Genomic DNA, 99360 nt, shown 5'->3' with positions numbered 1-99360 from the left:
TGGCGACCCGGCCGGGGCGGCCCAGGCAACCGCCGAGCTGCTCACCGACCACCTGCGCATCCTGGGACCCGACCACCCCGACACCCTGACCACCCGCGGCAACCTCGCCTTCTGGCGGGGTGAAGCCGGCGACCCGGCCGGGGCGGCCCAGGCAACCGCCGAGCTGCTCACCGACCACCTGCGCATCCTGGGACCCGACCACCCCGACACCCTGACCACCCGCGGCAACCTCGCCTCCTGGCGGGGTGAAGCCGGCGACCCGGCCGGGGCGGCCCAGGCAACCGCCGAGCTGCTCACCGACCACCTGCGCATCCTGGGACCCGACCACCCCGACACCCTGACCACCCGCGGCAACCTCGCCCACTGGCGCGAGAAGGCCGCTGATTGACCTACTTCGATGTCTACGCCACGGACCGGCACCGGCCATGAGACCCGTTCTGTAGCTCAAGGGAGGACAGCGGTAGCTACACGAGCGGTACAAGTTTGCGCACTTTGAACCTGCGACCTCTTCGTCCCGAAGCAAAGTTCCTAGGATCAGGGGCTCCCTGTTCCCCCAGTTCAAAGCATATGTGACGTCCGTGGACGTCCGGATGCGTATGCATCTGTCCACCTCGATTGTCACGCAGTTGGTCGCTCAGTCGCCCCGCTAGTAAGTCCATTATGGACAGCCTTTGGGTGGGTCGTTGCCGGTTGCATAGTCTGCCCACCGGAACCGCTGGTCACTGAGTTCGTGACGGCAGACGGTCACGTCCGCCGGGACATGGAGAAGTTGCGCCAGAGTTTGCGCGCGGCGCGAAGAGGACTGATCTGACGTGATGTCGAGGGCCGAAGACAACGTCTTGCGTTCGCTCCCGCCGGTTCTTCCCCTGGGCTGGCCAGGACGGTGCAGTGGTGTCGAGGTGCTGCTCCGACCCGGGCTTCCGTCATCGTGCTCATGGCGGTGGCGATGGGGACGCGACCCGAAATAACCCTTGTCAGCGCTGCGTGGGCGGTACATCGTCACACAAGTGTGACCTGCGAAGATCCGCGCGTACGTCTCGTTAGTGTGACGAATGCGCGTTTTGCGGACTCACTTGACGCTCGATGACGTATACCTCTATTCAATTGGGAGGTGGCGGCCATCGTCGGTCTAGAGGGTTATGCGCTCAAGTTGGGCACGTCCGTTGCGACGCACGCGGCGAAGTCTTGGTTGCAGCGCAGGAGAACGCAGTTCGAGCGCGGTGCATCGCTGGCAGAGCTTGCGCAGGCAGAACTGAAGAGCCCGTTACAGAAACGCAAGCTGGAGAACTTGGTCGACCGCATCGGCCAACAAATAGCCGAACAGCTTGCTCCCGTGTTGGAGCATCGCTACGGCGACTTGCCGAACCATGAGGCCGAGGCTGCAATCCTCGCCGTGGTTGATGTATTTGCGGATGTAGATCTCTCGGATAAAGCATTGCTATCGGCTGATGCGGATGCTGAGGTGCTCGCCAAGCGCATACGAGGGCAATTCCCGAAACGGACAGCACTGCTCACTCTAAGAGCTGAGGAACTACACGAACTTGCGCTCGACCAGGCGTGTCGCCATCTAGTGCAGGTTGTCCGGTACCTGCCTTCATTCCAACCTGCCGCCCTGGCTGAGGCATTGAGCCGCATGACCGCACAGTCTGAACAGCTCGATCTGCTGCTGTCCAGAGTGCCGTCCACTAGCCTCTACGCGCCACGCGGCGTCGACCGCGACCAGGAGTTTAGAGCGGAGTATGCGGAGAAACTGGCTGCGAATCTCGACCGGTTGGAGCTGCTCGGCTTGCCTGGCAACGAACAACCGACATTGGCATTGACCGTGGCTTACCTAAGCCTGCGTGTATCGCCTAGCTCACCGCAAAGGATCGGTAAGAGGCGGAATCGACCTGGGCGCTGGGTCGATCTACGCAACCAGACACAGTTGCAGGCTGCCGAGGGAGTCCCCGTGGAGTCCGCGATCGGCGACGAATCGCGGGTATTACTGCGAGGTGATGCGGGTTCGGGAAAGACCACACTTCTGAACTGGCTGGCCGTCCGAGCCGCACGCAGCGAGTTGAGCGGCCCACTGTCCGAGTGGAACGCCTGCGTACCGTTTATCATACGCCTGCGTACCTTCGTAGAGGGTGACCTTCCGGCACCGGAAAAATTTGTTGCCCACTGCACGCCCATGATCGCCGAAATCATGCCGGATGGCTGGACACGCCGGCTTTTCAAGGCTGGCCGAGCGATGTTACTGGTGGATGGCGTTGACGAGGTACCGGTTTCTCGAAGGCGTGGAGTAAAGACATGGCTGCGAGATTTATTGACGGTCTTCCCTCGAATCCGCGTAGTGGTCACGGCCCGCACCGCCGCTACCGATAGACATTGGTTGAAAAATGAGGAGTTTCATACTGTCACACTAGAGCCGATGACGCCCGGCAACATCTTGGACTTCGTGGAACGGTGGCACCATGCCGCCGAGCTCTCTGGCGCGGATGTTACCAACGCGGAACACCGGCTACGAGGGCAGCTGGAACGCCCGCACCTACGCCAACTTGCTGCCAGTCCACTGTTGTGTGCGATGTTATGCGCGTTGAACCTAGCCCATCGTTCCGAGCTACCGCGTAACCGCATGGACTTGTACGCGAAGGCGCTCGCGATGCTGCTGCATCTGCGTGATGCTGAACGCGGCATCATCGGACTCTTGGGCGACGCAGAGAAGCGCGTACTGCTCCGAGACTTGGCGTGGCGGCTCACTTTGGCCAATAAGGTCGAACTCCCAACCTCTGTGGCTCTCGACCACATCACCCGTAAGCTGCCGGGAATGCCGAACACTAAAATCAGCCCAGAGTCGATACTTGACCACTTGCTTGAGCGTAGCGGCGTCCTTCGTGAACCCGTCTTGGGGCGGGTAGACTTCGTGCACCGGACATTTCTGGAGTATTTGGCAGCTGATGAAGCCGTCCAGCAGCACCACATAGACACATTGATTGCACATGCACACCAGGACACTTGGTGGGAAACGATCGTGATGGCTTGTGGCCACGCGACGACCATGCAAGCTAGCGAATTGTTGACCGGAATCCTTAACCGGGCTGAAGAAGAAATGGCCAGCGCGCGACACCTTCGGTTGTTAGCAGCGGCCTGCCTGGAGACGATAGATGATATCGACGCAGGAGTGCGTGCTCGTATCGACGCGGTTGTCCGAGAAAAACTGGTTCCACCGCGTGGCATGAGCGAGACGCGCTCATTGGCGGCAATTGGCAATCGAATCCTCAACTACTTGCCAGCGAATTTAGAGGACTTGTCCGACGCGAAGGCGGCAGCTACGACTCGTGCCGCAGCATTGGCAGGGACTATTGACGCATTGCCGGTGCTGGCTTCCTATGCACAGGATCCACGATCGATCGTTCATCGAGAGTTGGAGTTAGCGTGGAAATATTTCGATCCAGAACGCTTCGCGGAGGTCGTCCTTGCAAACTCGCCGCTCAAAAACGGATCTCTGACCGTGCGGTCGCGAAAGCACCTGCCCTATTTGAGGTACATCCGCGCGCTGACATCGCTTTCGGTTCAACTGCCGCCGCACGAGTCTCAAAGCGGTCTCCACATCATCACCGGACTGCCTTCTCTAAAAAATCTGGAGGTGTATCTGGACAGTGAGAAATTTCATGACTTGAGCGTATTGAGAGAACATCAAGGACTGGAGACTTTACATTTGGAAGGTCTTGATTCTACAGAGGATCTATCACCACTCATGGAACTCAAGGGGCTTAGGTACGTCATGTTTTCCGGATATCGAGACGAAGCGTTGTCCGGAGTGGCGGAACTGAACAGCGTCGAGAGACTGATCCTTTTCAGCGAGCATGAATCCAGCCTCGAACATGCGTCTAGAGTGTTTCGATCGGCCAAGGACGTTAACCTGTCCGATTTTCACTCACTAGATCTGACTGAGATTGTCAATATGACGCTCATCGAGGATTTGATGTTACAGCACTCGAAGTTCGAAACTATCGCTCCGCTCGCTCGGTTGACTGAACTGAAGTCATTGAGCATCGCGAATAACGTGATTTTCGACTATGATCTTCGTTCATTGGCAAAGCCCAATATCCTGAGTCTAAACCTGGCGATTGATGTCGAGTATATCGGCGTGGACGAGATGAAAAGTAGGATTCAATTTGGCATGTGAGGGTGCCGATCTGTCCGTCGCTGATAAACCCGTATTTGGCACACAGGCGGGTGCATCGGCCGTCCGCTCGCTCCCGCGACGCCCTGACCCTCACGTCTACCGACTGCCAGGTCGGTCTAAGCGACATACGGTTTGGGAAACCGCGCTCGCTGGCATGTTCGATACCGCCTCTGACCTGCGCAGACGTGCCGCTGTCCGGCCCTGGCAGGGGCAACTTGGGCAGCCATTGGGCAAACGGGTGGTTCCACCAGCATCGTCCGAAATGGACCGAAGGGCTTGACGGGGCGCGCCGAAGAGAACTGACGTGACTCGATGTTGAGGGCATGGGCAGGGATCCCTGCGTCGGCGTCCGCCTATGTACTTTCCTAGGGGTGGCGCGCTCGTCGCCGCTACGGGGCTCTCAAGGCGTCCTGTGCGGTCCTCTGCGGCCTCGACCACCTTCGGCAGGCTGTCCGGGGCCCTCCTCGACGCACCTACGTACTACTACCCCTTCACCTCCTTGGGATCAGAAAACAAACCCGCAAACCCGCAGGAGACAGACGACGTAGGCTCTGACCTGCACCGATGGGCTGCGGGTTTGGCTGCGGGTTTGACTGAGACGGCGGGTTTGAAACCCGCATCAAACCCGCCGAGGCTCACATGCGGCAGGACGGCCCTACTATCTCCGCGCGGGGTAGTAGGGCGTGGCCGTCGTCCGTGCAGTCCCGCCGTTGGCCGAGTAGGGCAGCATCGCCTCCGGAGGGTGATGCGACTACTAGTTGTATCGAGCGCTTTACCAGCATGAACAGTAAAGCGATCTTGTTCTTGAGGACTACTTTTACGCTCCCCTGTGTACTCGTCAAATCACCCCCGCGTGCGCGGGGAAGACCAGGTGCAGACGCCCGCCGAGCTGGCCGCCGAGGGACCACCCCCGCGTGCGCGGGGAAGACGAGCCGATGGACTCCGGCACTCCGGCTGCCGCGGGACCACCCTCGCGTGCGCGGGGAAGACACTTCCTGAGCTGGGACTTTACCGCGCATGTGCCGGATTCTCATTCATTTTGTCGCGGCTTCTCCCGACTCCTCGCATCCACAAGACACCCGCGAGCCAGCAGGGCCTGCTGACACTCGCCGCAACCGATGGGCGCGCACTGCTATTACCGCAGGTCAGGCAACGTAGAAGTAGGGAAACGGCTTGGCCTGTCGCACCTGTTCAGGGAGCCGTATCGGCTGCTACCCGTGAGGGATGAACGTTCGCCAGCCTGTCTGCCCCCTGAGCCTGGCCGTCGTGTCCAGGACCAGGTCATGGCAGCCCTTGCCCGCCTCCTTCAGTACTTGGTCCATGAACGCGTTCGCACCCGTGATGTCGTCGTCGCGTAGGTAGCTCTCAACCTCGTTGACGCAGCGCGCGAGGTAGACCCACATCTGGGACACCTGGTCCTCAGTCAGTGTGATCTTGAATCCCACTGGCAACCCCCTGCAACCGAGCCGTCATCCGTCGCAACTGTCGCATCAGTCTACTTCGGTGAATCTGGGATAAGCGTCTCACCTGCACGCATCTGGATCGAGTGGTCCATCAGGGTGAGTGTGTGTCCCGAAGCGAGCTGGTCAGCACGGGCGTGGCCGCCCAGGCCATCGGCGTGTCCCGCGCGACGCTCGCACGGTGGTGGGCGAACGGTCTGGTCAAGCCGGAGTTGGTCACTGCGGGCGGTCAGGCACGGTGGAAGATCGAAGCTCTGAAGGAAGACTTGCGTCGCATGGCGCAGCGCGAAGGCAACTGACTCGACTCGATCTTTACGGGTGCCGGGATATCAAGCCTGGTGAACTTCGGGCCGCACAAGCGGATGCCACACAACGATTGTCTTGTCATCGTGCAGTTTTGCTCTTGGAAGTAGTGCCGCTGTCGGGTCTTCCGTCTCTTCCCACCGATGCAACCGCTTGAGGAGGTTCTCCAACTCTGGGGTGGACATGCGTGCGACCCGGCTCCATTCGATGCCGAGATGGTCTATCGTTCTTTGTGCGCCGTCTGTGACAAGAATGAACCATTCAACTTCCTCGATGGGAAAATCGCGCTCCACGGCTTCGTTCGTTGCCTGCGGGTCGGATTCCGCGATCCAATACCCACCAGGCCGGTTGCGCCACTCCAACTCTTCCTCTTGGAGGGCCCGGAGGATTTCCCCATGTGTCTCGTCGTATCCACTTCCGGAGCTAAGGCGAGTCTGATACGTTTTTCGGTGATCAATTCCTACAGTCGACAACCGGTCATCTGTAATCCGGTGAAGGCGGCCGTCCGTCGTGTGAACGACGGCAGTGCTATCGCCTAGAGCCAAAATCTTTAGCCTAGCGGAGTCGTTGCTTGCCACCAGGACCGTAGACGACGGACCGGCCTTAGGGGGCAATTTCAGTTCCTCAACGGTCCGGCGGATGCCGTCGGCAACCACCTGTCGAAGATTCGTGCGATCGTGCGCCAAGCTCTGCGCAATGCATGCCAATAGACGGTCCACGTACTCCTGCGCGTCAACGAGCGCAGGTGTGAAGCTGGAAGCCCCGTCTAGAACCACGGCGGCACCTCCAACTGTCTGCCAGCGATCCTGGCCCGCCCCGCTGCCGCTAGGCAACATCGCACCTCGGAACATTAGGACCACACCTGTGGGGGGACGAGCACGTTGATCTCCTTTGGTGTTAGACCGTCGAAGGAGGTCGTGATGGCCATGCTGAATTGCTTGTCGCCGTACTGTGTGTACAACTCGTGCAGCGATGCCGTGAGGTAATGGACAGCGCCTACTGAACCCAAAGCGTGCAGTCCTGCAATGTGTACGACAATGCGAGAGCCAAGCTTGCGGCGCGCGATATAAGCATGGTCGGCCCTTGTCGGGTTTTCTTCGTCCATTGGTGACAGAAAACGGTCTCCTGTCGTCTGGTCAATGATGTGCCACTGAACGTTGTCTCCTAGCGACATCGTCAGAACCGGGTCGGCCGACATCAGTGTTTTTCCGATGTGAGCGGATGCGGGGCCACAGATGACCACGGCGTCACCTTTGGGCTCCCACTCTCCGCGAGGATCAATGATCACGCGATCCGCGACGACGAACGCCAGCTTTTCCAGCTCGGCCATCAGGTATGCCCCTGCCGTGTCGTCTTCCGATGCGATGACTACATCGCCGCGTTCCCTTATCAGTCGTCCAGGCAACGCCACCTCTATGGGGCCAACGCCGAAAAAAGCACGCTCGGGTGCAGGTGCGGTATTGCGAATCTGAGTTACACGGCCCTTTGTGATGCCAAGTGCGCTGGCGATTTCGGTAAAAGTCATGTCGGTTGATCGGCGTGCTTCCTCAATGGCCTCCTTGCGGAGGCGCGCCAGTTCGACGGCCCGCTGCTGGTAGACGGTGATCAACTCCCCCGCGCGCTTGCCGCGGCGGATTGGGTCAGGGTCCACTCGCACGGACTCGAACTCGTCTGGCGTTGAGGTCGTCATGCCTACCGAGTTTAGACCCCCTTGACAGACAGTGCACCGCACTCTTACGGTCTGTTTAGACCCCCTCAACTGGCAGGGGTTGCAGGATGAAGTGAGGGTTTAGACCCTCTATACTGCGGAGGACTCATGAGCACGACGCGCAACTACCCGGACGGTCTGACCCGGGCGGCGCTGGCGCTGCTGGACCAGCAAGTGTCGGTTGAGATCGCGGCGGCGGCCGGGCCGTCGTCGGCGTTGGTGGACGGTTCGGCGCGGGAGCGTCGTAACCGGCGCATCCTGGCCCGCGCCTTGAAGGGCATCACCCCGGAGTACGGCGTCACGCTGGACCAGGCGGTGGCCGAGCTGGCGGCACCGGTGCGGCCGGTGACGGTGGCGAACGTGATGCCGGACCCGGTGTTCGGCAAGCGCAAGGCGCGGGGTCGCCGGGCGCGTCGCGCCGCCGCTCGCGCCGCGGTCAAGCAGGCCGCGTGATGGCAACGATGGCGTACCGCGCGGCGGTGGTCGCGGCGTTGTTGACCGAGCACGCCGAGGCGTTGGCGGGTGTGTGCGCGGTGGCCGTGCGGGTGACCCGTGACCCGGCTTGCGATCAGGGCATCCGCTTGCAGATGAGCTGGTCGTTGCCCTGGGAGTCGTCGGTGGGGCAGGTGGCGCGGGCGGCGCGGGCGTTGGGCCTGACGCACCTGCTGTTCGACCCGGTGGGCGACTACGTGCGGGTGTCGGCGGAAGGGCCGGTGTCCACGTCGGCGGGCACGTCCCTGGTTGAAGTGTGGGACTACCTCACCGGTGAGGAGGTCGACCGGGCCGCCGCCGCGTTGGGCCTGGCCCTGGTCCCCGGCACCGATCCGGTGCACGTGGTGGTGGCCGACGTGCTGCGCCTGACCGCGTCCGAACCGGCCGTCGCCTGACCATTCGTTCGTGCTTTCCCATGCGCATAAACACCTTTGAGGAGATCACCGCTGTGAAGGACAACAACGCCGCCATCACCACCGATGTGCTGCTGTTCGCCGCCGACGAGGACGGGGTGTGGCGGGTGCTGCTGATCGAGCGGGGCAAGCCGCCCTTCCGGGGGCGGTGGGCGCTGCCGGGCGGCTACGTCGAGCCGTCCGAGACCTTCTCCGCCGCCGCCGTGCGCGAACTGCACGAGGAGACCGGCGTGGCGTTCGAGGAATGGAACCTGGACCAGGTCGGCGTGTACGACACCCCCAACCGCGACCCGCGTGGCCGTGTCGTGTCGGTGGCGCTCGCTGCGGTGCTGGACCACATGCCCGCCGCCGTCGGCGGTGACGACGCCCGCCAGGCCCGCTGGTGGCCGGTGGCCGCCGTGCTGGCCACCGACTTCGGGCCACTGGCGTTCGACCACGACCAGGTCCTGACCGACGCCATCGAGCTGTTCCTAGTCCAGGGCATCACCCTCGCGCACTGACTTCGCCCGGACCGGCGGCCCACTCCGGCAAGAGACCGCCGCCGGTCCGGTCCACCCCAACACCGCACCCATAGGTGCGGGTCAGGAGAGCTGAAGCATGTCACGCACCACCACCAACGGCACAGCAATGTCGCGGGTCGAGCCCGCCGCGCGCGCCCGTTTCGAGGCCGCGCACCCTGGCCGGTCCTGGGACGACGCCCCGGCCTACCTGCGCGACCATGCTCGGCTGGTCGAGCGGCAGCGCGCGGGGGTGGCCGACGATGAGTGACCACCAGTTCACCAGCGATTTCTGCGCCGAGAACTTCCCGACGCCGCACCTGGCGTTGCGCGGCACCGCCGACGAGGCGCGGGTGCGGGCGTTCGCCGAGGAGCAGGCCCGTGCCGCGCGGCAGGTGCACGAGCACGTCGCCCCCGGCCTGGCGGGGTTGACCGTGGGCGGACGGTTGGCGGCGTTGCACGCGGCTTACGACGCGGTGGTGTTGTGGCGCCGGTCGGTGGCCGCGTCCACCGAGGACGCCCGTTACGAGGGTGCCAACCGTCCGGCGGCTGGGCGGTTCGCGGTGATGTTGGACGAGGCCGGCCCGAACTACGACCGGTTGGGCGTCGTCGGGCGGTTCCGGCGCGGGTCGCGCTGGGACGAGTCCACCCGCACGTTCCTCGGTGGGCAGGACACCCCGGCCAGCCGGGTGATGGCCGTCTACGGGGAGGCCGCGCTGCGCCGCTTCGCCGTCGAGGCACCCCACGACGACTGGCTGTACAACAAGGTTGCGTTGCCCGTCACCGGCGGCACCGTGCCGGGCAACATGTTGGTGCGCGGTCATTCCGCCCGTGGTGTCGCGCACCGGTTGGCCGTGCGGGTCACCGCCCGACGCGGCACGGCCGAGGTGGAGACCGGTGGTGAGCCGCTGTACGCGGTCACCGCGGACAGCAAGTGGCGGCAGGTGCTGTTCGCCGAGGCCATGACCATGCTCGCGTCGGCCACCTACTGGGACCGCACGGCGTGGTGGAACGCCGCCTACCTGCTCTACCAGGCACCGCTGTTCAAGAAGGGCAGCGACGCCTGCAATCGGGTGTTCCTGGTCGCGGTCGGGGCCGCCCTGCTCGGGCAGCCGCCGGTGTTGCCTCACGACCTGGACCTGCGGTGCATGGTCCTGGGCCAGGCCACCGTCACCGCCACGCCGCTGCTGTGCGGGGGTGCCCGATGACCATCCCCACGCCTTTACTGCTTCTCGTCGCCGCCCTGGCCCTGGTCGCGGTGGTCGTGCTGTGGAAGCTGCTGGCCGTCGCCGGGCTGATCGGCCTGGCCCAGTGGGCCGTGATCACCCAGACCACCGACCCCACCGCCGTCCTGGTCGTGGTCGGGGTGCCCGCCCTCGTGCTGGCCCTGCTGATCCGCCGCACCGCCACCCGCGCCGGCCGCCGCGCCGGACTGCTATCCCCTCGTTCCGCCCGCCGACTGGAGGTGTCCCGATGAGCACATGGGCCGAGAACCGCCGCGCCGACCAGGCCGCCCGCGCCGAACGGGACCGCGCCGACAAGGCTCTGCTGTTCGAGCAGCGCCGCGCCGACGAAGCCGCCCGCGCCGAACGGCGCCGCGCCGACCAGGCCGCCGCCGCCAAGCTCTCCCAGACGGCCAAGGACGCCGCCCGCGCCCGCCGCGCCCGTGCGGTCAAGGCCGCCGCCGGATGGATGTCCGCGCACACCATCGACCTGCTGTTCGTGCCGGTGATCCTCGTTCCGGCGCTGCTGGCGTGGTCGGCGATCGCCGGGTTCGGCCACGACCTGTACGGCGCACCGGGCTGGACCATGCCGCTCTACAGCGAGGCGGCGATGTGGGCGTTCGCGTTCGCCCTCGCCGCCGCCCGACGCACCGGACGCCCGGTGCGGCGGCTGCTGGTCGGCTTGTGGTTCTCCGCCGCCGTCTCCGCCACCCTGGCGTTCCTGCACGGCCTCACCACCGACGGCGGCACCGTCACCGACGGCGTCGTGATGGCCATCGTCGCCGTGGGCGGGGTCGTGGTGCACCAGCTCGTGGACACCGCCGCCACCGCGCCGCCGGTGAAGCCGCGCCGGACCCGTGAGCAGCGCGCCGCCGACCGGTTGCAGCGCCTGGCCGCGCGGCGGGTGGACGCGGTGCGCCGTGCCGCGCTGCGCCAGGCCGCCGCCGAGCTGGCCGCCGACGGCACCGCCACCCTCGTGCACCGCCCCGGCCTGGTCGAGCTGCGCCGCCGCCTCGGCCGCACCCGACTGATCCCCACGACCGTCGCCGGGCTGCCCGTCACCACCGCCGGCGACGGTATCGACAGCGTCGGCGACGCCCTGGCCGCCGAGATCGGCGAATACCTCGCCGCGCTCCCGGCGCTGCCCGCGCCCCGCGCCGACACCCCCACGCCCACCGCCGCGCCGACCACCGTCGACCGGCCCGACACCACCCCGACCACCACCACGCGCGGCAGCGCGCACCGGTCGGGAAATGCAGAAACGCCCACCGCGACCGACGCCGCGAAGATCACGCGCTACGTCGGTCGCACCCGTGCGGCCATCGACGGCGGCAGGTTGCCGGAGCGGCCCTCGCAGACCGAGGTGCGCAAGTTCCTGCGCTGCCGCTCCGAGGACGCCGCCGCCGTGCACCGCGCCCTGTTCCCCACCCGCAACGACCGCCCCGACGAGGGCGGCACCCGACAGGAGGTGACGGCATGACCACCCCCCACCACGACCATGACGATGAGGACGGGGAGCGCACCAACGTGGTGCACCTGCCCGTGCGCCACGTGGACGCCACCTCGACCCCGGACGGGGTGGGGACGGACGGCGCGATGGTCGGGGAGCTGTTGACCGACGCCGAGTCGGCCGAGCTGGACCGGCGCATGGCGGCCCAGAACGCGGCCCGCACCGCCGCCGGTGCGGTGGTCGCGGCGGTGCGTCACGAGCGGACCCGCTCGATCGGCCGTGCGGTGCGCCGCAACGCCGGGTACGCGGTGGCCGGTGCCCGTATCCGCCGCCAGGAGCGCCGCGCCCGCCGCAAGCACCTGGACCTTGAGCAGGCCATCACCACCCTGCGCGTCAACGCCAAGAGTGCGGAGGACTTCCACGTCCTGCGGGAGTTGGAGGAGGTGTTGGAGCGGCGCCGGTCGGGTGCGGCGCAGCGTGGTCGGGAACGGCGCATCGAGATCCTGCGGTGGTCGGGCGGCGTGGTGCTGCTGCTGGCGTCGGGGCATGTGGTGTTCCTCGGGTTTTCCGCGGTGCAGACCGTGATCGGCGCGGCGTCGCTGACCGACCGGTGGAACGGCATGGTCGACTTCTGGGCCACCGTGGCCGACCTGTCCCCGATGGGCGGCTACTGGTGGGCCTGGGCCATCGCCGGGGCGGGCACTTGGGCCGCGCGCACCATCCCGGTGGGCCGGGATCGGGGTGCGCTGCCGGTGTGGGCCGCCGAGGTGGGCCAGGCGGTGCCGGCGGACGGGCGGGACATCGTGGTGGACGAGTCCGCGGTGCTGTCCGCGTTGCGCTATCTCGGCGGGCTGCCGCTGCTCAAGCAGGCGTTCAAGCAGGGCTGGGGCAGCAGCATCACCCCGACCTGGCTGCAACTGCCCCACAAGGACGGCGACGGGGTGCGAATGCAGCTCGTGCTGCCGCGCGGGGTGCCGGTGGAGGAGATCGTCAAGCGCAAGACCACCTTCGCCCACAACCTCTCCCGCCTGCCGGTGGAGGTGTGGCCCTCGGAGCCCAAGGACCGGGCCGGGGTGCTGGACCTGTGGGTGGCCGACCCCGGCGCGCTGTCCAAGCCGGTGGGGTCCTGGCCGTTGCTGGAGTCCGAGGGCGCCGCGGACTTCTTCGACGCGATCCCGGTCGGGGTCAACATCCGGGGCGAGGTGGTGCGGGCACAGCTCTTCGAGAAGAACTACGCCGCCGCCGGGGTGATGGGGTCGGGCAAGTCGTCGCTGTTCATCACCCTGGTGGCCGGGGCCATCCTGGACCCGTTGGTGGAGGTGGACGTGTTCGTGCTGGCCGAGAACGCCGATTACGACCCGATGGCCCCGCGGCTGCGGACCCTGCGCACCGGCGCGGACCGCGACACCATGAAGGTCTGCCTGGAGACCCTGCGCGCTCTCTACGACGAGTTGGGGCCACGGGGTAAGGCGCTGCGCGAACACAACGTGCGCAGGGTCAACCGCAAGGTCGCCGAGAAGGACGCGCGGCTGCGGCCCCGGGTGGTGGTGATCGACGAGTGCCAGGCGCTGTTCATGGACGAGGAGTACGGGGAGACCGCTGCCGACCTGGTCACCAAGCTGATCAGCGCCGCCCGCAAGTACGGCATCGTGCTGATGTTCGCCACCCCGGAGGCGTCCACCGCGTCCCTGCCGCGCAAGATCATGGCCGTCACCTCGTGCAAGGCGTGCTTCGCCATCGGCGACCAGCAGTCCAACGACGCCATCCTCGGCACCGGCAGCTACAAGGCCGGCATCTCCGCCGTCAGCCTGGAACCCAAGACCGACGAGAGCCCCGGCGACGTGGGCACCGCGATGGTGCGCGGCATCATGGCCAAGCCCGGCCTGCTGCGCGGCTTCTACCTCGACCCCGCCGAACTCGCCGAGGTCACCGAACGCGCCACGGACCTGCGCGACAGTCACGTCCCCGCCCCCACCAGCGACGACGACCAGCCGGAGGACGTGGACTTCCTCGCCGACCTGGCCCGCGTCCTGGCCGGACACAAGCACCTGCGCACCGCCGAGGTGCTGCGAGCCCTGATCGACCTGCGCGCCGACCACTACCGCGACTACACCAGCAAGACCCTCGCCGCCGCCCTGGCCGAGGTGGGCGTGCCCATCGTCAAGCGCGACCGCGGACAGAGCGCCGTGGACACCAATGACGTGGCCGAGGCCATCACGATGCGTGACATGGAGAACGGCGCGGACACCGACGACCACGCCGAGGACGAGGACTAGAACCCCGCCCCGACCCTGGGGAAGCAGCGGGGAAGCAGGCGGGGGAGCAGACGAACCGGGGGATTTCCCCCACCTGCCTCCCCACCCAACTTCCCCGCCCTCACCAGGCACGACAACAGTGGGGGAAGATCCACAACACGGGGCTGCGACCAGCCGAAACCCCCGAAAACCGGGGTTCTGCCTCCCCGGTCGCCGCCTTCCCCGCACCACCGGACACCCACGCGCCGGCACTCCGCCACACCGCCCGCGCATCACCCCCGCACATCCACACACTGTTACACAAAGTCACGAAGGGTTGGTCATGGGCAACGCCGACAAGTTCGTCCACCGGGGCCGCAAGAGCTGGTGGAACGGCACCACCACGACCCTGTGCGGCCGGCGCTACCAGGGCGGGGACCGAATCCTGTTGCCCCGCTTGAGCGGCTACACCGTCTGCCCCGACTGCGACGCCGCCCACCGGGCGGGCAAGCGCTGAAACCCCGGCACGGCAAGGGCGACGTGACATGTGCAGAGCAGGAGGCCGCCGCTGTCCCGACGCCGGCGGCCGATCCACCCAGAACACCCGCCAGGCCGTCTCCCGCGCCCGCCGCGCCCTGCGCGACGCCAAAGCCACCGGCGACCCGACCGCCATCGACACCGCCCGACGACGACTCGCCGACGCCCGCACCGCCCACCAAGACGCCAAAAACGCCCTCGATCGACACACAACCGCAGTTCACGACGGGGACGTGACAGCGGCCCGGACGCTGCGCCCGCCCGCCGACCAGCCCTCGTCGGCACGGCCGCTGGGAGAGGGCTCCATGGCGGACACCGAGTTGCTGACCTACCCGGACGGGACCCGGTTGGTGCGCAAGCGCCACGGGGCCAAGGCCGAGGACTGCGGCGCGGACCCCGTGGAGCTGACCGACGCCGAGGAACTCGCCCCCCCACGTGCTGGCCGCGGTCGGGCTGCCCTACGCCGCGGTGCACCGCACCGCCCCCGCCGAAGTCCTCATGGAATACGTGGACGGCCGATCCGGCACCGAACTCACCGGGGGCCGCCACGTGCCCGCCGACTACAGCGACAGCCCCGACGGACGACTACTGGGCCTGGTCGACCACGTCATCGCCAACCGCGACCGCAACGCCGACAACTGGATCCGGACCGACGACGGCCGCCTGGTCGGCATCGACCACGGGGCCGCGTTCGACGCCGGCAAGTTCAGCACCAGCCCGTTCGCCCGCTCCCTCTACGACCACGACGAACGCACCACGTTGCGTCCCAACGAGTTCACCCCCACCGACATGGACCACCTCGGCAAGCGTCTGGCCGCGCTGCGCCCGGAGTTCGAGAGCCGCGGCCGGGCCGACTGGCACGACTCCATGATGCGCCGCCACCACGACCTCGCCCACCACGCCACCGGCACCACCGACCTCATCACCGCCCACCCGCGGGCCGAGAACGACACCGCGAACCCACACCACCACGAGGGCCGGGACCACACCGCCACCCACCACAACACCGCAGGCCACAGCAAGGACGTGACACCGCCGACGCACACCGACCACCCCACAACCCCGACGTCCCTACAGGACACCGACACCCACGGCTTCGGAGGACCCATGCCGCGCAACACCAACATCACCCACCCCGGCGCGCACGTCGGCAGCCAACACGACGTCCACCACGCCACCACCCGCTTCACCACCCGCACCGGCCCCACCCCAGGCCACCACCAGGACGTGACCGACCACGACGACGACCAGGACGACGACCAGGACGACGCCGGCGGCACCCGCAACGTCGCCACCGGCAACGACCACGTCACCCAACAGGTCGGCCTCACCCTCACCGACCTCCGCCGGCCGCGTCGCCGCTGACACCCACTCCCGACTGGCCGGACATACCACCACCGGAAGGACCCGCATGAGCAGCACCACCCGCACCATCACCGTCGGTACCGCCACCCAGGTCGGCGGACGCGTCCGCAACGCCGACGCCGTCGCCTTCTCGGCCATCCCGCCCGGCACCGGGGCAGCGGTCGTGGACGGCATCGGCAGCAGTGTTGAAGTGTGTCGGGCCGCGCGCCTGGCCGCCGATACCGCCGCCGCCGTCGCCGCCCACCGCGGCGCACAGGCCGCGATCATGGCCGCCGCCGACACCATGCCCGACTACCCCGGCGCACCCAACGCCGTCGCCGCCGTCGTCAGCGTCGAAGCCGGAGGGCGCATCGAGGTCGCCCACGTCGGCGACGCCGCCGTCTGGACCTGGTCGCCCACCGTCGGCCTGTTCCGCTGGACCCCGGCGCAAACCGTCCGCTCGCACATCGTCCACATGAAGGCCAACCCTGGCCTGACCACCGCCGACCGCAAGCACCTGGCCCAGTTCGCCGACGCCATGGACGTCATGGACGACTACGTCCTGAACGGACTGGCCTACGCCACCGTCTCCACCATCGCCTGGACCCCGCTGCGCGGCAGCGACGCCGCCGTCCCCCCTCGTGCTGCTCACCAGCGACGGCGTCCACAAACCCCTGCACAACCCCGACATCGCCGACGTGATCGACCGCCACGCCGAGGACCTCCAGGCCCTGGCCGACGCCCTTGTCGACAACGCCCTGGCCGTGCGCCTGACCGACCCCGACGCGGTGCACGACAACGCCACCGCCGCCGTGATCCGACTCGACTAGCGCCCATCAACAGGGCTGGTCGCGCCGGGGACGTGACCATCCCACATCCCCGGCGCGACCAACCCGCCCTCCGCCGTCGATTCGACTGACCCGAAAGGACTCACCGCCATGACCACAACCCAACCCACCGCCGCCGATGTCGCGCTGTGGGTGGCCCGGCGGCACGGCTGGCACGTGCTGCCCCTGCACCCCGGCACCAAACGCCCGTTGGCCGGCTGCCCGGACTGCCGGGGCGGGGAAGGCCACACCGCCGACCGGTGCCCGTGCCTGGCCCGCGCCGACGGCGCGCTGTGCCACGGCGTGTGGGCCGCCACCGCCGACACGGCGGTGATCGGCCGGTGGGCGGCGAGGTGGCGCACGAGCGTGTGGGCGGTGCACCTGGGGGTGTCCGGGCTGCTGGCCGTCGACCTCGACACCCACGGCGGCACCCCACCCGCCCAACCGCTCAACGGCCTGCCCTGGCCGGACGGCAACCCGCTGCCCGCCGACGGCATCGACACCTACGCCACGCTGGCCGGTCTGCGCGGGCAGGGCTTCGACGTGGACACCCTCCTCACGGAGACCCCGTCCGGTGGGCTGCACCTGCTCTACACCGCCGAGTCGGGCCGGTGGAAGTCCAGCAGCGGCCATGTCCGCAAGGGTGAAAGTGCCGTGCGCAACGGACTGGGCTGGCAGGTCGACATCAAGGCTTACGGCGGCTATGTCGTGCTGCCCGGCTCCACCACCCCGACCGGCACCTACCGCCGCGCCTCCACCGCCCTGACCCCGGCCGTCCTGCCTGACTGGCTCACCGCCGAACTCGTGCGCACCGGCCACGACCGCCACGCCACCCCGACACCGATCCGACCGGCGACGCCGGTCACAGTCACCGCCCGCGGTGAGGACCGCCAGGCCCGCTACGCCGCCGCCGCGCTCAGGTCGGCGTGCGAGGAACTGGCCGCGATGCAGCCGGACTCCGGACGCAACCGCAAGCTGTTCCGCTCCACCAGCCGACTCGCCGGGATGGTCGAGGCCGGCTGGATCGACCGCCACCAGGTCGAAACCGCGCTCGCCACCGCCGCCCACACCGCCGGCCTGCCCGCCGGGGAGATCCGCTACGCCCTCGCCTCCGGGTTCGCCCGACCCCGCACCCCGACCGAACACCCCGCCGCATGACCACCAATCGCGCCCAGCGCGCCACGGAAGGGAGGCCCGTCGCATGACCACTGCCGCCGAACCCGCTACCGCCGACACCGCCGACGAGACCGCCGACCGGCCACCCATCCGCATCGGCGGGGACGCCGAGACCATCCGCACCCTCACCGCCGCCGTGGCAGAGGGCGCGCTGCCCGACGTGTTCGTCTCCGGTGGGCAGCTCGTGCACCTGTCCCGCGTCTCCGGCCCCACCGGCACCGACCACACCGCCGGACAGCCCGCGGCACTGCCCGTGCAGGCCGAACCGCTCACCGCCTCCGCCCTGGCGTTCCTGCTCGCCCACCACACCTACGTCCACCGGCTCAAGAAGGACAAGAACACCGACGAGTGGACCGAAGTGGAGGTCAGCCCCACCGGAACCGCCCTGTCCGCCGTGCTGTCCTCCCGCTACTGGCCCGGCGTCCGACCCCTCACCGGCATCGTCGGCTCACCCGTCCTGCGCCCCGACGGAACCCTCATCCAGACCGCCGGCTACGACCCCGCCACCGGCCTCTACTACTCGCCCACCGCGTCCATGCCACCCGTCCCGACCCACCCCACCGCCGACCAGGTCGCCGACGCCAAAACCTTCCTGCTCGACCGACTGCTGTCCGACTTCCCGTTCGTCGCACCCGCCGACCGCGCCAACCACATCGCCCTACTACTCGCCCCCATCCTGCGCCCCTACCTCGGCTGCCTGACCCCGTTCGGCCTGATCTCCGCCACCACCCAGTCAAGCGGCAAAACCCTGCTCGCCGAAATCCCCGGCTACATCTACGGCTGCAAAAACCTCGTCTGGCGCAAAGGCGACGACAGCGAATTGGAAAAGGGAATCACCAGCGCCCTGCACAGCTCCTCACCGATCATGCTGTGGGACAACATCGCCGAAGGAACCATCGTCAACTCCGCCGTGCTCGCCCAACTTCTCACCTCGCCGCAATGGTCCGCCCGCATGCTCGGCTCATCCGGTGCCGGATTCACCGCCACCAACAACCGGCTGTGGCTGGCCACCGGGAACAACATCCGGTTGGGCGGGGACATGGCCACCCGCACCATCCTGGTCCGCCTCGACCCCAACGACCCGCACCCCGACCAACGCGACCAGACCGCGTTCGGCATCCCCCACCTGGACAACTGGCTCAAAGACCCGATCAACCGCGTCACCGTCCTGCGGCACCTGCTCATCCTGGTCATGGACTGGATCAACGCCGGAGCACCCCGCTCCGGCCACACCATGCGCCAATTCACCACCTGGGCCGGAGCCTCCGGCGGACTACTCGCCCACCACGGCATCGACGGCTTCCTCGACAACCTCAACGACATGCGCGAAGCCGACGACGAAGACGCCGAATGGGTCGCCTTCCTCGCCCGCTGGCACGAACTCAACCACGACCGCCGCATCACCAGCCGACACCTCCGCCAACAAGCCGAAATCGAGATCGTCAACAACCAGCCCGTAGACCAATGGGAAGGAACCTTCCTCACCGACGAACAAGGCCGCACCCCCTCCACCAAATCCATCGGCCGCCACCTCACCGGACACATCGGCCGCTGGCACGGCGACCACGTCATCCGCTCCGCCATGGACACCCACGCCAAAGCCCGCGTCTTCTGGGTCGAAACCCGCACCAACGACGACCACCAAGCCGACCAGGCCGCCGACGACCAGACCCCCGGCCGGCCAACCCGACCTCTGGCAGTAGCAGGACAGCCCCGACCGGCCCCGTCGACCCGCCTGCGGGTTTGACCAGACCACCCGCGGCTTTGGTGCGGGTTTGAGCGCCACGCAAACCCGCACGGCATCACCGCAGGTCACAGCCCCGACCAAGCCCTGTTGGCGGGTTTGCGGGTTTGCCCACCCGCACCTCCGCCCACATGCACGGCCACTCTCGCCGCGCCACCCTCCACACCAACCCACCGGACAACCGGGGTGATCACGCATGCCCGAAATCTCCACCGATGACAGACCTCTCCGCCGGAGGTCTGGCACGCCCATCCTGCTCACTCGCGTCACCGGAGGTTCAGCGTGAACGCCGATCGCCGCAACACCGAAATCGCGGAACTGATCGCACGATTGACGGTCCTCATGACAGCTCAACCGACGGTTGAAGTGCCCACACAACGGCATATGCCGACACGGGTCCTGCTCACGGTCGAAGAAGCCGCCGAGCGGTTGGGCATCGGCAAGACCAAGGCGTACACGCTGGTGAAGTCCGGCGACCTCGAATCGGTACTTATCGGCCGCCTACGGCGAATCCACGTGGACGCGATCGACCGTTATGCCGCTCGGCTGGTAGCCGAGCAGATTTCCACCCGTCCGGCTGCGTAGGAGACCAGGTGCCGCGCGAGAAGAAGTCTCGAAACTCCAACGGTCGATCGAGCATTTACTACAGCGAGAAAGACAGGTGTTGGCATGGCTACGTCACGGTTGGAGTGAAGGACAACGGTAGTCCGGACCGCAGGCACGTTCGCGGCCAGAACCAGTCCGAAGTCACCGACAAGGTCCGCAAGCTTGAGAAGGAACGGGACGAGGGGCGCGTTCGCAAGGCAGGCCAGAGCTGGACTGTCGAGGCGTGGCTCAAGCACTGGTTGGAAAACATCGTGGCTCCCCCGGTCGTCACGGAGAACGCCTACAGCGCGTACGAGGTGGCGGTGCGCGTTCACCTGGTGCCCGGGATCGGCGCGCACCGGTTGCACAAGTTGCAGCCGGAGCACTTGGAGAAGCTCTACCGCACGATCATGAAGCAGAAGACGAAGTTCGGGCCGACCACCAGCGCGGCGACCGCCCATCAAGTGCACCGGACCATCCGGGCCGCGTTGAACGTGGCGGTTCGGCGCAAGCACCTGACGGACAACCCGGTGTTGGAGGCCAAGGCACCGAAGGTCGAGGAGATCGAGGTCGAGCCGTACACCGTGGAGCAGGTCAAGGCACTGCTGGAGGCGGCACAGCAGCGACGCAACAGCGCCCGGTGGGCCATCGCGCTGGCACTCGGACTGCGGCAGGGCGAAGCGCTCGGGCTGCGCTGGTCGGACGTGAATCTGAAGGTGAGGACGCTCACGGTGCGCCGGAACAGGCTGCGCCCGAAGTGGCGTCACGGGTGTGTCGAACCTTGCGGCAAGAAGTACGGCGGGTACTGCCCGGACAGGGTGCCGGTACGTGAGGAGACGGCGGGGACGAAATCGGCCGCGGGAAAGCGCGGGATCGGCCTTCCCGATGAGTTGGTGGAGCTGCTGAAGCTGCACCGGGCCGAACAGGACCGGGAGCGGGACAGGGCCGCCGATCTGTGGACGGAGACCGGCTACGTGTTCACCACACCGACCGGGACACCGCTCAACCCGCGCTCGGACTACGACGAGTGGAAGCGACTGGTCGGAGTGGCCGGTGTGCCGGACGGCCGTCTGCACGACGCTCGGCACACCGCGGCCACGGTGTTGCTGCTGCTCGGAGTCGCCGAGCGGACGGTGATGGGCATCATGGGCTGGTCCAACACCGCGATGGCTGCCAGGTACCAGCACATCACCGCAGCGATCCGTCGGGACGTGGCCCAGCGGGTCGGCGGGCTGCTCTGGAAGGCCGCTGAGGAGTCCTCAGGGGCGACGGACGGCGGTGACAAGGGAGACGCCACCGGGGAGCCCGTACCGGCCGCGTAGAAGGCAATTGCCACCAGGAATGCCACCGAACGTCAGAGCCCCGGTTGCCGTGATCGGCAACCGGGGCTCTGAGCAGCGGTGGCGGTGGGATTTGAACCCACGGAGGCTTTCACCTCACACGCTTTCGAGGCGTGCTCCTTCGGCCGCTCGGACACGCCACCGCCGAGAACAATACAAGACCGCCGCCGGCCGACCTAACCGGGGGTCACCGGTCCGCGAAGAACGACTCCAGCAGGGCCGCGCAGCGCTCGGCCAGCACGCCGCCGAGCACCTCGGGGCGGTGGTTGAGGCGGCGGTCGCGGACGACGTCCCACAGGGAGCCCACGGCGCCCGTGCGCGGTTCCCAGCAGCCGAAGACCACCCGGTCGACCCTGGCCAGGACCAGCGCGCCCGCGCACATCGTGCACGGCTCCACGGTCACCGCCAGCGTGCAGCCGGTCAGGCGCCAGCCGTCGCCGTGGACCGCGGCGGCGGCGCGCAGGGCCAGCACCTCGGCGTGCGCGGTCGGGTCGCCGAGTGCTTCGCGGGCGTTGCAGGCGCGCGCCAGCTCCGCGCCGTCCGGGCCGTAGACGACCGCGCCGATCGGGATGTCGCCCGTGCGCGGCGCTTCGGCGGCGACGACCAGGGCCGCTTCGACCATCGCCTCGTCGGACGCCCGGCTGATCACCGGCTCACGCCTGGATGCTGTCCAGCAGCTTGGTGAACTCGTCGCCGAACCCGCAGCGCTGCGCGATCATCTGCAGCTGCTCGTCGGGGTACAGGTCGACCTCGTCCACGATCACCTGCATCTCGTGCTGCGGCATGCCGAGGTCGGCCAGCACGGCGAGGTCGCCCTCCGGCCAGAGCTCCTCGTCCTCCTCGTCGGGCGGGTCGACCCGGAGGAGGTCCAGGACGTCGGCGGCGATGTCGTAGTCCAGCGCCGCCGCCGCGTCGGACAGCAGCAGGGACACCCCGCCGGGCACCGGGCGCAGGACGATGAAGAACTCGTCGTCCACGGCCAGCAGCCCGAACACGGCACCCGTCGAGCGCAGTTGGCGCAGTTCCGTGATCGCCGCGTCGAGCTCCGACAGCGCCGAGCTGTCCATCCTGCTGCACCGCCAGCGGCCGTCCTCACGAACCACCGCGACAGCGAAGCCGTTGACCGGCTCCTGGTGTGCCATGTGCACACCGTAGGGCCACACCGGCGCACCCGGTAGCACGGGGGCCTCGGCCACGGGCAGCGGGGGCGCCGCGATGCCACTATCGAGGGATGAGCACAACCTTGCCGAACGCGCGGACGACAGCCCCCGAACCCCGGTTCACCGGGTTGGTCGAGGCGGCCCGAGCCCTCCAACCCAGGACAGTGGCGTTGCGACGGCAGGTGCACCGGCACCCGGAGCAGGGGTTGGACCTGCCCGAGACCCAGGCCGCGATCCGGCACGCGCTGTCCGGCCTGCCGCTGGAGGTGACCACCGGCACGTCCAGCAGCTCGGTCACGGCGGTGCTGCGCGGCGCCAAGCCAGGACCGACCGTGCTGCTGCGCGGCGACATGGACGCGCTGCCGCTCCAGGAGGAGACCGGCCTGGCCTACGCCTCCGAGGTCGACGGCACCATGCACGCCTGCGGCCACGACACGCACGTCGCCATGCTCGCCTCCGCCGCGCGCCTGCTCTCGTCACGCCGGGACGCGCTGACCGGCCAGGTCGTGTTCATGTTCCAGCCCGGTGAGGAGGGCCAGCACGGCGCGCGCCACATGCTCGACGAGGGCGTGCTCGAAGCGGCCGGCACGCCGGTGGAGAAGGCCTTCGCCCTGCACATCACCTCCACGCTCCAGTCGGGGACCGTCGTCTGCCGCCCCGGCCCGACGATGGCCTCGGCGGACACCTTCCACATCACCGTCAAGGGCCGCGGCGGGCACGGCGGCATGCCGCACGACGCGATCGACCCCGTGCCGCCCGCGGCCGCCATGGTCGGCGCGCTCCAGACGATGGTCGCCAGGCGGGTCAGCGTGCACCACCCGGCCGTGGTCACCATCGGCCACCTCAAGGCGGGCACCACCACCAACATCATCCCGGAGACCGCCCTGGTCGAGGGCACCATCCGGACGCTCTCGGAGGACACCAGGGCCCTGGTGCACCGCGAGCTCCGGCAGGTCGTCACGCACGTGGCCGCCGCGCACGGCTGCACGGCCGAGGTCGACATCGTCCCCGGCTACCCCGTCACCGTGAACGACGACGTGGTCGGCCCGCACGTCATCGACCTCACGGCGGCGGCCCTCGGCCCGCGCTGGGCCTCTTACATGGAGGACCCGCTGATGGGCGCGGAGGACTTCTCCTACGTGCTGCAACGGGTGCCGGGCGCGATGGCCTTCCTGGGCGCCTGCCCGCGCGGGGTCGAGCTGGACCAGGCGGAGCCCAACCACTCGAACCGGGTGCTCTTCGACGAAGCCGCGATGGAGCACGGGGTCGTCGTCTACACGGCGTTCGCACTGGACGCCCTGCGGTAAGCCGCAGCGGGGCGAGGGGCCGGGTCGGGGCTGTGGTGGTCATGGTCCCGACCTTGCCCGCGTCGTGGCACGGGGTCGACCGGCGGTTCGCCAACTGTGGACAACTTCCTGTCCTGTGGACAACTGGGGTGCCGGGGGCGGCGCCGGCAGGATGGGCGCCGTGCGAAGCGTCTGCGTGGTCGGGCTCGGGTTGATCGGTGGTTCGGTGCTGCGGGCGGCCGCCGCCGCGGGGCGCGTGACCTGGGGCGCGACCGCTTCGACAGCCGACGCGGAGGCCGCGCGGCAGGACGGCCACGACGTGGTGGACCTCGCCGACGCGCTCGAACGGGCCCGCGCGCGGGACGCCCTCGTCGTCGTGGCCGTGCCGCTGCCGGCTGTGGAAGAAGTGCTGCGCGCCCTCCCCGAGGGCGTCCGGCTCACCGACGTGGTCAGCGTCAAGGGGCCGGTCGCCGACCTCGTCCGGCGGGTCGCGCCGCACGCCCGGTACGTCGGCGGCCACCCGATGGCGGGCACCTCCTCCTCCGGCTGGGCCGCCGGCCGCACGGACCTCTTCCACGACGCCGCCTGGGTCGTCACCGCCGAGGACGACGTCGACCGGGACGTCCTGGTCGACGTGCTGGAGCTGGCCCTGGCCGCGAAGGCCCACGTCGTGCCCACCACCGCCGCCGAGCACGACGCCGCCGTGGCACGCATCTCCCACCTGCCGCACCTGCTCGCCGCCGTGCTGGCCAGCGTCGGCGCGGACGGCGGACCGCTCGCCCTGTCCCTGGCGGCGGGCTCGTTCGGCGACGGCACGCGCGTCGCCGGCAGCCGCCCCGAACTGGTCCGCGCGATGTGCGAGGGCAACCGCTCCGCGCTCCTCGGCGCCGTGGACGACGCGCTGGGCAGGCTCGGCGCGGCCCGCGGCTCCCTCGCCTCGACCGGTGGCCTGGCCAAGACGATCGAAGCCGGTCACGCGGCACGTCGGGCGCTGGTCGAGAAGCCCACCCTCACCGACCTGACCATCGACCTCACCGCTCCCGACGCCCGGCGGTCCCTGCGGGAACTCGGCGCGCGCGGAGGCCGGGTCGTCGCCCTGGACGGCACGACCGCGCTCGCGCTCACCCCATAGGGTGCGGCGGTGGAGCGTCGCACACTCATCGCCGCGGTCGCCGGTCTCGTGCTCCTGGCCGGCACGGTGGCGGTGCTGCGCGACGAATCCGCTCCCCCGCCGCCGCGGACCTACGACCGGTTCCTGGACCGCGGCGTCGAGTACGTCCCCGACCCGCACCGCGCGGCCGCGCCGACCGACCTGCGGCTGACCGCGCTGGACCGCACCAGCCTGCGGGTGGGCTGGACGCCCGCCGACGGCGTCGGCCACGGCGGCTTCGAGGTGCGCTGGAACGACCGGACGCGCCTGGTCCGCGGCACCGAGACCGAGCTGACCGACCTCGACCCGAACGCCGAGGTCCGGGTCGAGGTGCGCGCGATCGACGCGACGGGCGACCGCACCGGACCCGTCACCGCGCGCGCCGTGCCGCGACTGGTCCACGACAGCACGTGGGCGGACGACCTCGTGGTGCCCGTGGACCTGTTCGACGGCCCTGACGCGCTGACGCGGCGGCGGTGGCGGGTCTTCGACGCCGGTGAGGCGGGCTGCCTGGGCCTGCGCCCGTTCGGCGGCCGGCGGTTGGAGATCGGCTGCGACCACGTGGACCTGCAGTCCAACGTGGCGCTGCGGTTCCGGGAGCCGGGCGCGGACGGCGTGCTCGGCCGCGTCTCGCTGACCACCGACGGCCCGGTGGGCCCGGAGCCGGACGCCGGTGAGGTGCTGATCGCCCTGCTGCCCGACCCCGCGCACGACCTGGGGCTGCTGGCCCCGCCGTTCCCGCCGGGGGTCGTCGTCCTGCGGATCACGTCGACCGGCGTTCACTTCGCGCCGGGCGACGACACGTCCGGGACCTACCCGCCGCCGACGCCCGGCGTGCGCCACCGCTGGGAGCTGCGGGTGACGCCCGGCGCGGTCGCCGCCCTGCGCGACGGCGTCGAGGTGGCGAGCGAGCCCGTGCGGCTGCCGTGGACCGCCGCACGGGTGCGCCTGGCCTTCCGGAACGCCAAGGGCACCCTCGTGGACGCGTTCGGCATCGGCGGCCTGCCCGGCCACCCCGAACCGGGCTCCGTGGAACCCCTCGGCCCGGCCTCCGAGGAGGGCGGCGCGACCTCGCTGGGCGCCGTGGCCGACTCCCGGCTGGCGGGCGCGTCCTCGGTGCGGGTGGTCGCGTCCGTGGTGGCCGACCGCCCCGCGCCGATCACCGTCGAGCTGGGGTCGCGATCGGCGCCCGCGCTGCCGGTGCAACCCGACCGCGGGCTCGGACCCGACCGCCCGTCGTCCTACTACGCCGACTTCCCGCTGCCCGCCCCCGACCACAACCCCCGGGTCGGGCTGCGTTCCGACGCCCGCCTCACCGCCTACCAGGCGCACCTCGTCATCGCCGACGGCCCGGACGCGCGCCTGCCCCTGCCCCGGCTCGCCGACCGCCCGGCACCGGACCCGACCGTGCCGCCGCCGTCCGTGTCCGCGGTGAGCGAGGCGGTGGGCGAGGAGGACCGGCTGCGGCTGACCGTCGAGCTGGCCGACCCCCGGACCGGCGAGGTCGCCGCCGTCAAGGGCGTGGAGGTCGACCTCGACGGCGAGCGGATCGCCACCCTGCCCACGAACGGCTCGGCGGGCGGGCGGCACGAGTTCCTGGTCGACCGCGCCGGGCTGTCGAGCGGGCGGCACGAGGTCGACGTGCGCGTGCTGCCGGTGGACGGCCGGCTGCCGGTGCGGTCGGCGACGCAGTCGTTCCAGATCCGCCCGCTGTAGCCGCCTCTTGGTCTCGGGTGCGCAACGACGTCGTGACCGGCGTCACCGCGCGCCCTAACTTGACTCAATGGAACGTCGCCGGGTCGCGCTCATCGCCGTCGGTGTGGTGCTGTTCGCCGGGGTGGTCGCGGTGCTGCGCACGACCGGTGTCAGCGAACCCGCCACCGCCACCAGCACGTCCACCCCGCCGCCCACGTCGCTCGCGCCGTACACCGCGGAGGGTGTCCTGGTGCCGACCCCGGGCCCGCCGCCTGAGACGCCGACCGGGTTGACCGTGTCGTCCGGGCCGCGGCGGTTGCAGCTGCGGTGGAGCGGGGACGCTCCGGGCTACGAGGTGCGGTGGGGCGGCGACCGCTCGCGCCTGATCACCGAGCCCGTCACCCAGCTCGACGGCCTGGAGGACGAGCGGCTGTACGAGGTCGAGGTGTCCGCGGTGGACGCGTTCGGCCGGCGGTCCGCGCCCGCCAAGACCTCCGGGGTGCCCCACGCGCGCCCCTCGAAGCACTACGCCCTGGAGGACCGGTTCGACCAGCCCGACGCGCCCGACCCGCGGCGGTGGCGGCTCGCGTCCCGGGGCAACTGCGCCCGCGCCACGCCCGGCCAGGACGACGACGGGCCGCGGTTGGTGCTCAGCAGCAACTGCGCGGCGGCCCCGGCGACGCTGCGCTCCCGCACGCCGTTCGTGCTGCGGGATGCCGAAGAGCTGGGGCGGTTCGTCGTGGAGACCGACGCGCCCGGCGGCGACGGCGAGCTGGCGCTCGACCTCGTGCCCGGTCCGGTGTCGCTGGTCAGCGGGGACGCGCTGCCGCCGGACGCGGTGCGGCTGCGGGTCGCGACGGGCGCCGGCACCACGTCGGCGCAGGTCGTCGTGCCCGCCGGGACGCCCACCGCGGCGGTGCGCGAGGTGCCCGCGCTGGAGACGGGGATCAGCCACCGGTGGGAGCTGGTGCTGCGGCGGGACGGCGCGCGCGTGCTGTTCGACGGCGACGTGGTGGCGACCAGCCCCGTGGTGCCCGCGTGGCACGAGGCCACGGCGCTGGTGTCCGTGACCGGGCCGACCGGGCAGCGCGCGGCGGTCAACCTCATCGCGTTCGACGCGGCGGACGCCTCGCCGCCCCCGTGGGTGCCCGGCCCGGAGGTCGAGGTGCAGGTGGCGGTCGCACCGCCCGAGGCCGGGTCGACGACACCGCTGACCGGCGTCACGGGCGGGCAGTTGCGGATGGCGCTGCTGCACACCGACGAGTCCCCGGAAGCGCCCGCGTTCACCGCGTCGGTGGCCGGGGTGGTCGTGCCGCTGCGGCCCGCGCCGGCGGGTGCGCCGTGGCGGCCCGGCGTGGCGTACCCGGTGGTGGCGGACCTGCCCGCGGCGGCGTTGCGGGTCGGCGCGTCGGGGAAGCTCCCGGTCGCGCTGCTGACCGGGCTGCGCGTGCAGGCCACGCACGTCGACCTGGAGCTGACCGGGTCGTTCACCGGCACGCCGCCGAGCACGGACCGGACACCGCTGAACGGGCGGGAACCGGAGCTGGCCCGGGTCACCGGCACGGTGCTCGACGCGAGCGGCCAGACCGTGCCCGAGGGCGCGGCGGTGCAGCGCGGCCGGATGGTGTTCGACCTGGCGCTGGAGGGGCGGCCCGGGGTGGTGCTGGCGGGGCTGGCCGGGTTCAGCGTGCGCGTGGACGACCAGAAGCTGGCCGTCGTGCCGACCGCGGCCGACGGGCCCGGTGTCGCCGGGCGGTACCGGTTCGCGCTGAGCACCGGCGGGCTGTCCGTCGGGCCGCACATGATCGAGGTGCGGCTGTTCGGCACGTCCGGTGAGACCCGCCCCACCTCGGCTTACATCCCGTTCTTCGTCGGCCGGTGAGAAGATGGGGCGCATGTCGCGACCCCTGATCCTCGACGCCGCCCGCACCCCGTTCGGCCGCTACCGGGGCGGGCTGTCGGGCGTTCGGGTGGACGACCTGGCCGCGCTGCCGATCGTGGAGCTGCTGCGGCGCCACCCCGGGCTCGACCCCGCGTCGATCGACGACGTGCTGCTGGGCAACACCAACGGCGCGGGCGAGGAGAACCGCAACGTCGGGCGGATGGCCGCGCTGCTGGCCGGGCTGCCGACCTCGGTGCCGGGCGTGGCGGTCAACCGGCTGTGCGCGTCCGGTGGCGAGGCCATCGTGCAGGCGGCGCGGGCGCTGGCGCTGGGTGACGCGTCGCTGCTGGTCGCCGGGGGCGTGGAGGGGATGACGCGCGCGCCGTTCGTCGTGCCGCGGCCGGACAAGCCGTTCGCCGACCGGCTGGAGCCGGTGTCGACGGCGCTGGGGTGGCGGCTGGTGAACCCGCGGATGAAGGCCGAGTGGACCGTGCCGCTGGGGCGCGCGGCTGAGGACGTCGCGGTGGCGCTGGGCATCACGCGGGAGCAGATGGACCTGTTCGCGCTGCGGTCGCACCGGCGCGCGTCGGCGGCGTGGGACGCGGGGGTGCACGACGGGTTCGCGTTCCCCGTGCAGCTGCGGGACGGCGCGCCCGTGCGGCGGGACGAGTCCGTGCGGCCGGAGACGTCGGCGGAGAAGCTGGCGAAGCTGAAGTCGGCGTTCTCCGAGGGCGGGCCGGTGACGGCGGGCAACTCGTCGCCGTTGAACGACGGCGCGGCGGCGGTGCTGATGGGGTCGGAGGAGGTCGCGTCGTCGCTGGGGATCACCCCGCTGGGTGAGTTCCTCGGCTCGGCCGTGACGGCGGAGGACCCGCAGCGGTTCACGCTGGCCCCGGTGTCGGCGATCCGGAAGCTGCTGGCGCGGTTGAAGGTCGAGCCCTCGCAGGTGGACCTGTGGGAGATCAACGAGGCGTTCGCGGCGATGGCGCTGTCGGTGCTGCACCACCTGCCCGAGGTGGACCGGGAGAAGGTGAACGTGCACGGCGGCGCGATCGCGTACGGCCACCCGCTGGGCGCTTCCCTGCCGCGGGTGATCGTGGACGTGTGCCGGCACCTGCGGGCGCGGGGCGGCGGTCTGGGCGTGGCGGCGGCGTGCGTGGGCGTGGGCCAGGGCATGGCGGTCGCCGTCCGGGTGTGATCGCCTGATCGAGCGATCGTCCCGGCCCGGCAGGCTTGCTGGAGTTGGCTCGTAGAACACCACGCGCGTGACGCGTACCTCGACCAGGTCGGCGACCAACCGCGCCAGGCACACCTGTCGGACGGCCTCCGAAGGCCCGCGACCCATGGAGACGCGAGCGCGGAGGTCGGCGTCGACCAGACGCCCGACCACGTCCTTGCGCACGGTGTCGCTCTCGCTCGTGAAGTGCAGCCTGCGCTCGCCGGTCACGCGGAGCCGGCGCATCAGCGTGCGGACCGCGGGCAGCTCGCGCGTCTCGACGAAGACGGCCACCAAGAGGTGAGCGGACCGACGCGACTCGTCGACGAAGACGTGTGTGCTCACCCAACGATCGTTGCGCGCTCACCGCACGCGCAAGCGATTGCTCGCCCGATGTGATGATCGAACGCCCAGGTGGTCCCGGGTCAGATCCGGTAGGCGATGCGGGGGTAGTCGAGGACCAGGCCGGTCCGGTCGACGGTGATGTCCTGCTCGAACTCGCCGTGCGTGAAGGAGACCACCGAGCGGTCCTCGGCGATCGAGACCGTGCGGTAGCGCTGGCGGACCAGTTGGACCGACAGGTCCGGCAGGGTCACGTAGACGACCGGGATCTCGTGGTCGCCCTCCTCCAGCTGGAGGTTCAGCCGGCGGACCGGGATGGCGTTGAACAGGACCGCGAACTGGACGTCCACGTCCACCGCGCCGTCGAAGTCCGCCCGCTCCGCGCCCTGGCCCGAGTCGACCAGCCAGATGCCCTCCGGCGACCGGCTGACCGAGATCTGCCGCTCCTCCGACACCGTGGCCGTCCGCAGCAGCAGCCGCTTCACGGCGCCGGTCTCGCCGACCGACACCTCGAACGACCCGCTGAACTGCTCGGCCGGCCCGGCGGTCACCAACCTGCCCGAGGCGCGGAGCTTGCGCTCCGAGAGCAGGAACCGCACCTGCTCCAGCCTGGGCACGTCGTAGCCCTGCCAGGTCACCATCTGCGCGGCGGGGGAACGGGTCTCGCCGCTCGGGTTCGCCCGCTCAGCCGTGTTGAACGAGTTCACTCTCCACCCGGAAGGATGTCCTTGGCCTGCTCGGCCACCGATTTGACCTGGTCTTCGTGGCCGATCCTGCCCGCGACGAACTCGGCGGCCCGGTCGATGCCCGCATCGACCGCCTCGTGGTGCTGCTCCAGCAGCTCGGACGCCTTGTTCTTGATCTCGTCGAAGTTCATCGCGCTCCTTCGCACTCCTCAGGCAGGCTACCCGAATCGATCCCACGACCCCAGACCCCCGCGCACGCGAACGGCCCCCCGGGACGCCGGGGGGCCGTTCGGTCGATCAGGGTGCTCAGGCGGCGCGCTTGCGGCGCACGATGATCAGCGCGGCCGTGCCGGCGCCGAGCAGGCCGAGGCCGATCAGCAGCGGCACGAAGATCGACGCGCCGGTGCTGGCCAGCTCGTCGGTGTCACCGCCGGTCGCGACCGCGGTGGTGGTGGTCGTCGCCGCCGCGGTGGTCGTGGTGGTGGTCGGCGAGGTGGTGGTGGTCGCCTCGGTCGTGGTCGTCACGACGACGTTCTCGACCCACTCGGCCTTCGCCGGGACCTCGACGTTGACCGGCTCGGAGGTGGCGATCACCAGCGACTGGGTCTCCTGCTTGGGGTTCGAGGAGACGAACAGCCGACCCGAGCGCAGCTTCGCGCCCGCCTTGACGACCAGGTCCAGGTCACCGGGCTCGACGTCCGGGCCCACCTTGACCCACACCTCGGAGGCCTTCACCGAGGACGACGCGGCGGTGATCTCGCCGGCCTTCACGGTCTTGAACGGGCTGCCGTCCTTGTCGACCAGCGTGACGCCCTTCGGCAGGGAGGTGATCAGCTGCACCTCGTCCGCCGTCGTGGTGATCACGAACGGGCCGAACGTGCTGCCGACCTGGCCCTTGAGCACGCTGGGCTCGATGCCGAGGTTGGGCTTGACGTCCTTGATGTCCTCGGCCTTGGTCGTCAGGTACTCGTAGATCTTGTAGACCAGCTCGTCGACGGTGCCGCCGTGGACGTCCTCGGCCTCGGCGGTGGAGTCGCCCTTGCGCAGGTCGACGCCGTCGCTGAAGTGCCACACGGCCGCCTGCGCGGCGGCGATCAGGATGCTGGGCTTGTTGGCCGGGTCGAGGCCGTACAGCTTGTAGGCGTCAGCGGGGTCCTCGATCGCCGGGTAGCTGTTCTGCAGCACCCAGTTGATCTTGCCCGCGTTCTGCTTGAAGCTGGTGTTCGGGTTCGGGTGCTGGTCCCACGGCACCTCTTCGAGCTGGCGGCCGTCGTACAGCGGCGTGGGCAGCTCGACGCAGTAGGCGCGCGCGGTCTGGCCCTGGCCGCCTTCCACGATCTTGAGCCCGATGAGCTCCGCGTTGATCGGGTCGCCGGTCTTGTGCCGGGGCAGCTCGACGGGCTTGCCGCCGCGCTCCAGGTAGACGCCCATGCCGGGCTGGTCGGCGGACTTGTCCGGCTGCACCTTCACGTCGCCGGCGGCGGCCGCGGGGAGGGCGGACATCAGCACGAGGCCGGCGCCGAGGATCGCAGCGCCGAGGCGCTTCACAGTCGACCGGGATGCCATTTGTCTCCTTGAGGCTCGCGAGGGTAGCCCGTTGGTGTGTTCAAGGCGGCGGTCCGTGTCGCCCGGGGAGCTACTTGGCAGAGCGCTCCACGCCGAAACGACAGGAATGAGCCGAACACTAGCCGATTGTGTACACCCGATCGAGGAAGGGCGACACGGAGCGTAGAACCGCCTGTCAGCAGCGGAAACCCGGACCGTCCATCCACAATGGATGATCGAAGGATATTCGACGACCTTTCGAGGCCGAATCCGGGGTACCTGTTTCGACGGTGCGCGAACCTGGCCCGGGTGCCGCGATTCCGGTGTCCGCCCAGCTCAGATGGTCCACAGTGGATTGCACGTATTCGTCGCCGATCCGGTTTCGAGGCCACTCCGTTGCCGAACGGTGATCTACGCGACCAGGGCGGACGGCGTGACCGGCCGGATGTCGGCGACCCGCAGCGAGGTGCCGGGCAGGCACAGGTCGCGCGCCGTCGGCGGCTTGCCCGTCAACATCCACTTGACCAGGGCCGCGAGCTGGAACGAGATCAACGGCGGCACGGCGTCGCCCAGGTGCCGGTAGGCGTTGCCGATCACCGACACGTCGAACCGGAACTTGCGCGGGAAGCCCTGGAGCAGCGCCATCTCCCGCACCGTGCACAGCCGGTGCTGCTCCGGGTGCGCGTACCGCCCGTTGCCGACGTGCCCGCACTCGCGCTTGATCGTGCGCGCCGGCTCGTCCCACCACATCCGGCCGTACACGTCCGGGTGGGAACCCCACTTGCCCTCTTGGATGATCTTGCGCTGGGCCGGGTTCAGCAGCAGCTCCGCCGGCGAGCCCACCAGGTCGCCCCACGACCCGCCGTCCGCCGGGATGGCGCGCATCCGGTCCAGCGAGCGGTCCCGGCGGAACGACGGCGACACGTGCATCGCGTCCTCCGGGTGCGCCTCGCCCGCCTCCACGCGCGGCAGCTTGCCGATCGCCCGCCGCACGGTGACCGCGCCCGGCCGGACCTCCCAGCCCTGCCACAGGTCCTCGAGCGTCCGCAGCGGCACGCCCGCGTCCACCGCGACCACCATCGCGCGCTCGCGCAGCTGCGGCAGCCCGAAGCGGGACAGCATGTGCGTGCTCGCGTCCACTTCGTACCCGATCTCCAGCAGCTGCTCGACCAACCCGTCGAGGTGGTGCCGCTGCTTGCCCTTCACCAGCTCCCGCGCGTTCTCCAGCACCAGCACCCGCGGCCGGAACTCGGCGACGTAGGCGGCGACCCGGCCCACCAGCGAGTTGCGCGGGTCGTCGCGCAGGTGGTTGGCGGGCGCGATCCGGGTGAAGCCCGAGCACGGCGGGCACGCCACCAGCACGTCCAGCTCGCCGCGGCGCAGGTTCCACACCTGCCGCAGCACGGCCGGGTCGAGCCGGCCCAGGTCCACCTGCAGCGGGTCGACGCCGATGTTGTCCCGGTAGATCCCGTTGCAGCGCAACGAACCCAGCCGGGAGGACGGCTTGCCGATCTGCGCGTCGGCCGCGCCGACGATGGTGAAGTCGCGGTGCGCCTGGAAGCCGAGGCTCATGCCACCGGCGCCGGAGAACAGGTCGACGACTTTGAAGGCGGGTCCGCGCACCGCGTGATCGTACGGTGGACGCGCCGCCCACAGGCGAGTGATCCCGTCGGTACCGATCCCCGGGATCGCGTACGTTGCGCGCCATGGAGCTCCCACCTGCGTGGCAACGGCCGGATCCGTTGCGTGGACTGGAGGACGCGCCCTGGTCGGTGTTGGCCCACGGGGCGGGCGTGGACGACCTGATGCGCCGGGTGGTGCACGGCGAGCGCGCGACGCGGGAGGTGGCCTGCCGGGCCCTGGCCGACCGGCTGCTGGTCGACGACACGGTGTCGGAGGCGAGCGTGTGGGCCGTCCCGTTCCTGGTGGAGATGGGTGCGAGCTACCGGGTGCCCGCGGACAGCCGCGATCGGGTGATTTTCCTGCTGGCCGCGATGGCGCTGGCGAGCGCGGGCTTCACCGACGACGGCAAGCGCACGCGGCGGCGGTGGAACGCGCTCGGCCGCGAGCTGCCCCGCCGGCCGCCGGACTGGATCACCCAGGCTCGGTACGAGGTGGCCAAGGGCGCGCCGAAGGTGTTCGAGGCGCTGGGGGGCGCGGAGGTGGCGTGCTCGATGGCGCTGGCCATCGCGGTGCCGGAGGTGGTGCCGCGGCACGTCGTGGACGTGGCCGAGGCGCTGGCCACGGCCGACCGCTCGCCGCGGCTGCTGGCGCTGGCCGCCCGGGTAGCGCTGCACCTGGTGCACGACGCGCCCGTCACCCCGGGCCTGCTGCGGGTCACCGCCCAGTGCAACCCGGACCTGCTGCGCGCCCACCGCGACCGGGCCTACCCGCCCAACCGGCCGCCGGAGGTGACGTTGCAGCTCATGGGGTACCGGTACGCCTTCCTGGCCGCCTACGGGGACGACCAGGAAGGCGTGACGATCAGGCGGTGACGGCGGTCGGCTCCACGACCGCGGCCGCCTCGCCGTCGGTGACGGGCACCGCGGGCTCCAACGGGCCCAGCGCGGTGCCCCACTCCTGGTCGGCCAGGGCGAAGGCGGCCACGGTCAGCGCCACGACCGGGCGACCCAGCGGCAGCTGGTCGGCGAAGAAGTCCAGCTCCAGCCGCGCGCCCAGCGGCGATGGGCGCAGCCGCAGCACGCCGTGCGGCGTCTCGTCGGCGTGGGCGAACCGGCACGACCACTCGGTGAACACGATCGAGCGCTCCACGACCTCCGCCGGGTGGACCGCGCGCACGTTCGCGCCGACCGAGCCGTGCCGGTAGTCGTCCGCCGCCGAGACGAGCAGCTCCTCGAACTCGATGGACGACACGCCGAGGTCGTGCCCGGCGACCAGGGCCACCTGCACCAGCGACAGCGGGAGCTGCGGCAGGGCGTCCTCGAAGCACACCATCGCGCCGCCGTAGCGGGTGTTGATCTCGGTGGGCAGGAAGCCGTCGGCGGTCGCGATGCCGTCGAGGGTGAACGTGCCGCGGTAGTCCACGGTCTCGCGCAGCCGCTCCCCGACCCGGCGGGCCAGGTTGCGCATCTCCTCGCGGATCCACGCGGGCGGGTCGTAGTAGGACGCGCAGCCCGCGTACAGGAACCGGGCCTGGCCGGCGCGGCGCGGCACCACCATCTCGATCGGCCGCAGCACGGCGGTGCCGTCGGGGAACACGATCCCGTGCACGCTCACCGGGATGCCCTCCAGGAACGGCATCACCCGGACGAAGTCGCACTTGGCCGCGAGCACGTCGAACGCGTCCTGCGCCTCCTGCCGGTCGCGGACGCGGCGGACGAAGTTCGCGCCGCCGTTGATCGCCGGGCCGTCGCCGGACCAGACCACGCCCGCGCCGCGGTCGAGCCGCCGGGTCGCCTCCCACAGCCCGTCGAAGTCGAGGCCGAGGACGACGGCGGGCGCGCGGGGCGCGGACAGCTCGTCCCACAGGGCGTCGATCGTGGTCTTGTTCTCCAGCTCCACCCACTCGGGGCGGCGGGCGTTGAGCACCGGGCGGCCGGCGAACTCGGGCGTGTGCACGTACGGGGTGCTGATCACCAGCGCCTCGCCGCGCGGGTCGAACTCCTCCAGCACCTCGCGGACCTTGCGGTTGGGCGAGGTGAGCAGCTTGGTGAGCCGGTTCTGCTCGACGGCGACGAAACCGCCCGCGATGCCCAGCGGCACCCAGCGGGCCACGTCCGAGTCGTGCAGCGGCGCGTGGTCGTCCGTTGACAGCACGAGCGTGTGGCGGGCCCCGAGTTGGTGGAGCTCGCCGACGCGACTACTCAGCCGGGTGCCGCCCGCGAGCACGACCAACCGGTCGCCGAACAGGGTGCCGAGGCGCGCTTGAAGCGCGGAAAGGACGTCATCCATCGCCGAGAACTCGCTTTATGAGAAGCAGACGAGACAACCGGCGAGCGCCGGGTGCCACGCACTGTAGAGGCAGGCGACGGGATCGGCCCAGCACGGTCCGGCAACGACCGGATGAAACTTGCCGATGGGATCAGCGGCGGCCGCGCGAGATCATCGAGCGGCGTCGCGAAGTACCTGGTCAACCCCGTCCAGGAAGGCGCGCCGACCCCGGGCCTTCGGGAACGGGAGCAGCAGGCCCAGCAGCGTGTCGTCCACCGACGGGGGTGCGGCGGCCACGATCGCGGCGGCGGTCTCCAGGAACCGCTGCCGCTTGGCCTGCTGCACGGCGTGCTCGGCGAGCACGCCCTCGATGCTCGGGTGCATGGCTGGATGCGGGTAACTCACTCGGGTTGTATCGGCCCCACCTGTCCCTACCTTTAGGGTGAATTCGCACCGAGTTCCGAACCAGGAACGGCCGGCGCGACGTGCTGGGATGTCGTCATGCGCGTTCTGGTCACCGGGTCAACCGGGTACGTCGGACGGGTGGTCTTGGCGGAGTTGGCCGCGGCGGGCCACCTGCCGATCCCCTTTTCGGGTGATGTCCGGGTCGGGTCGGTCGACGGTCCGGTGGACGCGGTCGTGCACCTGGCGGGGCTGGGTCGGGTGCGGGAGTCGTTCGGCGACCCGGTGCGGTACTTCGACGTGAACGTGGGCGGCACGGTGAACCTGCTCCGGTCGCCGCCGCCGCGGTTCGTGCTGGCGTCCACGGCCGGGGTGTACGGGTCCGCCGGGGTCGCCACGATCGGCGAGGACCGCCCGCGCGCGCCGGGCAACCCCTACGCCGCTTCCAAGGCCGCGGCCGAGGACGTGCTGGCGTGGGCCGCCGCCGCGGGCCGGGTGGACGGGGTGGCGCTGCGGCTGTTCAACGTCGCCGGCGGCGGGGACGTGGACGACACGCGCCTGGTCACCAGGGCGTGCGGTGCGGCATCCGGGCGGCTGCCGCCGGTGGAGGTGTTCGGCGACGGGTCGGCGGTGCGGGACTTCGTGCACGTGCGGGACGTGGCGCGGGCGTTCGTGACGGCGGTGGAGCGCGCGCCGGAGGGGTACGTGGCCCTCAACGTCGGCGCGACGCCCGCGAGCGTGGCGGACGTGCTCGCCTCGGTGGCCCGGGTGACGGGCCGGTCCGTGCCGGTCGTGCGGCGGCCCGCGCACCCCGGTGAGGCGCGCGAGCTGCGGGCCGACACGACGGCGCTGCGCGCGCTGGGCTGGTCGCCGACCTGCTCGGACCTCGACGGGCTGGTCGGCGACCAGTGGGCGGCGGAACTCGCGCGTCAGGCGTGAGCGGCGCGCCGCTTGGGCAGCGGCACGCGGTCGAGGTCGGCGGCGACCACGACGTCGCCGCCGAACACCTCGGCCGCCTCGGCGTGGAACAGGGCCGGGTCGGTGTAGCGCTGCGAGAAGTGGGTCAGCACGAGGGTGCGCACGCCGCACTCGGCCGCCACCCGCGCCGCCTGGCGGGCGGTGAGGTGGCCGTGCTCCACCGCCAGCGCCTCGTCCACGTGCAGGTACGTCGACTCGATGACCAGCAGGTCCGCCCCGTCTGCCAGCTCGAACACGCCGTCGCACAGCCGGGTGTCCATGACGAAGGCGAACCGCTGCCCCCGCCGCGGCACGCTCACCTCGTCCAGCACGGGCGGCCGGAGGTGGCGGATCTCGCGGCCCCGGATGCCGCGGGCGGCCAGGCGCTCGGGCAGCATCGTGCGGCCGTCGGGCTCGACCAGGCGGTAGCCGTAGGCGGGCAGGCTGTGGTCCAGCCGACGCGCCTCCAGCCGGCCGAACGGCCCCTCGGCGAGCACGCCCGGTCCCGTGACGGGGTGCGGGCGGACGTCCACCACGTCGTGGAACGAGCTGGCGTGCCGCAGCCGCTCGAAGAACTCCGCCCCCTCGGCCGGGAAGTGGGCGTGCACGGGGTGCGGCACCCGGTCGAGGGACATGCGCTGCACCACGCCCGGCACGCCCAGGCAGTGGTCGCCGTGGAAGTGGGTGATGAACAGCCTGGTCACGTCGCCGGCCGGCACGCCGGCGCGGAGCATCTGCCGCTGCGTGCCCTCGCCGGGGTCGAACAGGAAGCCCTCGGCGTCCCAGCGCAGCAGGTAGCCGTTGTGGTTGCGGGTGCGGGTGGGCACCTGGCTCGAGGTGCCGAGCACGACCAGCTCTCGGGGGGACACGTGGCAGAGTCTGCGGCATGGAGAGCTTGCGGGCGGTGTCGTCGTGGCCGGTGGACACCGCGGCCACGGCCGTGGTCGACGCGCGGGGCGGGGTGCTGGGCACCCACGGACCCGTCGAGCAGCGGTTCGGGCTGGCCTCGGTGACGAAGCTGCTGACGTCGTACGCGGTGCTGGTGGCGGTGGAGGAGGGCGCGGTCGAGTGGGACCAGCCGGCCGGGCCGCCGGGGTCGACGGTGCGCCACCTGATCGCGCACACGTCCGGGCTGGCGTTCGACTCCGACGACGTGCAGGCCGCGCCGGGGGCGAAGCGGATCTACTCCAACACCGGCTTCCAGGTGCTCGCGGGGTGCGTGGAGGCGGCGACGGAGATCCCGTTCGCCCGGTACCTGGCCGAGGCGGTGTTCGAGCCGCTGGGCATGGGGTCCTCGGAGCTGACGGGGTCGGCGGGCGCGGGCGCCGTGTCGACGGTGTCGGACCTGGTCCGGTTCGCCGCGGAGGTGCAGGAGCCGAAGCTCGTGTCGACCGACCTGGTGGCGGAGGCGACGACGGTGGCGTTCCCCGGGCTGCGGGGCGTGCTGCCGGGCTTCGGGCTGCAGAAGGAGAACGACTGGGGCCTCGGGTTCGAGATCCGGGCCGCCAAGTCGCCGCACTGGACCGGTGCGAGCAGCTCACCGCGCACGGTCGGGCACTTCGGGCAGAGCGGCACGTTCCTGTGGGTCGACCCGGACGCCGGGGTGGCGTGCGTGGCGCTGACCGACCGGAAGTTCGGCGAGTGGGCCGTGACGGCGTGGCCGGCGTTCACCGACGGGGTGCTGGCGGAGCTGGGCGTTCGGTAAGCCGACGCAATTTCCGCAAGCCATCGACAGATCCACGAAATTTCTCGACAGACCCTTGTGACGCGGCACACACCGCGCCTAGGGTCACGTCGCCCTGCCGACGCGAGAGAAACGAGTGCCCGATGGTGCGCAGCGCAGCCGGAGTCAGACGGTGGTTGGCGGTCGTCGCGGCGGCGGCCACCGGCCTCGGCGTCCCCGCGGCGGCCGACGCCGCGCCCGCCCCCGTCGTCACCAGGGCCGCCCTGGACCCCGCGCTCGTCGCGGGTCGGGGCGCGGACGTCGCGTTCGTCGAGCAGGAGGCCGAGAACGCCACCACGAACGGCACGGTCATCGGCCCCGACCGCACGGCCTACGCGCTGCCGTCGGAGGCGTCGGGGCGGAAGGCGGTCCGGCTCGCGCCCGGCCGGCACGTCGAGTTCACCCTGCCGAAGGCCGCCAACGCCATCACCGTCCGCTACAGCATCCCGGACGCGCCGGACGGCGGCGGGATCACCGCACCGCTGGACGTGGCGGTGAACGGCAGGCACCGCGCGACGATGACGCTCACCTCGCGGTACTCGTGGCTCTACAACCAGTACCCCTTCACCAACGACCCGAACGCCGACCTGCTGCACCCGGACTGGTGGATCACCGAGTGCGGCTGCGTGCCGTCGCAGACCACGCCCGCGCCCGTGATCGCCAAGCCGTTCCGCCCGAGCCACTTCTACGACGAGCAGCGCCTCAAGCTCGACCGGACCTACCGCGCCGGCGACCGCGTCCGCCTCACCGCGCCCGCCGGCACGAACGCCGCCTGGACCGTGATCGACCTGCTGGACACCGAGCTGGTCGCCCCGCCGCGCGTCGTCCCGGTGGCCGCCAACGCGCTGCTGTTCGGCGCGGACCCCACCGGCCGGCGCGACTCGGCCGACGCCCTCGACCGCGCCATCGCGTTCGCCAAGCGGCACCGGCTGCCCGTGTACCTGCCGCCGGGCACGTTCCAGGTCAACCGGCACATCGTCGTGGACGACGTGACCATCGAGGGCGCGGGCAACTGGCACACCGTCGTCAAGGGCCGCGAGGTCGCCCTGCCCACCCCGGCGCCGGACGGCTCCGTCCACACCGGAGTCGGGTTCTACGGCAAGCCGGCCGCCGAGGGCGGGAGCCGCGACGTGCACCTGCGCGGGTTCGCCGTCGAGGGCGACGTCCGCGAGCGCGTGGACACCGACCAGGTCAACGGCATCGGCGGCGCGCTCAGCCACTCCAGCGTCAGCGGCCTGCACCTGAGCCACACCAAGGTCGGCCTGTGGCTGGACGGTCCGATGTCGCACCTGGTCGTCTCCGACAACACCATCGTGGACCAGGTCGCCGACGCGCTGAACCTCCACACCGGCGTCACGGATTCGGTCGTGCGCAACAACTTCGTCCGCAACACCGGTGACGACGGCCTGGCCATGTGGTCCGAGCACCGGCAGAACGCCCGCAACCGGTTCGAGCGCAACACCGTGCAGTCGCCCGTGCTGGCCAACGGGATCGCGCTGTACGGCGGCACGGACAACGCCGTCGTCGGCAACCTCGTCGCCGACCCGGTGCGCGAGGGCAGCGGCATCCAGCTCGGGTCGCGGTTCGGCGCGGAGCCGTTCACGGGGCGGGTGTCGATCACCGACAACACCACCGCGCGCGCCGGCACGTACGAGTCGAACTGGAACATCGGGCTCGGCGCGATCTGGTTCTACGCGCTGGACCGGGACATCGACGCCGACGTGCGGGTGGTCGGCGCCCACTTCCTCGACAACACCTACAACGCGATCATGTTCGTCAGCGACTGGCCGGTGAAGGACCGGCGCGCGATCACCAACGTGCACTTCGAGGACGTCCGCGTCGACGGCACGGGCACGTCCGTGGTGAGCGCGCGCTCGGCCGGTTCGGCGACGTTCGAGAACGTGGACGCGCGCAACGTCGGCGCGGTGCCGGTGAACAACTGCGGCTCGTTCAACTTCCCGGCCGGCGGCTCGGAGTTCGCGCTCGCGGACCGGGGCGGCAACGACGGCTGGCTCGCCCCGTGGCTGCTACCGAACACGATCACGTGCGACGACCGCCCGCCGGTCGTCCCGCCACCCGCGCCGTCGCGGTGGTGATCGGGCCGGTCCGCGGAGCCCGGGCCGGCCCTGCACCACCCGGCGGCCTCACCGGTCCGGCCCTGGACCACCCGGCGGCCTCACCGGTCCGGCGCGGGCCACGCCCCGGCTCGCCGGGACCACGGTGGCCGGCGAACCGTCCGAGGAGTGCCCGCCGCCGGCGCGGGGTTCCGCACGCCGGCGGCGCGGGGCACGCACCCGGGCAGCGGGACCCACCCCCGGACGGTGGCCCGCTTGACCGCCGCCAGCGCGGCTTCGACGTCGAGGGCCTGGTCGGTGGACCTGACCAGGCCCTCGCCGGCCGCGGCCAGCCAGGCGTCGAAGCCCGCCTCACCGGTCGGATCGATCATCACAACCTCCTCTCATCGGGTCCGCGTCGCCGCGAACCGGCTCTTGAGCGCGTTGCGCGCGTGCCGCAGGTTCGAGCGCACCGTCGTCGGCGGCACGTCCAGCTGCGCGGCGATCTCGACGTGGTCGAACCCGTCGAGGTGCCACGCCATGACCAGCCGCTGCCTGCCCGGCAACGCGCGCAGCGCCGCCAGCAGCCGCTCGTGCTCCTCGCCGAGCGCGGCCACGTCGGGGTCGTGGTGGGTGGAGGCGGTCCACCCTCCGGACACGGCCCGGAGCACCCCGTCCCTGGCCCGCACCACCTCCGCGACCGCCACCCGGTGGGCGACCGACCGCACCCACGCCCTCGGTCGCCGGATCCCGGTCCAGTCCTGGTACGCCTTGATCATCGCCTCCTGGGCCGCGTCCTTGGCCTGCTCCCACCCGAACCCCGCGCGGCGGACGAACGCCACGAGGGGTGCCAGTTCCCGGCGGAAGAACTCGTCGAAGGCTTCGCTGCCCGCTGCCCTGCCCGGCTCACCGTCCACGACCTGGTGGAGCGGCGAGCCGGGGCGGAGGTGCAGAGGTTCACCCGACCGGGTCAGGACGGTTCAGGAATTCACCCGATCGAACTTCATGGCGGCGAGCACGAGCAGCGCGACCAGGGCCGCTCCGATCGCCGTGACCAGGACGGAGTGCGTGCTGAGGTAGAGGCCGCCGATCCCGACGCTCACGACGTTGACCAGGATCGCGATGGACGAGGCCGTGCTCCGGGGGTGCCCGACCGGCTGGTCGGGACCGAAGGACTGGGCGGGAGTTCGTTCATCCATGCCCCGTGGTGCGACGGGCGGCCCTTCCCGTGCAAAACCGCCGCGGGATCACGCGACGGCGGTCCCCTCCAGCTCAGCCGGGGGGCCGGCAAGGTGGATCGCGCCAGCGAACGCACGTCCACCCGGTCAGTTCGGACCTGGTGCCCACCGCCCGGTCGTGCGGAGCGAAAGCCGGAGAGCTGCCGGATGGGCACCGCGGCAACGGTCCACGAACGTCGACGAACTGGTCGCCGGCCGGTTTGGCTTCACTTGTTGCTCGTTTTCCCACATGAACACGACGGAATGCCGCCCGAAGCTACCGCATTAGGATGTCCACTTGCTTTCGGAATTCATATGACCCCATTTCCTTGTTGACATGGAGATGGATCAGTTTGATGAATTCGATACCGCGCCGGTCCGAGAGCCTCTCGCCTCGTGCGACTTTCAGGATTTCGTCTCTGACGTAACGATACTCGTCGCCGGTGATCTCACCGGCGGCTAGAAGCGTGTCGGCGAAGCGTAGATTTTTCTGCCAGTCATCGATCTCCAGGGAAGCCTGATCGGCATCCGCTGCAAGCTTTTCGCGAGCGCGCATTAGGGAAGCTCTTCGTGATCGGTATTCTTCCGTTGACACTTCACCTGTCGCGTACTGGTTGATCAGCTTGACGAAGGACACACTCCAGGAGTCGGGTGTCGTTCGCTCGCCGCCGATGTCGGCGGCCTCATCGTGTGAGTTCGGACGGTCGACGGTCGCAGCCGCGCCTTCGCCTGGCCTGCTGCTTTCCGCGGGTACGATGAGATTCTCGGCCTCGGACGGTGGGGTGCCCCCCGGATCCGAGGATCGCCTAGAAGCTGTGGTCGCTTCATCGCCGGATGGCTCAAGGACACGCTGCGGACCGGCTTGTCCTGTTCCGACAGCTCGCGGCCTGGCCGGGTCGTGCCATATTGTGCGCGCGAGTTCGTTGATCACTTGACGAATGGTCGAGTCCTTGATCGGAACGTCGAGGGCATCAGCAGTGTCGAGCAACCATTCCCGGATCATGCGGTGTTCATATGACGATACTTCGGCGCGTGCCAGGGCCAGATCCAGTTCTCGGATTTTTCGCACCCAGGGGATCGTATCAGGGGGGATTCTCTTTCCGGATACGGAGGACTGTCGTGGCGTTGATCGTGCGACATACTTTTCGGGCGGCCGGACAGTGACATGGGCGGACTCGGTGTAAGAAGGCGGAGGCGGCGAAGGGAAGTCGTCGGCGACGGTGGCAGCGAATTCCAATAACGCAAGTCGAGTAGCTGGTTCGAGTTCGCCCAGATCGACTTCGATCCCTTCTTCCAGGTGTTGGTCGAAGGGGAGGCGAACCACGGCACGGCAGCGCTGCGCGAAGTGATCGGCGAGTTTGTCCAGGTCGATCCTGCCAGAGCCCGGTCGGACAGAATTGATCACCGTGACGGATCGGGCGACGAGGTCGCGGTAGCCGTGGGCTTCGAGCCAGTCGAGCGTCGCGGCGGAGGTCTGCGCGCCGTCCACCGATCCGGACGAAACGAGCACGAGCACGTCTGCCTGTTCCAGTACACCCTTCATGGCCGAGTGGGTCAGTCCGGTGCCGCTGTCGGTGAGCACGATCTCGTAGTAGGGCTGAAGTGTGCCGATGAGTGTCAGGTAGTCATGATCGCTGAAGGTTTCGGCGATGGCGGGATCCTGCTCCGAGGCCAGCACTTCCAGACCGTTCTGCGCCCGAGAGGTGTACTGGCGCACTTCGAGGTACTCGGTGATCTTGCCTGCGTCACGCAGAACGTGTCGGACAGTGGCGGTGGTTTCCCTGGGTACCTTCAGGGCAAGGGTGCCGCGGTCGGGGTCGGCGTCGACGGCGATGACCTTGCTCTTCCGCAGGGTGGCCAGGGTGGCGCCCAAGGCGGCGGTCACCGTGGTCTTGCCCACTCCGCCCTTCAGGCTCAGCACAGCGATCTTGTAGTTGCCGAGCATGGGACGGGTGATGCGGGCGATCAGCTCTTCGCGTCGGGTCTCGTCAGGGGAAGGGCCCAACTGAATCAGGCCACCGGTGAGCGTGCGGAGGGTGTCGCGCCATCCCATGGCACGTCTGCGGCGGACGGGCGCGGGAGCGTGTTCGTCGCCGGTCCGGACGTTCGCCCAGGGTGGCATCGCACTCGGTGCGGGAGTGGAGTTGTCCGCATCGCCCGGTCTGGGAAAAAGCCAGGTAGCGCGGTTGTCCGGGTTGTCCTGGACATGCATGCCGCGGACTTCCCACGATGCATCGACGATGTCGGAATCGAACGTGGTCAGGTCATCGTGGGCGAGTCGTTGCCGCGTCCGGGCCAGGTACTCGTCGTCTTCGTGCAGCATGTCGTCGACGCGATCGAGGACGGCCTGGTTCTCGGCGAGGGAGTCAGCTTCGGGAAGGTCTGTGGTTGTGGTGGAGGCGAGGGCCGCCGCTGTCGGATGAACCTCGACGGGGGACTCCATCTCGGCCAGCCGGGCTGCCAACATTCGGTAACGGGCCTGCAGCTGCTGGTTGAGTTCCTCGACTTCCCTCGCGCGTCTGCGGGCTTGGTCCAACTGGTGTTCGGCGCGTGCGAGTTGCTCGCCCGCGATCTGTGCGTCCTGCACCGCGCGGGCGACGGACTCGGCATCGTGGAGCTTGGCGAGCAGATCGTCGCGTTCCTTGATCAGTTGCTGGTGCGTGCTTTGGAGACGGATCAACGCCTCGAACAGGAAGGCGGACAGGCTGCTGAAGCGGTTCCTGCTCTCCTTGGTTTGGATGAGGTCGCGCCCAACCTCGATCAACTCGTCCTTCAAGCGGTCGATCTGCGTGGACTTGGCCAGCGCCTTCGTCTTAGCCGCAGGGGGAGGCGTTTGGGCGGCGCGGTCGGCTGCGGCTGCTACCAAGCGACATAGACGACTCAGCTCGTCGGCGGTACGCAGGATCGTCTGGGTGTCACCTGCGTGTTGGTCCGCCCACAGGGTGTGGAACGCCCCGACCAGCCCGGCGGGGATCGGCCCTTTGTCCATGTGCAGGAACTCGGACAAGCGCTTTCGGTCGACAGCGCCGTCCGGCTTGAGCACCTTGTGGCGGTGGGCGGCTTCGGGCTCGTTGGCCGCCCAGCGTCGAGCAGCCTCAAGGTCGGTAAAGCCAGCCTCGTCCTGGAGCCGGCGCAGCCGGATCACCAGATCCACAGCATGCTGGCCGTAACGGTTACGCAGCACTTCTTTGTGGATCTTGGGCGGTGCGCCTGCTCGACGGCGCCGTGCCTGTAACGGTTCGTCGTCCATATCGGCGACCCCTCACACCTTGTCCGCGCACCTGGTTGTCCGCCTCGTGCTGGCGGGACAATTTCCCTGTTCTCTCCAATGGGATGGCGAACACCGAAGCGGTGCTCGCCAGCCGCAGCCACCTGGCCGGATCACCGACCGGAACCAGAAGGCTCACGACCCACTGGAGGATCACGTTGTCCTGGATGCCCCACTTGGTTACCAGAGGTGGCACACTTGGCCAATCCGTCACATCGGCGGCGACCGCAGCCCCGAAGTTGGGATTGTGGTTGGTCGCCGGGTACGGCGCGGTGATCGTAGTGCTGGCCGTCTACGCCGCCCACGTCGCGTTGTCCAACACCGATCCCGAGCACCGCGCGGACGCCTACAAGGTGCTCAAGTTGATCTGGGGCACCGCCACAGGTGCCACCGGTCTCACCGCTGTCGCCCTGCACCTGACCGGTGTGGCCCTGCTGTAGGAGACGCGGCTCTGCACCGGTGAGCCGGACGCTCATCTGAGCGTCCGGCTCACCGGTGCAGCCGGGTCGGCAACCACTGGATTCCACCCTGCCGAACGTGGCCCGCCGACTGACGGCAGGTCGATGCACGTCGGCGCTGAAGGAAGTGCGCCGCGACCTCGAACCGGTACGTCCGCCTCGCGTGCGTGAGACGGACACGAGGCGGGTAGACGCGTCAGTCATACCGGTGTGATCGCCGCTGGTGCTCTTTCCGCTTCACAGTGAAGTAAGGACCCCTGCTGCCATCCCCGTCCTCATATGCGCGTCCGAGCGGATCGGCCTCCCGTCGCGATCGAAGCGGCGGATGCGGTGATGCCGCTGGCCACCAGTCCGGCAACACCGATCTTCCGGGCGACAGGGGTGACGCGGTCCGACGAGCTGATGAGCGGAAGGTCCTGAAAGCGCAGACCTCCCCATGACGGACCGCATCGTCGGTCCTGTCCTCAGCAGGCTTGCGACATGCTCGTCCGAAACCGGCCTCATCCACGCGAGCTGATGTTGATAAGGGCTGACCAGCAGTAACGCCTCTGCAGTGGGACAAACTGCGTCTCGACGATCTTCGCCTCGGATGTCCTCGTGAGGGTGTGGGAGTCGCTTCGGCCAGCGTGGGGCCACTGGCGCCGCCGCGCCGTCGGCTTCCGCACCGCTGTGTGACAACCGCGTGCTCGCTTCCCTGATGACTCCACTCGCGTGACAGCCGTCGCATGGTGTGCGCCGAACTCAAAGTCCGATCCTGAGAGGTGGTGGGCGATGCGCACCATCACTGCAAACGGCCACACCCCGTGAGTAGGCGCGCGGTGTTCCGAGCGTCAGCAAGTGGGCCGGGCACTACGACACCGCGTTCACGTACTCGACCTACGTCCACGCGAGTGACGAGGATCTCCACAGCGGGACCGAGGCGCTCGGCAAGCTCTACGGCTGAGCAGCAGTACGAGCGTTCGTGTGAAGATGTGGGACAGCAGCCCCTCACACAACAAATCAGGACCCTGCTCCGTTACCCGAAACAAGGCCCTGACCTGGACTTACCCTGGTGCGCTCGGCAGGATTCGAACCTGCAACCTTCTGATCCGTAGTCAGATGCTCTATCCGTTGAGCTACGAGCGCATCGTTCTTCAGTTGTCACCCGGCCGAAGCCGGGTGTTGCGGAGGCTCCGGGATTTGAACCCGGGATGGGCGGTAAACCCAAACCGCATTAGCAGTGCGGCGCCATAGACCAGACTAGGCGAAGCCTCCCGGAGCCCTCGGCTACGACGCATAGATTACACATGCCCCCACCGCCATAGCAAAACGCCCCCCTCCTAACCGCATCCGACCAGGTCAGAGGCGGTGGAGGGGGGCGCTGGGCGGGTCTCAGGCGGTGGTGGGGTGAGGTAGGTCTCGGGCCAGGGTGAGGAATGGCTCCAGTGCCGCCGGGTTGCGCAGGGCGTCACGGCTCACGGCCCGCTCCGGCGGGGTGCCGGCCAGGATCTTCTTCACCGGCACCTCGCACTTCTTGCCGTTGAGGGTCCTCGGGATCTCCTCGACGGCCACGAAGCGGTTCGGGACGTGGCGCGGGGAGAGGTTGGTCCGCAGTTCCGCGCGCAGGCGCGGTTCGACCGATTCCAGGGTCGCGCCCGGCTCCAGGACCAGGAAGCACAGCAGCTCGCCGTCCGTGCTGCCCGCCCCGGACGTGTCGATCACCAGGGAGTCCGCCACGCCCGGCAGGCCCTCGACGACCCGGTAGAACTCGCTGGTGCCCATGCGGACCCCGCCGCGGTTCAGGGTGGAGTCGCTGCGGCCGTAGATGACGGCCGAGCCGCGTGGCGTGATGCGGATCCAGTCGCCGTGCCGCCAGACGCCCTCGAACGTGCTGAAGTACGCCTCGCGCAGCTTCGCGCCGTCCTCGTCGCCCCAGAAGAACACCGGCATCGACGGCATGGGCTTGGTGATCACGAGCTCGCCGACCTCGTCCACCACGGGCTCGCCCGCCTCCGAGTACGACGCCACGGCCGCGCCCAGCGCGCGGCACGACAGCTCGCCCAGCCAGACCGGCAGGTCGGGTGCCGCGGCCACGAACGCGGTGCACAGATCGGTGCCGCCGGACACCGACGCGATCTGCGCGTCCGGGCTGACGGCGGAGGCGATCCACCGGAAGCCCTCCGGAGTCAGGGGCGCGCCCGTGGAACCGACGACGCGCAGCCCCGTCAGGTCGTGGCGCTCGGCCGGGCGCAGCCCTTCCTTCAGGCACGACTGGATGTACGGGGCGGACGTGCCGAAGTACGTCACGCGGTGCTGCTCGGCCAGGTGCCACAGCACGTCGAGGTCGGGGTGGGCCGGGCTGCCGTCGAACAGCACGACGGTCGACCCGACCAGCAGGCCGGAGACGAGGAAGTTCCACATCATCCAGCCGGTGGTGGTGAACCAGAAGAACCGGTCGCCCCGGCCGAGGTCGCTGTGCAGCGCCAGCATCTTGAGGTGCTCGAGCACGATCCCGCCGTGGCCCTGGACGATGCCCTTGGGCAGCCCGGTGGTGCCCGACGAGTAGAGCACCCACAGGGGGTGGTCGAACGGCACCGGCTCGAACTCCAGCGGCGCGTCGGCGTGCTCGGACAGCAGCGAGTCCCAGGTCACCGCGCCGGGCAGCGGGGTGCCGCCGACGTAGTCGACCACCACGGTGGCGCGCAGGCTCGGGATCTCCGACCGCAGCCGCTCCACGGTGGGCCGCACGTCGAACGCCCGCCCGTTGTACCGGTACCCGTCGACGGCCACCAGCACGGTCGGCTCGATCTGGGCGAACCGGTCCGTGATGGCCCGCGCGCCGAAGTCCGGCGAGCACGACGACCAGGTCGCGCCCAGCGACGCCGCCGCCAGGAAGGCGATCAGCGCCTCCGGCGAGTTGGGCACGAGCGCCACCACGCGGTCACCCCGCCGCACGCCCAGCGACACGAACCCGGCGCGCACGGCGGCCACACGGCGGCGCAGCTCGCCGTACGTGAGTTGCGACGACAGCCCGTCCTCGCGGTGGAAGACGACCGCCAGGTCGTCGTCCGGGCCCCTGAGGGCGTGCTCCGCGTAGTTGAGGGTGGCACCGGGGAACCAGACCGCGCCGGGCATCACCGGGGCCTCCAGCACGCGCGTGGGCGGGCTGTGGAACACCACCTCGAAGAACTCCGCGAGCGCGCCCCAGAACCCCTCCAGGTCCGAGGTGGACCACTCCCACAGCGACTCGTAGTCGGGGAGGTCGAGGCCCTTGGCGGAGAGCCACGAGCGGAACGCGGTCATCCTGCTGCCCTGGACCCTGGTGGGGTCGGGGCGCCACAGGACTTCCGCCTCACCGGCGGCGGTGCCGGCACGCATGTCGGTCATACCTGAAGTTCCTAGCCGATCCGACGGCCCGGAACCACAGTAGCGACCCACACACCGGTTCAGTTCCGGCCGGCGCTCGCCACCAGCCCCTCGACCGCGGAGATCAGCCTCGGCGCGTCCGTCGGCGCGACGACGAGCCACCCGTCGTCGCGCCGCACGAGGTAGCGGCCGTCGGCGGTGTCCAGCCACGACACGACCGAGCCGGTCGGGTGCAGGTAGCCGGCGCGGTTGCGGGCGATCACGCCGACCTGGCCGCCGCCGCTGCGCGTGGTCACGGCGCGCATCAGGGTGTTGGCCTCCGGCTCGCGCAGGCCGACGGAGCGCAGCGCGTCGAGGAAGCCCTCGCTGCCGTCCCGCTCCCCCGCCTGGCCCGCGGCCAGGTAGTCGTCCCAGCGCACGTTCACCGAGCGGCCGCTGCCCGGCGGCGCGGGCGGCAGGGTGTTGACGGTGGTGGCGGCCAGGGAGGTGGGCCGGAACCCGGCCACCTGCACCTGGTTGCCGAGCCTGCCCGCGAACGCGCCGTGCCACGCGGCGGTGGCCAGCCCGCGGGCCTGGCCGCCGCGGACGGTGAAGAACACCTCCAGGCCGACCTCGAACTCGGCCAGGCCGCGCAGCAGCCCGTACAGCTCCTCGTCGGGCCGCCGCACGGTGCCCAGGCCGCGGGCGGCGAGGTCGCGGGACGCGCTCTCGACCAGCGACTCCCGCTCCCGTTGGGTGTGCCCGAAGTGGCGCACGCCCAGCGGGACCGGGTGGGCGTCGCGGTGCACCGCCTGCCAGAGGAGGAAGAACTCCAGTTCGCTGAGCCGGAAGACGCGCTCGGTCACAGGCCGATCACCGGTGGTGCGGCCTTGCGGTCCACCCCGAAGACGTTGTCGTCGTCCTCGAGGTAACCGGGACGGTTGCGGTCCCGCTCGTTGCCGCCGCCGGCGACGGGCGGCGGCGCGGCCATCGGGGCGGCGCCGATCATGCCGGACTGCGGCGTGACCGACTTGGGCGCCTGGAACTGGCTGGTCACGCTGCCCGGGTTGGCGTTGCCGCGGTCCGCGTTGAGCGCGCCCGTCGACCCGCCGGGGCCGGCCACGGGACCGCCACCGCCACCGCCCGCCGCGCCGACGGGCGTGGGCACGACCCCGCGACCACCACCGCCGAAGCCGCGACCGCCCGCGAACCCGCCGCGGCCGAACTGGGCGGGCGTGCCGCCGGGACGCTGGCTCTGGCTCTGGGTGTGATTCTGGTTCTGGTTCTGGGGCGCGGTCGGGGCCGGGTTGGTGTTGTTCACCACGACCTGGCCGCCACCGCCGTCGGCGGCCGGCGGGGTCTGCGGGACGACCACGGGCGGCGGCGGGGGCGGTGCGAGCGGGTTGGTCGGCGGCGCGAACGACGGCACGGTCCGGTCGACCTCGTAGGAGTTCATCTGGAACATCGCCATGACCTCGGCGGCCTGGCGGTGCGTGGCGTCCGCCGCGACGACCGAGTCGATCGCGGGCGCGGCGATGGAGTCGATGCCGGTGAACGCGCCGGGCGTCGTGCGCGGCGCCGTCGGGCTCGTGAGGATGCCTTCGCCGACCGCGGAGGGCGGCGCCTGGTAGCCCGCGTCCTCGGCCGGCCGGTTGCGCAGCAGCGGCGAGCGCGGGGCGGCGACCGGCGTGGGCGCGGCGACCGGGCCCGCCGCGTCGGCGACCGGCGTGACGACCGGCGGCGCGGGCGCGGGCGGCGGCATCATCTCGCGCGCCGTCTGCACGTGCTCGATCTCGGTGGCGATGCACTTGGCCACGTTGTCGGCGTGCTCGCTGGTGTTCAGCGCCCACTTCTCGACCGACTCCAGGGCCTCGCGGGCGCGCTCGGCCGACTCGCCGGTCCACGCCTGGCTGGACTGGCCGATCGCCTTGGCCAGCAGCTCCTGCACCTCGCCCAGGGCCTTGCCCACGGTCGCCCAGTCGGCCTGGGCGCTGCTCGCGGCCTTCAGGTCGACCCCGGTGTTGATCATCTCCCACAGCTGCTGGTGGCTGTAGGTCATCCAGTCGACCTTCTGGCCGAGGTCGGTCGGCTTGTCGTGGCCGCCCCCGTGGTGCTGACCGCCGTGGTGCTGACCGCCGTGGCCCTGGCCGCCGCCGTGGTTCCCGCCGTGCCTGTTGTCGCCCATCAGCCCTTGGCCTCCCCCGCGGAGCCGAAGGCGTCCGCGGCTTCGTCGTCGGCCCGTTCCAGGTTCCGCGCCGCGTCGCGGATGGTCTGCTCGACCTCGAAGAGCACCTGCATGAAGTCCCCGATCACGTTGACCGCGGATTCCTCATTCCCCACGGCGACCTCGCGCAACCGCCTGCTGATGGCGTCGCTCACCCAGTTGTTGCCGAACTTGAGGTCGACGTCGAGGTTGTTCACGGCGCGGCTGTGCACGGTGTCGACCAGGGCGCGGGCCTGCGACACCAGCTTGAGCAGGTCGGCGACGCCCTGCTTGTCGAGGTCGAGCCGGACGGAGTCCTTGTCCACCGCGCCCAGCGCGGTGGTGGCCTTGTCGAGGTCGGTCTGCGCCGCCTTCGCGAAGCTCTCGGCCGCGGGCTTCGCCGCCTCGGGGTCGACGGCGGCGGGCGCGGGCAGCGTCACGGTGGGTGACGATTCGGGCACCGGCGTCGGAGCGGGTGGCGCCACCGCCCCCGGCACGGCCGCGGGCTGACCCGCGGCGGACGGCGTGAAACCGGGCGGGACCTGCGCCACCGGCGCACCCGCGAGTGGGACCGTGTTCCCGTCGCTCATCACTACCCCCTGCACTGCGATTCGCCGCGAGCCGACCGCGCGTTAGCCGCGACGAGGAGGAACCAGGCGTTCCGGACGCCACCCTTAGATGTACCGGGAAGCCCGTTCGGTTCCAAGCCTCCGACCAGAGCCTTAGCGAAGATGTGAGTCGAACCAGTTCAGCGCCCGCTGCCACGCCTCCGCGCTGACCTCGGGCGTGGTGTCGAACCGGTGGCCGGTGTGGGCGAACCGGACCACGTCCGTCGCCACCGGGGCCGCCGCCGCCGCGTCGCGCAACTTCTCCACGTCGTCGACCGGGATCTCACCGTCGTCGTCGCCGTACAGGCCCAGCCACGGGCACGTCAGCTCCTCCGCCACCTCCACCAGCGACGGCAGCCCGTCGGCCAGCGGTTCGAGGATGCCACCGCCACCGACGGTGACCGCCGCGCCGATGGTTCGGCTTCCCGCAACCACCATCGCGACCGATCCGCCCAGGTCGAAGCCCATGACGCCCATGCGGTCCTGGCTCACCCCGTGCTGCCCCAGCCAGACGAACGCGACGTCGGTGTCGGCCAGCACGGCGTCGCCCGACAGCCCGCTCACCATGGCCGGCGCCTCGTCACCGGACACCTCGTCGTAGAGGTGCGGCGCGACCGCGAGCCACCCCTCGGCGGCCAGCCCGCTGACCAACCCGCGGACGGTGTCGGTGACGCCGCGCGCCTCGTGCAGCACGACCAGGCCGCCGCGGACGGAGTTCTCCGGCTCGGCGACGGTCAGCCGCAGCTCGCGGCCGTCGGTGAGGGAGAGCGTCTCGGTGCGGGTAGGAGTCATGTGCCAACCCTTCCACGTGGGGGTGAACGCCAGTCAACGTGAGCATCCGTACTGCGGGTATGCCCCATCCGGCCCTATCACCGGATAACGTCCGGCGCAGAACCCCGAAGGGAGTCCTTGGATGACCGTGCGAACCCGTGCCGACCTCGTCGCCCTGCCCGGTTACGTGCCCGGGAAGACGATCCCCGGCGCGATCAAGCTGGCCAGCAACGAGGTGTCGGCCGGACCGCTGCCCAGCGTGGTGCGGGCGATCGCGGACGCGGCCACCGCCGTGAACCGCTACCCCGACACCGCCGCCACCGACCTCGTGGCGCGACTGGCGGACAAGCTCGGCGTGCCCGCCGACCACCTGGCCGTGGGCTGCGGCTCGGTGACGCTGTGCCAGCAGCTCGTGCAGGCCACCTGCACCGAGGCCGACGAGGTGGTGTTCGCGTGGCGCTCGTTCGAGGCGTACCCGATCATCACCGCGGTCGTGGGCGCCCGGCAGGCGCGGGTGCCGCTGACGCCCGGCCACGCGCTCGACCTCGACGCGATGGCCGACGCGATCACCCCGGCCACGCGCCTGGTCTTCGTGTGCAACCCCAACAACCCCACCGGGACGGCGTTGCGGGCGACCGACATCGAGCGGTTCGTGGAGCGGGTGCCGTCGGACGTGCTGGTGGTGATCGACGAGGCGTACAAGGAGTTCGTCGACGACCCCGAGGTGCCCGACGGCGTGGAGCTGGCCAAGGCGATGTGGGCCGCGGGCCGGGACAACGTGGCCGTGCTGCGCACGTTCTCCAAGGCGTACGGGCTGGCCGGGCTGCGCGTCGGGTACGCGGTGGCGTCGCCCGCGGTGGCGGAGACGCTGCGCAAGGTCTACGTGCCGTTCAGCGTGAACGCCCTGGCCCAGGTCGCCGCGCTGGCGTCGCTGGACGCCGAGGACGAGCTGATGGCGCGGTGCCGGGCGATCGTCGCGGAGCGGGCCAGGGTGCGCGGTGGGCTGCTGGCCGCCGGGTTCGAGGTGCCCGAGTCCCAGGCGAACTTCGTGTGGCTGCCGCTGGGCGAGCGCACGGCGGCGTTCAACGAGCACTGCCTGGCGCACAAGGTGGTCGTGCGGGCGTTCGCCGGCGACGGGGCGCGCGTGACGATCGGCGAGCCCGAGGAGAACGACGCGTTCCTGGCGGCCGCCAGGTCGTTCGCCGGCTGAGCGGTCAGCGGGTGAGCAGTTGGACGATGGCCACGACTCCCACCACCACGATCACCGCGCGCAGCGCGGCCGGTGGGAGTCGGCGGCCGACCTTCGCGCCGATCTGACCGCCGACGACCGAGCCGACGGCCAGCAGCAGCACGGCGAGCCAGGCCACGTCGGCGATGAAGATGAACAGCACGCCGGCGACCAGGTTGACGAACGCGGTCAGCACGTTCTTCAGGGCGTTCATCCGCTGGATGTGCTCGTTCATCAGCACGCCCATCAGGCCCATCACCAGCACGCCCTGCGCCGCGCCGAAGTAGCCGCCGTAGATGCCGGCGAGGAACACGCCGACCCACAGCGCCAGGCCGCCGTGCTCGTGCCGGTCGCGCTCGGCGAGCTTGCGGTTGAGCCACGGCTGCGCGACGACCAGCACCAGCGCGATGGCGATCAGCACGGGCACGATGGCGGAGAACGCGTCCTCCGGCAGCACGACGAGCAGGATCGCGCCGACCACGCCGCCGAGGACCGAGGCGGGCAGCAGCCGCTTGACCCGGTCCGCCTGCCCGGTCAGCTCGCGCCGGTAGCCGAACGCGCCGCTGAGCGAGCCGGGCACCAGGCCGAGGCTGTTGGAGACGTTGGCCACCACCGGCGGGTAGCCGACGGCCAGCAGCACCGGGAACGTCACCAGCGTGCCCGAACCGACCACGGTGTTGATCCCGCCGGCGAACACGCCGGCCAGGACGACGACGATCGCCTCCACCACCGTCACGGCCACGCTCCCTGCTCTCCCGGTTCGGTCAGCGACGCTAACACCGCCTCCGACGTGCGGCGGTGTGGTGACCACGACACCGCCGCGCGCCGGGCACGGGTTTCACCGGCCGATCACAGCCCGCGCGGGGTGAAGGAGTCGGACCGGCCGGTTCCGGAGACCAGCACGACCGGGTCGCCGTCGACCACGTGACCGCCGCGCGGCGGGCGCGCTGTCCGGGCGCGGGTCCCCGCCGTCGCCGCCGACCAGGGGCCGGTCGAGGGCCACCTCGGTGATCCGGCCGGACCGGTGATCCGGAACAGCGTGCCGGTGTCGTAGCGGACGGCGGGCAGGATGACTTCCAGGTGTGCGGGTGACCTGCCTTCCCGGTGGTATGCCCGCCGAAGCCGAGGCGCGCTACCGGTTCCACACCGACGGTGGAACGCAGCGGCACCTCTGGCGGACGGTCCCTGGAACGACGACCGCGCCGCCCCCGGTGCGGTGGGGCGGCGCGGTCGGTTCCGGAAGTGATCCGGGCCTGAGTGATCCGGGCCGGAGTGATCTGGGCCGGAGTGATCCGGGCCGGAGTGATCTGGACCGGAGTGGTCGGGGTCAGCCCAGGTTGTCGGTGTCGAACGTGTTGCAGCGCGCCGGGTCGCCCGACTGGTAGCCGGTCGAGTACCACTTCTGGCGCTGCGCCGACGTGCCGTGCGTGAACTTGGTCGTGTCGATGTGGCCGCCGCCCAGCTCGCCCTGGATGAAGTCGTCGCCGATGCGGGAGGCCGCGTCCAGCGCCGCGTCCACGTCCTGCTGCGTCACGCCGCTGATCAGCGGCTGGCCGGACGCGGTGGGCACGCTCTCCGCGTGGTTGGCCCAGGCGCCCGCGTAGCAGTCGGCCTGCAGCTCCAGCCGGACCGAGCCCGACTTCGGGCCGGACTCCTGGCCGACCCGGTCGGACGTGCCGAGCTGGTTCTGGATGTGGTGGCCGTACTCGTGCGCCAGCACGTACGCCTCGACGAACGGCCCGCCGGTGGCGCCGAACTTCTGCTGGAGCTCCTGGAAGAAGCCCAGGTCGATGTAGACCTGCTGGTCCGCCGGGCAGTAGAACGGGCCCACCGCGGACGAGGCGCTGCCGCACCGGGTCGACACGCTGCCGGAGAAGAAGTTCGTCTGGGCGGGCTGGTAGGTCCGGCCCGAGCGGGCGAACTGGTCGGTCCAGTAGCCCTGGATCGAGTTGATGAACGCCACCGCGCGGCAGTCCGACTCGCGGTTGGCGTCCGCGCCCGTGCGGCACTTCTCCTTGATGGCCTCGGAGCCGACCTGCCTGCCGTCGCCCACGTCGCCGAACCCGGAGCCGGAGGGCAGCTGCCCGCCTCCCCCGAGCTGCGAGAGCACGAAGTACAGGATCAGGCCGACGATGCCCAGCCCGCCGCCGCCCAGGGCGACCCGGCCGCCCACGCCGCGCTGGTCGCTGACCTGCGACGTGTCGAGCTCGGCGTTCTCGTTGAACTGCACGCGCGTCCTCCCAGGGTGAGCACCGGACCCGGACAGGGCAGAGCCCCGGGTGCGGGGCCCTATCCTGGCACCGCACCCGGGTTTTCCCATGTGGAAGTGACGAAAACCTGCGCGACGAGGTAGGCGTGGACCGCGGTCGGCGCCGACGGTGGAGACGACGCCCTGAGGCTCCCGGGTCAACAATCGCAAGCGCGACGATGGCGCCGCCGGCGCCGTGCGCTCGAAACCTCGTCGGAACCGCTCACGGTCGCGATCGGGCCGGTCTGCTGACCGCTCCGCCCGCGGGGTCGCGGTTCGTACGCGGCTCGTCACCGCGAGGACTTACCAGCACCGCACCACCTACCCCTTCCGGGCGTGCCGCCGGCGGGTCGGCTCGGGTTCCGCCGGTGGCAGGTCCTGCTTCGAGGATGCGCCTGTCCGGCCGGATGCACAACCGCTGGGGAAGCCCCTGAACTGGTGAAACGAGATTCATCCGGCTCAGGGCCGCGCTCGCCGCGCACCGTGACCGCGCAGCGGGCGAGCCGGAGGGCCCGCCCGCCGCGCACCGCGTCACGGGGTGGTGGTGATGCGACCCAGCGCCGGCGGGGCGGTGTTCGGGTGCGCCGACAGGTACGCCGTGAAGGCGTCCAGGTCGATGCCGCCGCCGGTGATCTCGGTGCCGCCGGTGAACGCGCCGAAGCCGTCACCGCCGCCCTGGAGGAAGCTGTTGATCGTCACGCGGTAGTTCGCGTTCAGGTCCAGCGGCGAGCCGTTCAGGACGATGTTCGACACCTTGGAGCCCAGCGGCGCGGACGCCGACCAGGAGTAGCTCAGGCCGCTCGACGGCTGCAGCACGATCTGCCGCTGCTGGTTGTTGACGACCTGCCACTGCTGCTCCAGCGCCTCCTTGATCTGCGAGCCCTTCAAGGTGACGGTCTGCAGGATGTTGCCGAAGGGCTGCACGGTGAACGCCTCGCCGTAGGTCACCACGCCGTCGCCCTCGCCCGCGGGCGAGGAGGCGTAGGTGAGGTCGGCGCGCACACCGCCCGGGTTCATCAGCGCGAGCACCGCGCCGTTGCCGGTGGTGGCGGCCAGCTGCGAGTCGGCGATCAGGTTGCCCAGCGGGGACTCGCCCGCCGCGTTCTGCGCCCGCGGGATGTCCTGCGCGATGGTGCCGACCCGGCGGTTGGCGATCGGCCCGGACTTGGACCTGGCCAGGTCGATGATCGACTGGACCTCGGGGTCCGGGGTGACGGTGCGGGTCACCACGTGGTTGCGGGCGACGGTGGCGGAGCGGACGACGTCGCGGGTCCGCTTGTCGACCTTCAGGTCGACCACGGACAGCTCGCGCCCGAACGCCAGGCCCTCGATGAACGGCCGCGGGTTGCCGGCCGGGTCGGTGACCGTGCAGTTGTAGTGCTGGTGGCTGTGGCCGGAGAACACCACGTCGATCTTCGGGCTGACCTGCTCGGCGATCCGCCGGCCGGGACCGCCGGGCGTGGTGCGGCAGTCGTCCGGGCCGCCGCCCGAGGTGTTGTCGCCCTGGTGCACCAGCAGCACGATCGTCTTCACGCCGAGGCCGTTGAGCAGGTCGGCGTACCGGTTGGCGGCGGCGACCTCGTCACCGAACTCGAGCTGCTTGATCCCGTTCGGGTCGACGAGGATCGGCACGTCCTTGAGCGGCATGCCGATGAACCCGATCGGCACGCCGTCGCGGAACTCGACCCAGAACGGCGGCAGCGCGGGCAGGCCGTTCTTGGCCAGCGTCACGTTCGCGCCCAGGATCGGGTACTTCGCGCCGCCGAAGGTGTCGCGGAACTGGCAGCCGTCGGTCGGGTGGCAGCCGCCGCGCTGCACCCGCAGCAGCTCCTGGTAGCCCTCGTCGAACTCGTGGTTGCCGGCGGCGGTGGCGTCCAGGCCGACCCGGTTGAGGACCTCGACGGTCGGCTCGTCGTGGAACAGCGCCGAGACGATCGGGGACGCGCCGATCAGGTCGCCCTGGCCGACGACCACCGAGTTGCGCACCTCGGCCTCGAGGTTGCGGATGTGGGTGGCGTTGTAGGCCGCGCCGCCCGCCTCGACCTGCGTGCCGTCGGCCAGCGTGACGCGGCCCGAGGAGCCCGTCGGCGGCTCGATGTTGCCGTGCAGGTCGTTGATGCCGATCAGGCGCACGTCGACGGTGCGCGCGGGCCGGTCGTCCTTGTCGGCCATCGCCGGTTGCTGCGTCAACGTGACCGCGAGCGCTGCCGCGGCGGTGACCGCGAGCGCGGCGGTGCGCCGCGCGGTGCGTCGGAACGGGGTCATGGGGTGGGTCCTCCCTGCGGCGCCCCGGTAGGAGGGCGCGGTACGGCGCAGGAGTTTGCCTGGCGGAGCTGACCGGCACCAGACGTGTCGGTGGATCGTCCGTTAACGGATATCCGCGCCTAACCTGGTGGGGTGACTGAGCGGGAGCCGCGCTGGCTCGACGAGGGGGAGATGCGCGCCTGGCGCAACTACGTGGTCGGGGCGTCGATGCTCGCCGACCGGTTGCACCGGGAGCTGCAGGACGGGCACGGCGTGTCACTGGCCGACTACGAGGTGTTGGTGCGCTTGTCGGAGCAACCGGCACGGCGCATGCGGATGTCGCAACTCGCCGACGAGGTGGCGTCGTCCAAGAGCCGGGTGTCGCACCAGGTGGCGCGGATGGAGCGGGAGGGGCTGCTGCGCCGGCGGGAGTGCCCGGAGGACGGCCGGGGCGTGTTCGCCGAGCTGACCGACGCGGGCATGGCGCTGCTGGAGGCCTCCGCGCCGACCCACGTCGCGGGCGTGCGCGAGCACATGGTCGACCTGCTCTCGCGCGAGGAGCAGGAGGTCCTGGCCGTGGTGTTCGAGCGGATCATCGGGCACCTGCGGGACGTGAACGGCTGACCGCGCGACAGCGCCCCCGCACCCGGTCAGGGGTGCGGGGGCGCTGCGACAGTGCGGTAGCGGTGGGATTTGAACCCACGGAGGGGATCAACCCTCGCACGTTTTCAAGACGTGTCCCTTAGGCCGCTCGGGCACGCTACCCCTGCGGCGAGCCTAGCCGACGGGCGTCGCCCGCGAGGTGCGCCGCCCCCGGACGGACGAACGCGCGGGGACCGGTGAACCGGTCCCTGCGCGTCCGCGGTGGTGCCCCGACGGGTCGTCGGTCAGGCGAAGATGCCGAACACGTCGATGACCAGGTGCGTGTTGCCCGCGTTGTTGTAGAACGCGTGCGCGGGCCGGTTCACGTTGTCGATCTCGTCGTACGCGGTGCCCAGGCGGACCGTGGCCATGTTCGGCGAGGTCTGGCCGGGCACCAGGTTCAGCGCCGAGGTGCCGGGGCGGTTCGCGCCGGCCGGGAACGGCGTGACGTAGGTGTTGGCGGTCGGCTCGGTGCCGGTCAGGTTCAGCAGCAGGCTGTTGCCCGGCTGCAGGTCGGCGTCGAGGTAAAGCAGCGTCAGCGTCTCGGCCGGCGCGATCGGGCCCGAGTCGCGGGTGTCGAACGCGCGGCCCGGCGTGACCGGGTAGAAGTCCGCGCCGCCGTTCTCGGTGGGCAGGTAGTACCCGGCGATGTCGACGACCAGGTGGACGTTGCCCGCGTTGTTGTAGAGGTTGACCTTGCGGTCGGAGCCGAGGGCGACGGTCACGCCGTTGGGCGTGGTGGCCCGCGGCGCGACGTTGAGGCTCGACGCGGTGGGCCGGGAGACGCCGGTCGGCCACGCGGTCACGTAGGTGTTCTCGGTCGCGTCCACGCCGGTCACGTTCAGGGACACGGCCGTCGCGCCCACGGGCACGGCGAAGGAGCTGAAGTCGATGGCGCGCGACTCGGCGGCCCGGAACGCGCCGCCGGTGTTGCGGGAGTCGTACACGCGGGTGGGGCCGGTCGCGAAGTAGCGGCCGGGGGTCGGGCTCGTGCCCGGGTTGTCGTAGACGTAGTAGCCCGCGACGTCCGCGATCAGGTGCGTGGTGCCCGCGTTGTTGTAGAGGTTGACGGTGTTGTCCAGCGACACCCAGGTGGTGACCGAGTTGGCGCGGGTCTCGCCGGGCACCAGGTTCAGCGTCGACACGCCGGGCTTGGCGATGTCCGCGCCGCCCTCCCACACCGTGACGTAGGTGTTGGCGGTGGGCGACGTGCCCGTCACGTTCAGCACGACCGCGAGGGTGTACTGCGGCAGGTTGTCGACGGGGACCTCGATGCGCCCGCCCGCGCCCACGGGCGCGGTGACGCCGCCGCGGCCGAGGCCGCTGCGGGTGTCGAGGATGCGGCGGGGCGCGGTCGGGATGAACCGCGTGCCCTGGTACTCCTCGGCCTGGGCTTCCTGGGCGGTGGTGCCGGTGGTCTTCGTGCCGAACGGGCGGCCCGACCGGCCGACCCGGTCCACCGACACTGCGGTGCGGGCGACCTGGTCACCGTTGTGGGCGGTCACGGGCTCGGCGTTGGCCGGGGCCGCGGCCGTCACCACGGCCGCGGTCGCCGCCGTGGCGACCAGCAGCGCAGCGGAACGACGCATTGATCCTCTTTCCTGACAGCGCACAGTGTGTGAAGGCGTCGGTCTTCCAGCCAGTCCGTGACAGAGACCTGCGGACGTTGGCAGCGCTGCTGCGCGACCCCCCTGTGGGACGAGCCCCCGACTCGACCGAACGGGCCGGACACTACCTCAGGGGAGGGCGGTCGGAAAGCGAAATGCAGTCAGGTTCTCAGTTGCCGGGTTTCACGGCGACGTGCACGAATTCGTTGTAGGTGAACACCTTCCCGGCCGCGCGGGGGAACGGGAACGACATGCGGTCGCGCTCGACCAGCCCGAGCTGGGAGGTGACGTCGGCCAGGCCGTCGAGGTCGGTGAACGCCACGTGCGTGGGGTCGGACTCGTACCCGCGCTCCTGCGGGCAGATGAGCACCATCAGGCCGCCGGGCGCGAGGAACTCGACGTAGCCGCGCAGGATCTCCACGGCCTGGGGGCGCGGCATGTGCTCGACCAGGTGCGCGGCCAGGATGCCGCCGAAGCGGCCCGGCTTGGCGTACTCGGTGTCGAAGAACTCGTCGGTGGTGAACGCCGTCAGCCCCATGTCCCGGCAGGTCTGCACGGAGTGCGGGTTGTGGTCGACGCCGACGCCGTGGGGCTCCAGGTGCTTGAGGTTGCGCCCGATGCCGCAGCCGACGTCGAGCACCTCCCGGTCGCCGAAGATGCGGCGCACGTTCCACCGGTACGGCGCCTGGACGTTCAGGACGCGCTTCCAGGGCAGGTTCTGCAGGCGCGCGAGCCGATCGGTGTAGTCCTGACCGTCAGTTCTGTCCACCCCCCTAACAGTAGACGACGGTGAGACGGAGGCCACCCCGCCGTGGCCGGCCAGTCCCGCCGGCGGGCGCGCCGTCCCGCCGGCGGGAGGGGCACCGGGGCGGCCCGACCGGCCCGCGGAACGACACTCCCCTGTGGACGGACGGACGAGGGCCGGCCCCCCGGAGGAGACCGGCCCTCGTCACCCGCCGTCGGACGTGTCAGGCCACGTCGGCGTGCGAGTGGTGCGCCGTGACGTGCAGCGAGCGCGCCGCCGCCGCACGCGTGGCGGCGCGCTGCTTGCGCGCCGGCACGCCGTTGACGCTCTCCGTGCTGATCGCGTACGACGCGGTCACCCACGCCAGCGCGTCGGCGTTGCGGTCCAGGGCCACCCGGTCGATGTTGCCCAGGTTGTCACCCTTGCCGTGGTAGTTGGGGTCGTAGGCGACGCCCGCCGTGCCACCCCACTTCGCCGCCTGGGCCTCGGTCTTGACGCCCTCCGCACCGGTGAACAGGCCACCCGCCGGGATGCCCTGCGCGATGAACTCGCCGTAGTCCGAGCGGCCGGTGAAGTCGGTGCCCTCGGTCTGCACGCCCTTCTCGGCCGTCAGGTACTGCACGAACGCCTGCTCGATCTGGCCCGAGCCGTACGGGCCCGCGCCCGCGCCCTCGCCGTCGGAGTCGTCGCCGTCGTAGACGAAGTAGCCCGCGTTCGGCGAACCGATCATGTCGAAGTTCAGGTACAGGGCGATGTCGAGCTGCTGCTCGAACGTCAGCGACTGCACGTACTTCGTCGAGCCGACCAGGCCGAGCTCCTCGGCGCCCCACCAGCCGAACCGCACCGCGTTGTTCACCTTCGGCGAGCCGCCGAGCTGCAGCGCGGTCTCCAGCAGGCCGGCCGAGCCGCTGCCGTTGTCGTTGATGCCCGCGCCGTTCTCGACGCTGTCGAGGTGGGCGCCCGCCATCACGACGTTGTCCTTGCGGCCGGTCTTCGTCTGCGCGATGACGTTGCGCGAGACGCGGTCCTCGTCGTGGTAGCGCAGGTCCACGGTGACCGGCTGGCCGCCGAGCTTGGCCAGCGCGGTGCCGTCGGCCTGGGTGACGCCACCGGTCGGCACGACGCCCGGCGAGCCGAGCGTGACGCCGGACAGCGCGCCCTCGCGGTTGTTCGACACGATGACCGCGATGGCGCCGGCGGCGGCCGCGTTGCGGTGCTTGACGTCGAACGTGCAGGCGCCGCGGCGGATCAGGGCGACCGCGCCGGTGAAGTCCTGACCGGCGAAGTCGGACGCCTCGCAGCCCGGCGTCTCGTCCTCGGGCACCACGCGCAGCGGGCCCGTGACGCCGCCGACCGGCGTCTGCGGCGAGAACTCCATCGGGATGGTCTCGTAGGTGGTCGAACCGACCTTGGCGGTCGCCGCGTCGGTGATCTGCACGGGGTAGGTGAACTCCGGCGTGGTCACCTCGAAGCCCGCGCCGCGCAGCTTGCCCGCCACGTAGTCGACGCTGGCGTCGTAGCCCGCCGTGCCGGCGGCGCGGTTGCCGCCGTTGCGGTCGGCGATGCGCTGCAGGGCGATCAGGTGGCGGTTCACCCCCTCCAGCGTGACGCTCTTGGTGAGGTTCTTGGCCAGCTTCGGGCCGTCCAGCGTCGCGGCCGACGCGACGTTGACGACCGGAACGGCGACCAGTGCGAGGGAGGCGGACGCGGCGAGGATCGCCGCGCGCCGGACCCCGGTTCTAGCTGACATGATCGAGTTCCCCTTCACTCGGATGCCGAACCCTCACAAGTCAGGCGGGCGAGCGCAATCCGTCACTCGGCGGGTTCTCAGCCCGTGAGCAGGGGCAAGCAGGGTGTGACGCCACTCACCCGGAGGGTCCAGTCGGGTCGCCGGAACGCGTCCGGGGTCAGCAGCAGCCGGACCTGCCGAGCCGCCTCACCCCTCCTGACCTGCCGGAACGTGCCGTCCGGCCGGTAGCCGAGCTTGCGGCTCACGGCGAGAGAGGCGTGGTTGTCGTCGAACGCGCCCGACCGGGCCGCCACCGCGCCGAGGTGGTCGAACGCGAACGACAGCACGGCGGCCCGCATCTCCGTGCCGATCCCGGCGCCCTGGTGCCGCAGCCCGAGCCACGACCCGCTGGTGACCTCCCGCAGCACCGGGAACTCCTCCGCCCCGAGGCTCTGCACGCCGACCACGCGACCGTCCAGCCGCACGACGAAGTGGAGCGCCCACCGCCGCGGCGACAGCGCCGCCCGCTCCCGCCAGTGGTGCTGGAGGGTGTTCACGCCGAGCCGCTCGCGGGGCGCGTCGGTCCACTCCACGCCGAACGGCATCCGGTCCGGCGGGTGCACGCCGTCGAGCACCAGCCCGACCAGCTCGGACAGGCTCGCGTCGTCGTCCGGGCGCAATTCGAGGCGCGGGGTGCGCAGCACCAGGTCGTGGAACGGCCAGTGGTCCATGCCCGTCGATGGTGGCGGTCGCGCGGGCGGCGGGCGAGCGGATTACCGTCGGGTCATGCGCGCGATCACCATTCGTGAACCCGGCGGGCCCGACGTGCTGGAGTGGGCGGAGGTTCGGGATCCCGAACCGGGCCCGGGCGAGGTGCTGCTGGACGTGGCCGCGACCGCGGTGAACCGGGCCGACGTGCTCCAGCGGCAGGGCCACTACCCGCCGCCGGAGGGTGCCTCGGAGGTGCTGGGCCTGGAGTGCTCGGGCACGGTCGCGGCCCTGGGCGAGGGCGTCACCGGCTGGCGGGTGGGCGACGAGGTGTGCGCCCTGCTCGCCGGCGGCGGGTACGCCGAACGGGTTGTCGTGCCGGCCGCGCAGCTGCTCCCGCTGCCCGAGGGCGTGGACCTGGTGACGGCCGCGTCGCTGCCCGAGGTGGCGTGCACGGTGTGGTCGAACGTCGTGATGGTCGCGGGCCTGGCGAGCGGCGAGACGTTCCTCGTGCACGGCGGCGCGGGCGGGATCGGCACGCACGCCATCCAGGTCGCCAAGGCGCTGGGCGCGCGGGTCGCGGTCACGGCGGGCTCCGCCGAGCGGCTGCGCCGGTGCGCCGAGCTGGGCGCGGACGTGCTGGTGAACTACCGGGAGCAGGACTTCGTGGCCGAGGTGGGCCGGGCGGACGTCGTGCTGGACAACATGGGCGCGGCCTACCTCGACCGCAACGTGGACGTGCTCGCCCCGGACGGGCGGCTGGTCGTCATCGGCCTGCAGGGCGGGGTCAAGGGCGAGCTGAACATCGGCAAGCTGCTGGCCAAGCGGGCCGTCGTCACGGCCACCGGCCTGCGGTCCCGGCCCGTGGCCGGCCCGAGCGGCAAGGGCCGGATCGTGGCCGAGGTGCGCGAGCACCTGTGGCCGCTGGTCGCGTCCGGCCGGGTCCGGCCCGTCGTGCACGAGGTGCTGCCGATCCGCCGGGCCGCCGACGCCCACCGCGCCCTCGACGGCGGCGAGGTGTTCGGCAAGCTCGTGCTCCAGGTCTGAGGCCCGTCGTCCGGGCTCGTCCGGGGCGGTCAGTCCAGGGCGGTCAGTCCAGGGCGGTCGCGGTGGCCAGGAACGTGCGGGGCGTGGTGCGGAAGCGCAGCGCGAACTCCTCGGCCCACCGCACCAGCACGGTCTGCTCGCCGGGCCGCTCGGCGTCGTCCACCAGGACCGCCGCGCCGGGCGCGAGCACGCCCCGCAGCACCGGCAGGGCCGGGTAGCGGGCGTCGCCCAGCAGCGGGCCGTCCACCAGCAGCAGGTCGACCAGGCCGTGCCGCTCCACGTACGCCGACACCTCGTCGTGCACGAGCCGCGGGTGGTACCACTGGGCGTTGCCCAGCGCCGCCGGGTGCGGGGTCAGGGGCGCGTGGACGACCCGCGCGACGTGCCCGAGCCCCTCCCGGCGCAGCTGGCTGGCCACGAACGCGGCCGTGCGCTCGTCGTGCTCGACCGACAGCAGGTGGCCGAACCCGCGCCGGGCCAGCAGCCGGGCCAGCACCACCGAGGACGCGCCGCACCCGCACTCGACCAGCACGGTCCGCGACCCGAGCAGCACCTCGTCCACCACGGCGGCCAGCGCGGCGGGCCGCAGCTCGTGCGCGGTCGTGGGCAGGTACTCCGACATCAGGGGCGCCAGGCGCTGCAGCGCCGCGAGGTCGGCGAACTCCCGTGACAGCAGGTCGTCCACCCAGCCCCCCGTCCCGGCGCAACCCCGGCCTCACCCCAGCTCGGCGACCGCCCGCACGAGCTCGTCCACTTCCACCGCGTTCGTGTAGTGCGCCAGGCCGACGCGGATCGCCCCGCCGACCTCGCCCACCCCGAGCACCGAGAAGACGCCGTGCTGCCCCGAGTCGGCGAACGCGCACACGCCGCGCTCGGACAGGTGCTCGACGCCGTCGGTCGACTTCACGCCGGCCACCGTGAACGCCAGCGCCGGCACCCGGCGCATGGCGTCGCCGATCACCATGACGTGACGGAGCGATCGCAGTTCGTTGATGAGATTAGCCAGAAGTCCCGCCTGGTACGCCTTCACCGACCGCAGCGACGTGAGCACGCGCTCGCGGCGCGGGCCCACGGCGGCGTCGTCCAACCCCGCCAGGTACTCGACCGACGCCACCAGGCCGGCCAGCAGCGGGTAGGCGTGGGGGCCCAGTTCGAGGCGTTCGGGACCCCGCGCGCCCGGCTCCACGGCGACCGAGGGCAGCAGGTCGAGCATCGACGGGTCGCGGAACACCAGCGCGCCCACGGGCGGCCCGCCCCAGTTGTTCGCCGACACGGCCACCACGTCGGCGTCCATCGCGGTGATGTCCAGCGGCACGAAGGGCGCGGCGGAGGAGGCGTCCACGACGACCAGCGCGTCCGTGCGGCGGGCGGTCTCGGCGATCTTGCGCAGGTCCGGCCGGGTGCCCACGGAGCCGGACGCGGCCGTCACCGCGACCAGCTTGCACTTGGGCGTGATCAGCTCGTCGTACTGCCAGGCGGGCAGCTCGCAGGTCTCGATGTCGACCTCGGCCCACCGCACCACGCTGCCGGTGCGCTGCGCGGCCCGCTGCCACGGCGCGATGTTGGCGGGGTGGTCCAGCCGCGACACGACGACCTCGTCGCCGAGGAACCAGCCCTCCGACAGCGCGTCGGCCAGCCGTTGCAGCAGCACGGCGGAGCTGGGGCCGAGCACGACGCCCGCCGGATCGGCGCCGACCAGGTCGGCGACGGCGCGCCTGGCCGCGTCCACGATCGCCTCGGCGCGTTGCGAAGCGGGGAAGATGCCACCCGGCCCGGAGACGGGTGCGCGCAGCGCGGTGGAGACGGCCGTGGCCACCTGTTCGGGTACTTGCATCCCCGCAGGAGCGTCCAGATGAACCCAGCCGTCGCCGAGCGCGGGGAACAGCCCACGGACCCGGGCGACGTCGAACGCCATGCCGCACACCGTACGGAGGACGTCCGCGGGAGCGACAGCAGGGGCGGCGGGTTTGCCACCCGATCCGTGACCCGGTTCGGCGCTCGCCACCCGATCGGGCCAGGATGGGACGCATGAGCGAGCCCCGAGGTGGTCAGGTGGAGAACGAGCGGCACGTGGTCGTGGTCGGCCCGGACGGCGCCCCGGTGGGGGCCGCGCGGGTGCCCTCCGGCGACGAGGCGGGCGGTCAGGACGTGACCGACCTGGTCGAGCAGCCGGCGAAGGTCATGCGCATCGGCACGATGATCAAGCAGCTGCTGGAGGAGGTGCGCGCCGCGCCCCTGGACGAGGCCAGCCGCAACCGGCTCAAGGAGATCCACAAGCGGTCGATCGACGAGCTGGAGGACGGCCTGGCGCCGGAGCTGCGCGACGAGCTGGAGCGGCTGTCCCTGCCGTTCACCGAGGAGGGCACGCCGTCCGACGCGGAGCTGCGGATCGCCCAGGCGCAGCTGGTGGGCTGGCTGGAAGGGCTGTTCCACGGCATCCAGACCGCGCTGTTCGCCCAGCAGATGGCGGCGCGCGTGCAGTTGGAGCAGATGCGGGGGCGCGCGCTGCCCGCGGGCTCCGGCCACGGTGACGCCGAGGGCGGCGGTCCGCAGATCCGCGGGACTGGCCAGTACTTGTAACGTTCGGGTGCGGCGGTGAGGTCGCGGGCTGGACAACGGGCACCGCGCTGCCCGACCGTGTTCACCGCCACACCCGCGAGAGGAGCCGTCCCAGTGCTCGACAGAGTCCGGCACAGCCCGTTGGTCGAAGAAGTCCGGAAGCGCGTGCGCGGCAAGATCTTCCGGGTCATCGACGACGTGGTGCGCCCCTACCACCACGAGCAGGCCGAGCGGCTGGCCCGGCTCCAGCGCGAGGTGGAGGAGCTGCGCAGGCAGGCGGACCGGGCCGTCGACGCGACGGTCCAGTACGAGATCCGCGCCCGCCGCGACCTGGTGTTCGCGGGCGAGCAGGAGGCGGCCAAGCAGAGCGCCGCGTTCATCCGGCAGCACCTGCCGACCGCGCCGCACTTCGGCCACCCGCACGCCACGCTGGAGCACGCCCTGGGCCTGGTCGAGGCCGAGGGCATGGCGCTGGAGTTCGGCGTCTACACCGGCGGCACGCTCAAGCTCATCGCCACCGCCTTCGACGGCCGGGGCGTGTACGGCTTCGACTCGTTCGAGGGCCTGCCCGAGGACTGGCGCAACGGCTTCCCGGCGGGCCTGTTCGGCATGGACGGCCTGCCCGACGTCGACGGCGCGGAGCTGGTCGTCGGCTGGTTCGACGACACCCTGCCCGGCTTCCTGGCCGAGCACCCCGGCCCGGTGTCGTTCCTGCACGTCGACTGCGACCTCTACTCGTCCACGAAGACCGTGCTGGACCTGGTCGGGCCCCGGCTGGTGCCCGGCAGCGTCATCGTGTTCGACGAGTACTTCAACTACCCGGGGTGGCAGGAGCACGAGCACAAGGCGTGGCGCGAGCACGTCGAGCGCACCGGCATCCAGTTCGACTACTGCGGGTACACGTACGACCACGAACAGGTGATCATGAAGATCACCGGTGTGCCGGAGGCCCCGGCGCAGCGGTGACCGCACCGTGACAGCCCGGCGACAAGGCCACCACCTCGTCGCCGGTAGTCTCATCACTCGTGCAACCCACGACTACGGTCGAGCGACCACCCGCTCCCCTGCCACCCAACTCGCGCACGTTCGGGCGCGCGTTCGCCGACGTGCGCGACGCCTGGCGGCAGCGGGAGCTGTGGGGGCACCTGGGCTGGCAGGACATCAAGCAGCGCTACCGCCGCTCGGTCATCGGGCCGCTGTGGATCACCATCTCCATGGGCACCACGGCGCTGGCGCTCGGCCTGCTCTACTCGCAGCTGTTCAACCAGCAGCTCGGCACGTTCCTGCCGTACGTCACGGTCGGCTTCATCATCTGGAACTTCATCCTCGGCGTGGTGACCGAGGGCACCGAGGTCTTCATCGCCAACGAGGGCCTGATCAAGCACCTGCCCGCGCCCATCACGGTGCACGTGCTGCGCATGGTGTGGCGCCAGGCGCTGTTCCTGGCCCACAACATGGTCGTCTACCTGGCCGTCGTGGCGATCTTCTTCTCGTCGCTGGTGGGCGAGTACCGGATGGAGGGCGACGCCACGCTCCAGCCGGGCCTGTCCTGGGGCGTGCTGATGGCGATCCCGGCGTTCGCGCTGATCGTGGTGAACGCGGTGTGGGTGGCGCTGCTGTTCGGCATCATCAGCACCCGGTTCCGCGACATCCCGCCGGTGATCAACAGCTTCATCAACCTGGTCTTCTTCATGACGCCGATCGTCTGGCACGTCGGCGTGCTCAACAAGGTCACCGACGGCCAAGGCGGCTGGCGGATCCTGATCGCCGAGATGAACCCCATCTACCACTACGTGGAGATCTTCCGGGCGCCCCTGCTGGGGCACACGCAGGACTGGCACCACTGGGTGGTCGTCGGCGTCCTCACCGTCGTGGGGTGGACACTGGCGCTGATCGCGATGCGGAACTACCGTGCCCGCGTCTCCTACTGGGTCTGAGTGAGGCCGCAACACATCATGGTCAGCATCGACGTCTGGAACGCCTCGGTCGACTTCCCGATCTTCGACGCCAAGTCGAGGTCGTTGAAGAAGCTCGCGCTGGGCAAGGTCGGCGGCAAGATCGGCTCCGAGGGGCGCGTGCCGATAATCGAAGCGCTGCACGACATCAACATCTCGCTGCGGCACGGCGACCGGGTCGGCCTGGTCGGCCACAACGGCGCCGGCAAGTCCACGCTGCTGCGGCTGCTCGCGGGCATCTACGAGCCCACGCGGGGCAGCTCGCGCATCGTCGGCAAGGTCGCGCCCGTGTTCGACCTCGGCGTCGGCATGGACCCGGAGATCTCCGGGTACGAGAACATCATGATCCGCGGCCTGTTCCTCGGCATGAGCCGCAAGGAGATGGAGAAGCGGGTCGACGACATCACCGAGTTCACCGAGCTCGGCGACTACCTCCAGATGCCGCTGCGCACCTACTCGACCGGTATGCGGGTGCGGCTGGCGCTGGGCGTGGTCACGTCGATCGACCCGGAGATCCTGCTGCTGGACGAGGGCATCGGCGCGGTCGACGCGGCGTTCATGGCCAAGGCCAGGGACCGGCTGAACGACCTGGTGAAGCGATCGGGCATCCTGGTGTTCGCGAACCACTCCGACGACTTCCTCGCCGAGTTCTGCAACACCGCGATCTGGATGGACGAGGGCCAGGTCAAGATGCAGGGCTCGCTGCGCGACGTGCTCACCTCCTACAAGGGGCGTGACCCGTTCGAGCGCATGAGCGAGGACCAGCTGGAGCGGCTCGGACAACCGAGGGTGCTGAGCGGGAACGGTGGCGAGTAGGTGAGCGTGGTGGGCGCACTGCCGCAGGGCTCCGTCGTCGGGGTCGTGGTGACCCGGCACCGGCGCGAGTTGCTGGCCGACTCCCTGAAGGTGCTGGCGTCGCAGACGCGCCCGCTGGACCACCTGGTGGTGGTCGACAACGGACCGGACCAGCCGGTGGACGACCTGGTCGCCCAGTGCCCGATCCCGACCACGTACCTGGCCTCGCACCGCAACCTCGGCGGCGCGGGCGGGTTCGCCCTGGGCATGCTGCACGCCCTCTCACTCGGCGCGGACTGGCTGTGGCTGGCCGACGACGACGGCCGGCCCGCGGACGAGAACGTGCTCGCCGTGCTGCTGGAGGAGGCGCAGCGGCGGGGGCTCGCCGCCATCTCGCCGGTGGTGGCGAACATCGACCGGCCGGAGAAGCTCGCGTTCCCGCTGCGGCGGGGGCTGACGTGGAAGCGGAACGCCGCCGAGCTGGGGTCGGACTTCCTGCCGGGCATCGCGTCGCTGTTCAACGGCGCGCTGTTCCGGTCGTCCACCGTGGACGTCATCGGCGTGCCGGACTACCGGCTGTTCTTCCGCGGCGACGAGGTGGAGATCCACCGCAGGCTGGTGCGCACCGGGCTGCCGTTCGGCACCTCGCTGAAGGTGGCCTACCTGCACCCGGACGGGTCGGACGAGTTCAAGCCGATGCTGGGCGGCCGGTTCCACGCGCAGGACCCGGAGAACGCGGTCAAGCGCTACTACACCTACCGCAACCGCGGCTACCTGCTGTCCCAGCCGGGCATGCGCAAGCTGGGCCTGCTGGAGGCGTTCCGGTTCGGGCTGTACTTCATCGGCGTGCGGCGCGACCCGAAGGCGTTCGTCGAGTGGCTGAAGCTGGTGCGGCTGGGTCAGCGGGAGCGGTTCTTCCGCAAGTGAACCGGGTCCGCCCGACCCGGTTCAGCTCGGCGCGGAATCGCTGACGGCGAACCCGTCTTGCCTGCTCAGGCCATGGCTGGTGCGCTGTGGTCATGACTTCTGAAGCGCGTAAGACGACCCTCGTCCTGCACCTCGCCGGCAACCCGAACCCGATCTCGCTGCGCGTCTCCCCCGAGACCGCCGACGACCTCGGGCCACGCCTGATCCAGGTCGTGCGCAACGGCCACACGCAGTCGATCGCGACCGCCGACGGCGAGGAGTTCGTGGTGAACTTCAGCCACGTCGTGGCCGCGCACTTCGACTGACCCCGGTCAGCGCTCCTCGAACACCTTGCGCCACTGCTCGGCCGAGGTGAGCTCGGGCAGCGCGTCGCGGTACTGCCGGCGCAGCCTCGGCCACTCCCGGCCGAGCCTGCGGTAGTTGCGCACGGCCCGCGCCATCAGCGTGCGGAACTGCTCCGGGTCGCGCTTGTAGAACGCGACGCCGGTGCCGTCCGCCGTGGACACCGTGGCGCTGTCCAGGTTGCCCAGCAGGAACCAGCGGGCGTTCAGGGCGGGCACGTTGAGCTGCGGGCGGTCCCCCGCGGACGGCTGCGGCGGGCGCAGGTTGTGCAGCACGGACTTCGCCGCGCGCACGGCGATCTTCGCCTTGCCCCGGGACGGCCGCAGCAGCGCCTCGGCACGCACCAGGTCGAACGTCGGCGGCGGGAACTCGCGGGCGGACTCCAGCCGCCGGGCGTCGCCGTACTCCTCGCGGACCGCGCGCACCATCGGCAGCGCCGTGCGCAGCGAGTCGAACAGGCCCGCCGGTCCGGCCAGGAAGTCCTCGATCGCCTTCTGCTGCAACGCGACCGTCGAGTACTCCATGGACAGCAGGTGCCGCAGCGACAGCTTCAGCCCGTGCTTCACGATCGCGTTCCGCACGTCGTACGGGCTGTGCAGCGCGGCCAGGACCAGCCGGTTGCGGGTGTGGAAGTACGCCTGCCAGTCGGTCGAGTCGTTCTTGTCCGTCCACGGCATGTGCCACACCGCCGAACCCGGCAGCGACACCGTCGGGAAGCCGTGCTCCAGCGCCCGCAGCGAGTACTCCGCGTCGTCCCACTTGATGAACAGCGGCAGCGGGTAGCCGGTCCGCTCCACCACCTCGCGCGGGAACAGGCACATCCACCAGCCGTTGTAGGTGGCGTCGACCCGCGGGTGCAGCTCGGGCGTCTCGCGCAGCGAGGACTCGGCGAAGTCGTGGTCGGTCACCGCGCCGGGCGCGGCGCGCCAGAAGCAGGTGCCCAGGTCCACGATCTCGGCCGTGCTGTGGATCCGGGTCCGGGCCTGGAGGTTGAGCATGTGGCTGCCGACGACGACCGGCGACGCGGCCGCCCGCGCGAACGCGTTGGACCGCAGCACGGCCTCCGGCTCCAGCCGGATGTCGTCGTCCATGAGCATGACCTGGTCGGCGTCGGTGTGCTCGATCGCCTCGAACATGCCGCGGGTGAACCCGCCGGAGCCGCCGAGGTTGTCCTGCTCGACCACCCGCAACCGGTCGCCGAGGGCGGCCGCCGCGGCGGGGAAGCCGGGCACCGAGCGCACCTTCACCGCGCCCTGGTCGGCGACGAACACGTGGCCCACGACGTCGAGCACGGCCGGGTCGCTGCCCAGGGCCTTCAGCGCCTCCACGGCGTCGTGCGGGCGCATGGTCGTGATGCTGACCGCGACCCGCTGCCTCGGCAGCGGCTCGCGCACCGCCCACTCGGCGTCCTCGATCTCCAGCGGCGCCTCGTGGGTGAACACGTCGAACCAGACGAACCCGCCGTCCTCGAACGGCCGCAGCGACACCGGGAACTCCAGCGCCGTCCACTCCGCCGCGTCCCGGACGAACTCGCCCTCCAGGTGCACGACGTCGCCGCTGGGCTTGGAGCGGTACACGTCGACCCGGCCCGAGCCGCGCACCCGCATCCGCAGCACGACCTCGTCCACGACCGTCCACCGCTTCCAGTAGCTGGCGGGGAAGGCGTTGAAGTAGGTCGCGAACGACACCCTGGCGTGCTCGGGCACGACGAGGCCGCGTCGGGACTCCACCCGGCAGTGCACGTTCTGCGGCTCGTCCAGGTACATCGGCCGGACGTCCAGCGGGTCGTCGTCCCGGGGCAGGATGATCCGGTGCACTGCGTCCACTACAGGTCCCTACGGTGAGAAGGCGCGTGAGGAAGACGTGCGGGAACGGCGGCGGGGCGGCCACCGGGCCGCCCCGCCGGGCCGTTCACAGGTCGTACAACCGCCGCCAGTTCTCGCGGCTGGTCAGCTCGCCCATCGCGTCGCGGTAGGCCCGCTGCATCTCGGGGGCGCGCTGGTAGAGCTCCTTGAGCAGCTTCGTGCCGCGCTTGCCGAGCCGGACGGCCAGCTCGCGGTCGCGCCGCCGGACCCGCACGCCCTCCTGGGACGCGTCGGTGACGACCGCGGTGTTGAACAGCGACACGTGCCACCAGGCCGAGTCGCCCGCGGCGACCGCGCCGACGTCGTGCACGCTGCGGCCCAGCAGCTGGTTGACCACGCGCTTGGCCAGCACCGGCGCGAACAGCCGCGGCGCGGGCGGCGCCGGGATCAGCGGCAGGTCGCCGGAGGAGATGCCGGGCACCTCCGAGGCCGGGTGCTTGACCGTCTCGGGGAACTCGGCGCGCAGCTTGCGGATCTCCGCCGCCGCCTCGACCCCGCCGTCGCGCAGCACCTCGGGGCCCTTGAGGAAGTCCTCGATGGCCTTGAGCTGCGTCGCCGCCAGGCCGTACTGCATGGCGACCAGGTAGGTGGCGAGCTGGCCCGCCATGGACCGGCAGATCCGCTTCGGGTCGAACTGGCTGTGCAGCGCCGAGGTGATCAGGGCGTTGCGCAGGTTGAAGTACCGGTGCCAGTCGTCCCAGTCCTTCCAGTGGAAGTCGGCGTGCCACACGCCCGCGCCGGGCAGCGTGACCGTGGCGTACCCGTGGGCCCGCGCGCGGTAGCCGTACTCGATGTCGTCCCACTGGAAGAACAGCGGCAGCGGGTAGCCGACCGCCTTGACGATCTCCGAGGGGATCAGGCACGACCACCAGCCGTTGTAGCCCGCGTCGACCCGGCGGTCCTGCACGTTGCGCTTGCCGGTCTCCTCGTCGTACCCGGTGAGGTCGGCGTCGTGCAGCGCGCCGTCCACGACCTGGCCGGGGGCCAGCGTGTCGAGGTTGGCGTACTCCGCGCCCACGTGCAGGTGGTTCGGGTGCAGCAGGTACAGCATCTGGCCGCCGACGATGACCGGCTGCGCGGTGCGGTTGGCGAACGCGGTCGTGCGGACCACGATCTCCGGCTCGCACAGCACGTCGTCGTCCATGAAGAGCACGTTGGCGTGCTCGGCGTGGTCGACCTCCATGACCTCGTACAGGCCGCGGGTGAAGCCGCCCGCGCCGCCGAGGTTGGGCTGGCGGATGTAGCGCAGCTTGTCGCCGAGCGCGGCGGCGACCTCGGCGAACCGCTCGCGCGACTCGACCGGGTCGCTGCCCTGGTCGACCACGTACACCGCGTCGACCAGGCTCAGCGGCTCGGCGTCGGACGCGAGCGCCGCCATCGTGTTGAGGCAGTCCTCGACCCGGTTGAACGTGCAGATCACGATCGCGGTCGGCCGCACGCGGGCGGGCGGGGCGACGGTCCACCGGGGGTGCTCGACGACCAGCTCGTGCTCGCCGGTGACGACGTCGAACCACAGCGCGCCGCCGTCGGTGAACTTGTCGATCCTGGCCGTCAGGGTGACGACCCGTTCCCGCGCGTCCGAGACCTGCTCGGCGACGATGGTCCGGGTCTCGCCCTCCGCGTCGGAGGCGACGATCGACACCGTGCCGGAGCCGGTCAGGGTCAGGCTCAGCTCCACCTCGGGGCTGACGCACCACCGCTGCCAGTAGGTGGCCGGGAACCGGCCGAAGTAGGTGTTCATCGACACCGCGGCGTGCGGGTGCACGACCAGGCGGTGCCGCTCGCGGTCGGCGATGCCCTGGGAGATCTCGGCGTAGAGGTCCTCCGAGACGATCTGCGACGGTCCGGCGAACAGGCCGCGCTGCGCCAGCAGTTTCTCCGGAGCCTCGTGCTCGACGAGGGTGGAGTTGCCCGACATAACCGAATCAGTCCTCCAGCGAACCGTCCAGCGCCCGACCGGAGGCCAGGTGCGGGGCGATCTTGTTGTCGAACACGCTCAGCGCGGAACCGATCGCCATGTGCATGTCCAGGTACTTGTAGGTGCCCAGTCGACCACCGAAGACGACGTTACGCTCGGCGGCCTCGGCGCGCGCGAGTTCGCGGTAGCGCTCGAGCTTGGCCCGGTCCTCGGGGGTGTTGATCGGGTAGTACGGCTCGTCGTCCTTCTCGGCCGCCCGGGAGAACTCCCGGACGATGACCGTCTTGTCCGACGGGTACTCGCGCTCCGGGTGGAAGTGCCGGAACTCGTGGATGCGGGTGTAGGGCACCTCGGCGTCGTTGTAGTTCATCACCGGCGTGCCCTGGAAGTCGCCCACGGGCAGGACCTCCTGCTCGAAGTCCAGCGTGCGCCAGCCCAGCCAGCCCTCGCTGTAGTCGAAGTAGCGGTCCAGCGGTCCGGTGTAGACGACGGGGGTGCCCGCGGGGATCTCCTCGCGCACGTCGAAGAAGTCGGTGTTCAGCCGCACCTCGATGTTCGGGTGGTCGGCCATCCGCTCCAGCCACGCGGTGTACCCGTCGACGGGCAGGCCCTCGTAGGTGTCGTTGAAGTAGCGGTTGTCGAAGGTGTAGCGCACCGGCAGGCGGCTGATGACCGCCGCGGGCAGCTCCTTCGGGTCGGTCTGCCACTGCTTGGCGGTGTAGTCGCGCACGAACGCCTCGTACAGCGGGCGGCCGATGAGCGAGATCGCCTTCTCCTCCAGGTTCTTCGCGTCCTTGGAGTCGATCTCGGCGGCGTGCTCGGCGACCCACGCGCGGGCCTCGTCCGGGCTCAGGTAGCGGCCCACGAACTGGGAGATCAGGCCCAGGCCCATGGGGAACTGGTAGGCCTGGCCGTCGTGCATCGCGAACACGCGGTGCTGGTAGCCGGTGAACTCGGTGAACTGGTTGACGTAGTCCCACACGCGCTTGTTGGAGGTGTGGAACAGGTGGGCGCCGTACCGGTGCACCTCGATGCCCGTCTCGGGCTCGGGCTCGGAGTAGGCGTTGCCGCCGATGTGCGCGCGGCGCTCCAGGACGAGCACGCGCTTGTCGAGCTGCGATGCGGTGCGTTCGGCCACGGTCAGGCCGAAGAAACCGGAACCGACGACGATCAGGTCAAATCCAGCGAAGCTCACAGCAGTCGAGGGTACGGCAGTGACCCGATGCCGCCGTCTACACCCCATGGGGTGAAAGCAAGACACGAACGGGTCGATACGCTCATCGACCGGCCGCCACCCCGGCGGCCTCGACCACGCTCTCCTGACCCTCGATCTCGTAGACGACCGCGTCGGAGTTGCGGAACACCTCGGTGAACCCCGCCGTGCGGTCCAACCCGACGAACCCGCTCGCGATGCGGTTGTCCCGGCGCACGAACCCGCGGCCGACGATCACGTAGCGGACCTTCAGCTCGGTCAGGTCCTCGCGGACCTCCGGGTCGGTGTTGAGCTTGTTGAGGTTCTTGACCAGGTAGTTGCTGGGCGTGCCGGCGGGCGTGCCGTAGAACGTCCACTCGACCGGCTCGACCTTGGCCATGGCGTACAGCCACCCGCTGCCGTCGAACACGTCGTTCATCACGCGCTCGCCGGGCCGGACGTGCCCGGCCAGCCACCGGTAGGCGGCCAGCTCGCCGTCGCTGACGGTGGGCCCGTTCTGGTAGTTGGCCGCCAGCCGGGCGCTGTTGCGGCCGATGTACGCACCGCTGATCAGGCCGATGAGCAGGAAGAACACGACGCTGACGGCCACCGGGGCCCACGGCGAGCGGCCCAGCGCGGGCACCCGGTCGCGGTAGCGGTCCACGACCCACGTGCCGAACGCGACCACGGCCACGCCGAACCCGATCGAGCCGGGCAGCGGCAGCATGACCGCGAGCCGCCAGTGGTCGTTGTAGAAGTAGCCGGTCAGGCGCTGGATCAGCGCGCCCTCCAGCGACACGGTCACCGCGTACAGCCCGCCGAAGGCCAGCCACACGCCGACCATCCACACCATCAGCCGCCGCCGGACCATGACGACCATCCCGAACAGCGCGGGCAGGCCGATCCACCACTGGGGGAAGTCCACCACGCCGGAGAACGTGAGCATCTGGCCGAACGCGCCGGCGGGCGTGGCCTCGGACGGCCACACCATGGCGGCCACGCCCTCGGCCGAGCGCATGGACGGCAGGATCAGCGGCACGGCGGCGGCCGCGGCGAGCACGCCCACCGCGAGCAGGGTCGGCCAGGCGCGCTTCCACTCGACCGGCACGAGCCGGAACAGGCAGGCCAGGAAGACGACGCCGAGCAGGCCGGCCAGGATGAACGCGAGGCTCGGCTGGAGGCCGACCAGCGCCGCCACCGACACCGCGACGGCCACCGGGCCGGTGATGCCGCGCGGCCGGATCAGGTACGTGACCAGGGCGAGCACGGCCGGCAGCAGGGCGATCCCGGCGACGTAGGGCCACAGCGGGCCGCGCCACAGCGAGTCGTAGGGGAACGGCGAGAACCAGGTGGACACGGCGGCGGCCGGCGCGACCATGCGGGCGGGCAGCCCCCAGGCCAGGCCCATGGCGGCGATGCCGACCGGCCACACGAGCACGGTGGCCAGCGCGCCGGAGTTGAGCAGCGGCGGCAGCGTCACGCCGAACTGGTCGAGCAGCAGCGCGAGCAGCTGGTGGTAGGTGGCCGGGTAGAAGTAGGAGGTGTTCTCCGGCTGGTTGCCGATCGCGCCCGCGGTGGAGACCAGCGACGTGTGGTGCTCGGCGAGCCAGCGCACGAGGTTGCCGTGGTGCGGCGCGTCCCAGTCCTGGGCGAGGCGGTTGAGGCTGCTGATGCCCCGCAGGAACGTGACCGCGCCGACGGCGAGGCCGATCGCGACGCCCGCGCCGACCACCAGGTGGCCGCGCCGGGACACGCGGGGCCCGTCGTCGTCCGCCCGGGCGGGCCACCGGCGCCGGACCAGCGCCGTCACGGCGAACAGCACCGCCGAGGCGACCAGCACCCAGGCGCCGAAGGTGACCAGGGTCCAGGAGAAGCCCAGCTCGCCCAGCAGCAGGCCGCCGATCGCGACCAGGCCGTAGGTGAGGGCGGGCGCGGCGGCGGCCAGCGTCCACCCCCGCAGCCGGACGGCCGCGCCGAACAACAGGCCAGGCACCCAGAGCAGCAGAAGCACCAGCAGTGCAGCACTCATCGCGTCAGCAACCCGATCACTTGGCGTGGGCGCGGGTCCCCGGCCCGCTGCGACCGCAGACTACCCGCGCGGACCTCACCAGCGGCGGTGGGCCACTTGCACGCCGAGCCACGCGGCGTGGCGGGCGGCGACGCCCAGGCCGCTCACGCCGACGCGCTTGGCCAGGGCCTGCTTGGACCGCCGCAGCAGCCTGGTGTGCGGTCCCATGAGCGCGCCGCGGCTGTACTGGCCGGGGTGCACGCGGTAGGCGACCAGCTCCTCGGGCAGCACGTCACCGTCGGCCTCGGCCATCACCCGCAGCCACAGGTCGTAGTCCTCCAGCCGGACCAGGCGCGGGTCGAAGCCGCCGACCCGCGCGGCCAGCTCCTTGCGCACCACGATCGTGGAGGTGATGAGGCAGTTGAAGAGCAGCATGGTGCGCGCGACCTCGGGGCCGATGGCCGAGTGCATCTCACCCACGACCCGCCCGGCCGGGTCGATCTGCCGGGCCCACGCGCCGACCAGGCCCAGGCCGGGCCGCTGGGCGAGCACGGCCACCTGGTGCTCCAGCCGCCGGGGCAGGCACAGGTCGTCGGCGTCGAGGAACGCCACGAGGTCGTGCTTGGCGGCGTCCAGCCCGATGTTGCGGCCGACGGCGGGCCCGCTGCGCGGCTCGGGCGTGAGGTGGACCTGCACGCGGTCGTCGGGCAGCGTCCGGGCGGCGGCCCGGTTCTGCTCGCACTCGCCGTCGAGGACCAGCACGACCTCCCAGTCCCGGTGGGTCTGCTCGGCGACCGAGCGCAGCGTCTCGGCGAGGAACTCCGCCCGGGGCGCGCACGGGATCACCACGGAGACCGGCGATGGCATGGGGTTCTCCTGCTGCGGGGTGGGAACGGCCAACGCCGTACAGTAAGGCCCGCTCTCGCACCCCCGAGAAGAGGACACCCGTGACCGCGGCGAACAGATCACGGCTGGACGGTCTGCGCGCGTTGGCCGGCACGGCGGTGCGCCAGTCCGCGGTCACGATTGACCAGCTGGTCTTCAGCGCCATCACCTTCGCGGTGCAGCTGATCGCCGCGCCGGTGTCGACCGACGCCGAGTACGGCGTGTTCTCGCTGGTGGCGATCGTGCAGATCGGCCAGTGGTACCTGGGCCGGGCGGTCGCGGCGGAGCCGCTGCTGGTGTCGAAGGCGGCGGCGGAGGGCGACGCGCGGGGCGTGCGCGGCGCGGCGGCGACGTCGCTGCTGGTGGGCCTCGCGGTCGGGCTCGGCTGCCTGGTCGTCGGCGCGCTGGTGGGAGGGCCCGCCGGGACGCTGCTGGTGGTCCAGGCGCTGGCCTCGCCGTTCACCGCGGTGCTCGACCACGGCCGGTACGTCTCCTACGCGCGGCAGCGGCCGTTGCGGGCGCTGGCGCTGGACGGCTCGTGGCTGGCGCTGTTCCTGGCCGCGGTCGGCGTGGCGCTGCTCGTCGGCGAACTGGACGCCACGTCCACCTACCTGCTGTGGGCGTTGACCGCGGTGCCCGTGGCCGCGGTGGCCGCGTGGCTGACCGGCGGCCCGTTCGCGGTCGGCGCGGTGCGCGGCTGGCTGCGCGACCGCCGCGCCCTGCTGCCGGGGTTCCTCATCGACGCCGTCTACCTCACCGCGGGCACCTGGGCCACGTTCGGCGTGACCGCGTGGGTCGTCGGCCTGGACGGCCTCGGCCTGCTGCGCAAGGCGCTGGTCCCGGTCACCGCGCTGACCGTGCTGTTCATCGGCATCAGCAACGCGCTGCTGGCGCACCTGGCCGGCCGGTCCGCCCGCGAGGTCGTGCGCGCTCCGGCGCTCGTCTCCGGCCTCGCCGCCGCGGTCAGCGCGGTGTTCGCCGGCCTCACCCTGGTCGCGCCGGCCGACCTCCTCACCGCCGCGCTCGGCACGCCGTGGCAGGGCCTGCGGCCGGTCGTCCTCGTGCTCTTGGCGTACGCGTTCCTGCTGGCCACGGCCCAGACCGCGCTGGTGGCCGCCAAGGCGAGCGGCCGGGCCTGGCTCGGGCCGCGGGTGCGCACCGTCCAGTTCGCCACCGAGATCGCCCTCGTGGCCGGGCTCGGCCTCCTGCTCGGCGTGATCGGCGTCGCGCTCGGCATGGCGCTGGCCTGGCTGACCGCCGCCGCCCTGGCCTGGGGCGGCCTGCTCGGACATCGGGAAAGGTCCTAGATTCGTGGCCGTGCACCTGGTCGACATGCCGGTCTACTACCCGCCGCACAAGGGCGGGGTGGAGGCGTACGCGCACGAACTCCACCGCCGCATGCTGGAGGCCGACCCGGACCTGCGGATCACCGTGTTCACCTCGGCGGTCGGCGCGCCGGCGGGCGTGGAGCGGGTGACCGACCGGTGGACGGTCGTCCGCTGGCCGGGCCGCGAGGTCATCTCGCACTACCCCGTGCCGTACCCGGGGTTCACGAGGAAGCTGCGCGAGCTGTGCGGCCCGGACACCGTGCTGATGACGCACACCCGGTTCTACTGGCCGCACCTGTGGGCCGCGCTGTTCGCCAAGCGGGCCGGGCTGCGCCGGCTGCACGTCGAGCACGGGTCGAGCCCGGTGCAGAGCGGCGGCTGGTTCGTCCGGTCCGTCGCCGCCACCGTCGACCTGGTCACCAGCCAGCCCGTGCTGCGCTGGGCGGACGGCGTGGTGGCCGTGTCGCAGTCGGCCGCCCGGTTCGTCCGCGACCTCGCCAAGCGCGAGGCCGAGGTGCTCTACCGGGGCATCGAGCTGCCCGAGGGCGTGGTGTCCCGGCCGGACGACGACGCCGGCCCGGTCGCCTGCTTCGTGGGCAGGTTCATCAACGGCAAGGGCGTCGCCGACCTGCTCACCGCCACCGCGCTCCTGCACCGCCGGGGCGTGCCGCTGCGGCTGCGGCTGTGCGGCGACGGCCCCGCCGCCGCCGACCTGCGCGCCCAGGTCACGCGCCTGGGCCTCGACGCGCACGTGGCGTTCCTCGGCGAGGTCGACCACGACACGGCGCTGCGCGAGATGGCCGCGGCGACCCTGTTCGTCAACCCGAGCTGGACCGAGGGCCTGCCCACCACGGTGCTGGAGGCGGCGGCCATCGGCTGCACGGTCGTGGCCACCGACGTGGGCGGCACGGCCGAGATCGTGGACAGCGGCGTGACCGGCTGGCTCGTGCCCGCGCGCGACCCGGGCGCGCTGGCCGCCGCGCTGGAGACCGCCGTGACCGACCCCGAGCGCGAGGCGCGGGCGACGAAGCTGGGCGAGATCACCCGCGAGCGGTTCTCGTGGGACCGGACCATCGCCGAGTTCGCCTCGATGCTGGTCGGCGACGGCGGGGACCGCGCCGCGCGCTAGCCTGTTCTGCGACACCATCCGACTCACTCGCCAGGGAGGCCGCCGTGGCGGACCAGTCTGACGTATGGCTGGTCGTGCCCGTCTACAACGAAGCACAGGTGATCGCGGACGTGGTGCGCAACGCGCTGCAGACGTTCCCGAACATCGTGTGCGTCGACGACGGTAGCCGGGACGGCTCAGCGGACGCGATCCGCGGCACGGGCGCTCACCTGGTGCAGCACCCGGTCAACCTCGGCCAGGGCGCGGCGATCCAGACGGGCGTCGAGTACGCCCGCGAGCAGCCGGGCGCCGAGTACTTCGTGACCTTCGACGCCGACGGCCAGCACCAGGTCGCCGACGTGGTGCGGATGCTGGAGCGGCTGCGGTCCGAGCCGGTCGACATCATCGTCGGCACCCGGTTCAAGGGCGACACCTCCCACATCCCGCTGATCAAGCGCGTGGTGCTGCGGACCGTGGTCGCGGTCAGCCCGCGGCTGCGGAAGCTGAAGCTGTCGGACGCCCACAACGGGCTGCGGGTGTTCAACAAGAAGGTGGCGGACGAGCTCCGCATCACGCTGAACGGCATGGGCCACGCGTCGCAGATCGTCGACATGATCTCGCAGCGCGACTGGCGGGTGTCCGAGGAGCAGGTCGAGATCCTGTACACGGAGTACTCGATGTCCAAGGGCCAGTCGCTCATCAACGGCGTGAACATCCTGTTCGACTCGGCTCTCAAGACGGGGTCCAGGCGCTGACATGCTGATCCAGTTCCTGCTCATCGCCGCGGTCGTCGTGCTGCTGGTGTTCTTCCTCAAGAACCACGGCACGACCAAGACCGCGGCCGGCGTCAAGATCGGCTTCCTGCTGTTCCTGGTGCTCGCCGTGATCGCGGTGCTCCGGCCGGTCGAGGTGTCCAAGCTGGCCGAGCTGGTCGGCGTCGGCCGCGGCACGGACCTGCTGCTCTACGCCCTGATCGTGGCGTTCGGCTTCCAGACCATCAACACCTACCTGCGGTTCAAGGAGCTGGAGCTGCGCTACGCGCGCCTGGCCCGAGCGATCGCGCTGCGCAACGCCGAGCCGCCCGCGCACGGGGACGCCCCGGCGCCGGTGACGGGTGCCGCGGCCCAGGGCGTGGCCGCCGAGGGCCTGGTGGCCGAGCGGGTGACCGCCGAGCGCGTGGACGACCCGGCGCACACCGCCTGACCGGCACGAGACGACGGGCCGGTCACCCCGGGTGGGGTGACCGGCCCGTCGGCCGTCCTCAGCCCTCCAGCGAGCGGAAGTAGTCCACGGTCAGGCCCACGCCCGCGGCGATGTCCACCTCGGGCTTCCAGCCCAGCTCCGCCTGCGCCAGCGACGGGTCGATGGCCGACGCGCGCAGGTCGCCCAGGCGGGCCGGGGCGAACTCGGGCTCGTCCGGCGCGCCCGCGGCCCGCGCGACGAGGGTGTGCAGCTCGCGGTCGGACACCTGGTGGGCGGTGCCGATGTTGTAGCGGCGACCGCCGCCCGCCTCGCCCGAGGCCGCGACGAACGCCGACACGACGTCCTCCACGAACACGTAGTCGCGGGTGTTGCCGCCGTCGCCGAACACCTTCGTGGGGCGGCCCGCGAGCAGCGCGGACGCGAAGATGGCCACCACGCCCGCCTCGCCGTGCGGGTCCTGCCGGGGCCCGTACACGTTGGCCAGCGCGAGGTGCGTGCACTCCAGGCCGTACAGCTGGCGGTAGGTGTTGAGGTACACCTCGCCGGACACCTTGGACGCCGCGTACGGCGACTTGGGGTTGATCGGCGCGGTCTCGGCGACCGGCAGCTCCTCGGGCGTGCCGTAGATCGAGCCGCCGGACGAGGCGAACAGCACCTTGCGCACGCCGGCGCGGCGGGCGGCCTCGGCCACGTTCACCGTGCCGAGCACGTTCTTGGTGGCGTCGAGCAGCGGGTCGGCCACCGACACCCGCACGTCGATCTGCGCGGCCAGGTGGAACACCACCTCGGGGCCGAACGAGGACACCACGTCGGCCAGCTCCGGCGAGGTGATGTCCACCCGGGAGAACGAGTAGCGGTCGGCGTGGGCCGGGTCGGCGGGCGCCGTCCGCTTGCCCCGGCTCAGGTCGTCCACGACGTGCACCTCGTGCCCGTCCCTCAGGAGCCTGTCGACCAGGGTCGAACCGATGAAGCCGGCACCGCCGGTCACGAGTGCGCGCACGGGTTGTTCTCTCCAGAGTGGGTCGGGGAGCGGTCGGGTCGTCAGCGGGCAGCCTAGAACCACCGCTCCAGCACCAGCGCGACCCCGTCCTCGGAGTTGGCCGCGGTGACCTCGTCGGCGGCGGCCAGGGCGTCGGGGTGGGCGTTGGCCATGGCCACGCCGTGGCCCGCCCAGGTGAGCATCGGCACGTCGTTGGGCATGTCGCCGAACGCCAGCACGCCGCTCGCGGGCACGTCGAGCAGGTCGGCGACGGCGGCGAGGCCGGTGGCCTTCGTCACGCCGGGCGCGGCGAACTCCAGCAGGCCCTCGTTGGTCGACCAGGTCATCGCCACGGAGTCGCCGACCAGCGGCCCGGCGGCCCGCGCCATCTCGTCCGACGCCATGTTCGGGTGCCGGACCAGCAGCTTCACGGCCGGCTTGCCGAGCAGCTGGGCCCGCTGGTGACCGGGCAGCGGCTGCGCGCCCTCGTCCCACGGGTGCAGGTAGTGCTCGTCGGCGATGAACTCGGCCTCCGACGAGCCGCGGGCGGACTCGCCGACCCGCTCCGACGCCATCGCGCAGCCGGGCAGCGCCTCGTCCAGCACGGCGGCCAGGTCGGTGAGCTGCTCGGGCGTGAGCAGCTCGGCCGAGACGACCCGGTCGGCGGCGACGTCGTAGACCACCGCGCCGTTGGAGCACACGGCGTAGCCGGTCAGGCCCGCCGCCGCGGCCACCTCCGGCACCCAGCGGGGCGGGCGGCCCGTGGCCAGCACGAACGGGACGCCGGCCGCCAGCACGCGGCCGACGAGGTCGGCGGTGCGCGGGCTGACCCGGCCGAGGGGGGTGAGCAGGGTGCCGTCGACGTCGGATGCCACAAGGGAAGGTCTCTGCACCTCCACATGGTGCACTCCCCGGCGGTGGACTCGGCTACCGTCGCCGGGTGCGCACTGGGATTGTGATCCTGCCCGAACACCGCTGGTGGATGGCCGAGCACAAGTGGAAGGCCGCCGAGGAGTACGGCTTCCACCACGCCTGGACCTACGACCACCTGGGCTGGCGGTCGCTGGTCGACGGACCCTGGTTCGGGGCCGTCCCGACGCTGGCAGCAGCGGCTTCGGTGACCGGGAAGATCCGCCTCGGCACCTTCGTGGCCTCGCCGAACTTCCGCCACCCGGTGCCGTTCGCCCGCGAGCTGCTCGCCCTCGACGACCTCTCCGACGGCCGCTTCACGCTCGGCGTCGGCGCCGGCGGTGTGGGATACGACACGCAGGTGATGGGCGACACCTCGCGGCGCGGGAGGCAGGGCCGGTTCGAGGAGTTCGTCACGGCGCTGGACCTGCTGCTGACGCAGGACCGGACGACGTTCAGCGGCGAGCACTACGAGATCCGGGACGCCCGCAACGCGCCGGGCTGCGTGCAGCGGCCGAGGCTGCCGTTCGTGGTGGCGGCGAACGGGCCCAAGGCGATGGGCGTGGCGGCCAGGTACGGCACCGGCTGGGTGACCACCGGGCCGGACACCGACGACGACGAGGAGTGGTGGGCCGGCGTGGCCGCCATCACGGCGACGTTCCGGGAGGTGCTGGCCGGCATCGGGCGGGAGAAGGCGACGATCGACTTCCACCTCAACGCCGACTCGTGCCCGGTGTACTCGCTGACCAGCGTCGAGCGGTTCCGCGAGGTGGTCGGGCGGGCGCGGGAGCTGGGGTTCACCGACCTGGCCGTGCACTGGCCGCGCGCCGACGGCGTCTACGCGGGCAGCGAGGCCGTGCTGGAGCGGGTCGCGGCCGACGTGCTGCCCGGGTTGGTGGGCCGCTAGCGTTCCCCGCTGTGCGGAGAGTCGTGGTGATCGGTGGCGGGATCGTGGGTCTCGCCACGGCGCGGGAGCTGGCGCGGCGCGGTCATGAGGTGGTGGTGCTGGAGAAGGAGCCCCGGTGGGCGGCCCACCAGACCGGACACAACAGCAACGTCGTGCACGCGGGCCTGTACTACAAGCCCGGGTCGCTCAAGGCGCGCATGTCGGTGGCCGGCAACGCCTCGATCGTCGCCTACGCGCGGGAGCACGGCGTGCCGGTGGACGTGTGCGGCAAGCTCGTCGTCGCCACCTCGCCGGACGAGGTGCCGCGGCTGGAGGCGCTGGCGGAGCGGGCCGCGGCCAACGGCGTGCCGGCGCGGCGGATCGGCGTGGACGAGGCCCGCGAGCACGAGCCCGAGGTGGCGGCGGTGGCCGCGCTGCGGGTGGAGAGCACCGGGGTCATCGACTTCCCCGCCGTGTGCCACGCGCTGGTGCGCGAGCTGAACGACCACGATTTGCGGTTGCACACGCCTGCGCTGGCGATCCGGCGGGCGCTGAGCGGCGGTGGCGTCGAGGTCGCGACCACGCGGGGTGTGGTGCGGGCGGACGCGCTGGTCAACTGCGCGGGCCTGCACAGCGACCGGATCGCCCGGATGGCGGGCGTGACGCCCTCGGCGGCGATCGTGCCGTTCCGGGGCGAGTACTACGAGCTGCGGCACGACCGGCGCAAGCTGGTGCGCGGGCTCATCTACCCGGTGCCGGACCCGGCGCTGCCCTTCCTGGGCGTGCACCTGACCCGGATGCTGGACGGCAGCGTGCACGCCGGGCCCAACGCGGTGCTCGCCCTGCGCCGCGAGGGCTACCGGTGGCGTGACGTGTCGCCGGCCGACGTCGTCGACGTGGCGCGGTTCCCGGGCACCTGGCGGCTGGCCCGCCGGTTCGCCCGCACCGGCGCCGAGGAGGTGCTGCGGTCGCTGTCGCGCAAGCGCTTCGCCCGGAGCCTGGCCCGGCTGGTGCCCGCGATCCGCGAGGACGACCTGGTGCGCGCGTCCGCGGGCGTGCGGGCGCAGGCGATGCGCGCCGACGGGTCGCTGGTGGACGACTTCCTGATCGACACCGCGCCGCGGCAGGTGCACGTGCTGAACGCGCCCTCACCCGCCGCGACGTCGGCGCTGGAGATCGGCCGGCACGTGGCCGGCCGGGTGGAGCTCAGCTGGTCCTGAGGTCCGCCAGGAAGGCGGTGAACGCCGACCGGCTGAACTCCAGCACCTCGCCACCGGGGTTCTTCGTGTCCAGGACCCCGGTGCGCGCCTCCCCCACCGACACCCCGACGCACGCGCTCGCGGTGTTGCTGGCGCTGGAGGTGAGGTAGACCCTGCCGTCCCGGACCAGTCGCTTTCTCATGATTCCCTCACCGCTCGAATGAAGTCGACAGTCTCACCGGCCGAGAGCGCGCGGGCAGCAGCGTCGTCCCACACCGCTCGCAGTCGCGCGACCCCTTCCGCGTCCTCCACCGGGCTCAGCCCGATGAGACTGTCCACGTAGGCCGCACCCAGGTCGTCGGCGGGGAAGTCGCAGATGATCAGTGTCCCAGAGAGGGCACCGTAGGCACCAGCGCCGTTCGGGATCACCTGGACGGTCACGTTGGGCAGGCGTGCCGCTTCCAGCAGGTAGTCCCACTGGTCCGCCATGGTGGCGGGCCCGCCGATCTCCCGGCGCAGCGCCGCTTCGTCGATGAGCGCGTGCAGGACGAGCGGGTCCGGTTCCCGCCGGAGCAGGCCCTGCCGGTCCAGCCGCTCCGGCGCGGCCCGCTCCTCCCAGTTCTCGCCGGGCAGCAGGAACCTGTTGCCGACCGCCACCGCCGAGGCGTAGTCGCTGGTCTGGAGCAGGCCCGGGATGAGCACCGGGTCGATGGTCCGCTCCACCACCGCCTCGGTCTCGTCGCGGCGGAAGCGCAGGTAGCTCTTGGGCAGCGCCGCCGCGTGCTCGATGGGGACGGCTTCGTCGTCGGCGACCTCCCAGAGCATCATGGCGCGCTCGCGCTCCTCGTCGCTCACCCTCAGCACGGCGAGGATGGCGAAGAACAGGGCCCACCTCGGCCGGGCTTCGCCCGCGATCATCCGGCTCCAGGTGGAGCGCGAGGTGCGGACCTCCTTGATGATCTGGTCGGCCTTGAGGCCGGACTTCTCCCGGTACTCCTCCATGAGCGCGCCGAGCTTGCGCTTGCCGCGCGTGGTCCCCACTGCCATTGGCTCACCTTAGCGACTCTGAGTAGCGGCTCCTCACCGCGACATCACTCTTTCGGGAATACCGAATCCGTGCGTTGCGAAGACTACTGTGTCGCCATGGCGGATGTGATGAAGGGCGTGCGGGTCTGCATGGCGAGGGGCGCGGTCGAGGACGCGGCGACCCTGCTGCTGCACCTGTGGGCGGAGGCACCGGGCACGGCCCGGCTGCGCGAGACGAGCCTGGAGCTGGCGGACCGGTTCCCGCTGGCGGAGCCGGCGGCCGAGGTGCTGCGGTGCGCGGCCCTGACCAGCGCGGGGCGCGGTGCGCTGCCGGCCGCCGCCGAGCTGGCCCGGCGCGAGGTCGGGGTGTGGCGGGCCCGGTGCCAGGCGTCACCCTCGCCCGAGGCGCTGACCGGGCACGTGGCCGCGCTGGACGTGCTGGCGAGCGTGCAGCGGGCGCTGGGCGAGGACGAGGGCGTCGCCGCCTGCCTGGCGGAGGTGGTCGAGTGGCAGTACGACCACGGCGACCGGGCGGGCGTGGCGTGGGGGCTGCGGGAGCTGGGCGTGCTCGCCCTGGAGGCCGGTGACCTCGACCTGGCCGGCACCCGGCTGACCAGGGCCGTCGCCCTGTACCGGGAGCAGGCCGACCAGGCGCCCGTGCGCCTGGCCCGGGGCGGCTGCCGGGTGCTGCTGGCGTGCGTGCGCTGGGTGCAGGGCCGTCCCGCGGAAGCGCGGTCGTCGCTGGAGGCCGCGCTGGGCGACTTCGGGGACGACGACGCGGCCGTGGACGTGCTGCGCCTGCTGGAGGCGCTCGACTCCGGCGGCGACCTGCCGGAGTCGGTGCCCGTCGGCGGCGAGTTCGGTCAGCTCAGCTGGGCTTGAGCACGTCCAGGCCGAGGAACGGCCGCAGCGCCCGCGGCACGACGACCGAGCCGTCGGCCTGCTGGTGGTTCTCCAGGATGGCCACGATCCAGCGGGTCGTGGCCAGGGTGCCGTTGAGCGTCGCGGCGATCTGCGGCTTGCCGTTCTCGTCGCGGTAGCGCACGTTCAGCCGGCGGGCCTGGAAGGTGGTGCAGTTCGACGTCGAGGTCAGCTCCCGGTACGCCTGCTGCGTGGGGATCCACGCCTCGCAGTCGAACTTGCGCGCGGCCGAGGTGCCCAGGTCTCCCGCGGCCGTGTCGATGACCCGGTAGGGGACCTCGATCTTGGCCAGCATCTCCTCTTCCCAGGCCAGCAGCTTGGCGTGCTCGGCCTCGGCGTCCTCCGGTCGGACGTAGGAGAACATCTCGACCTTGTTGAACTGGTGCACCCGGATGATGCCCCGGGTGTCCTTGCCGTACGAGCCCGCTTCCCGCCGGTAGCACGACGACCAGCCCGCGTACCGCTTCGGCGCGTCCACGATCTCGTCGGCGTGGTAGCCCGCCAGCGGCACCTCCGACGTGCCGACCAGGTACAGGTCGTCGGCTTCGAGGCGGTAGACCTCACTGGCGTGCGCGCCGAGGAAGCCGGTGCCGGCCATGATCTCCGGGCGGACCAGCGTCGGCGTGATCATGAGCGTGAAGCCGGCGGCGGTGGCCTGGGCGACGGCCATGTTCAGCAGCGCCAGTTCGAGCTGCGCGCCGACGCCGGTGAGGAAGTAGAAGCGCGAGCCCGAGGTCTTCGCGCCGCGCTCCATGTCGATCGCGCCGAGCCGGGTGCCCAGGTCGAGGTGGTCCAGGGGTTCGAAGTCGAACTCGCGCGGCTCGCCGACGTGCTTGAGCACGACGTAGTCGTCCTCGCCGCCCTCGGGGGCGTCGGGGTGCACGACGTTGGGCACGGCGCGGTGCAGCTCGGTCAGCTCGGCCTCGGCGGCGGACTGCTCGGCCTCGGCGGCCTTGACCTCGGCGGCCAGCTCCTTGCCCTTGGCCAGCAGCGCGTCGCGCTCCTCGCCCCTGGCCCGGCCGACCTGCTTGCCGAACGCCTTCTGCTCGCCGCGCAGCGCGTCGGCGCGGGCGATCGCGGCCCGGCGGCGCTCGTCGGCGGACAGCAGCGCGTCGACCACGGTCTCGTCCTCGCCACGCGCGCGTTGCGACGCGCGGACGGCTTCCGGGTTCTCGCGCAGTGCCTTGAGGTCAATCACACCGAAAGGGTAGTACCCGGCGGGAAGCGGTTTGCACGACGTCACGCCCGGCTGTCGGACCCCTCGGGCAGGATGCGCGCGTGGTCGAACGAGCAGAGGACGGATCGGACCTGCCCGCGGAGGTCGCGGCGGAGGTCGAGGAGCACGCGCGCGCCGTCGTGCACGGCGGGTTCACCGCGCTGGACGACGCGGTGCGGGACGTGGCCGAGCACTTCGAGGACGAGCCCGCGGTGACGCCCCGGGCCGTCCGGCGGGTCGTGGAGCGGGTGTGGCGGGAGCGCGCGGCCGAGCAGGCGGGGTGGCCGGCGACCACGGACGTGGACCGGCTGCTCGCCGCGTTCGCCGCGCTGGACCGGGGCGGGATCGTGGCGCGGGCGGACTTCACGTGCTGCCAGACGTGCGGGCACGCGGAGATCGGCGCGGAGGCGGCCGGCCCGGCGCGCGGCTACGTGTTCTTCCACCGGCAGGACACCGAGGGCGCCGTGGCGCGCGGTCGGCTGTGGCTCGCCTTCGGGTCGTTCGCCGGATCAGCGGGCCCCGGGGCGGCAGACCCAGCGGCGGCAGACCCGGCGCCGGCGGACCTCGCGGCGGCGGACGAGGCGGTGGGGCGGGAGGTCGTCGCGGCGCTCGCCGCCGGCGGCCTGCCCGTCGAGTGGAACGGGTCGGTGCGCACCCGGATCGAGGTCGGGCCGATCACCTGGCGCAAGCGGTTGCCGGTGGGGTGAGCGCGCGGAGGGGCGGGCCCGACCGGTGGGCCCGCCCCCTCCGCGGCGGTGCTACGAGATGGCGACGGCGACCACGAGGCCCAGCGCGAGGTGCGCGGCGGCGACCACGACGCTCGCCGGGGCGAACCGGTCGGACTCGATCAGCGAGCCGATGTCGAGCCTGGTCACCCACTCCAGCAGCCGGACCGCCAGCACCTGCACGACGATGCCGACGAAGCCGAAGATCAGGGCGGACAGCAGGCCCTCGTCCAGCTTGCCCGCGGAGCTGTAGATCGCCACGACCACGATCAGCGCCATGCTCACCAGGCCCGACGAGGTCACGATGACCGCGTTCGGGGCGCCGCCGCGCACCAGCGCGCTCAGCTTGCCCGGCGTGGTCCAGTCGATGGCGTAGAAGCCGACCACCATCAGGACGAGGCCGACGATCGCGTAGAGCGCGATCGCGCCGATGCCGGTGCCGATGGAGGACCCGAAGCCGGGGTCCAACGCGAGTGGGGGAATCACTGACCCTCCGTGGTGTGCAGGTTGATCGGTTGTGCCGCCGGTGAAGGATCCGGTGACGGTCGTGCGACCCGGGCGGTCACTCGACGATCCGGTGCGGCACGAACGCCGCCCCGTCGTCGGTGACCAGGCCGACGGTCTCCCGGATGCCCAGGCCCGCCGAGGCGTCGCCGACGACCCACGCGCCCAGCGCCGGCCGGTAGCCGTCGAACTCGGGCAGCGGGTCGAACAGCTGGTAGACGTAGCCCTCCTTGCCGTAGACCCCGCCGGTCTGGGTCTCGTAGCCGGGGGCGACGATCTGGATGTTCTGGCCCTCCCGGCCCAGCCGCGGCTTGCGCACGTACTCGGTGAGCAGGCTCGGCTCGTCCAGGAACGCGGGCAGCAGGTTCGGGTGCCCGGGGTACATCTCCCACAGCACGGCCAGCAGCGCCTTGTTGGACAGCAGCATCTTCCACAGCGGCTCGACCCACAGGGTGCCGGGCAGGCTCTCCACGGCGTAGCGGCCGAACTGCTCGTCGACCACCCACTCCCACGGGTAGAGCTTCACGACCGTGTTCATGGGGGCTTCCTCGAGGTCGACGAACCGCCGCAGCAGCGGGTCCCAGCCGATCTCCTCGATGGCCAGGCCGACCGTGTCCATGCCCGCCTCGGCGGCGGTCTCCTGCAGGTAGGCCACCGTGACGTGGTCCTCGCCCGAGGGGTCCGCGCCCGACCAGGTGAAGTGCAGCTCGTTGGACGGCAGCCGGCCGCCGATCTCGGCCCACCGCTCGACCAGCTTCTCGTGGATGGAGTTCCACTGGTCGTCCTCGGGGAAGACGTCGGTCTTCCAGTTCCACTGGACGACCGACGCCTCCAGCAGCGACGTGGGCGTGTCGGCGTTGTACTCCAGCAGCTTGGCCGGCCCGCGCCCGTCGTAGCGCAGGTCGAACCGCCCGTAGACGTGCGGGTCCCGGCGCTTCCACGACTCGGCGATGGCGGGCCACAGCCACTCCTGGATGCCGAAGTCCCGGTAGCGCTCGGTGAGCACCACGTTGTCGACGGCCTCCAGGCACATGCTGTGCAGCAGCTCGACGTCGGCTTCGAGCGACAGCACGTCGCTCATCTCGAACACGTAGTGCGCCGACTCGTCCCAGTAGGGGCGCGGGCTGCCGTCCGCGGCCCGCGCCGGCGCGCCGAACACCAGTCCCTGCTCGGAGACCGTGCGCTGCCAGTTGGGCCGGGGCGTGGAGGGCTCGCGACGCACTCAGCTGCCCCCGCTCTTGCTGCCGCCGGACACGCCGAACCCGCCGCGCTGCACGACCGTGCCCGACTTGGTGCTGATGTTCGCGCCCTTGGGCATGGTGTACGTGCCGCCGCTGACCTTGGAGCCGACCGGCGTGCTCGGGCCGCCGTAGTGGTAGCGGTAGGAGCTGCCGCCGATGTAGATGAACCCGCCGCTGACGTACCCGCCGTGCGAGCGGGCGTAGTTCTCGTCGCAGTACTGGTCCTCGACCACCACGTCGTCGCGGGTGCACTGCGCCTCGACGTCGTCGGGGCTGGACACGGCGTACCAGATGGCGACCACGCCGACCACGCCCACGGCCACGCCACCGCCGACGAGCAGCCGCTTGCGCAGCTTGCGGCGGCGCTCCTCCTCGGCTTCGAGGGCCAGCTGCTGCTCGCGCTGCTCCTCGATCGCGGCGGCGCGGGCGCGCTGCTCGGCCAGCGTCGGCGGCCGGGGCTTGGTCTGCCCCGCCTCCTGCTGCCGGACCTGGCCGCGCCCGCCCGGTCCCGACTTGTGCGGCGTCGGCGCGGGCGGCGGCACGTACGGCGGCGGGGTCGCGCCGGAGCCCGGCGACCCCTGGCCGCCCGGCGCGCCGCTACCGGCCTCGCCCTTGTCCGGCGACGCCGCGTTTCCGGTGTTGTCGTTCTCAGTCATCAGCCACTCCCGGCGGGGACGGTACAGAGGGCAGCCGCCGAATGGGTGACGAGTGTCCCAATAGCAACACTCCCGACCCGCCCGAACGGTTCATGGGCCTGCACAGGCATCATGGAGTAGATGTCCGCCACCACGCGCTGGTTTCGTCGGGGTGACCACTTGGTCATGCTCGGCGCGTCGGCTGGCGCGTTCGTGCTGCTGGCCCTGAGCACCCTGGCGGGGTGGCCCGTGGGCGCGGGCGGGCACGTCAGCACGCCGACGACCGTCGTGAACCCCGTCATGGAGGCCCAGGCCGGTGACTGCCTGAACTGGGCCAAGAAGGACCTCTCCGACGTCAAGAAGGTCGACTGCTCCGCCCAGCACCTGTTCGAGGTTACCGGTGTCGCGGACATCTCCGCTGATCACGGGCCCCAGGCCCCGTTCCCGGACGACGCGCGGTGGCAGGAGATCAGCCAGGAGCGGTGCACCAAGGTGTCGATGGACTACCTCGGCGGCAAGTTCGACCCGTTCGGGAAGTACACCGTCGGGCCGCTCAACCCGGGCGAGCGGCTGTGGGGCGAGGGCCGGCGGACGCTGCGCTGCGGCCTGCAGGTCGCGGGCCCGGCGGGCGGCCTGCTCCCCGCCTACGGCAGCGCCCGCACCCAGGACCAGTCCGACGTCTACGACCCCGGTGTCTGCCTCGGCATCACCGAGACCAAGTCGGTGGCCGACCCGGTGGACTGCGCGAAGCCGCACACGTTCGAGATCACCGGCGTGGTGGCCATGCCGCCGGGCGACTTCCCGCCGCCGGAGCAGCAGGACCAGCTGATGTTCACCGAGTGCGCCCGGCTGACCGCCGAGTACACCGGCGGCGCGGACCTCAAGGCGCGCAACCTCCTCGTGACGTGGGACACCCGCGCCCCGGAGAGCTGGGCCGCGGGCTCCCGGCTGGCCAACTGCAAGGTCGGGGCGCAGCCGGTGGACAACGTGCTCATCGCGTGGGAGGGCAGCGTGCGCAACCCGAACGCGCCGCCGCTGACCACGTCCAACCCGCCGCAGACGACCGCCGTGCAGCAGGAGGAGGCCACCGGCGCCCCGCTGCACTCCCAGTCCAACTCCAGCTCCGCCGAGCCGCCGCCGTCGGGTTCCAACCCGCCGAGGTCGGACGAGACGACGACCACACCGACGACCACCACGACGAGGTGACGCGATGCCGGTGGAGATGACCCGTCAACGGTTCGAGGAACTCGTGGGCGAAGCCCTGGACCTCATCCCACCGGAGTTCGCGGCGGCGATGAACAACGTCGTGGTGCTGGTCGAGGACCGCAACCCGGACGTGCCGAGCCTGCTCGGCCTCTACCAGGGCATCGCGCTGACCCGCCGCACCACCGACTACGGCGGGGTGCTGCCGGACCGGATCTCGATCTACCGCGAGGCGATCCTCGACGTCTGCCGCACCGAGGACGACGTGGTGGAGGAGGTCGTGGTCACCGTGGTGCACGAGATCGCGCACCACTTCGGCATCGACGACGCCAAGCTGCACGAGCTGGGCTGGGGCTAGCGGGCCGGGGCCGGCGGCCGGGATCAGCAGGCCGGGATCAGCGGGCCTGGATCAGCGGGCCGGGGCCGGCGGGCCGGGATCAGCCGCCGACCACGTCCACGCCGGTCCAGGAGGCACAGCGCCAGCCGTCGCCGACCCGGTCCAGGACGACCCGGCCGGTGTTGGGCAGCAGGCCCGCCTCGGCCAGCGCCGGGGTCACGTTGCCGGCCAGCGCGAGCGCGCCCAGCCGCAGCGACGCGCCGTGGCTGACCAGCACCACCGTCTCGCCCTCGCGGCGACCGGCGGTGATGCCGGCCACGGCGGCCAGGTAGCGGTCGAGCACCTGGCGGCCGCTCTCGCCGCCCGGCAGCGGCACGTCCAGCTCGCCCTCGGCCCACCGCTTCACCGTGGCGGTGAAGATCCCGTACGCCTCGCGGTCGTGCCGGCCCTCCAGGTCGCCGCAGAAGATCTCGTGCACCCCCTCCACGACCCGCACGTCCAGGCCGTGGGCGGCGGCCACGGGTTCGGCGGTCTGCCGCGCCCGCACGGCCGTGCTCGCGTACACCGCGGTCACGGGTTCGCCGGCCAGCTGCTCGGCCAGCGCGGCGGCCTGCGCCCGGCCGGCGTCGGTCAGCGGCGGGCCGGGCGGGACCGAGTCCAGCACCATCCGCACGTTCGACGCGGTCTCGCCGTGCCGGACCAGGATCAACCTCACGCGCCGTGCCCCCTCCGGACCGCGTCGACCCACTCGGCGGCCGCCACGAACTCCTCGTTGCCCGCGACCGCGCCGCCCGGCTCGGCCTTCGGGTAGGAGCCGAGGAAGCGGGTCTGCGGGCAGTGCCGGTGCAGCGCGGCCAGCGCGTCGCCCACCCGCGGCTCGGCCACGTGCCCGTCGAAGTCGACGTAGAACCGGTACTCGCCGAGCCTGCCCTTGGTGGGCCGCGACTCGATGCGGGTCAGGTTGATGCCGCGCAGCGCCAGCTCGGTCAGCAGCTCCGACAGCGCGCCGATGCGGTCCGCGGCCGTGCAGACGACGGACGTGCGGTCGTGGCCGGTCGGCTCGGGCAGCTCGCCGGGCCGGCGGACCAGCAGGAACCGGGTCTTGGCGTCGCGGACGTCGGCCACGTCGGTGGCCAGCACCTCCAGCGGGTAGTGCCGCACGGCCACCGGCGCGCTCACCGCGGCGTCGAACTCGCCGGCGAGCACGGCCCGCGCCGCGGCGGCCGTGGACGTGGTGGCGACCACCTCGGCCTCCGGCAGGTTCTCGGCCAGCCAGTGCCGCACCTGGGCCAGCGCGTGCGGGTGGCTCGCGACCGTGCGCACGGGCTCGCCGCCGGGCCGCACGAGCACGCTGAACCGCACCGGCAGCACCGCCTCGGCGACCGCGACGAGCGGCTCGCCCTCGGTCAGCGCGTCCATCGTCGCGGGCACCGCGCCCTCGACGGAGTTCTCCACCGGCACGCACGCGGAGGTCGTCTCGCCCCGGCGGGTGGCGGCGAGGGCGGCGGGCACCGTGTCGAACGGGACCAGCTCCTGCTGCGGAGAGGCGAAGCCGCGTGCGGCCTGCTCGGTGAACGTTCCCTGCGGTCCGAAGTAGGCGAGCACGGGGGCAACGATACGAGGACCACGGGTGGTGACCGCGTTGAGGCGAGGATCACCCGGCCGGCGGGGGGCCGCCCCCGTTCCGCAGCAACCCGTTCTCCTGGAATGCTGGGAGATGTGTCCGCCGCCGATACGGAGGGTGAGATCAACGCTCCGGTAGCAGTTCCCCGTCTGGTGTTGTGCGCCGTCGACGAACCGCTGGCCCGCGCCTGGCTCGCGGTGGCCGAGGGGCGCAGCGGCGTCGAGGTGCACCGGGGCTCGGTGCTCGACATCGTCGCCGAGGCCGTGGTGAGCCCCGCCAACTCCTCGGGTTGGATGCGGGGAGGGATAGACGCGGTCTACGCGCGGGCGTTCCCGCAGGTCGAGGACAACGTGCGCAGCGCCGTGCTCGCGCTGCACGGCGGCGAGCTGCCCGTCGGCGAGGCGCTGGTCGTGCCGACCGGCGAGCCGCAGCCGGAGTGGCTGATCAGCGCGCCGACCATGCGACAACCCGGTGAGCTGCTGCCGCGGGACACCGTGCACCCCTACCTGGCCGCGCGGGCCGTGCTGCGGCTGTGGTCGGGCGGGCGGCTGGACGACGGCAGGCCGCTGCGGTCGGTGGTCCGCACGATCGCCATGCCCGGACTGGGCACGGGGGTCGGCGGTGTCGCGCCGGCCACGTGCGCCCGCCAGGTCGCGGCGGCGTGGGACGAGGTATTCAGCCCGCTGCCCAGCAGGTGACCGGGTTGTGCACAACCTGTGGACAGCTCGGCCGGCGCCTGTGGACAACTAGCGCGGTGCGACCCAGCGCTCCAGGTCGAGCTCGTCGGTCATGGGGATGCCGTAGTCGCCGACGCTGGGGATCTCCGGCTTGAGGCGGCGTGCCTCGCGCACCGCGTCGGGGCGCAGCGCCGCGAGCCGGAACCCGCGCCGCTGGCAGAAGCGCAGGGCGTCGAGCTTGTCGTTGGTGGTGGTGAGCCGGACGCGGGAGCAGCCGAGCCGGCGTGCCCGCTGCACGGCGGCGTCGACCAGCGAGCTCCCGACGCCCCGGCCCCTTCGGAGCGCGTCGATGGTGACGATCTCCAGGTTGTCGTCGGTGGCGGCGTAGGTGAGCAGCCCGACCACCGTCTCATGGTGCTCCACCAGGAAGCCGGGCAGGCTGGCGGGGAAGAAGACGTGGCCGTGGGCGACGGCGGTGTGGGCGCCCCAGAGTTCGAGCACCAGCCTGCCGACGACGATCCGGTCGGCTTCCTCGATCGCGCGTACGAGCATGCCTGCACTGTCTTGGCGGGCGGGCGCGGTGGGTACCGGCATTCGACCTATGGTTGGTTCGTGCCGGTGCGAGTGTTGCTCGTAGACGACCACGAGGTGGTGCGCAGGGGTCTGCGCGAGTTGCTGGAGGACGAGGACGACATCTCGGTGGTCGCCGAGGCGGGCGGGGTGGACGAGGCCCTGGTCCGCGCCTCGGCGACGCGACCGGACGTGGCCGTGGTGGACGTGCGGCTGCCCGACGGCGGCGGGGTGGAGCTGTGCCGGCGGCTGCGCGCCCTGCCGGGGGGCCCGAGGTGCCTGGTGCTGACCGCGTTCGACGACGAGGAGGCGCTGGTCGGTGCGATCATGGCGGGGGCGTCGGGGTACCTGCTCAAGCAGGTGCGGGGCCAGGACCTGGTGACCGCCGTGCGCGAGGTGGCGGCCGGCCGCTCGCTGCTGGACCCGCAGACGACGGCCCGCGTCCTGGACCGCCTGCGCCGGCCGGTCGAGGTGGACGTGCTGGACGCGCTGACGGAGCAGGAGCGGCGGGTGCTGGAGCTGATCGGCGAGGGCCTGACGAACCGGCAGATCGCCGAGCGGCTGTTCCTGGCGGAGAAGACCGTGAAGAACTACGTCACCGCCGTGCTGTCGAAGCTGGGCATGGAGCGCCGCACCCAGGCCGCTGCCTGGGTCGCCCGCCGCTCGCGCTGACGGGCCCCGGGCGGAGGTGGCGGCCGGTCAGCCGGGCAGCGGCACGTGCCAGGTGATCGTGGTGCCCGTGCGGGGGGACGAGGTGATCTCGCAGCCGCCGCCCGCGGCCAGGGCGCGTTCCTCCAGGTGCCGCAGGCCGCGCTTGGCCACGCCCCGCGGGATGCCGCAGCCGTCGTCGGCGACCTCCAGGTCCAGCCGGCCGGGTGCGCGGCGCAGGGCGATGCCGACGTGGCCCGCCCCCGAGTGCCGCACGACGTTGGACAGCGCCTCCCGCAGCGCGGCACGGGCGTGGTCGGCCAGGTCGGCGGGCACGTCGGCCAGGTCGCCCTCGACCCGCACCTCCGGCTCGAACCCCAGCAGCTCACCCGCCGTGCGCGCCTCGGCCAGCACCGAGCCCCTGAGGTCGACGTCGCC

The 99360-nt window shown here is 71.2% G+C and carries 97 protein-coding genes and 4 tRNA genes (1 of these 101 only partly in view); 49 read left to right on the top strand and 52 right to left on the bottom strand.

From position 1 onward, the window contains the following. Together ACIGNX_RS16675 and ACIGNX_RS16670 are read left to right on the top strand one after the other, a co-directional pair. Positions 1-388, top strand: a 388-nt coding sequence (locus ACIGNX_RS16675) for a tetratricopeptide repeat protein (protein WP_396540803.1), incomplete at its 5' end; no start/stop codon positions are given. A gap of 723 nt (positions 389-1111) precedes the next feature. Beyond that, the gene (locus ACIGNX_RS16670) at positions 1112-4168 is read left to right on the top strand and encodes an NACHT domain-containing protein (protein ID WP_396540801.1); all 3057 of its coding nucleotides are present in this window, start codon (positions 1112-1114) and stop codon (positions 4166-4168) included. A 1211-nt stretch (positions 4169-5379) separates the two neighbouring features. Here the strand turns inward: ACIGNX_RS16670 and ACIGNX_RS16665 are convergent. Further along, positions 5380-5613 (bottom strand): hypothetical protein, encoded by a 234-nt coding sequence (locus ACIGNX_RS16665; RefSeq protein ID WP_396540799.1) that lies wholly within the window; start codon positions 5611-5613, stop codon positions 5380-5382. Between the two features lie 122 nt (positions 5614-5735). Here ACIGNX_RS16665 and ACIGNX_RS16660 point away from each other — a divergent pair, with 122 nt between their 5' ends. Continuing rightward, entirely contained in the window at positions 5736-5927 is a 192-nt protein-coding gene (locus ACIGNX_RS16660) for a MerR family transcriptional regulator (RefSeq protein ID WP_396540797.1), read from the top strand. Positions 5928-5957: 30 nt separating this feature from the next. Here ACIGNX_RS16660 and ACIGNX_RS16655 read toward each other — a convergent pair whose 3' ends face one another. Both ACIGNX_RS16655 and ACIGNX_RS16650 read right to left on the bottom strand, forming a co-directional pair. Then, on the bottom strand, positions 5958-6707 hold the full coding sequence (locus ACIGNX_RS16655; RefSeq protein ID WP_396540795.1) for a hypothetical protein: 750 nt from the start codon (positions 6705-6707) through the stop codon (positions 5958-5960). 74 nt (positions 6708-6781) lie between these two features. Next, entirely contained in the window at positions 6782-7621 is an 840-nt protein-coding gene (locus tag ACIGNX_RS16650; RefSeq protein ID WP_396540793.1) for a hypothetical protein, read from the bottom strand. Between the two features lie 126 nt (positions 7622-7747). On the opposite strand from ACIGNX_RS16650, the gene ACIGNX_RS16645 reads away from it, so the two are divergent. The 10 genes from ACIGNX_RS16645 to ACIGNX_RS16600 all read left to right on the top strand — a co-directional run bounded on the left by ACIGNX_RS16645 (position 7748) and on the right by ACIGNX_RS16600 (position 15850). Then, positions 7748-8092 carry a hypothetical protein gene (locus tag ACIGNX_RS16645; protein ID WP_396540791.1) on the top strand — a complete coding sequence of 115 codons (345 nt, stop codon included), beginning with the start codon at positions 7748-7750 and terminating at the stop codon, positions 8090-8092. Beyond that, on the top strand, positions 8092-8526 hold the full coding sequence (locus ACIGNX_RS16640) for a hypothetical protein (protein WP_396540789.1): 435 nt from the start codon (positions 8092-8094) through the stop codon (positions 8524-8526). The genes ACIGNX_RS16645 and ACIGNX_RS16640 overlap by 1 nt, the downstream gene beginning before the upstream one ends. Before the next feature lie 53 nt (positions 8527-8579). Next, positions 8580-9044, top strand: a complete 465-nt coding sequence (locus ACIGNX_RS16635; RefSeq protein WP_396540787.1) for an NUDIX domain-containing protein — start codon at positions 8580-8582, stop codon at positions 9042-9044. Positions 9045-9141: 97 nt separating this feature from the next. Then, on the top strand, positions 9142-9312 hold the full coding sequence (locus ACIGNX_RS16630) for a hypothetical protein (protein WP_396540785.1): 171 nt from the start codon (positions 9142-9144) through the stop codon (positions 9310-9312). Next, positions 9305-10249 (top strand): hypothetical protein, encoded by a 945-nt coding sequence (locus tag ACIGNX_RS16625; RefSeq protein ID WP_396540783.1) that lies wholly within the window; start codon positions 9305-9307, stop codon positions 10247-10249. The genes ACIGNX_RS16630 and ACIGNX_RS16625 overlap by 8 nt, the downstream gene beginning before the upstream one ends. Beyond that, on the top strand, positions 10246-10518 hold the full coding sequence (locus tag ACIGNX_RS16620) for a hypothetical protein (protein ID WP_396540781.1): 273 nt from the start codon (positions 10246-10248) through the stop codon (positions 10516-10518). The genes ACIGNX_RS16625 and ACIGNX_RS16620 overlap by 4 nt, the downstream gene beginning before the upstream one ends. Next, positions 10515-11744: a hypothetical protein gene (locus ACIGNX_RS16615; protein WP_396540779.1), complete on the top strand. Its 1230-nt coding sequence runs from the start codon at positions 10515-10517 to the stop codon at positions 11742-11744. The genes ACIGNX_RS16620 and ACIGNX_RS16615 overlap by 4 nt, the downstream gene beginning before the upstream one ends. Further along, positions 11741-13990 carry an FtsK/SpoIIIE domain-containing protein gene (locus tag ACIGNX_RS16610; protein WP_396540777.1) on the top strand — a complete coding sequence of 750 codons (2250 nt, stop codon included), beginning with the start codon at positions 11741-11743 and terminating at the stop codon, positions 13988-13990. Before ACIGNX_RS16615 ends, ACIGNX_RS16610 begins: the two co-directional genes overlap by 4 nt. A 301-nt stretch (positions 13991-14291) precedes the next feature. Continuing rightward, a complete protein-coding gene (locus ACIGNX_RS16605; RefSeq protein ID WP_396540775.1) occupies positions 14292-14465 on the top strand; it encodes a hypothetical protein in 174 nt (57 codons plus the stop codon). A 455-nt stretch (positions 14466-14920) separates the two neighbouring features. Next, positions 14921-15850 (top strand): hypothetical protein, encoded by a 930-nt coding sequence (locus tag ACIGNX_RS16600; protein ID WP_396540773.1) that lies wholly within the window; start codon positions 14921-14923, stop codon positions 15848-15850. On the opposite strand, the gene ACIGNX_RS16595 is transcribed toward ACIGNX_RS16600, so the two are convergent. Further along, positions 15819-16214, bottom strand: coding sequence for a BatC protein (locus ACIGNX_RS16595; RefSeq protein ID WP_396540771.1), 396 nt, complete (start codon positions 16212-16214; stop codon positions 15819-15821). The genes ACIGNX_RS16600 and ACIGNX_RS16595 overlap by 32 nt on opposite strands. A 256-nt stretch (positions 16215-16470) precedes the next feature. Here ACIGNX_RS16595 and ACIGNX_RS16590 point away from each other — a divergent pair, with 256 nt between their 5' ends. The 5 genes from ACIGNX_RS16590 (at position 16471) to ACIGNX_RS16570 (ending at position 21483) form a co-directional block, all read left to right on the top strand. Continuing rightward, positions 16471-16659 (top strand): hypothetical protein, encoded by a 189-nt coding sequence (locus ACIGNX_RS16590; protein ID WP_396540769.1) that lies wholly within the window; start codon positions 16471-16473, stop codon positions 16657-16659. Between the two features lie 108 nt (positions 16660-16767). Next, a complete protein-coding gene (locus tag ACIGNX_RS16585) occupies positions 16768-17814 on the top strand; it encodes a bifunctional DNA primase/polymerase (RefSeq protein WP_396540767.1) in 1047 nt (348 codons plus the stop codon). A gap of 43 nt (positions 17815-17857) precedes the next feature. Then, entirely contained in the window at positions 17858-19579 is a 1722-nt protein-coding gene (locus tag ACIGNX_RS16580; protein WP_396540765.1) for a hypothetical protein, read from the top strand. Positions 19580-19918: 339 nt separating this feature from the next. Further along, a complete protein-coding gene (locus ACIGNX_RS16575; protein WP_396541069.1) occupies positions 19919-20161 on the top strand; it encodes a helix-turn-helix domain-containing protein in 243 nt (80 codons plus the stop codon). Between the two features lie 8 nt (positions 20162-20169). Further along, positions 20170-21483: a tyrosine-type recombinase/integrase gene (locus tag ACIGNX_RS16570; RefSeq protein ID WP_396540763.1), complete on the top strand. Its 1314-nt coding sequence runs from the start codon at positions 20170-20172 to the stop codon at positions 21481-21483. 76 nt (positions 21484-21559) lie between these two features. On the opposite strand, the gene ACIGNX_RS16565 is transcribed toward ACIGNX_RS16570, so the two are convergent. The 3 genes from ACIGNX_RS16565 to ACIGNX_RS16555 all read right to left on the bottom strand — a co-directional run bounded on the left by ACIGNX_RS16565 (position 21560) and on the right by ACIGNX_RS16555 (position 22643). Continuing rightward, positions 21560-21644: transfer RNA gene (locus ACIGNX_RS16565), tRNA-Ser, on the bottom strand. Positions 21645-21688: 44 nt separating this feature from the next. Continuing rightward, positions 21689-22123, bottom strand: coding sequence for a nucleoside deaminase (locus ACIGNX_RS16560; protein WP_396541067.1), 435 nt, complete (start codon positions 22121-22123; stop codon positions 21689-21691). Between the two features lie 31 nt (positions 22124-22154). Next, positions 22155-22643 carry a tRNA adenosine deaminase-associated protein gene (locus tag ACIGNX_RS16555; RefSeq protein ID WP_396540761.1) on the bottom strand — a complete coding sequence of 163 codons (489 nt, stop codon included), beginning with the start codon at positions 22641-22643 and terminating at the stop codon, positions 22155-22157. Between the two features lie 89 nt (positions 22644-22732). Between ACIGNX_RS16555 and ACIGNX_RS16550 the strand changes: the two genes are divergently transcribed. The 5 genes from ACIGNX_RS16550 (at position 22733) to ACIGNX_RS16530 (ending at position 29872) form a co-directional block, all read left to right on the top strand. Further along, positions 22733-23968: a M20 family metallopeptidase gene (locus tag ACIGNX_RS16550; RefSeq protein WP_396540759.1), complete on the top strand. Its 1236-nt coding sequence runs from the start codon at positions 22733-22735 to the stop codon at positions 23966-23968. Positions 23969-24128: 160 nt separating this feature from the next. After that, a complete protein-coding gene (locus tag ACIGNX_RS16545) occupies positions 24129-25079 on the top strand; it encodes a prephenate dehydrogenase (protein ID WP_396540758.1) in 951 nt (316 codons plus the stop codon). Positions 25080-25088: 9 nt separating this feature from the next. Then, the gene (locus ACIGNX_RS16540) at positions 25089-26813 is read left to right on the top strand and encodes a fibronectin type III domain-containing protein (protein ID WP_396540756.1); all 1725 of its coding nucleotides are present in this window, start codon (positions 25089-25091) and stop codon (positions 26811-26813) included. Between the two features lie 67 nt (positions 26814-26880). Next, positions 26881-28674, top strand: coding sequence for a hypothetical protein (locus ACIGNX_RS16535; RefSeq protein WP_396540754.1), 1794 nt, complete (start codon positions 26881-26883; stop codon positions 28672-28674). 13 nt (positions 28675-28687) lie between these two features. Continuing rightward, positions 28688-29872, top strand: coding sequence for a thiolase family protein (locus ACIGNX_RS16530; RefSeq protein ID WP_396540752.1), 1185 nt, complete (start codon positions 28688-28690; stop codon positions 29870-29872). A 443-nt stretch (positions 29873-30315) separates the two neighbouring features. Here ACIGNX_RS16530 and ACIGNX_RS16525 read toward each other — a convergent pair whose 3' ends face one another. From ACIGNX_RS16525 to ACIGNX_RS16510, 4 genes are all read right to left on the bottom strand, one after another. Beyond that, positions 30316-30939, bottom strand: a complete 624-nt coding sequence (locus ACIGNX_RS16525; RefSeq protein WP_396540750.1) for a putative glycolipid-binding domain-containing protein — start codon at positions 30937-30939, stop codon at positions 30316-30318. Further along, the gene (locus ACIGNX_RS16520) at positions 30936-31109 is read right to left on the bottom strand and encodes an antitoxin (protein ID WP_396540748.1); all 174 of its coding nucleotides are present in this window, start codon (positions 31107-31109) and stop codon (positions 30936-30938) included. Before ACIGNX_RS16520 ends, ACIGNX_RS16525 begins: the two co-directional genes overlap by 4 nt. Before the next feature lie 115 nt (positions 31110-31224). Then, positions 31225-32484, bottom strand: a complete 1260-nt coding sequence (locus ACIGNX_RS16515; RefSeq protein WP_396540746.1) for a thioester domain-containing protein — start codon at positions 32482-32484, stop codon at positions 31225-31227. 390 nt (positions 32485-32874) lie between these two features. After that, a complete protein-coding gene (locus ACIGNX_RS16510) occupies positions 32875-34086 on the bottom strand; it encodes a DNA cytosine methyltransferase (protein WP_396540744.1) in 1212 nt (403 codons plus the stop codon). 83 nt (positions 34087-34169) lie between these two features. Here ACIGNX_RS16510 and ACIGNX_RS16505 point away from each other — a divergent pair, with 83 nt between their 5' ends. Next, positions 34170-34958 carry a hypothetical protein gene (locus ACIGNX_RS16505; protein WP_396540742.1) on the top strand — a complete coding sequence of 263 codons (789 nt, stop codon included), beginning with the start codon at positions 34170-34172 and terminating at the stop codon, positions 34956-34958. Here ACIGNX_RS16505 and ACIGNX_RS16500 read toward each other — a convergent pair. Both ACIGNX_RS16500 and ACIGNX_RS16495 read right to left on the bottom strand, forming a co-directional pair. Continuing rightward, positions 34948-36375, bottom strand: a complete 1428-nt coding sequence (locus ACIGNX_RS16500) for a hypothetical protein (protein WP_396540740.1) — start codon at positions 36373-36375, stop codon at positions 34948-34950. The genes ACIGNX_RS16505 and ACIGNX_RS16500 overlap by 11 nt on opposite strands. 150 nt (positions 36376-36525) lie before the next feature. Continuing rightward, positions 36526-36738 carry a hypothetical protein gene (locus ACIGNX_RS16495; RefSeq protein ID WP_396540738.1) on the bottom strand — a complete coding sequence of 71 codons (213 nt, stop codon included), beginning with the start codon at positions 36736-36738 and terminating at the stop codon, positions 36526-36528. A 117-nt stretch (positions 36739-36855) separates the two neighbouring features. Between ACIGNX_RS16495 and ACIGNX_RS16490 the strand changes: the two genes are divergently transcribed. Then, the gene (locus tag ACIGNX_RS16490) at positions 36856-37695 is read left to right on the top strand and encodes an NAD-dependent epimerase/dehydratase family protein (protein WP_396540736.1); all 840 of its coding nucleotides are present in this window, start codon (positions 36856-36858) and stop codon (positions 37693-37695) included. On the opposite strand, the gene ACIGNX_RS16485 is transcribed toward ACIGNX_RS16490, so the two are convergent. Continuing rightward, positions 37686-38582 carry a ribonuclease Z gene (locus ACIGNX_RS16485; RefSeq protein WP_396540734.1) on the bottom strand — a complete coding sequence of 299 codons (897 nt, stop codon included), beginning with the start codon at positions 38580-38582 and terminating at the stop codon, positions 37686-37688. The two genes, ACIGNX_RS16490 and ACIGNX_RS16485, sit on opposite strands and share 10 nt — an antisense overlap. 17 nt (positions 38583-38599) lie before the next feature. Here ACIGNX_RS16485 and ACIGNX_RS16480 point away from each other — a divergent pair, with 17 nt between their 5' ends. Beyond that, positions 38600-39418, top strand: a complete 819-nt coding sequence (locus tag ACIGNX_RS16480; RefSeq protein WP_396540732.1) for a serine hydrolase domain-containing protein — start codon at positions 38600-38602, stop codon at positions 39416-39418. A gap of 122 nt (positions 39419-39540) precedes the next feature. Then, positions 39541-41532: a glycosyl hydrolase family 28-related protein gene (locus ACIGNX_RS16475; RefSeq protein ID WP_396540730.1), complete on the top strand. Its 1992-nt coding sequence runs from the start codon at positions 39541-39543 to the stop codon at positions 41530-41532. Positions 41533-41612: 80 nt separating this feature from the next. On the opposite strand, the gene ACIGNX_RS16470 is transcribed toward ACIGNX_RS16475, so the two are convergent. The 4 genes from ACIGNX_RS16470 to ACIGNX_RS16455 form a co-directional block, all read right to left on the bottom strand. Further along, complete coding sequence (locus ACIGNX_RS16470) at positions 41613-41882, bottom strand: hypothetical protein (RefSeq protein WP_396540728.1); 270 nt, start codon at positions 41880-41882, stop codon at positions 41613-41615. 12 nt (positions 41883-41894) lie between these two features. Continuing rightward, entirely contained in the window at positions 41895-42407 is a 513-nt protein-coding gene (locus tag ACIGNX_RS16465) for an RNA polymerase sigma factor (RefSeq protein WP_396540726.1), read from the bottom strand. Between the two features lie 63 nt (positions 42408-42470). Continuing rightward, the gene (locus ACIGNX_RS16460) at positions 42471-42689 is read right to left on the bottom strand and encodes a hypothetical protein (RefSeq protein ID WP_396540724.1); all 219 of its coding nucleotides are present in this window, start codon (positions 42687-42689) and stop codon (positions 42471-42473) included. Between the two features lie 295 nt (positions 42690-42984). Further along, the gene (locus tag ACIGNX_RS16455; RefSeq protein ID WP_396540722.1) at positions 42985-45957 is read right to left on the bottom strand and encodes an AAA family ATPase; all 2973 of its coding nucleotides are present in this window, start codon (positions 45955-45957) and stop codon (positions 42985-42987) included. A gap of 269 nt (positions 45958-46226) precedes the next feature. Between ACIGNX_RS16455 and ACIGNX_RS16450 the strand changes: the two genes are divergently transcribed. Continuing rightward, on the top strand, positions 46227-46415 hold the full coding sequence (locus ACIGNX_RS16450) for a hypothetical protein (protein ID WP_396540720.1): 189 nt from the start codon (positions 46227-46229) through the stop codon (positions 46413-46415). A 1067-nt stretch (positions 46416-47482) separates the two neighbouring features. On the opposite strand, the gene ACIGNX_RS16445 is transcribed toward ACIGNX_RS16450, so the two are convergent. From ACIGNX_RS16445 to ACIGNX_RS16415, 7 genes are all read right to left on the bottom strand, one after another. Then, positions 47483-47558: transfer RNA gene (locus ACIGNX_RS16445), tRNA-Arg, on the bottom strand. A 39-nt stretch (positions 47559-47597) separates the two neighbouring features. Further along, positions 47598-47687: transfer RNA gene (locus ACIGNX_RS16440), tRNA-Ser, on the bottom strand. A 117-nt stretch (positions 47688-47804) separates the two neighbouring features. Further along, positions 47805-49799, bottom strand: a complete 1995-nt coding sequence (locus tag ACIGNX_RS16435) for an acetoacetate--CoA ligase (RefSeq protein WP_396540718.1) — start codon at positions 49797-49799, stop codon at positions 47805-47807. 59 nt (positions 49800-49858) lie between these two features. Continuing rightward, the gene (locus ACIGNX_RS16430; protein ID WP_396540716.1) at positions 49859-50623 is read right to left on the bottom strand and encodes an ESX secretion-associated protein EspG; all 765 of its coding nucleotides are present in this window, start codon (positions 50621-50623) and stop codon (positions 49859-49861) included. Further along, positions 50620-51942, bottom strand: a complete 1323-nt coding sequence (locus tag ACIGNX_RS16425) for a PPE domain-containing protein (RefSeq protein ID WP_396540714.1) — start codon at positions 51940-51942, stop codon at positions 50620-50622. The genes ACIGNX_RS16430 and ACIGNX_RS16425 overlap by 4 nt, the downstream gene beginning before the upstream one ends. Beyond that, complete coding sequence (locus ACIGNX_RS16420) at positions 51942-52400, bottom strand: hypothetical protein (protein WP_396540712.1); 459 nt, start codon at positions 52398-52400, stop codon at positions 51942-51944. The genes ACIGNX_RS16425 and ACIGNX_RS16420 overlap by 1 nt, the downstream gene beginning before the upstream one ends. Before the next feature lie 282 nt (positions 52401-52682). Further along, entirely contained in the window at positions 52683-53360 is a 678-nt protein-coding gene (locus ACIGNX_RS16415) for a dienelactone hydrolase family protein (protein WP_396540710.1), read from the bottom strand. Positions 53361-53481: 121 nt separating this feature from the next. Between ACIGNX_RS16415 and hisC the strand changes: the two genes are divergently transcribed. Continuing rightward, a complete protein-coding gene (gene hisC, locus ACIGNX_RS16410) occupies positions 53482-54549 on the top strand; it encodes a histidinol-phosphate transaminase (protein ID WP_396540708.1) in 1068 nt (355 codons plus the stop codon). Positions 54550-54553: 4 nt separating this feature from the next. Here the strand turns inward: hisC and ACIGNX_RS16405 are convergent, their stop codons facing one another. The 3 genes from ACIGNX_RS16405 to ACIGNX_RS16395 all read right to left on the bottom strand — a co-directional run bounded on the left by ACIGNX_RS16405 (position 54554) and on the right by ACIGNX_RS16395 (position 59080). Continuing rightward, positions 54554-55303, bottom strand: a complete 750-nt coding sequence (locus ACIGNX_RS16405) for a sulfite exporter TauE/SafE family protein (protein ID WP_396540706.1) — start codon at positions 55301-55303, stop codon at positions 54554-54556. A 591-nt stretch (positions 55304-55894) separates the two neighbouring features. After that, positions 55895-56797: a neutral zinc metallopeptidase gene (locus tag ACIGNX_RS16400; protein WP_396540704.1), complete on the bottom strand. Its 903-nt coding sequence runs from the start codon at positions 56795-56797 to the stop codon at positions 55895-55897. A 549-nt stretch (positions 56798-57346) separates the two neighbouring features. Further along, positions 57347-59080: a bifunctional metallophosphatase/5'-nucleotidase gene (locus ACIGNX_RS16395; protein ID WP_396540702.1), complete on the bottom strand. Its 1734-nt coding sequence runs from the start codon at positions 59078-59080 to the stop codon at positions 57347-57349. Between the two features lie 132 nt (positions 59081-59212). Between ACIGNX_RS16395 and ACIGNX_RS16390 the strand changes: the two genes are divergently transcribed. Then, on the top strand, positions 59213-59683 hold the full coding sequence (locus ACIGNX_RS16390; RefSeq protein ID WP_396540700.1) for a MarR family winged helix-turn-helix transcriptional regulator: 471 nt from the start codon (positions 59213-59215) through the stop codon (positions 59681-59683). A gap of 54 nt (positions 59684-59737) precedes the next feature. Here ACIGNX_RS16390 and ACIGNX_RS16385 read toward each other — a convergent pair. The 5 genes from ACIGNX_RS16385 to ACIGNX_RS16365 all read right to left on the bottom strand — a co-directional run bounded on the left by ACIGNX_RS16385 (position 59738) and on the right by ACIGNX_RS16365 (position 64513). Further along, positions 59738-59824: transfer RNA gene (locus ACIGNX_RS16385), tRNA-Ser, on the bottom strand. 122 nt (positions 59825-59946) lie between these two features. Continuing rightward, the gene (locus ACIGNX_RS16380; RefSeq protein WP_396540698.1) at positions 59947-61290 is read right to left on the bottom strand and encodes a hypothetical protein; all 1344 of its coding nucleotides are present in this window, start codon (positions 61288-61290) and stop codon (positions 59947-59949) included. A 187-nt stretch (positions 61291-61477) separates the two neighbouring features. Continuing rightward, complete coding sequence (locus ACIGNX_RS16375; protein ID WP_396540696.1) at positions 61478-62077, bottom strand: class I SAM-dependent methyltransferase; 600 nt, start codon at positions 62075-62077, stop codon at positions 61478-61480. A gap of 199 nt (positions 62078-62276) precedes the next feature. Further along, entirely contained in the window at positions 62277-63803 is a 1527-nt protein-coding gene (locus ACIGNX_RS16370) for a M28 family metallopeptidase (RefSeq protein ID WP_396540694.1), read from the bottom strand. Positions 63804-63880: 77 nt separating this feature from the next. Beyond that, the gene (locus ACIGNX_RS16365; RefSeq protein WP_396540692.1) at positions 63881-64513 is read right to left on the bottom strand and encodes a GNAT family N-acetyltransferase; all 633 of its coding nucleotides are present in this window, start codon (positions 64511-64513) and stop codon (positions 63881-63883) included. A 55-nt stretch (positions 64514-64568) separates the two neighbouring features. On the opposite strand from ACIGNX_RS16365, the gene ACIGNX_RS16360 reads away from it, so the two are divergent. Next, positions 64569-65537 (top strand): NAD(P)H-quinone oxidoreductase, encoded by a 969-nt coding sequence (locus ACIGNX_RS16360; protein ID WP_396540690.1) that lies wholly within the window; start codon positions 64569-64571, stop codon positions 65535-65537. Positions 65538-65580: 43 nt separating this feature from the next. Here ACIGNX_RS16360 and ACIGNX_RS16355 read toward each other — a convergent pair whose 3' ends face one another. Together ACIGNX_RS16355 and ACIGNX_RS16350 are read right to left on the bottom strand one after the other, a co-directional pair. Continuing rightward, entirely contained in the window at positions 65581-66222 is a 642-nt protein-coding gene (locus tag ACIGNX_RS16355) for a class I SAM-dependent methyltransferase (RefSeq protein WP_396540688.1), read from the bottom strand. 30 nt (positions 66223-66252) lie between these two features. After that, the gene (locus ACIGNX_RS16350; protein ID WP_396540686.1) at positions 66253-67452 is read right to left on the bottom strand and encodes a cysteine desulfurase-like protein; all 1200 of its coding nucleotides are present in this window, start codon (positions 67450-67452) and stop codon (positions 66253-66255) included. Between the two features lie 113 nt (positions 67453-67565). On the opposite strand from ACIGNX_RS16350, the gene ACIGNX_RS16345 reads away from it, so the two are divergent. From ACIGNX_RS16345 to ACIGNX_RS16320, 6 genes are all read left to right on the top strand, one after another. Next, a complete protein-coding gene (locus tag ACIGNX_RS16345) occupies positions 67566-68117 on the top strand; it encodes a bacterial proteasome activator family protein (RefSeq protein WP_396540684.1) in 552 nt (183 codons plus the stop codon). 93 nt (positions 68118-68210) lie between these two features. Further along, complete coding sequence (locus tag ACIGNX_RS16340; protein WP_396540682.1) at positions 68211-69062, top strand: class I SAM-dependent methyltransferase; 852 nt, start codon at positions 68211-68213, stop codon at positions 69060-69062. Between the two features lie 59 nt (positions 69063-69121). Continuing rightward, a complete protein-coding gene (locus ACIGNX_RS16335; RefSeq protein WP_396540680.1) occupies positions 69122-70033 on the top strand; it encodes an ABC transporter permease in 912 nt (303 codons plus the stop codon). An 18-nt stretch (positions 70034-70051) separates the two neighbouring features. Then, entirely contained in the window at positions 70052-70867 is an 816-nt protein-coding gene (locus tag ACIGNX_RS16330; protein ID WP_396541065.1) for an ABC transporter ATP-binding protein, read from the top strand. Between the two features lie 9 nt (positions 70868-70876). After that, positions 70877-71773 carry a glycosyltransferase gene (locus tag ACIGNX_RS16325; protein WP_396540678.1) on the top strand — a complete coding sequence of 299 codons (897 nt, stop codon included), beginning with the start codon at positions 70877-70879 and terminating at the stop codon, positions 71771-71773. Between the two features lie 92 nt (positions 71774-71865). Continuing rightward, positions 71866-72078, top strand: a complete 213-nt coding sequence (locus ACIGNX_RS16320; protein WP_396540676.1) for a hypothetical protein — start codon at positions 71866-71868, stop codon at positions 72076-72078. Positions 72079-72084: 6 nt separating this feature from the next. On the opposite strand, the gene ACIGNX_RS16315 is transcribed toward ACIGNX_RS16320, so the two are convergent. From ACIGNX_RS16315 to ACIGNX_RS16295, 5 genes are all read right to left on the bottom strand, one after another. After that, positions 72085-73941, bottom strand: coding sequence for a glycosyltransferase (locus tag ACIGNX_RS16315; protein ID WP_396540674.1), 1857 nt, complete (start codon positions 73939-73941; stop codon positions 72085-72087). An 85-nt stretch (positions 73942-74026) separates the two neighbouring features. After that, entirely contained in the window at positions 74027-75898 is a 1872-nt protein-coding gene (locus ACIGNX_RS16310; protein ID WP_396540672.1) for a glycosyltransferase, read from the bottom strand. 7 nt (positions 75899-75905) lie between these two features. Next, positions 75906-77141, bottom strand: coding sequence for a UDP-galactopyranose mutase (glf, locus tag ACIGNX_RS16305; RefSeq protein ID WP_396540670.1), 1236 nt, complete (start codon positions 77139-77141; stop codon positions 75906-75908). 34 nt (positions 77142-77175) lie between these two features. Continuing rightward, on the bottom strand, positions 77176-79083 hold the full coding sequence (locus ACIGNX_RS16300; RefSeq protein ID WP_396540668.1) for a DUF6541 family protein: 1908 nt from the start codon (positions 79081-79083) through the stop codon (positions 77176-77178). Positions 79084-79194: 111 nt separating this feature from the next. Then, a complete protein-coding gene (locus tag ACIGNX_RS16295) occupies positions 79195-79965 on the bottom strand; it encodes a glycosyltransferase family 2 protein (protein ID WP_396540666.1) in 771 nt (256 codons plus the stop codon). Positions 79966-80045: 80 nt separating this feature from the next. Here ACIGNX_RS16295 and ACIGNX_RS16290 point away from each other — a divergent pair, with 80 nt between their 5' ends. The 4 genes from ACIGNX_RS16290 to ACIGNX_RS16275 are packed head-to-tail and all read left to right on the top strand — an operon-like array spanning position 80046 to position 83622. Continuing rightward, the gene (locus tag ACIGNX_RS16290; protein ID WP_396540665.1) at positions 80046-81290 is read left to right on the top strand and encodes a hypothetical protein; all 1245 of its coding nucleotides are present in this window, start codon (positions 80046-80048) and stop codon (positions 81288-81290) included. A 10-nt stretch (positions 81291-81300) separates the two neighbouring features. Further along, entirely contained in the window at positions 81301-82440 is a 1140-nt protein-coding gene (locus ACIGNX_RS16285; protein WP_396540663.1) for a glycosyltransferase family 4 protein, read from the top strand. 44 nt (positions 82441-82484) lie between these two features. Continuing rightward, positions 82485-83174: a glycosyltransferase family 2 protein gene (locus tag ACIGNX_RS16280; RefSeq protein ID WP_396540661.1), complete on the top strand. Its 690-nt coding sequence runs from the start codon at positions 82485-82487 to the stop codon at positions 83172-83174. Between the two features lies 1 nt (position 83175). Continuing rightward, positions 83176-83622: a DUF2304 domain-containing protein gene (locus tag ACIGNX_RS16275; RefSeq protein ID WP_396540660.1), complete on the top strand. Its 447-nt coding sequence runs from the start codon at positions 83176-83178 to the stop codon at positions 83620-83622. Positions 83623-83680: 58 nt separating this feature from the next. Here the strand turns inward: ACIGNX_RS16275 and ACIGNX_RS16270 are convergent, their stop codons facing one another. Next, positions 83681-84622 carry an NAD-dependent epimerase/dehydratase family protein gene (locus ACIGNX_RS16270; RefSeq protein WP_396540658.1) on the bottom strand — a complete coding sequence of 314 codons (942 nt, stop codon included), beginning with the start codon at positions 84620-84622 and terminating at the stop codon, positions 83681-83683. 53 nt (positions 84623-84675) lie between these two features. Then, a complete protein-coding gene (locus tag ACIGNX_RS16265; RefSeq protein ID WP_396540656.1) occupies positions 84676-85494 on the bottom strand; it encodes a Cof-type HAD-IIB family hydrolase in 819 nt (272 codons plus the stop codon). Positions 85495-85541: 47 nt separating this feature from the next. Here ACIGNX_RS16265 and ACIGNX_RS16260 point away from each other — a divergent pair, with 47 nt between their 5' ends. Next, positions 85542-86417: an LLM class flavin-dependent oxidoreductase gene (locus ACIGNX_RS16260; protein ID WP_396540654.1), complete on the top strand. Its 876-nt coding sequence runs from the start codon at positions 85542-85544 to the stop codon at positions 86415-86417. Positions 86418-86428: 11 nt separating this feature from the next. Further along, the gene (lhgO, locus tag ACIGNX_RS16255; protein WP_396540652.1) at positions 86429-87616 is read left to right on the top strand and encodes an L-2-hydroxyglutarate oxidase; all 1188 of its coding nucleotides are present in this window, start codon (positions 86429-86431) and stop codon (positions 87614-87616) included. On the opposite strand, the gene ACIGNX_RS16250 is transcribed toward lhgO, so the two are convergent. Both ACIGNX_RS16250 and ACIGNX_RS16245 read right to left on the bottom strand, forming a co-directional pair. After that, a complete protein-coding gene (locus ACIGNX_RS16250) occupies positions 87603-87797 on the bottom strand; it encodes a DUF397 domain-containing protein (RefSeq protein WP_396540650.1) in 195 nt (64 codons plus the stop codon). The genes lhgO and ACIGNX_RS16250 overlap by 14 nt on opposite strands. Beyond that, positions 87794-88642 carry a helix-turn-helix domain-containing protein gene (locus ACIGNX_RS16245; protein ID WP_396540648.1) on the bottom strand — a complete coding sequence of 283 codons (849 nt, stop codon included), beginning with the start codon at positions 88640-88642 and terminating at the stop codon, positions 87794-87796. Before ACIGNX_RS16245 ends, ACIGNX_RS16250 begins: the two co-directional genes overlap by 4 nt. A 96-nt stretch (positions 88643-88738) precedes the next feature. On the opposite strand from ACIGNX_RS16245, the gene ACIGNX_RS16240 reads away from it, so the two are divergent. Beyond that, the gene (locus ACIGNX_RS16240; RefSeq protein ID WP_396540646.1) at positions 88739-89503 is read left to right on the top strand and encodes a hypothetical protein; all 765 of its coding nucleotides are present in this window, start codon (positions 88739-88741) and stop codon (positions 89501-89503) included. Here ACIGNX_RS16240 and serS read toward each other — a convergent pair. Then, on the bottom strand, positions 89490-90740 hold the full coding sequence (gene serS, locus ACIGNX_RS16235; RefSeq protein ID WP_396540644.1) for a serine--tRNA ligase: 1251 nt from the start codon (positions 90738-90740) through the stop codon (positions 89490-89492). The genes ACIGNX_RS16240 and serS overlap by 14 nt on opposite strands. A gap of 80 nt (positions 90741-90820) precedes the next feature. Between serS and ACIGNX_RS16230 the strand changes: the two genes are divergently transcribed. Then, entirely contained in the window at positions 90821-91465 is a 645-nt protein-coding gene (locus tag ACIGNX_RS16230; RefSeq protein ID WP_396540642.1) for a DUF6891 domain-containing protein, read from the top strand. Between the two features lie 51 nt (positions 91466-91516). On the opposite strand, the gene ACIGNX_RS16225 is transcribed toward ACIGNX_RS16230, so the two are convergent. The 3 genes from ACIGNX_RS16225 to ACIGNX_RS16215 all read right to left on the bottom strand — a co-directional run bounded on the left by ACIGNX_RS16225 (position 91517) and on the right by ACIGNX_RS16215 (position 93884). Beyond that, positions 91517-91969, bottom strand: coding sequence for a DUF350 domain-containing protein (locus ACIGNX_RS16225; protein ID WP_396540640.1), 453 nt, complete (start codon positions 91967-91969; stop codon positions 91517-91519). Between the two features lie 76 nt (positions 91970-92045). After that, positions 92046-93209 carry a glutathionylspermidine synthase family protein gene (locus ACIGNX_RS16220; protein WP_396540638.1) on the bottom strand — a complete coding sequence of 388 codons (1164 nt, stop codon included), beginning with the start codon at positions 93207-93209 and terminating at the stop codon, positions 92046-92048. Next, entirely contained in the window at positions 93210-93884 is a 675-nt protein-coding gene (locus ACIGNX_RS16215) for a hypothetical protein (RefSeq protein ID WP_396540636.1), read from the bottom strand. Positions 93885-94004: 120 nt separating this feature from the next. Here ACIGNX_RS16215 and ACIGNX_RS16210 point away from each other — a divergent pair, with 120 nt between their 5' ends. Further along, positions 94005-95069, top strand: a complete 1065-nt coding sequence (locus ACIGNX_RS16210; protein ID WP_396540634.1) for a septum formation family protein — start codon at positions 94005-94007, stop codon at positions 95067-95069. Positions 95070-95073: 4 nt separating this feature from the next. Continuing rightward, positions 95074-95424 (top strand): metallopeptidase family protein, encoded by a 351-nt coding sequence (locus tag ACIGNX_RS16205; RefSeq protein ID WP_396540632.1) that lies wholly within the window; start codon positions 95074-95076, stop codon positions 95422-95424. A 79-nt stretch (positions 95425-95503) separates the two neighbouring features. On the opposite strand, the gene ACIGNX_RS16200 is transcribed toward ACIGNX_RS16205, so the two are convergent. Both ACIGNX_RS16200 and pheA read right to left on the bottom strand, forming a co-directional pair. Then, positions 95504-96118 (bottom strand): histidine phosphatase family protein, encoded by a 615-nt coding sequence (locus ACIGNX_RS16200; RefSeq protein ID WP_396540630.1) that lies wholly within the window; start codon positions 96116-96118, stop codon positions 95504-95506. Continuing rightward, positions 96115-97008 carry a prephenate dehydratase gene (pheA, locus tag ACIGNX_RS16195; RefSeq protein ID WP_396540628.1) on the bottom strand — a complete coding sequence of 298 codons (894 nt, stop codon included), beginning with the start codon at positions 97006-97008 and terminating at the stop codon, positions 96115-96117. The genes ACIGNX_RS16200 and pheA overlap by 4 nt, the downstream gene beginning before the upstream one ends. 102 nt (positions 97009-97110) lie before the next feature. Between pheA and ACIGNX_RS16190 the strand changes: the two genes are divergently transcribed. Further along, positions 97111-97725: a macro domain-containing protein gene (locus ACIGNX_RS16190; protein ID WP_396540626.1), complete on the top strand. Its 615-nt coding sequence runs from the start codon at positions 97111-97113 to the stop codon at positions 97723-97725. Positions 97726-97773: 48 nt separating this feature from the next. Here the strand turns inward: ACIGNX_RS16190 and ACIGNX_RS16185 are convergent, their stop codons facing one another. Further along, a complete protein-coding gene (locus ACIGNX_RS16185; RefSeq protein WP_396540624.1) occupies positions 97774-98256 on the bottom strand; it encodes a GNAT family N-acetyltransferase in 483 nt (160 codons plus the stop codon). Positions 98257-98316: 60 nt separating this feature from the next. Between ACIGNX_RS16185 and ACIGNX_RS16180 the strand changes: the two genes are divergently transcribed. Next, complete coding sequence (locus tag ACIGNX_RS16180) at positions 98317-98946, top strand: response regulator (protein WP_396540622.1); 630 nt, start codon at positions 98317-98319, stop codon at positions 98944-98946. 27 nt (positions 98947-98973) lie between these two features. On the opposite strand, the gene ACIGNX_RS16175 is transcribed toward ACIGNX_RS16180, so the two are convergent. After that, positions 98974-99360: the end of a GAF domain-containing sensor histidine kinase gene (locus tag ACIGNX_RS16175; RefSeq protein WP_396540620.1), read on the bottom strand. 735 nt of this gene lie beyond the right edge of the window; the window shows 387 of its 1122 coding nt (coding positions 736-1122); its start codon lies off the right edge, out of view; the stop codon is at positions 98974-98976.

The sequence above is a fragment of the Actinosynnema sp. NPDC053489 genome (genome assembly GCF_044544865.1).
Lineage (GTDB): Bacteria > Actinomycetota > Actinomycetes > Mycobacteriales > Pseudonocardiaceae > Actinosynnema.
Note: the sequence above shows the minus strand (reverse complement) of the source record. Positions and strands in the feature narration are given on the sequence as shown.

Coding starts and splice junctions, on each gene's coding strand:
- ACIGNX_RS16650 (WP_396540793.1), bottom strand. CDS start 7,621: ATGACGACCTCAACGCCAGACGAGTTCGAGTCCGTGCGAGTGGACCCT.
- ACIGNX_RS16645 (WP_396540791.1), top strand. CDS start 7,748: ATGAGCACGACGCGCAACTACCCGGACGGTCTGACCCGGGCGGCGCTG.
- ACIGNX_RS16640 (WP_396540789.1), top strand. CDS start 8,092: ATGGCAACGATGGCGTACCGCGCGGCGGTGGTCGCGGCGTTGTTGACC.
- ACIGNX_RS16630 (WP_396540785.1), top strand. CDS start 9,142: ATGTCACGCACCACCACCAACGGCACAGCAATGTCGCGGGTCGAGCCC.
- ACIGNX_RS16625 (WP_396540783.1), top strand. CDS start 9,305: ATGAGTGACCACCAGTTCACCAGCGATTTCTGCGCCGAGAACTTCCCG.
- ACIGNX_RS16620 (WP_396540781.1), top strand. CDS start 10,246: ATGACCATCCCCACGCCTTTACTGCTTCTCGTCGCCGCCCTGGCCCTG.
- ACIGNX_RS16615 (WP_396540779.1), top strand. CDS start 10,515: ATGAGCACATGGGCCGAGAACCGCCGCGCCGACCAGGCCGCCCGCGCC.
- ACIGNX_RS16610 (WP_396540777.1), top strand. CDS start 11,741: ATGACCACCCCCCACCACGACCATGACGATGAGGACGGGGAGCGCACC.
- ACIGNX_RS16605 (WP_396540775.1), top strand. CDS start 14,292: ATGGGCAACGCCGACAAGTTCGTCCACCGGGGCCGCAAGAGCTGGTGG.
- ACIGNX_RS16585 (WP_396540767.1), top strand. CDS start 16,768: ATGACCACAACCCAACCCACCGCCGCCGATGTCGCGCTGTGGGTGGCC.
- ACIGNX_RS16580 (WP_396540765.1), top strand. CDS start 17,858: ATGACCACTGCCGCCGAACCCGCTACCGCCGACACCGCCGACGAGACC.
- ACIGNX_RS16575 (WP_396541069.1), top strand. CDS start 19,919: ATGACAGCTCAACCGACGGTTGAAGTGCCCACACAACGGCATATGCCG.
- ACIGNX_RS16560 (WP_396541067.1), bottom strand. CDS start 22,123: ATGGTCGAAGCGGCCCTGGTCGTCGCCGCCGAAGCGCCGCGCACGGGC.
- ACIGNX_RS16555 (WP_396540761.1), bottom strand. CDS start 22,643: ATGGCACACCAGGAGCCGGTCAACGGCTTCGCTGTCGCGGTGGTTCGT.
- ACIGNX_RS16550 (WP_396540759.1), top strand. CDS start 22,733: ATGAGCACAACCTTGCCGAACGCGCGGACGACAGCCCCCGAACCCCGG.
- ACIGNX_RS16535 (WP_396540754.1), top strand. CDS start 26,881: ATGGAACGTCGCCGGGTCGCGCTCATCGCCGTCGGTGTGGTGCTGTTC.
- ACIGNX_RS16530 (WP_396540752.1), top strand. CDS start 28,688: ATGTCGCGACCCCTGATCCTCGACGCCGCCCGCACCCCGTTCGGCCGC.
- ACIGNX_RS16520 (WP_396540748.1), bottom strand. CDS start 31,109: ATGAACTTCGACGAGATCAAGAACAAGGCGTCCGAGCTGCTGGAGCAG.
- ACIGNX_RS16515 (WP_396540746.1), bottom strand. CDS start 32,484: ATGGCATCCCGGTCGACTGTGAAGCGCCTCGGCGCTGCGATCCTCGGC.
- ACIGNX_RS16505 (WP_396540742.1), top strand. CDS start 34,170: ATGGAGCTCCCACCTGCGTGGCAACGGCCGGATCCGTTGCGTGGACTG.
- ACIGNX_RS16500 (WP_396540740.1), bottom strand. CDS start 36,375: ATGGATGACGTCCTTTCCGCGCTTCAAGCGCGCCTCGGCACCCTGTTC.
- ACIGNX_RS16495 (WP_396540738.1), bottom strand. CDS start 36,738: ATGCACCCGAGCATCGAGGGCGTGCTCGCCGAGCACGCCGTGCAGCAG.
- ACIGNX_RS16490 (WP_396540736.1), top strand. CDS start 36,856: ATGCGCGTTCTGGTCACCGGGTCAACCGGGTACGTCGGACGGGTGGTC.
- ACIGNX_RS16480 (WP_396540732.1), top strand. CDS start 38,600: ATGGAGAGCTTGCGGGCGGTGTCGTCGTGGCCGGTGGACACCGCGGCC.
- ACIGNX_RS16475 (WP_396540730.1), top strand. CDS start 39,541: ATGGTGCGCAGCGCAGCCGGAGTCAGACGGTGGTTGGCGGTCGTCGCG.
- ACIGNX_RS16470 (WP_396540728.1), bottom strand. CDS start 41,882: ATGATCGATCCGACCGGTGAGGCGGGCTTCGACGCCTGGCTGGCCGCG.
- ACIGNX_RS16460 (WP_396540724.1), bottom strand. CDS start 42,689: ATGGATGAACGAACTCCCGCCCAGTCCTTCGGTCCCGACCAGCCGGTC.
- ACIGNX_RS16455 (WP_396540722.1), bottom strand. CDS start 45,957: ATGGACGACGAACCGTTACAGGCACGGCGCCGTCGAGCAGGCGCACCG.
- ACIGNX_RS16435 (WP_396540718.1), bottom strand. CDS start 49,799: ATGACCGACATGCGTGCCGGCACCGCCGCCGGTGAGGCGGAAGTCCTG.
- ACIGNX_RS16425 (WP_396540714.1), bottom strand. CDS start 51,942: ATGGGCGACAACAGGCACGGCGGGAACCACGGCGGCGGCCAGGGCCAC.
- ACIGNX_RS16415 (WP_396540710.1), bottom strand. CDS start 53,360: ATGACTCCTACCCGCACCGAGACGCTCTCCCTCACCGACGGCCGCGAG.
- hisC (WP_396540708.1), top strand. CDS start 53,482: ATGACCGTGCGAACCCGTGCCGACCTCGTCGCCCTGCCCGGTTACGTG.
- ACIGNX_RS16395 (WP_396540702.1), bottom strand. CDS start 59,080: ATGACCCCGTTCCGACGCACCGCGCGGCGCACCGCCGCGCTCGCGGTC.
- ACIGNX_RS16380 (WP_396540698.1), bottom strand. CDS start 61,290: ATGCGTCGTTCCGCTGCGCTGCTGGTCGCCACGGCGGCGACCGCGGCC.
- ACIGNX_RS16370 (WP_396540694.1), bottom strand. CDS start 63,803: ATGTCAGCTAGAACCGGGGTCCGGCGCGCGGCGATCCTCGCCGCGTCC.
- ACIGNX_RS16365 (WP_396540692.1), bottom strand. CDS start 64,513: ATGGACCACTGGCCGTTCCACGACCTGGTGCTGCGCACCCCGCGCCTC.
- ACIGNX_RS16360 (WP_396540690.1), top strand. CDS start 64,569: ATGCGCGCGATCACCATTCGTGAACCCGGCGGGCCCGACGTGCTGGAG.
- ACIGNX_RS16350 (WP_396540686.1), bottom strand. CDS start 67,452: ATGGCGTTCGACGTCGCCCGGGTCCGTGGGCTGTTCCCCGCGCTCGGC.
- ACIGNX_RS16345 (WP_396540684.1), top strand. CDS start 67,566: ATGAGCGAGCCCCGAGGTGGTCAGGTGGAGAACGAGCGGCACGTGGTC.
- ACIGNX_RS16330 (WP_396541065.1), top strand. CDS start 70,052: ATGGTCAGCATCGACGTCTGGAACGCCTCGGTCGACTTCCCGATCTTC.
- ACIGNX_RS16320 (WP_396540676.1), top strand. CDS start 71,866: ATGACTTCTGAAGCGCGTAAGACGACCCTCGTCCTGCACCTCGCCGGC.
- ACIGNX_RS16310 (WP_396540672.1), bottom strand. CDS start 75,898: ATGTCGGGCAACTCCACCCTCGTCGAGCACGAGGCTCCGGAGAAACTG.
- glf (WP_396540670.1), bottom strand. CDS start 77,141: ATGGGGTGTAGACGGCGGCATCGGGTCACTGCCGTACCCTCGACTGCT.
- ACIGNX_RS16295 (WP_396540666.1), bottom strand. CDS start 79,965: ATGCCATCGCCGGTCTCCGTGGTGATCCCGTGCGCGCCCCGGGCGGAG.
- ACIGNX_RS16275 (WP_396540660.1), top strand. CDS start 83,176: ATGCTGATCCAGTTCCTGCTCATCGCCGCGGTCGTCGTGCTGCTGGTG.
- ACIGNX_RS16250 (WP_396540650.1), bottom strand. CDS start 87,797: ATGAGAAAGCGACTGGTCCGGGACGGCAGGGTCTACCTCACCTCCAGC.
- ACIGNX_RS16245 (WP_396540648.1), bottom strand. CDS start 88,642: ATGGCAGTGGGGACCACGCGCGGCAAGCGCAAGCTCGGCGCGCTCATG.
- ACIGNX_RS16240 (WP_396540646.1), top strand. CDS start 88,739: ATGGCGGATGTGATGAAGGGCGTGCGGGTCTGCATGGCGAGGGGCGCG.
- ACIGNX_RS16215 (WP_396540636.1), bottom strand. CDS start 93,884: ATGACTGAGAACGACAACACCGGAAACGCGGCGTCGCCGGACAAGGGC.
- ACIGNX_RS16210 (WP_396540634.1), top strand. CDS start 94,005: ATGTCCGCCACCACGCGCTGGTTTCGTCGGGGTGACCACTTGGTCATG.
- ACIGNX_RS16205 (WP_396540632.1), top strand. CDS start 95,074: ATGCCGGTGGAGATGACCCGTCAACGGTTCGAGGAACTCGTGGGCGAA.
- ACIGNX_RS16190 (WP_396540626.1), top strand. CDS start 97,111: ATGCTGGGAGATGTGTCCGCCGCCGATACGGAGGGTGAGATCAACGCT.
- ACIGNX_RS16185 (WP_396540624.1), bottom strand. CDS start 98,256: ATGCTCGTACGCGCGATCGAGGAAGCCGACCGGATCGTCGTCGGCAGG.